Below are 107,667 nucleotides of genomic sequence, written 5' to 3'. Positions count from 1 at the left end.
TGGCTGCTGCTGATCGCCGCCGTCGTCCTCATCGCCTTTGGCGCGGTGCGCTTCGACCTGCTGGCCGCGCGCTGGCGCGAGGTCTTCGGCGACCCGCCGCCGCCACACGATGCACCACCGGCGCCGCGCTGGACGCCGGCCCAGGGCTTCAAGCCCCATGACGCGCCGGTGCACAAGCCCGCCTTCCACCGCAGCGGCCGCCGGCACTGAACTGGCGTCAGGGGCCCACGCCGAACAAGGAGAACGACATGAGCCCGCTGACCACGTTGACCATCAGCCGCAAGCTGATGCTGCTGACCTTGCTGGTGCTGGTCGCCATCAGCATCCCGTCGGCCTTCCAGGTGCGCCAGGCCCACCAGCTGTCCCAGGCGGCGCAGGGCGAGGTCGACGGCCTGGCGCCCGCGCGCCAGATCGTGCGGCTGACGCAGCTGACCCAGCAGCACCGCGGCCTGTCGGCGGCTCAGCTGGGCGGCAACGCCTCGGTGCAGGCCGGCCGCGAGGCCAAGAACGCCGAGGTCGAGAAGCAGTTCGCCGCGCTGGACGCGCTGCTGAAGACCGGCGCCACCACCGACGCGATGCGCCAGACCTGGCAGGACGCGCAGCAGCGCTGGCGCGCCTTGTCCGGCCAGGTCGGTGCCGGCTCGCTGAAGGCCGCCGAGAGCAGCACGCTGCACGCCCAGCTCATCGCCGTTTACTTCAAGCTGCTGGACCAGCTCGTGGACCAGTCCGGCCTCATCCTCGACCCCGAGGCCGACAGCTATTTCCTCATCAGCGCGACGCTTGCGCGCCTGCCGATGGCAACCGAGGCGCTGGGCCAGGCGCGGGCGCGCGGCGCAGGCTTCCTGGCCGAGGGCAAGATCGGCCCCGAGGGCCGCACCTTGCTGGCCGGCCTCGTGCAGCAGGCCGACGACCAGCACCGCGGCATGGGCACGGCCTTCGACAAGAGCTTCGCCGTCAACGCGGCGCTGAAGAGCCGGCTGGGCAGCAAGATCGCGGCGCTGGACGAACAGGTGCGCGGCTCGCTGAAGCTCACGCGTGACGAGCTCATCGCCAAGGAAGAACTCGCCTACGCCGCACCCGACTACATCGCCAGCTACACGCGCACCATCGACGCGATGTACGCCGTCGCCGACGAGGCCATGACGGCTCTGGACGAATTGCTGAACGAGCGCGTCACCGGCCTGCGCCGCAGCAGCTGGATCGTCTTCGGCCTGCTCGCCGTGCTGCTGGTTTTTGTCTTCCTGTTCGCCCGCGGCATCTCGCGCAGCATCACCGGGCCGCTGACGCATGCAGCGGGTCTTGCCCAGCAGATCGCCGCGCGCGACCTCAGCGGCGACGTCGTCGTGCATGCCCGCGACGAGATCGGCCAGCTCACCACCGCGCTGCTGGCCATGCGCGACAGCCTGTGCGGCGTCATCGGCGAAGTGCGCGACAACGCCGGCGAGGTGGCCCAGGCCTCCCAGGAGCTGGCCTCGGGCAACCGCGACCTGTCGCAGCGCACCGAGCAGCAGGCCTCGGCGCTGGAAGAAACCGCCAGCTCCATGGAAGAGCTGACCGCCACGGTGCGCAGCAATGCCGACCAGGCCGGCGACGCCAGCAGCCTGGCCCAGCGCGCCTGCACCGTGGCCATCTCGGGCGGCGCTGCTGTCGAGCAAGTCGTGCAGACCATGGGCGACATCGAAGCCAGCAGCCGGCGCATCGAGGAAATCATCGCCGTCATCGACGGCATTGCCTTCCAGACCAACATCCTGGCGCTGAACGCCGCCGTGGAGGCCGCGCGGGCCGGCGAGCAAGGCCGCGGTTTTGCCGTCGTCGCGAGCGAGGTGCGCGCGCTGGCCGGCCGCTCGGCCGAGGCGGCCAAGCAGATCAAGGCACTGATCTCCGCCAGCGTGGGCCAGGTCGAGGACGGGGCCCGCCTCGTGCAGGGGGCCGGCGCGACGATGCGCGAGACCGTCGACGCCATCCGTTCGCTGGCCGAACTGGTCACCAGCATCAGCCGCGCGTCCAGCGAGCAGAGCACCGGCATCGGCCAGATCAGCGAAGCCGTCTCGCACATGGACCAGCTCACGCAGCAGAACGCCGCTCTTGTCGAGCAGACCGCCGCGGCCGGCATGAGCCTGCAACAGCAGGCCGAGAAGCTGTCCGGCCTGGTCAACACCTTCCGCATGCCGACCGCGCGGCACTGAGGCGGCGGTTTCAGGCAGGATGCGGGTCCGACCACCGACACGCATCCCGTCATCATGGGCAACCGACTTTCTCAGATCGCCACGCGCACCGGCGACGACGGCACCACCGGCCTGTCCGACGGCAGCCGCGTGCCCAAGGACCACCTGCGCGTGCAGGCCATGGGCGACGTCGACGAGCTGAATTCCAACCTCGGCCTGCTGCTGGCCGAGCCGCTGCCGGACGACATCCGCGACCTCGTCGTCGTCATCCAGCACGAGCTGTTCAACCTGGGCGGCGAGCTGTCCTGGCCCGGTGGCGAGCTGCTGAAGGATGCTGCCGTGCTGCGCCTGGACGAGGCGCTGGAGCACTACAACGCGGCGCTGCCGCGGCTGAAGGAATTCATCCTGCCGGCCGGCACGCGCAGTGCGGCCATCGCCCACGTCTGCCGCACCATTGCCCGCCGCGCCGAGCGTGCCGTCATCACGCTGGCGGCCACCGAGCCCATACGCGCTGCGCCGCGCCAGTACCTGAACCGCCTGTCCGACCTGCTGTTCGTGCTGGCCCGCGTGCTGAACCGCGCCAACCTCGACGGGCTGGGCGGCGACGACGTCTACTGGCAGAGCGAGCGCATGAAGCGCCTGGATGCCGCCGACAACTGACCTGCACAACGCGAGGCTCCACCATGAAGATCACCGGCCAATGCCATTGCGGCGCCATCCGCTTCACCGCGATGGTCAACCCCGACAAGGTCTTTGTCTGCCACTGTGCCGACTGCCAGATCATCTCGGGCGGGCCCTTCCGCGCCGTGGTGCAGGTGCCGGTCGACCAGGTCGAGATGCAGGGTTCGCCCAAGCGCTACGTGAAGGTGGCCGCCAGCGGCAACCGGCGCGTGCAGGCCTTCTGCGGTGACTGCGGCTCGCAGTTGTTCGCGACCGAAGCGGACGAGCCCAAGGCGTTGAACATCCGCCTGGGCTGCGTGAACGAGCGCGCCGCGCTGGTGCCCACGGTGCAGGTCTGGCAGGACTCGGCCATGCCCTGGCTGCCCACGCTGGGCGGCATTCCGGCGCACAGCCGTGGGCGGGACAGCCCGCTCGTCGAGAAGCCGGCGGCTTCCTAGCGCCTGCGCGCCGTCCACAGCCGCCAGGCCAGCCAGGCCAAGCGCATCCCGCGCCCGAGCTTGCCTCGCCCCTGCCGGCCCGATGCGGCAAAGAAGGTCGCGCCGGCGCCCGCGGCGGCCAGCACGATGGGGTTGGTCAGCAGGTCACGCCAGGCCACCACGCGGCGCACCCAACCGTCGGCGCGCTGGCCCAGGTCGTCCACCGCCAGCGCGGCCTGGCCGCGCAGCAGCCCGGAGGCCAGCAGCAGATTGGCCTTGCGCTCAGCGCGCTGCGCCGGGTCGGCCGGGATCCTGGGGATCATGGCCCCGCCCGGCGCCGCAGCGCTTCGGCATCCTCGCGCAACTCGCCGATGCTGGACTGGAAGAGGCTGGCCGGTTGCTCGATGAGCCCCTTGACCTTCAGCACCGCGACGATGGCCGCCACGACCAGCACGACGGTGCCGCCACCAAGCGCCAGCATGCGGTGGCTGTCCCACAGCGCCACGGTGACGAGCAACAGCAGCATCAGCAGGCCAAAGCCCGCCAGCAGCGCAGCCAGCACGGCCCACAGCAGCAGGCTGGCGATGCGCTCCTTCTCCTCCTGGGCCTCGATGGCGAACAGCTCGAGCCGGATGCGGCTCAGCGTCAACAGCGAGACCCCGAGCCGGCGCAGCGGCGCGGAGACGGGTTCTTTGGCGTCGCTCAAGTGGCGAGGCTCAACGGCGGCCGATCAGCACGCCCAGCGCCAAGCCGACAGCGGCCGCGGCACCGATGGCCTGCCAGGGATTGGCATGCACGTAGTCGTCGGTCGCGGTCGCGGCATCCTTGGCGCGCTGGATGGCCTCGTGCTGGGCGTCCAGCAGCTTCTCCTTGGCCCCGTCGAGGCGGTCAACGATGCGCGAGCGCAAGGCCTTGACCTCGCCATCCGCCTTGTTCGTCGTGGCCGTCATCAAGGCATCGATGTCTTGCATCACCGCACGGAAATCCGACGCCAGTTTTTCCTTCGCCTGGGTTGCGTCACTCATCGCTAGCTCCTCGGTGGGATATCAAACACGCATCAAGCCTAACGCGATTGGCAAGGGCCTGGCACGCCCCACCACGAATGAAGCGCACTTGTCCTACAACGCGGCGACAGCCTGCCGCAGCCGCGCCGCATAGGCCTCGCGCAACGCCGCCGGCGCGGCGACTTCGACCTGGCCGGCATGGCGCAGCAAGTCCATCAGCAGCTCGGTGTCGTCCACATAAGGCAGGTGCAGCCGCCAGCGGCCGTCGGGCAGGAATTCGCTGCGCTGCGCGGGGTGCCATTCCTCGCGCGACACCCAGGCCGCCGCCTCGGGGCTGAACAGCAGCTCGGCCTCGCGCGGCGTGCCGCCGGCAAAGATGCCGTAGCCGCGGTCCAGCGCGGCCTCCAGCTCGTCCAGTGCCAGCGCCTGGGCGGGGGTGTCCAGCAGCGTCGCCGCCTCGATGCCGTCCAGCGCAAAGCGACGCAAGCCCTGGCTCTGGTGACAGAAGGCGTCCAGGTACCAGGCGTGGCGGTGATGCACCAGGCGCTGCGGCGACACCTCGCGGTCGCTGACACCGCCGGCGCCGGTCTTCTTGCGGTAGCGGATCTGCAGGCGCTGGCGTTTCACGACGGCGCTGCCCACGGTTTCAAAGCCATCGCTGGCGACGCGCCGGCGTGCCGTGCCAATGAGCTTCACGCGACGCCGCAGCTCCTCGGCTTCCGCCGCGTCCACCCCCAGCATGCCGGTGATTTTGTCGAACATCGGCTGCAGGTGCCGCCCGACGACGCCCTGCTCATCCAGCCCAGCCAGCATCTGCTGCATCGTCAGCAGCGCATGCAGCTCGGCCTCGTTGAACCACACGCCGGGCAGCTCGTGCTTGCCGCCGCGCCACTGCTGGCCGAAGCGGTAGCCGTTGTCGGCGGCGTCATATTCGATGGGCGCGTCCAGCCGCTCGCGCAGATAGGCCAGATCGCGCTTCAGCGTGGCGGGCGACACCTCCAGCGCCGCGATCAGGTCGGCAAAGGACACGCAGCCGCGGGAGCGGATCAGGTGCTCGATCTTGTAGAAGCGTTCGGTGCGGTCCATGGAGCCGGTCCCTGAAAATATTTACAGTGGTTTTCTGGGTGGATCATCTCATGAGCTACTGGCTCACGAGACTGCTTGCAAGGCCCGCGAATTCAACGGCGTGCCTCTCAATCCCAGGAGCCTGACCATGCAAGCCGTCCTCAACAGCCCGATCAGCACCCGCCCCGCCCTCGTCCAGTTCGACCTGGACATGGACGCCGCGCCCGCCCCCATCAGCGCCCACGAGCGCACGGGCCTGGCCCTGGGCCGCGACTACGCGCTGCACGGCATCACGCCGCCCATCGCCCACCTCTACCCGCAATCGCCGCTGCAGCGCGGCTGGCTGGCCGCCCGCGGCCGCCCGGTGCGCGCGCCCGCCAGCGTGCAGGTCGAGCTGTGGCTGGCCCTGCGCACCCACGCCTGGGCCCGCGGCCGCAGCTTCGAGGACATCCAGCTCACGCCCCATCACCTGGCCCAGCTGGACACCAGCCACTGCCCCGTCACCCGCGAGCAGCTGGACGACGACAACCGCAGCATCGACCGCGTCCGCGACGACGCCGGCTACGCGGCCGGCAACCTCGCCGTCATGAGCGGCCGCGCCAACCGGGCCAAGGGCTCGCGCAAGCACGGTGCGCTCGTCGACATGGCCGCGAGCTGCGCGGCCGGCCCCATCACCCGCATCGGCGGCCTGGCGGAGGGCGAATGGCAGCGCCTGGCCGTGCTGGCCAGCTTCGTCACGCCGTTGAGCCACGAAGAAGCGGCGCAGATCCCGCTGCGCATGCTGCCGCCCAACCGCCTGCGCCTGTTCAACCCCATCCAGGCGCTACAGGCGCTGGTCACGCGCCAGCTCGCCACGCCGGGCTGGAGCGCCCGCCTGAGCCGCCTTGAGGCACTGCTGCCGACCGACCCGCTGCGCAGCGACTTCAACCGCTTCCTGCTCGCGCTGGCCCCGCGCGTGCTGGCCGCCGCCGAGCTGCAGCAGCCGCACGAGATCCGCTGGGCGCTGGAAGACGCCTGGGCGCTGCCGCTGGTGCAAAAGCGCTGGACGCGCTTCGCGCTGCAGCTGACGCCCGAGCAGGCCGAGAACCTGGTCGAACGCGCCGCCGCCAAGAAGCTCTGCCCGGTGCATGTGCAGCGCCACGACGACGCGACCGATGGCTGGGCGCTGGCCACCGGCGGCTACACGGCTTGAGCCTCCCCTCAGTCACGGGGTGCAGCGGTGCGAGGCTGTCACGAGCCCTTCACCGCCGGGCCGGACAGTGCGCCGGTCTGACCTTGGAGCCCCATGAAAAAGTCTCTCGCCCTGTTCGCCGCCGCTGCCGCGGCTATCGCTTCGCAAAGCGCCGTTGCCGCGCTGGGCGCCGGTGATGTCGCCTTCACCGCCCTCAACGCCGATGAAGACGGCTGGGCCCTGGTCACGTTTGTGGACATCGCGCCCAACACCACGGTCTTCTTCACCGACAACGAGTGGAACGGTTCCGCCTTCAACACCGGTGAGAGCTATCACCAGTGGAAGAGCGGTGCGGCGACCATCGCTGCCGGTTCGGTGATCCGTTTCCAGAACATCGACGCCACCACACTGTCGTCGACGCTGGGCACGCTGAGCCGCGCCAGTGTCGGCGGCAGCACCAACTATGGCCTGAGCGCAGGCGAAGACTCGGTCTACGCCTACCTCGCCAGTGCGGTGACCGGCACGCCGACCTTCCTGGCGGCCATCACGACCACCGCCTTTGGCAGCGCCGCCGCCGGCAGCCTGACCAACACGGGCCTGAGCCTCGGTGCCGGCGCCATCGCGCTGGGCGGTGGCGCCGAGTACGAGGAGTACCTCGGCAGCCGCTCGGGCCAGGCGAACTTCGCGGCCTACAAGCCGCTGGTCGGCAACATCGCCAACTGGACCAGCAACCCGGATGACGGCAGCTACGCCTCGCGCGTGCCCAACACGACCGTCTTCAGCGTCAGCGCCGTGCCCGAGCCGCAGACTTACGCCCTGATGCTGGCCGGCCTGGCTGGCGTCGGCTTCATGGCCCGTCGCCGCCGCGGCTGATCCGCTTCACCGCGGTCTCGCCAAGAAGCGCCCTGTGGGGCGCTTCCTTCGTTTCAGACCAGCGAGCGATGCAGGCGGATCTCTTCGACGCGTGCACCGCCGACTTCCGTCGTGCGGGCGCTGCCCAGCTCGCGCTTGAAGCCGGCCAGTTCGAAGAAACGCAGCGCGCGTTCATTGCGCAGGTAGCACCACAGCGTGGCCTTGGTGCAGCCTTCTTCCTGCAGGCCGTCGCGCGTGGCATCCCACAGCGCCAGGCCCACGCCCTTGTCCAGGTGCACGGGGTCAGCAAACATCGCCCAGACCTCGCCGGTCGTGGCCGGCGTGCCCTTGTCGCGCGAACGGTCAAAGCCGGCGAAGCCCATGATCTTGTTGTCCAGGTGGGCAACGATGACCTGCGGCTCGCAGAGGTCGATGGCTTCACGCCAGAAGGCCTGGCGCTTCTGCACCGACATCGCATCCAGCGCCGCTGCAGGCAGCAAGGCCTTGTAGGCATCCTGGCTGGAAGCGACGTGGATCTCGGCGATGGCCTTGGCATCGCGCAGGGTGGCGGGGCGAACCTGGATCACGGACATGGAACTCTTGAGCAATGGCGCTGGGACGAAAGGGCGCGATTGTCCTTGCCCAACGCCGCAAGGTGGGGCCTTGACAGAATTTTTTCCTGACCTCAGGCAGCTTTGCGTTGACTCTTCACGTGCTCGACGAGGCCGCGGCGCAGCCAGCGCAGCGGCGTGCGCTGCATTTGCGCCAGCAATGCGTGGTCGACGTCGGCGTCCCCCAGGTCCATCGCGAAGCGCCGCGCCACTTCGGCACGCACCTTCAGCAACAGCTCGGCCGTCACGCGGGCATCGGCCATCGCGCGGTGGGCGCGGCCGCTGAAGCGGATGTCGTGAAAGCGGGTCATCTCGCCGAGCGAATGGCTCCGGGCCTCGGGCCAGAGCCGGCGTGACAACAGCACGGTGCAGGCGAACTCGTGCGCCGGGTCCGCCTCTAGGCTCGCCCGGGTCATCTCGGCCTGCCAGAAGCCCCGGTCGAAGGCCGCGTTATGCGCCACCAGCGGGCAGCCCTCGGTGAAGCGGGCCAGCTCGCGCATGACGCTCGCCGAATCCGGCGCGTCGGCCAGCATCTCGTTGCTGATGCCGGTCAAGGCCTGGATGTAGGGCGGCACCCAGGCGCCGCTGTTCATCAGGCTGCTGAACTCGTCGACGACGCAGCCGCCACGCACCAGCACGGCGGCGATCTCGGTGGCCCGGCCACCGCTGGTCGGCCCCAGGCCCGTCGTCTCGAAGTCGATGACGGCGATGGTTTCCATGCCGACCTCCTTCAAGACTTCTTGGGCGGGTGCTTGACCGCGTTCATCGCCAGTTTGCGCTCGACGGCCGCGTCCAGGTCCACGCCGCCGTGGTCGGCGATCTGCACCAGGTAGAGCAGCACGTCGGACAACTCTTCACCGAGGTGGCGGCGCTGGTCGTCGCTCAGCGCCAGCGACTGCTCGGGTGTCAGCCACTGGAAGATTTCCAGCAGCTCGGCGGCCTCGACCGTCATGGCCATCGCGAGGTTCTTGGGGGTCTGGTAGGGCTGCCAGTCGCGGTCGGCGGCGAACTGGCGCAAGCGGCGCTGCAGCGCTGAGATATCCATGTCGGCAGTGTCTTATGTATTCCAAACGGTATTCAAGATTTCAAATTAGTAGTCGTAGTAGAGGCCGGCCCGCGCTGTGGACAAGGGCAAAAAGTCCAGGCGCAGCAAGCGCTTGGCGACCGCACAAGCCTGTGCAGCCAGATCGGAGGGCGGCGTTCGCGTTTGGGCACAACTTCGCAAACGGGCCTGGGCCTGTGGATATCTGCCCGGTTGTCCCGGAACCATCCACAGACTTGCTCCAGCCCTTCGCTGTCGTTTCTTTACGCGAACTGAGGGGAAAAACGAACGACCGTACTAAAAAGCAGCGGCTAGAGTTGCGCTCCCCGAATTTGAATGCGCCGCGCCTGCGGTGTCGCCTAGGAGACAACGATGAAACCCTTCCTCAACCGGATCGCCGCGGCCTCGGCGGCGTTGTTGGGCAGCCTGCTGGTGGCGGGCTGCGGCGGCGGTGCCACGGCAGACACGACGCCCAAGATCAGCATCTCCTCGGTCAAGGTCTTCGGCGACAGCATCCAGGACAGCGGCACCTTCGGCTACAAGTTCACCGTCCAGAGCGCGGACAACCTGATCTACGCCGAGCGCATCGCGGCCAACTACGGCCAGACGCTGTGCAACTTCTATGTCTTCACCGGCACGACCTTCGCGGCCAACAGCAAGGCGGGCTGCACGAACTTCTCCATCGGCGGCGGCCGCATCACCTACACCGGCGCCGGTGCCGGCCCGACCAACCCGCTGAACGTCGGCGTGCAGATGGCGACCTACGCGTCGCTGGCCAGCTATGCCGCGACCGACCTGGTCATCATCGACGGCGGCGGCAATGACTCGGCCGACCTGGTCGGTGCCTACCTGACCATCCCCAAGGACCGTGCAGCGAGCTACTCGGCCCTGCTCGGCACGTTGCTGACGCCCACGCAGATCGGCACGGCGCTGGCCGGCGGCGCGACGACGACGGCCCAGATCGGCGCGACCTACATGACGGCGCTGGCCGACAAGTTCTACGCGTCCATCAAGGCCAGCGTGCTCGACAAGGGCGCCACCCATGTCGTGGTCATGAACATCCCCGACATCACCTTCACGCCGCGCTTCCAGATGGTGCTGGACAGCATCGCCGCGGCCAGCGGCGGCGGCACGGCCGGCGCGACCGCGCGGGCCCAGTCGCAGGCGCTGTTCCAGAGCTGGATGGCGGCCTACAACGCCCAGCTGGCCGCCAAGATCGCCAGCGACGACCGCGTCGTGCTGATCGACTTCTACAAGGCCTTCCAGGACCAGGTCGCCACGCCGGCCCAGTTCGGCCTGACCAACGTGGCCACGCCCGCCTGCCCGATCGCCGGCGTGGGCGGCGACGGTCTGCCCACCTACAACTTCCCGGCCTGCACGGCCACGGCCCTGTCCGCCGCGCCGCCCGCCGGCGTCAGCGGTGGCGCCGACTGGTGGAAGAGCTATGCCTTCTCCGACAGCTTCCACCCGACGCCCTATGGCCACCAGCTGACGCAGCAGCTGATCGCCAAGGCCCTGGCCACCAAGGGCTGGCTGTAAACCGCGGCACACCTGATTCGGAGACCACTCATGAAAACCAAGTTCCTCTTCGGTGCGCTGGCCGCCCTCATCGCCACCGGCAGCGCCTTCGCGCAATCGGCCGGCAGCATCGTCGTCTACGCGGGTGCCGCGCAGATCAGCCCGCAGGTCGAGAGCGGTGACCTCACCGCACCCAGCCTGGCCGGCACCAAGGTCGACGTCAAGAAGGCCAGCTCCTTCGTCGGCGGCATCACCTACTACTGGACCGACAACATCAGCATCGACCTGCCGATCGCGTTGCCGTTCAAGCACGACGTCGTCGGCGCCGGCGCGATCGACGGCGTCGGCAAGCTCGGCACCGTCAAGTCGCTGCCGATGACGCTGCTGGCCCAGTACCGCTTCGGTGAGGCCAACAGCACGTTCCGCCCCTTCGTCGGTGCCGGCGTGACCTACGGCTACTTCTTCAAGCCCAAGTCCACGGCCACGCTGTCCGGCATCACCGGCGGCACGCCCAGCAACCCGACGACGCTGTCCATGAAGAGCCGCTTCGGCGCGACGATGGAACTGGGCGGTGCCTACAACATCACCAAGGACTGGTCCGCCAGCCTGTCGGTCACCAAGACCTTCATCAAGACCACCGGCAGCCTGTCCACGGGCCAGACCATCGAGACGACGCTGGACCCGGTGTCCATCAAGTTCGGCGTGGGCTACCGGTTCTGACGACCGCGTGGGTTCCGGCGTTTCGCGTCGGCAGAAAAGAAGGGAGCCTGCGTGGCTCCCTTCTTCGTTGTAGGGGGGTGGTTTGCGGTTTGCGCCGCGCGCGCTCCGCTACGCTGCGTCGGCCATTCGTTCTCCACCCCCACGAGAAGCGTCGACCATGAAAACATCCGTCAGCCTGTGCCTCATCGCGTCCGTCCTCTGCAGCGCCTGCGCTCACGCGCCGGCGGGCTGGCAGAAAAGCGGCTCATCCATGTCCGAGCTGGACAAGGACAAGGCGCAATGCAGCTATGAAGCCAAGGCGGCCACGGCGAGCTACAAGTCGACGCCTTCCAAACCGGGTGAATCGGCGGCCATGGGCGCGGCCATCGGTGACGGCATCGTCATCGCCGAGAAGCAGATCGAACTGACCAACGAATGCATGAAGGCACGCGGCTACGCGCCCGCCAAGTAGCGCCTTCCTCCGACACGGCCTGCCAGGCGCTCCGGTCAGACTGGTGGCCCGGACACTTCTCCCCCACCGCCATGCCAGCCTGGAAGACCCTGTGGACGACGGCTGCGGCCGTCGCGATGACCGCCTGCAGCGAGACGCCGCCGCCGGAGCCGCCGCCCGCTGCGGCTTCCACGGCATCGGCGGCTGTGATGGAGCCCCCGGTAGCCACCGCGGCTTCGGCCGCCGAGGTGCCGGTCGGTTGGCTGGGCAAATGGCAAGGCCCGGAAGGCACGTGGCTGGAGATCACCGGTGGCAGCGGGACCTACCGCGTCACCGTGCAGAACCTGGACGGCGCGCGCAGCTTCGACGCGAAGGCCGGCACCGGCACCCTCGTCTTCGTGCGCGACGGCACCATAGAGACCATCCGCACGGGCAGCGGCACCGACACCGGCATGAAGTGGCTGGCGGACAAGCGCGACTGCCTAGTGGTGAAAACCGGCGAAGGCTATTGCCGCGGCTGACGCATCGCGTGCTGCTCCCCCTGGTGCTGGCCATGCCCTGGTCATCGCTGAAGCCCATGATGCAACCCTCCACCCGACAGAAAGCTACCCATGAGTACCGTACGACCCGGAAACCAAGCCGCCCTGTTGGTTGTCGATGTGCAGGTCGGCGTCGTGACCGCGGCGTGGGAGACAACCCGGGTCGTCAGCAACGTCGCGCGTGCCGTTGAGCGTGCGCGCGAGAAGGGCGTCCCGGTGATCTGGGTGCAACACGAGGACAGCGACCTCGTGCGTGATTCCGCGCCCTGGCAGTTGGTGCCGGAGCTGGTGCCCGCCGCAGGAGAGGCACGGGTCTTCAAGCGCTACGAATCGTCATTCGAAGACACAGCCCTCGAGGCGGAACTGGCCCGCGTGGGCGCAGGGCACATCGTGCTGGCCGGTGCCCAGACGAACTGGTGCATCCGTGCCACGGCCTACGGTGCGCTGGATCGCGGCTACGACCTCACGCTGATCAAGGATGCGCACACGACGAAGAGCATCGATCTCCAGAACGGCGCGCGGATCGAGGCGGCCGACCTGATCGAAGATCTGAACATCGCCATGACCTGGCTCAGCTACCCGGGGCGAAAGACCACCACTGTGGCGGCCGAAGACGTGGATTTCAGCGTCGCCGGCGGCATGCGCTGAAGGCCGGTCGACTTCAGGCGATCCCCACCACCTTGTGCATCTGCACCGACAGCCGCCACTGCGGATGCGTCATGCAGTAGGCCACCGCCGCCTTGGTGTGCTCGCGTTGCAGCACCGAGTCCATGGGCTGCAGGAAGAAGTTCTGGAAGTCCAGGCCGGCAAACCGCTCAGGCTGCGCCAGCGGCTGCGGGTAGACCAGCTTCAGCTCATGCCCTGAGGTCAGCACCAGCGGCGCGTCGGCCTTGGGGCTGACGCAGATCCAGTCCAGCCCCGGCGGCGCGGGTTGCGTGCCGTTGGTTTCGACGGCCACCTCGAAGCCGCGGGCGTGCAGCGCGTCGATCAGCGGCGTGTCCAGCTGCAGCAGCGGTTCGCCGCCGGTGCAGACGACGTAGGGCTTTCCGCGGTCATGTGAGGCGTGACCCTCGGTCCCGCGCGGCCAGGCGTTGGCAATGGCGTCCGCCAGCGCACCGGCATCGGCAAACTTGCCACCACCTTCGCCATCCGTGCCGACGAACTCGGTGTCGCAGAAGGTGCAGACCGCCGTTGCGCGGTCCTGCTCGCGGCCGGTCCACAGGTTGCAGCCGGCAAAGCGGCAGAACACCGCCGCGCGGCCCGCCTGGGCGCCTTCGCCCTGCAGTGTGAAGAACAACTCTTTGACGGCGTAAGTCATACCGGGATCAATTCTTCGGAGTCGGCGCGGCTGACGATGGCGCCGGAGCCGCGCGTCTCGTACAAGTCCACGCGGTCGATCTGCGGCAGCACGGCGCCGCCCTCGCGCAGCACCCAGGCGGCCAGCGAAGCGGCGTCGCCATCGGGCAGGTTGGCAATCTCGTACAGCGGGTGGTGGTCCAGCCGCTTGAAGAGGGGGTTGAACAGCGTCTTCACGTCGCCGAAGTCCACCGTCCAGCCCATCACCTGGTCCAGCGGCGCCGCCAGGTGCAGGCGCAGCGTGAAGGTGTGGCCGTGGATGCCGGCCAGCGGGTGGCCGGCGGGCGCGTGCTTCATGCGAACGGCGCTGTCCAGCGTCATCTCCTTCCAGATGCGGTAGCTCTGGCCATTGAAGTTGGCGCCGCAGGAGCCGGTCTCGTAGACGGTGATCCAGCTCAGCTCCGGCAGCACGGGCTTGAGCCGTTGCCACAGCCAGGCCGAGATGTTCTCGCTGGTGGGGTTCTGCAGGCCGGCGATGTCGTTCAGGCAGCGGTAGTTCAGCTCGAAGTGCAGCGGCGCCCAGACTTCGTCCAGATGGTCGTAGTCGATGGACAGGTCGCGCTCGCCCAGGTCCGCGTTGGCATGCAGGATGACCTCGAAGCCGTGGCCGTGCATGCGGCCGCACTGGTGGCCCGCCGGCACGTTGGGCAGCTGGTGGGCCGCCTGGAAGCGGTAGCGCCGCCACACATGCGCGTGGCCGGCGCCGTCCAGGTCGACACCGCTGTGTTGGGTGCTTTGCACGCCCACCTGCACGATGCCCGGCACGTCGGCGGCCAGGCGGCTGCGCACCCAGCGCGCAAGGTTTTCGTCGGTCGGCTCGGCCAGGTGGTCGTTCAGCAGGGCATGATCCAGCGGCGCCACCGTCTCGGTCATGCGCGCGCGCAGGCTTTCCACTTCACCACCGGTGAACGGCGCCCAGCCGCCGGGAAGCGCCGCGCGCACGGTCGCGAAATAGCTGTGGCCATGCAGGCCATGGCTGCGGTGCGAGGCGGGCAGGGCGGGAATGCGGCAGGCCGACTCGAAGCCGGCCGAGGCACAGTGCAGAACGGAAACAGACATGGCCCCGATTGTCGCGCCGGCTTCCAAAACCCTGCTTGACTTGAAGTGGGCTTGAACTTTTACGCTCCAAGAAACAACTCCCCCCACGCTCGCGTTGCACACTGCCGCCGAGCGGCCGGGCGCCACTGACATGAATCTTGCCGACCCCATAGCCGCGCCGCCGGCCGCGTCCGACAGCCTCTTCGCTCCCGGTCGTCGCGCCGCCTGCGTCGGCGCCATCGCGCTGATCTCCATGCTGGCCTTCGAGGCCATCGCCGTGGCCACCGCGATGCCGGCCGTGGCCGAGGCGCTGAACGGTCTGCCGATGTATGCGCTGGCCTTTGGCGCGACGCTGGCCACCTCGGTGATCGGCATGACGGCCGCCGGCCAGCTGTGCGACAAGCGCGGCCCCTACCGCGCGTCGTTGGTGGGACTGGCGGCCTTTTTGATGGGGCTGCTGCTGGCCGGCTTTGCGCCGTCCATGTGGGTGCTGGTGCTGGGTCGCGCGCTGCAAGGCCTGGGCAGTGGCGTGCTGGGCGTGGCGCTGTACGTGGGCGTGGGCCAGGTCGTGCCGGCACCGCTGCACCCCAAGCTGTTCGCGATGTTCGCGGGCGCGTGGGTGCTGCCTGGCCTGCTGGGGCCGGCGCTGGCGTCGGGGCTGGTGGCGCTGATGGGCTGGCGCTCGGTCTTCCTGGCCGTGGCGGCGGCCGTGCCGGTGGCCGCGGCGGCCATGCTGCCGGCGCTCAAGCGCGCGGGTGGCGGCACCGGCGAGGCCTTGCGCTGGGGGGCGATGCGCTGGGCGCTGCTGGCCAGTGCCGGCGCGCTGATGCTGCACGGCGCGAGCCAGCAGGCCGGCGCCCGTGCGGGCCTGCTGTTCGCGGCGGGTCTGGTGGCCGCGGGGTTCGCTGCCCGACGGCTGCTGCCGGTGGGCACGCTGGCGGCCGCGCCCGGGCTGCCGTCGGTCATCCTGCTGCGCGGCTTCATTGCCGCGGCCTTTGCCAGCGCCGAGGCCTTCCTGCCGCTGCTGCTGACCCAGCATTTCGGCTGGAGCCTGACGCAGGCCGGCATCGCGCTGAGCGCCGGCGCCGTCACCTGGAGCATCGGCAGCGCCGTGCAGGCGCGGGTGACGGGCGACGCGGCCCGGCGCCGGCTGCTGCCCACCGGGTTTGCCGTCGCGGCGGCGGGCTTGCTGGGGGTCATGACGCCCATCGTCTTTGCTGCGCTGCCGTCCTGGCTGGCGCTGCTCGGCTGGATCGCCGTGGGGCTGGGCATCGGCCTGTCCTTCCCCATGCTGTCCGTGCTGCTGCTCAAGTTGTCGCCGCCGGAGCAGCAGGGCGGCAACACGTCGGCGTTGCAGCTCAGCGACGCGCTGGTCAGCAGCGCCGCGCTGGGCGGTGCCGGCCTCTTGTTCAATCCCGACACGCGCCAGGTCTTGCCCGTGCTGCTGCTGGCCTTCGCCTTCGCGGCGGCCGCGGCCATCGTCAGCCCCCGGGCCTTGCCCAGCAAGGGCTGAAAACGCTTTCCCGGGGTGGCACACTGCGGCCACTTCTTTGGGAGGGCGCATGGGTTTTGTGACACCGCGCACGCTGGCGCGGGACTACGACGTCATCGTCGTCGGCTCGGGCGCCGGCGGCGGCCAGACGGCCTACACGCTGGCGCTGGAGGGCGTGAGGGTGCTGATGCTGGAGGCCGGCCGCCACTACGACTTCCGCACCGAGACGCCAATGTTCCAGACCAGCGCCGACGCGCCGCTGCGCGGTGCCGGCACGCCGGACAAGCCCTTCGGCTTCTACGACGCGACGGTGGACGGCGGCTGGCAGGTGCCCGGCGAGCCCTACACGCAGGCGTCCGACGACCCGACGCAGCGCTTCGACTGGTGGCGCGCGCGCATGCTGGGCGGCCGCACCAACCACTGGGGCCGCATCGCGCTGCGCAACGGCCCCTACGACTTCAAGCCCCACAGCCGCGACGGCCTGGGCTTTGACTGGCCCATAGCCTACGACGACCTGGCGCCTTACTACGACAAGGTCGAGATGCTGGTCGGCATCTACGGCGGCAACGACGGCCTGGAGAACACGCCCGACTCGCCCGACGGCTGCCTGCTGCCGCCGCCAGCCATGCGCGTCGGCGAGCGCCTCATCAAGCAGCACGCGGCCAGGTTGGGCATCCCTGTCGTGCCCATCCACCGCGCGGTGCTGACCAGGAAGCTGGACGACGCCCGCATCCCGGCGCTGCTGCACCCGGGCAACCCGCGCGCGCAGGCGCTGGTCGCCCAGGCCATGCGCGAGCGCGCCGCCTGTTTCTGGGCCACACCCTGCGGCCGGGGCTGTTCCATCGGCGCCACCTACCAGAGCCCGGCCGTGCACCTGCCGCCGGCGCTGGCCAGCGGCAAGCTGGACGTGTTGTGCGACGCGATGGTGTACGAGGTCACGACCACGAACGGCAAGGCGCGCGGCGTGCGCTTCGTCGACCGCACCAGCGGCAAGCACATCGAAGCCAAGGCCCGTGTCGTCGTGCTTGCGGCCAGCGCCTGCGAGTCGGTGCGCATCCTGCTGAACTCCAAGCCGGGCGGCCTGGCCAACAGCAGCGGCAAGGTCGGCCGCTACATCATGGACACGGTGGGCAGCGACCTCGTCGGCCAGGTGCCGCAGCTCGAAGGCCTGCCGCCGCACAACGAGGACGGCGCCGGCGGTGGCCATGCCTACGTGCCCTGGTGGCTGTACGGCCAGCAGGGTGCCGGCTGGGAGAACAAGGGCTTGGGCTTCCCCCGCGGTTATCACATCGAGATCAGCACCGGCCGTCGCATGCCCACCTCGGGCACCGGCGCGGGCCTGGAGTGGCTGACGCAGGGCAGCTACGGCGCGCGCTTCAAGCAGGACGTGCGGCGGCTGTACGGCTCCTTCGTCTACCTGTCGGGCCGCGGCGAGATGATCCCCAACGAGCAGTCCTTCTGCGAGCTGGACCCGCAGGTCAAGGACCGCTTCGGCATCCCGGTGCTGCGCTTTCACTGGCAATGGGCCGCGCATGAAACGCGCCAGGCCGCGCACATGCAGAAGACCTTCGCCGACATCGTCACGGCCATGGGTGGCCGAGTGAACGGTGGCCCCGAGCTGGACGGCGCCAAGGCCATCGCGCCGGGCGGCTCCATCATCCACGAGGTGGGCGGCACCATCATGGGCGCGGATGCACGGACCTCGGTCACCAACGGCTGGGGCCAGACCTGGGACGTGCCCAACCTCTTCCTGACCGACGGCGCGCCGTTCGCGTCCAACGCCGACAAGAACCCCACGCTGACCATCATGGCGCTGGCCTGGCGCACGGCCGATCACATCGTCGACCGGCTGCGCCGAAAGGAACTTTGAGCATGGACCGCCGAGAAACTCTGCAATGGATGCTGGCCGCCAGCGCGGCGCTGGGCGTGGATCGGTCCGCCGGTGCGACGCCTGCGCGCAAGTCCGGCAAGGGTGGCAACGGCTATGGCACCGACCCCAAGCTGACCCTGTCCTACCGCAGCGGTGAGCTGTGGCCGCTGACCTTCACGCCCGAGCAGCGCCGCTGCGCGCAGGCGCTGTGCGGCTTCATCATCCCGGCCGACGCGCAATCGCCCAGCGCCGCGCAGCTCAAGGTGCACCTCTTCATCGACGAATGGGTCAGCGCGCCCTACCCGGCCCAGGCCAAGGACAAGGCCCGCATCGTCGCCGGCCTGGCCTGGCTGGACGCCGAGAGCGGCCGCCGCTTTGCCGGCCAGCGCTTCGACCAGCTCGCCGCGGCCCAGCAGGCGCAGATCGCCGATGACATCTGCTGGGTCGAGAAAGCCAGGCCCGAGTTCGCCGAAGCCGCGAGCTTCTTCGCACGCTTTCGCGACCTGACCGCCGGCGGCTTCTACACGACGCCCGAGGGCAGCCAGGACCTCGGCTTTGTCGGCAACGTGCCCTCCGTCACGTTTGACGGCCCGCCCCTCAAAGTCCTGCAGATCGTTGGAGTCTCCTGATGCGCAAGCTCTTCGCCCTGACCGCCCTGGTCCTCGCCGCCACCACCCACGCCGCCGACATGAACGCCCTCACCCCCGAAGAAAAAGCCGCTGGCTGGCAGCTGCTGTTTGATGGCCAGACGCTGGACGGCTGGCGTGCCAGCGACGCGCCCGGCACGTTCAGCGTCAAGTACGGCGCCATCGTCGTGCGCGGCCCGCGCTCGCACCTGTTCTACGTCGGCCCCGTGCAGCAGCACGAGTTCAGGAACTTCGAGTTCAAGGCCGACGTGATGACCTTCGCCAAGGCCAACTCCGGCGTCTACTTCCACACCCGTTGGCAGGAGGTCGGCTGGCCCAGCCTGGGCTACGAGGTGCAGGTCAACAACTCCCACACCGACCCCAGCCGCACCGGCGGCCTGTGGGGCGTGCAGGACTTTCCCAAGGTCATCGCCCCCGACGGCAGCTGGTTCACGCTGACCGTGCGTGTCGAAGGCAAGCATGTCACCACCTTCGTCGGCGCGGAGAAGACGGCCGACTACACCGAGGAGTCGCCCATCGTGCGCAAGAAGGGCCTGGAGCAGCGCTTCCTGGCCAGCGGCACGTTCGCGCTGCAGGGGCATGACCCAGAGAGCGAGGTGCATTTCAGGAGCATCAAGGTGCGCGTGCTCCCCTGAGCCCGCAGCGGCGTCGACGGCAACTCAGGCGAGCTTGCCGGCCCCGTGCTCGACGGGCTGGCCGGCCGAGGCCCAGCCCTGGATGCCCGGCTTCAGGTTGACCGCCTGGGCGAACCCGGCCGCATTCAGCAGGTGCGTGCCCTTGGGGCCGATGGTGCGACCGTCGCCGCAATAGACCACGAGGGGCTGCTCCCGCACCGCCAGCAGTGCGGCCGGGATGGCCGTCTCCAGCGTGGACAGCGGTGCCAGCAAGGCGCCCGGGAGGTGTCGCGCCTCATAGGCCGCGCGCTCGCGCACGTCGACGACCCAGGCGCCCGCGGCCATCAGCGCCTTGGCTTCCTCGACGAGGACTTCCTTGACGTTGAAGGCTGGCGTGCTGGCCTGGTCGTCTGACCGGGCGAACAGGTAAAGCGCGCCGGCGGCGACGGGCGCCCAGACCAGCATTCGACGCACAGGATCGACAGCAGTGACAGTGGATCGCATGCAACCCTCCCTGGAAGCTGGGGCCAAGCGTAGCAGCAGCCGGCGTGGGCCTAACGGCTGCAGTGGGCGTCAACCCCACCGCGCCATGGGTTTGGTCGAGAGGAGCCACACAAGAGCCATGGCCCGCGCCGCCCGGCATGGCTCTCCGCGGGCGATGCGCCGGCGCGGCGCGCGTCCGACGATGCCGGCCATTCCTTTCCCCGCCGGAGCCCTGCATGCCCACCACCTACCCGACCGCCCCGCGCACCGTGCTGACGCTGCTGCTGGGTCTCGCCGCCTTCTGCTTGCTGACCGACGTGACCCTTGCCCAGTCCGCGCAGCAGCGCCGTCTCGTGCTGGACATCGAACTGCAGCGTCAGGGCCCCGTGCAGGCCGGCGGCGACCGCGGCGAGCAACGCCTGAACCAGCGCTGGCAGCTCAGCGCGCTGCTGGCCAGCGACGGCACGCCCATCCCCTACAACCCGCTGGACCCCGAGGACCACCGCCGCCAACTGCAGGCCGCCCAGGGCGCGCAACGGATGGCCGCCGGCGTACCGATGGCAGCCATGCCCGACATCGGCGCGATGCAGGCCAAGGCCCAGGCGCTGCAGGCGCGCTGCGGCCAGGACAGCGCCTGCCTGATGCGCGAAGCCTCGGCCCTCAGTGCGGCGGCCATGCCGGGCGTCAACCCGGGCTCGCAGGGCCGGCTGCAGGCCTATGGCAATGCTGCGGCTGCCTGCGAGAAGCAGCCCGCCGGCAAGGCCCGCGAGGCCTGCCGCGCCGAGGCGCGCCGCCAGGCCGGCGGCGGCGTTGACGCGCCCGAGGACAGCGGCCCGGCCACGCCCTACCTGCTCTTCACCGGCGTGATGGCCTGTGGCCTGCAGCTGAGCGCGAAGCTGGACGAGCGCGTGCAGGGCCGCTTCAACGACGTGCAAGGCGTCGTCACCTACACCGAGACGGCCTTGGGGCAAGAGACCCGCCGCGACGACCTGCCCTGCCCGACGCTGCAGGCCGTGCTGGACACGCGCAACGGCCGAGTCTGGACGGCGCTGGCGACGGTGCCGCAGGACGTGCAAGGCGTGCGCACCCGCGAGGAAACCAACCGCCGCGCGCAACGCCACGAGGGTCGACTCCCGCTGCAGTGGCTGGAGGCCCAGGCCTGGCTGCAGCAGCGCCTGGTGCAGCTCAGCGCCGACGGCCAGGACCAGGCGCGCCTGCCGGCGGGCACCGGTCAGGCGGAGATCAAGATGAGGTGGAGCTTCAAGCCGGCGTGAGGCCGGGGCGGCGCCTCAGGCGCTCGGCGGCGCCCGCAGGTCCGTCACCCGGCGGCCGCGGCGCGAGGCGGCCGTGCGCAGGTGCATCAGCGACTCCACGCGCTTGAGCAGCTCGCGGTCGTTCCAGGGCTTCTTGAAGATGCCGTAGACGCCTTCGATCTGACCCACGCGGCCGTGCAGCTCGTCGTGGCCGGTGATGGCGATGACGGGCAGGTCCTCGGTCGTCAGGCTGCCGTGCACGTCGGCGATCAGCTCGAAGCCGTCCTTGTTGGGCATCTCCAGGTCCGTGATCAGCACGGCGATCTCGGGGTTGGCGTCCAGTTGGGCGATGGCCTCGTTGCCGTCGTTCACCTGCAACACCGTCAGGCCCGCGCCTTCGAGCAGGCGCCTGAGCTTGGTGCGCACGACCGCCGAGTCGTCGGCGATGAGGACGGTGGGCGGGCCTTCGGGCGCCTGCGGTGCGGCGTCGGGGGCCGGCGGCTGCATGGGCGTGGGGGCCGTGACGAAGGCGCTGGCCATGGAGCGGCCGGCACCGGCCGAGCCGGGCAGCGGTGGCAGCACGACGGGCGGCTGGGCCGCGCGTGGCGCGCCTTCGGGCGGCCGCGGCGGGGGCGTGTACTCGCGCGGGGGGCGGTAGTCGTCACGCTTGAAGGCGGCAATGAGCACGATGATCGCCAGCGGTATCGCGATCAGCACCGGCATCAAATAAGCGCCCAACAACTCCTGCAACTCGTGAAACATCTCCATCCCCGGGGTATCAGACCGGGCAGCCTAACACCCGCCGCCCGGCGTCACCACCGAGGAAAGCCGGCATCACGGCACGACATGCCGGACATTGCCCGCCTTTACCGCGCTTTTTGACGGCGGACCAGCGCCGGGCCGCCCCAAGCCGGCCCGCAGGCGATGTGCTTGCGGCTCGATGCCGCAAGCATCGTCGTTCCCCGGGGGACCGATCAGGTTTGCCGGCGTTCAGCGCGGCAAGGCTGGGCGAGGGGCAGACATCTCAGTCGCGGCTGTTGACGCAGCCGCGGCCGTTGACCAGGCAGCGCGCGTAGCCGGGGTCGTTCTTCAGCAGGAACATCGCGCGCGCGGCGAAGGCCGCGTCCGCGTTGTCCGCGAAGACGCCGTCCACGCCCAGCTCGTAGAAGGCCAGGTACTCGGCCACCGGGCTGCCCTTGTAGTCGCTGGCCAGGCGCTTTTGCTCGCTGCGGAAGGTGTAGGGGTGCACCATCAGGCCCAGCTTGTGCGCGTTGGCGACGATGTCGGTGGCGGGCAGCAGCTTGCGGTCGCGCTCGTCGACCAGGCCGTCGCCGTTGCTGTCGGCGCAGCCGCCGCCGGCCGCGACCGTCTTGCAGGCGCTGGACAGCAGGTAGACCTTCCACGGGCCGACGCCGTCGGCATAGCTGCGCACCTCGGCCAGGCCGGCGGGCGTCAGCAAGTCCTTGAACAGCCCGGCGCGGCCGGACACGACCCAGTCGTACGGCTTGTCATAGGGCTTGTTGAAGGCCAGGCTGCCGTCGGCGTCGACGTCGTCGGCATCCACCAGCTGCACCAGGCGCAGGCTGGACTTGCTGCGCAGGTACTTCAGGTTGGCGGTTTCGAAGGACTGCACGATGACCGGTGCGCCGCGGTGGTTCCAGCCGGCGCGGGTCAGCACGCGCAGCAGGCGGTCTTCAAGGGCCAAGCCGATGCTCTGGTGGTAGGTCGGGTGCTTGGTCTCGGGATAGATGCCGATGCGCCGGCCCTCCTCGGCCGACTTGCGCTTCACGAAGGCGATGACTTCCTCGAAGGTCGGGATCTCGAACTGGCCGTTGAACGACGGGTCGCGGTCGGCCAGCGGCTGGATGGCGCGCAGCGTCTTGATCTCAGCCAGCGTGAAGTCGCTGGCGAAGAAGCCGACCTCGGGCGCGCCGTCGATGACGGCCGTGCGCTTGCGCGACGCGAACTGCGGCAGCGAGGCGACGTTGGTCGTCGCGATCAGGTTGGGCTCGTGGCGGGCGATCAGGTGGCCGTCCTTGGTGGCCACGAGGTCGGGCTCCACGTAGTCGGCGCCCATCGCGATGCCCAGCGCGTAGTTCTCCAGCGTGTGGTCCGGCAGGTAGCCCGTGGCGCCACCGCGGTGGCCGATGACCAGCGGCGCGTTCTCGGCACGGGCGCGGGAGTGGTCGTGCGCGCTCGCGCTCAGCGAAGCGGCGGCGAGCAGGCAGACGCCGGCCCAGCGAAGGGGTTTGAACATGCGAGGTGCTCCAGTCGGATGCAGGGAAGGCAGAGCGTCGCAGGCTAGGCAGCCGCGGTGACAGGGCCGTGACCCGTCACCCCCTAACTTGTCGTCAGAAGGTCAACACAAAGCAGGCGCCGCCGCCGGGCCGCTTGGCGTAGCGCACCGTGCCGCCCAGGCCGTGCACCAGCTGGCGCACGACGGCCAGGCCCAGGCCGCTGCCGCCGTCACGCGTCGTGAAGAAGGGCGTGAAGATGCGCCCCTCCAGCCCCGGCGCGACGCCCGGGCCGTTGTCGCTGACGCGCAGCCGCAGCCGTGCGCCGCGGCTCAAGGACGCTTCGATCCGCAGCTGCGGCTGCGCCCGCCCGGCGCAGGCCTGCAGCGCGTTCTGCGCCAGGTTGATGAGCACCTGCTCGAGCTGCGCCGCGTCGGTGCGCAGCGCCAGCGTCTCGGGCTCGGCGGCGATCTCCACCGTGCCGCCCGCCTGGCCCCAGGCCGGGGCCACGAGGCGCTGCACGGCCTGCAGCAGCGGCAACAATGCCACGTCGGCCAGCGTGGGCGCGGGCGGCTGGCTGACGCTGCGGTAGCGCTCGACAAAGCCCTGCAGATGCGCCGCGCGCCGCGCCAGCGTGGTCAGCGCCGCCTGCAGCTCCTCGTGTTCGCCGGCGTCCAGCAGCGCCGGCGCGCTGGCGGCCAGTGATGCGATCGGCGTCAGCGAATTCATGATCTCGTGCGTCAGCACCTGCACCAGCTGGCGCCACGCCGCCAGCGTCTCGGTCTCCAGCTCCGACTCGATGGGCGCCAGCGCCGCCAGCCGCCACGCCTCGCCTTGCACGGTCAGCGCCGCCACGGCCAGCACCGCGCGTTCCTGGCCATGCTCGGTGGGCAGCGTGACGACGCGCCGGCCGGGCTGGGCGTCCAGCAGCGCCAGCAGGTCGGCGGGCGCCACGGCGCGGCCGGGCGCGATCAGGCGGCGGGCCGCGACGTTCAACGCCAGCGGCGCGCTGCCGGCCACCAGGCGCCACAGCGCCAGCGGGGCGTGCTCCAGCGCGGCGTCCAGGTCCGGGCGCGGCGCGGGCGGCGGGTCGGGCGGCAGCGGCGCGGGGCGGTGGGCGAGGCGGCCCAGCGCGGCCCAGCCCAAGGCCGCGGCGGCGAGGCCGGCCAGCGCACAGGCGACAAGCAGGCGCGGTGAGGCCAGCGACGCGACGGCACCCGCTGAACTCGCCGCCAGCGCGACGGCGGCGGCAGCGACGCGGGCGCGATCAAAGCCCATGCTTGTCCAGCCGCCGGTACAGCGCCGCGCGGCTGACGCCCAGCAGCCTGGCCGCCCGGCTGATGTTGCCTTCCGCCTGCGCCAGCGCCGCCTGCACGGCCTCGCGCTCGCGCTGGTCCAGGTCCAGCGTGGGTGGCGCGGCCGCGGCGGCGGGCGAGGCTGATGCGCCCAGGCCGAAGTCGTCCCACGCGAGCACCGGCCCGGTGGCCAGCAGCGTCGCGCGCTCGCAGGCCTGGCGCAGCTCGCGCACATTGCCGGGCCAGCGGTAGGCGCTGAGCCTGGCCAGCGCATCGGCTGTCAGCTCGACCGGCCGCTTGGCGAACTGCGCCAGGTAGTGGCGCAGCAGCAGCGCGATGTCGCCCGCGCCGCGCTCGCGCAGCGGCGGCACGCGCAGCACCACGGTGTTGAGCCGGTACAGCAGGTCGGGCCGGAAGCGCCGCGCATCGAACAGCTCGGCCTCCGCCACGTTGGTGGCGGCCAGCACGCGCACGTCCACGGCCACCGGCTTGTCGCTGCCCAGCGGCGTCACCTCGCGGCGCTCCAGCGCGGCCAGCAGCTTGGCCTGTTGCGCCAGCGGCAGGTTGCCGATCTCGTCCAGGAACAGCGTGCCGCCGGCGGCGGCCACGAAGCGCCCGGGCCGCGACTCGCGCGCATCCGTGAAGCTGCCGCGCCGGTGGCCGAACAGCTCGCTCTCCACCAGCGCCTCGGGCAGCGAGCCCATGTCGACCGCCAGCAGCGGGCCCTGCGCGCGTGGCGACGCGGCATGCAGCGCGCGCGCCACCAGCTCCTTGCCGACGCCGTTCTCGCCCAGGATCAGCACGCTGGCCTCGCTGGCGCCCACCTGCGCAATCTGCGCGCGCAAGGCCCGCATCGCGGCGGACTCGCCCAGCAGCTCGCCCACCGCCGTTGAACCTTGCATGGGCGCGCGTCGCGCCAGCGCCGCCTGCACGCACGCCACCAGCCGCTCGTTGGGCCAGGGCTTGGTGATGAAGTCCACCGCGCCGGCCTTCAACGCCTGCACGGCCAGCTCCACCTCGGCATAGGCCGTCATGACGACGACCGCCGGTGCCTGGCGGCGCGCGACCACCTCGCGCAGCAGCGTCAGGCCGGCCGCACCGTCGCTGGCGCCTGGCGTGAAGTTCATGTCCAGCAGCAGCACATCGGGCCGGGTCTCGTCGAGCGCCGCGGCCAGGTCACGCGGGTCGCTGCGCACGACCACGGAGCCGAGCCGGCGCAGCGCCAGCCGCGCGGCCAGCGCCACGTCGGGGTCGTCGTCGAGGATCAGGATGCCGGCCATGGAAGGGCGCGACTGTAGGCGCCCGTTGTCCACCGGGGCAAGACGGTGTCCGGAACCGGACAGTCGGGGTGTCCGCAAGCGAACGCTTACCGGTCATGCCGGCCCCGCCTTCCCAGGCAGAAGCCGCTGGCCCACCTCTTGCAAAACAAGCGACATGAACCTCACCACCTCCACCTGGCGCAGCGCCTGGCGCCAGCTGCGTGCCGAACCTGGCCCGGCCGCCCTCGTCATCGCCGGGCTGGCGCTGGGCCTGGCGCTGACGCTGCTGACCGCCAGCTTCCTGCAGGACGTGCTGTGGCCGGATGCCGACCTGCCCGAGCGCGACCGCCTGGTCACGTTCGAGTTCCAGGCGCGCGGCCCGGGCGGCATCACCACCGAATGGTTCGGCGACGTGCCCATCGTGCCGCTGCACCGCGAGCTGCGCGCCAACGGCGCGCCGGTGGAGGCGATGAGCCGCGTGCTGTTCACGGGTCTGCCGGCGCGCTCGGCCGATGCCCAGGGCGTGCAGCGCAGCACCCGGCTCAGCATCGCGCTGGCCGATGCCGACGTGCAGGCCATGCTCGGGCTGCGTCCGCTGGCCGGTGACCTGGCCGCGGCGCTCGCCACGCCCGAGGGCATCGCGCTGAGCGCGGCGTCCGCCGAGAAGCTGTTCGGCACCACGCAGGCGCTGGGCCGCACTTTCACCCTCGCGCTGCCGCCCGACCCCCAGGGCCGCGCACCGGCGCACCTGTTCACGCTGACGGTCAAGGCTGTGTTGCCCACGCCCAACCTGAACGGCGCGCTGGTGTTCGACGCCATCGCCGGCTTCAACGCGCCGGCCGCCAAGGCCTACCTGGCCATGTCGGACAGCTGGTACCAGCCGTCGGGCCGCCTGTACGCCCGCCTGCAGCCCGGCGCGCAGCCCGCGCAGCTGAGCTCACTGGCGCAGCGGCTGATGGACCAGCAGCCCCTCCCGCCCGGGTTCCCGATGAATTTTCTGAAGGGCGGCGGCAAGGCGGCCTACATTCGCGCGCTGCCGGTGAAGGACGTGGGCCTGCATGGCGCCGGCAGCCCGCTGCGCCGCCTGCAGCTGGGCAGCCTGGCCGCAGCCGCCGCCGGCGTGCTGGCGCTGGCGGTCATCAACTTCGTCAACCTGTGGAGCGTGCGCACGCTCAAGCGCCAGCGCGAGATCGGCCTGCGCAAGTCGCTGGGCGCGGGCGCGCCGCAGCTGGCGTGGCAGTTCTTCTGCGAGGCCGCCGTCGTCGCGGGCACGGCCGGCGCCCTGGGCCTGCTGCTGGCCTGGTGGGCCACGCCGGCCGCGCAGGTGTTGATGCAGCGCCAGTTCCACGCGCCGGTGTTGGCGCCGGGCATGGTGGTGTTGACGGTGCTGCTGTGCGTGGTGATCGCCGCCATCAGCGCGCTGCCGCTCAGCGCCATCGCGCTGCGCGTGCGGCCGGCCGAATCGCTGGCCGGGCGCAGCCACAGCGAGGGCGCGGCCAGCCGCTGGCTGCGCCTGCTGATGACGACGATCCAGTTTGGCGCCGCCACCGTGTTCGCGTCGCTGGCCCTCACGGTGCTGTGGCAGGCCGAGCACACCGGCGCCATCCCGCGCGGCTTTGAGCTGCAGGACCGCGTGGCCATCGACCTGCCCTGGGAGGCCGAGCCGGCGCAGACAGCCGCGCTGCTGGCGCGCGTGCGCAGCTGGCCCGAGGTCATCACCGCCGCCGCCGCCGAGGACGTGCCCGGCCGCGACTTCGCCAGCTGGTATGGCGAGTTCCGCGGCGCGGGCGGCAAGTCGGTGAGCCTGCGCACCGGTGTCGGCTTCACGCCGGGGTATCTCCAGCTCTACGGCATGCGCGTCATCGCCGGGCGGCTGTCGGCCGACCATGTCGCCGAGGTGGCCCAACAGGGCATCGTGCTGGACCGCAGCGCCGTGCGCGCGCTGGGCTTTGCCAGCCCCGAGGAGGCGGTGGGCCGGCAGCTCGGCACGGCGCCCAACATCGACGACGGCAAACCCGCCACGGTGGTGGCCGTCATCGACGACATCCGCCTGGAGGGCCCGCGCAGCCCGCCGCAGCCGCATGCCATCCGGCCGGTGGCCGAGCGCGGCGGCGGCGCGCTCGGCGTGCACACCCGCGATGCCAAGGCCACGGCGGCCAAGCTGACCGCGCTGGTCAACGAGCGCTTCCCCGACGCCGATGCCAGCGCGCTGCCGGTGCGCGACATGCTGCTGCAGAAGGTGGCCGACGACGCGCGCCTGGGCCGGCTCATCGGCATCGCCGGCCTGCTGGCGCTGGGCCTGGCGGCCGTGGGCGTCTACGGGCTGGCCGCCTACACGCTGCGCCGGCGCGAGCGCGAGATCGTGCTGCGCAAGCTGCACGGCGCCGGGGCCGGCGCGGTGGCGGGCCTGCTGGCGCGCGAATTCGCCGGCGTGCTGGTCTTGGCCTGCGCGGTCGCGCTGCCGGTGGCCGCGTGGCTGTCGCAGCAGCACCTGGCGGGCTTTGTCGAGCGCGCGCCCGTGGGGCCGTTCTCGCTGTGGGTGCTGCTGGCGGCCACGGCACTGCTGGTGGCGGTGACGGCGCTGGCCGTGGCGCGCCACCTGCACGCGGCGCTGGCGCTGCGGCCCTTGCAGGCCTTGCGAGGGTGAAATGGCGGAGCCTCTCGCCCAAGGACTGCCTTGGCCAATCCCCCGCGCTCGGCCCGCAGGCATGAATTCCGGCGCCGCGATGGACCGGCGCGTGGCGGTGCCGCGGCGCTATGGCCTCATCGGGCTGGCTGCCGTGGCCGCGCTGGCCGTGGCGCTGCTGCTGGTGCGCCATTGGCCGCGCGGCGTGCCGGTGGCGCGTGCCGACGTCGAGATCGCCAACGTCAAGACCGGGCCCTTTCGCGACGTGGTCGTCGGCCGCGCGACGGTGCAGCCGCTGCAGTCCGTGCTGCTGGACGCGACCGAGGACGGCCGCGTCGAGCAGGTGCTGGTGAAGGACGGTGCCCGTGTCGAAGCCGGGCAGCTGCTGGTCGTGCTGGCCAGCAGCCAGCGTGCGCAGGAGTTGATGGCGCGCTCCAGCGAGGCCGCGCAGCAGCTGGCCAACTTCTCCACGCTGCGTGCCGCGTGGATGCAGGCGCAGGCCCAGCAGCGCCGCGAGCTGACGCAAGGCCAGTTTGAGCTGGAGCGCGTGCGCCGCCTGCACGAGCGCAACCGCGACCTGGCCGCCAAGGGCTTCCTGTCGCCCGCGGCGCTGGAGGATTCGGCCGACAAGCTGGCCATGACCGAGCGGCTGTTCACGCAGCAGCAGGCCGATGGCCGCGAGGAGCTGGCCACGCGCGAGCAGTCCGTGCAGGCCATGCAGCGCGCCGTCGCCGACCTCAACCAGCGCCTGGCCGCGATGCGCACTGCCAGCGAAGGCCTGGCCGTGCGCGCGCCGGTGGCCGGCCGCGTCACCGGCCTGGCGCTGCAGGTGGGCGAAAGCGTGCGCAGCGGCACGCGCATCGCCCGGCTGGACAGCCTGGGGCGCTTCAAGCTGGAGCTGCGGCTGGATGAATTCCACCTCGGCCGCGTGCGCGAGGGGCTGGCCGCCGAACTCCGGCACGACGACCGCAGCCACGCGCTGCACGTCGCCCGCATCGACCCGCAGGTCAAGGACGGCCGCTTCACCGTCGAGCTCGTCTTCGACGCCGAGCCGCCGCCATTGCAGGTCGGCCAGGGCCTGGACGTGCGCCTGACGCTGGGCCAGGCCCAGAACGCGCTGCTGCTGCCCGACGCCGGCTTCTACACCGACACCGGCGGCGCCTGGGCCTTCGTGCTGGACGCCGATGGCCGCCATGCCGAGCGCCGGCCGCTGCAACTGGGCCGCCGCGCCGACGGCGTCATCGAAGTGCTGGGCGGCCTGCAGGCCGGCGAGCAGGTCGTCGTCTCTCCCTACCGCGCCTTTGTGGGCGCTACCGCCCTTCAGCTGAACTGAGAAGCCATGTTCAAACTCCGCCACCTCACCAAGACCTTCCGCAGCGGCGACATCGAGACCACCGCGCTGGACCGCATCGACCTCGACATCGAGGCCGGCGAATACCTGGCCATCACCGGCCCATCGGGCTGCGGCAAGTCGACGCTGCTGGGCATCCTGGGCCTGCTGGACGCGCCCAGCGGCGGCGAGTACTGGTTCGACGGCCACAACGTGGCCGGCTGGAACGAAAAGCGGCTCAACACGCTGCGCCGCGGCCGCATCGGCTTCGTGTTCCAGAGCTTCAACCTCATCGACGACCTGAGCGTGGCCGAGAACATCGCGCTGGCGCTGGAGTACGGCGAGCTGCCGGTCAAGGCCCGCCGCGATTGCGTGGCCGAGGTGATGGAACGCCTTGGCATCGCCCACCGTGCCGGGCACCGACCCAGCCAGCTCAGTGGCGGCCAGCAGCAGCGCGTGGCCATCGCCCGCGCCATCGCCGCGCGGCCCGCGCTGCTGCTGGCCGACGAGCCCACCGGCAACCTCGACAGCGCCCACGGCGCGGAGGTCATGCGCATCCTGCGTGAGCTCAACGCCGAGGGCACGACGCTGGTCATGGTCACGCACTCGCTGGAGCATGCGGCGCAGGCGTCGCGGACGCTGCGCTTGCTGGATGGGCGGGTGGTGGTGGATGCGGTGGCGGCGGTGGCCTGATTCATTGGCATAGTTCCGTTCATCTCATCCGGATGCCGACGCCTCATGCTGACCGACCTTATCGTTGCCATCGAAGAAGATGCACCGGCCATCCTGAATGCGCAAGGACACGCAAGCATTTGGCCCACCCTTGAGGCCAAAGGCGTCGATCAAGTCAAGTTGGCCAGCCTTCGGTTCATCCTGAAGGGGCTGCCTCCCGACGACGAGCAGGTCATCGAGTACATGAAGTCTTTCGAGGCGCTGGTCGATGGCGGCGAGAAAGGACCTTGGATTGATGCCCTGCCAGAGGACCTGGTCCATCTGCTGGCCACCATGCCCGGATCGGACCTGCCAAAGGTCGCCGGCGCGTGGGCCAACATCGAAGAGGCAAAGCTCGACCGATGGGTGGCTGACGACGTGGAGAAAAGACTGGGTGAACTGGCCGCGCTCGCCGCGACTGCGGTCGCGCAGGGAAAGCGCCTGCTGCTCTGGATCTGCCTCTAGCGCGGGCGCTGCGGTCCAAGGAGCGCCATGCTCTCCACCCAGTTCGTCCTCCACCTCGCCCTGCAGCGCGACAAGGTCGAGTCCTTCGACCGCTACCCGTTCAACCTGCCGGCCGTGCGCACGCTGGAGCGGCTGGAGATGCACCCCAAGGTGACCTTCCTGATCGGCGAGAACGGCTCCGGCAAGTCGACGCTGCTGGAGGCGCTGGCGGTGTCGCTGGGCTTCAACGCGGAGGGCGGCGGCAAGAACTTCAACTTCGGCACGCGGGCGTCGCATTCCGAACTGCACGAGTTCCTGCGCGTGGCCAAGGGCTACAAGCGGCCGCGCGACGGCTTTTTCCTGCGCGCCGAAAGCTTCTTCAACGTCGCGACCGAGATCGAGCACCTGGACAAAGGGCCGGGCGGCCCGCCGATCATCGGCGGCTATGGCGGGCATTCGCTGCACGAGCAGTCGCACGGCGAGTCCTTCCTCGCGCTGCTGATGAACCGCTTCGGCCGCCAGGGCCTGTACCTGCTGGACGAGCCCGAGGCGGCGCTGTCGCCGCAGCGCCAGCTGGCCGCGCTGGCGCGCCTGCACGAGCTGGTGCAGCAGCAGGCCCAGTTCGTCATCGCCACGCATTCGCCGCTGCTGATGGCCTACCCCGACGCGTGGATCTACCAGTGCAGCGCCGACGGCGTGCAGCGCGTGGCCTACGAGGACACCGAGCACTACCGCGTCACGCGCGATTTCATGGCCGATCCGCAGCGTGTGCTGCGGGCCTTGATGGCGCCTTGATGCCTCGCTGAGGTCGGGTGGTTACATCCGCCCTTTAGGATGCCGGCCCTATGCACCCCCTAGTTCGTGGTCTGGCCACCCTGCTGATCCTGGTCGGGACGGGCTTCGCCCGTGCCGACGACGGCGCGGGCCCGCTGGAGGTGCAGTTCCGCAGCGTCACCGTGCCGCAGAACACGGTGCCCGCCATCGCGCAGGATCGCACCGGCTTCATGTGGATCGCGACGAACAAGGGCCTGACGCGCTACGACGGCTACCGGCTGCGACCCATCGAGCAAACGGGCGACACGACGGCCCGGCGCAGCCTGGGCTGGGTGCGGGCGCTGGCACCGGCGGCCGACGGGCGCATGTGGATAGGCACGGAATTCCAGGGTCTGGTGGCCTACGACCCCGAGCAGGACCGCGTCGAGTCCCATGGCAGCGCCCAGGGCGGCACCGGCCCGCAGGCGCCCATACGCGCGCTGGCCGAGGGCCGCGACGGCGCCGTCTGGGTGGGCACGCTGGGCCGCGGCCTGTACCGCTATGAGCCGGCGGCCAAGCGCTTCGATGCCCAGGCGCTGAGCTGGCATGGCGAGCCCGAGACGCGCGTGCTGGCGCTGCGCGTGGGCGTCGACGGCACGGTCTGGGCCGGCCACTGGCGCGGCCTGGCCCGCCGTGTGAGCGATGCCGGTGGCGCCTGGCAGGACGTGGCCCTGCCCGGCCTGCCCGACGGCATGCCCGTGCTGGCGCTGACCGAGGACCGCGCCGGCCGCATCTGGCTGGGCACGCAGGACGGGCACCTGGGTGTCGTCGAGCAGGGCGAGGTGCGCTGGGTGCAGGCGTTGGGCCTGCCCATCCACGCGCTGGCCGAGGCCGCCGACGGGCGGCTGTGGGTGGGCAGCAAGAACGGGCTGTTCTGGGTCAACCCGGCCAGCGGCAGCATCGACGTGCGGCTGCGCCAGGATGCCCGGCGCGTGATGGGCCTGGCCGGCAACGACATCAGCGGCCTGCTGCGCGACCGCAGCGGCGCGATGTGGGTCAGTGGCTACGGCCTGGGTGTGCAGCGCCATCTGTATCACCCGGCGCTGGCCGTGCGCGGCCCCGACATCGGCGGCCCGCTGGCCGAGGCCGATGTGCGCGCGCTGCTGGCGCTGAAGAACGGCGAGGTGCTGGCGCCGACGCAGACCGGCCATGTCGTGCGCCTGGACGGCCGCCTCGGGCGCGAGCTGGCCACGCTGGGCGAATGGCCGCGCGAGCGGCGCAGCGTCGTCGAGATCATGGCCGAGGCGGGCGATGGCAGCGTGTGGCTGGCCGCGGCCGGCCGGCTGGAGCACCGCGCCGCGTCGGGGCAGCTGCTGCGCGACTGGGCGCTGGACGGCGGTCGTGCCCAGCAACTGCTGCTGCGCGCCGACGGCAGCGTCTGGGTCGGCCTGCAGGAGGGCTTGTACCGGCTGGCCAGCGCCACGGCGGCGGCGCCGGAGCGCGTGCACCCGCTGGGCGGGCTGCGCCTGCACGGCGGCATCTACACGCTGACCCAGGCGCCCGACGGGCGGCTGTGGGTGGGCGGCCAGCAAGGCCTGTACCGCGAACACGCACCCGGCGACGGCGGCCTGGAGGTCGTGCCGCAGGCGCCGGGCGAGGCGCTGGCCAGCCCCATCGTCATGGGCCTGCTGTGGGGCCGCGACGGGCGGCTGTGGGTGGACACGCCCGTCAGCGGCCTGCACCGGCTGCGCGGCTGGGACGCACAAGGCCGTGCTCGCTTCGAGCGCATCAGCGAGCGCCACGGCGTGGAGGGCGTGTTCGGCGGCAACCTGCACGAGGACGGCGAGGGCCGCATCTGGAGCCAGATCTACGTCTACGACCCGGCGGCCGACCGCATCGACAACTTCGGCAGCGCCGAGGGCGCCAACTTCGGCAGCTTCTGGTTCTTTGCCAGCACCGAGCTGCCCGGTGGCGGCCTGCTGTTCGGCGGCAGCCGCGGCCTGCTGCGGGTGCAGCCCGACGTCTGGCGCGTGCAGCCGTCCAGCCCGCCGCTGGTCATCAGCGGCCTGCGCGTCAACGGCCAGCCCTGGGAGCAGCCGCGCACGCCGCGCGAGGGCCTGCAGCTGCCGCCGGCCAAGCGCACGCTGTCCGTCGAGTTCGCGGCGCTGGACTATGCCGACCCATCGCGGCTGCGCTACGAGTACCGGCTGCAGGGGCTGGACAACGACTGGACCCGCGTCGACGCCAACGGCCGCAACCCCAGCTTCGGCCCGCTCAAGCCCGGCCACTACACGCTGCAGGTGCGTGCCACGGCCCACCAGACGCTGTGGGGTCCTGAGCAGCTGCAGCTGCCCATCGTGCTGGCGCCGGAATGGTGGGAGACCACATCGGCGCGCGTCGCCGGCGTGCTGCTGACGCTGGCCAGCATCTGGGGCTGGATGCGCTGGCGCACGCGGCTGCTGCGCCAGCGCGAGTCGGAGCTGCAAGGCCTGGTGGACGAGCGCACCGCCGAGCTGCGCGAGCTGAGCCTGACCGACACGCTGACCGGCCTGCGCAACCGCCGCTACCTGGAGCTGCGCCTGGACGACGACCTGCGCCTGTGCCTGCGCCGATTCGAGACGGCGGACGGTGACGGCCCGGGCCCGGACGCCGACCTGCTGCTGATGCTGCTGGACCTGGACCACTTCAAGCGCGTCAACGACCAGCACGGCCACGCGGCCGGCGACGCGGTGCTGGTGCAGCTGGCGCAGCGGCTGCGCCAGGTCTTCCGCGAGACCGATTCGCTGGTGCGCTGGGGTGGCGAGGAGATCCTGGCGCTGGCGCGCGAGACCGAACGCCGCGACGCCGCCGAGCTGGCCGCGCGCGTCTGCGCCGCCGTGCGCGACAAGCCCTTCGACATCGGCCCGGGCGCGACCGTCAACGTGACCGTGTCCATCGGCTTCTGCGCCTTCCCGCTCGACCCGCGCCACCCGCGACTGTGGGACTGGCGCGCCTGCCTCGCCCTGGCCGACTCGGCGCTGTACGCCGCCAAGGCGCAGGGCCGCGATGGCTACGTGGGCGCCGTGCGCGCCGACGGCCTGCTGCCGCGTGAGGCACCCGACGGCCTGCCGGCCTGGCGCAGCCAGACGCGCCTGCATGTGGCGAGCAGCACCGCCGACAGCGCCGTCAGCTCAGCCTGAACAAGGCCCGCAGCGCCGCCGGCAGCTCGGCCGCCCAGGCCGCCTCGTTATGGCCGGCCTGCTCGGCGATGTGCAGGCTGAGCTGATCGGCCGGGATCTGCTGGGCGAGCTCCGTGTGCATGCGCTGCGTGCCTTCCACCATGCCGCGGCCTTCCTTGCCGCCGCAGTACAGGTGGATGCGCGTGTCGGTCTGCAGCCTGGCCTGCGCCGTCGCGGCGAACAGCTGCGGCGCGGCCCAGTACGACGGGCTGAACAAGCCGTAGCGGCCGAACACCTCACCGTGCCACAGCATGGCCGCGTGACTGATGAGGCCGCCCAGCGAGCTGCCGATCAGCGCCGTGTGCTCGCGCGCCGGCTGCGTGCGCCAGCCGGCGTCGATGAAGGGCTTGACCGTCTTGGCGATGAAGTCCAGATAGGCCCGGCCCTCCGCCTTGCCCAGCTGGGCATGGTCATAGGGCGCCATCTCGGTGTTGCGCTTGTCGCTGCCGTTGTCGATGCCGACGACGAGGGCCTCGAAGCCGGTCTCCTTGGCCAGCGCGGCCATCGTTTCGTCCACGCCCCATTCGCCGGCATAGCCGGTCGCCGCGTCGAACAGGTTCTGGCCGTCGTGCATGTAGATGACCGGGTAGCGCCGCTGCGGCGCCAGCGCGTAGCTGGGCGGCAGGCACAGGCGCAGCGTGCGGCTGCGCGCCAGGCCCGGCATGGCCAACGGTTCGGGCAGCACCTGGACGCTGGGCAGTGCCGTGGACGGTACCGCGGCCCTGACGGGCAGTGCGGTGAGCAGGGGCAGGGTCAGCAGCAGGCGACGTTGCATGGCGGGGCGGGTGACACTTTGGGCATGAAGACCCCGCACGCTATCCGACAAACCCTGGCCCTGCTGCTCGTCACGCTCACGGCCGCCGCTTCCGGCCCCGCCGGGGCCGCCGGCCTCAACGGCGACGAACTGGTGCTCACCGGCCTGGTCAGGAAGCACACCCCCGACGCGCTGAAGCTGCTGGAGCGCAGCGTGCTCATCAACAGCGGCACGCTGAACCCGGCCGGCGTGCGCGAGGTCGGCGCGCTGTTCGGCGCCGAGTTCGAGGCCCTGGGCTTCAAGACGCGCTGGGTCGACGTGCCGGCCGACATGAAGCGCGCCGGCCACCTGGTGGCCGAGCGCGTGGGCGAGCAAGGCAGGCGCGTGCTGCTGATCGGCCACCTGGACACCGTGTTCGAGAAGGACAGCCCCGTGCCGCCGTGGCAGAACGACGGCCGCAAGGTGCGTGGCCAGGGCGTGTCCGACATGAAGGGCGGCGACGTCATCATCCTGCTCGCGCTGCGCGCGCTGAACGACATCGGCGCGCTGCAGGGCCGCACGGTGCGCGTCGTCTTCACCGGCGACGAGGAGCGCGTCGGCAGCCCTGCCGAGGTGGCGCGGGCCGCGCTGATCGACGCGGCCAAGCTCAGCGACGTTGCGCTGGCCTTCGAGGGCGCGGCGCAGGACGAGCAGGGCCGGCCCACCGGCACCGTCGGGCGGCGTGCGTCGGGGACCTGGCACCTGCAGGTGACGGCGCGCACCGGCCATTCGTCGGGCGTGTTCGGCCGCGACGGCTTCGGCGCGCTGTACGAGGCGGCGCGCATCCTCAACGCCTTCCGCGAACAGCTGCGCGAGCCGGACCTGACCTTCAACGCGGCCACGCTGGTGGCCGGCACCAGCGTGGCCTGGGACGACGGCCAGAGCCAGGGCACGGCCTTCGGCAAGACCAACGTCATCCCGCGCGACGCGCAGGCGCGCGGCGACCTGCGCTACCTGACGCCCGAGCAGGGCGCCCGCGCCCGCGAACGCATGCAGGCCATCGTCGAGCAGTCGCTGCCCGGCACGCGCGCCCGCATCACGTTCAGCGAGAGCTACCCGCCGATGGCGCCGACGCCGGGCAACCTGCGCCTGCTGGACAGCTACTCGCGCGCCAGCGAGGACGCCGGGCTGGGCGCGGTCGCCGCCTTCCCGCCCGGCCAGCGCGGCGCGGGCGACGTGCAGTTCGTCGCGCCGTTCGTCGACAGCCTGGACGGCCTGGGCGCCGGCGGCGGCGGCGCGCACACGCCGGACGAATACCTGGACATCGCCTCCATTGAGCGCAGCGCCATCCGCGCGGCGCTGCTGATCTATCGGCTGACGCGTTAAGGGCAATCACGGCATGTTTGCATCAGCCACCTCTGACGAAGCCCGAGGGATCATTGGCAAGACCCTGGCAGACGGTCGGCCCGTGATCTGGAATTTCGTGAACGAATTACCCGCCGAAGAGGTGCTGGCCGTTCGACCTTGGATGGTTGTGATCCGCTGGGCCTATGACGCCGTGCTTGAGGACAGCTTTCCGGACGAGACGACGCAGGCCGCGATCTATCGCCTGGACGCTGGGCTCGTGCCGCTGGAGGACGCGCAGATCGGGTACCGGGCCTATGCGCGCACCGGCAACGGCCTCAGGGAATGGGTCTATTACACGGCCGACCACGACCACTTCATCGCTGCGCTGAACGACGCGCTGGCCGATCACGAGGCCTACCCCATCGAGATCAAGTTCTACGATGACCCGGGCTGGTCGGAATTCCGCCAATTGCTTGTCGATTTCGGGTTTGCCGCCTCAGCCTGATCTACTGTCTGACGCGTTAGCACCTCGCGGTGCGACATGGTGGAAATCCCAGCGCGATCCTGGCCTGATCTCATGACCGCGTTGTTGTCGGCGGTGACAAACTCGCCCGCATTTCATGGAGGGAGACAGGCGTGTCGAAGAACCCGCAGATCCGGGTCGTTGGTCCGGGCGGCGATGTGAGCAGTGATGCCAACGGGCCATTCACGCTGACCCGCCGCCGCGTCATCGGCGCCGGCGCCGGCGCGGTGACGCTGCTGATGCACGAGCTGGCGCTGGCTTTCAAGCCGCCGGCGCTGCGACTGCCCGGCGCGCGCCCGCAGCCGGTGGACACGCCCACGCAGCCGCACATGCCGCCCGGCGCGCCGGACTGGTCCGGCGGCCCGGGCAAGGCGCGCTTTCGCATCGACGGCCTGGCCAAGGTCACGGGCCAGAAGATCTATGCGCGCGACTTCCGCGCCGCCGACATGCCGGGCTGGCCCCAGGCCGAGCGCATGGTGCTGATCCTGCGCGCGACGCGGCCGGGCTTTGCCTTCGCGGGCCTGGACCTGGGCCGCCTCGTCGCCGCCGACGTGCGGCCGCTGCTGGCCATCACGCAGACGCCGCTGCCCGACCTGCCCTGCCCGCAGCGGGACCTGGCCTCGCTGAACCTGCAGCTGCCGTTTTCGACCGCCGGCGCCGACGGCGTGCAGCAGCTGCTCGTGCCGCTGGGCAGCGCGCCGCAGTTCCACGGCCAGGCGGTGGCGATGCTGGTGTTTGCCGACATGGCGAGTTTTCGCCGCGCCAAGCGCGCGCTGCAGTTCGAACCCGGCGTCGTCAAGGCCGGCGCGGCCGTGGCGCCCCAGCCCGCCAAGCCCTATTCGCCCACCACCTACCTGACGCGCTACGAGGCGCCGGGCATCGCGCCCTTCTCGCAGGTGCAGGTGGGCGTCGAGTCCGACCCCTACGCGCCCGACTCCAGCAGCCAGCCCTACAACTCGACGGCCAAGGCGCTGCGCGGCCGCATCGCCGCGCGGCTGGCCGATCCGGCGCTGCTCAAGCTCGGCGGCAGCTACTCGACGCAGGTGCTGGACCCGATGTTCATGGAGCCCGAGGCGGGCCTGGCCTGGCTGGACCGCCGTGGCGACGGCACGCTGAGCCTGGTGCTGGGCACGCAGGCCACCAACGGCGACGCGGGCGACAGCCTGGCGATGTTCGGCAAGGATTGCCCGATCTCGGTGAAGACCGTGGCCTTGCACGCCTGCTACCCCGGCGGCGGCTTTGGCGGGCGCGATGTGTCCACCTTCCCGCCGCTGCTGGCCGTGGCCGCCGCGCTGGCCGACGCGCCGGTGCGCATTGCGCAGGACCGCTACGAGCAGTTCCAGAGCGGGCTGAAGCAACTCGGCAGCCGCATCACGCAGCAGATCGCCGTCGACGCCAGGACCGGCCAGTTCCTGGCCTTCAGCAGCTCGCAGGTGCTGGCCGCCGGCGGGCAGAACAACTACAGCCAGTTCGTCGCGATGCTGGCCGGCTACTGCGGCCTGAGTGGCTACGACATCAAGCAGGCCTGGGTGGACGCGGTGGCGCAGCCCAGCACAGGCGTCGTCGCCGGCTCCATGCGCGGGTTCGGCGGGCCGCAAGCCAGCTTTGCGGTCGAGACGCTGGTCGACGAGGTGGCCGTGGCGTTGAAGCGCGACCCCATCGCGCTGCGCGAGGCCAATGCGCTGCGCGAGGCCGACCGCACCATCACCGGCGCGCCGCTGATGCAGACCATGCGGCTCCGAGAGATCTGCCGCCTGGCCCGCGCCCACCCGCTGTGGCGCGAGCGCGAGGCGGTGAAGCTGCGCAAGGCGCGCGAAGGTGTGCGCTACGGCGTGGGCTTTGCGCTGGCCAACCAGGCCTATGGCACGGGCACGGACGGCGTCATGGCCGAGGTGGCTCTTGCACCGGACGGGCGCCTCACCGTGCGCAGCAACTGCGTGGACATGGGCAACGGCTCGGCGACGACGCTGGCCATCTCCACGGCCGGCTGGCTGGGCCACAACGCGCACGACATCCTCATGGGCGACGTGGGCAGCTTCAATGCGCTGGACCTGAACAGCGACAAGGGCGGCAGCTGGGCCGACCCGCGCTGGACGGCCAGCTTCAGCATGTCCAGCAGCGCCTGCCTGACGGCCTTCCACCAGGTGCATGTCACCGAGCAGGCCAGCCGCGTGCTGTTCGAGGCCGGCCTGCTGCCGGCGGCCGCCGCGCTGTGGGGCGTGCCGCTGGCGCAACTGCAAGGCAAGACGCGTTGGGACGCGGGCCGCCTCGTCGCGCCTGGCCTGCCGCCGTTGCCACTGCACGCGCTGGCGGCCCATGTGCACCAGGCCAGGCTGACGTCGGGCGCGATGGTGCATGGCGTCTACCAGGGCGCCTGGGTGTCGGCGACCTATGCCATGCCGACGGGCGCGGCGCTGCTGCTGCCCATCGACGGCTTGTCGCTGCGTACCGGGGGCCAGGCGGCATGGGCACCGGTGCTCAGGCAGGACGTCATCCCGCCCAACCCCGAGGCCAGGCTGTACGGGCGCAGCCTGTACGCGCCGTCGGGCGCCGTGATCGCGGTGGAGATCGATGCGAAGACGCATGAGCCGCGGGTCGTGGCCGTGGAGCTGATCGTCGATGCCGGCAAGGTGTTGCAGCGCGACCTGCTGCTGGGTCAGGCGCAGGGCGGTGTCGCGATGGGCATCGGCTATGCGTTGCTGGAGAACCTGCCGCTGGAGGCGGGCGGCGCCGGCGACGGTCGCTGGAACCTGGACCGCTACCAGGTGGCGTTGTCGGCCGACGTGCCGCTCGCGCGGCTGAACATCACGACGCTGCCCACCGACGAGCCCACGGCCAAGGGCATTGCCGAGGCGGTGCTGTGCCCCATCGCACCGGCCATCGGCAACGCCATCGCCCACGCCACCGGCAAACGTTTCAGGTCGCTGCCCATCACCGCTGCCGACATCGAGAGGGCTTGGACATGAGCGAACTGGTCCCCATCCAATTCCACGTCAACGGCCGACCGGTGAAGGCCGAGGTGCCCAGCGACCTGCCCCTGGTCGACTTCCTGCGCGAGGAGCTGGGCCTGTCCGGCACCCGGCTGTGCTGCGGCATCGGCGTCTGCAAGGCCTGCACCGTCGCGGCCCGCCGCGTGCCGTCAGCGCAGGCCCAGCCCATGCTCGCCTGCTCCACGCCCGTGGCGCTGCTGCAAGGCCAGTCCATCACGACCGTCGAAGGCACCGGCAGCTTGGACAAACCCAGCGCCGTGCAGCAGGCCTTCCTGGACCACTTCGCCTTCCAGTGCGGCTACTGCACGCCCGGCTTCGTCATGGCCACCGAGATGCTGCTGGGCCGCCTGCGCATGCAACCCGTCAGGCGCGAGCAGCTCGATGCCGCCATCGAAGACGCCGTCGGCCAGCACGTCTGCCGCTGTACCGGCTATGCCCGCTACCACCAGGCGATACGCGCCGTGGTGCTGGCGGAGAAGGGCCTGGTGACCGCATGAAGTCCAAAGCATTGCTACTCCTGCTGCTCGCGGCAGGCAGCGCCCACGCCGAGACGCTGGCCGAATACGGCCGCCAATGCGCCGCGCAGATCAGCGAGGTCCCCGCCTTCAGCTGCATGGCCGGCGAGGAGGTTCCCATCACCGTCGACGGAAAGCCCGTGCCACCCCAGCCCGCGCCCGCGCGCTGCGACAAGCCCTCGCTGCTGCCGCAGAACGACCCGGGCAGCCAGGGCCAGTGCGTGCCCGGCACGCGCGCGCTGGTGCTGCGCGACGACAAGACCGCGCAGATCAGCGCCATCTGCCGCAAGCAGGTCGCTCGGCCGGCGGGCAGCGCGCTGTTCGACGAGATCAACGTCATCTCGCACAGCCTGAAGGACGGCAAGACCTGCTGGTTCACCGCCAAGGCCCGCGCGCCGCTGACCGAAGGCGCGGGCATTGACGGCCGCTGGGTGGCCTCGCCCAGCACGCTGACCCACCAGCCACCGCCCACGGGCCCCGACGGCGCGCGGGCGCTGCCGGCCGACAAGCTCTGGCTGACGCCCAGCCAGGTCGCGTCGACCCAGCCCGCCTGCATCAACTGCCATGACAGCGGCCCCTTCATGTACAGCCCCTACATCGCGCAGACGACCATGCTGCCGGGCGACCCCTTCGGGTACTACCAGCCCAAGGCCATCGGCGAGGACTTCAAGCGCGCCTGGGCCAGGCTCAACGCCTTCGGCATCACGACGCGCGGCAACACCTGCACGGCCTGCCACCGCATGGGCAACATGAACTCCTGCAACGTCGCCATGCAGCAGTCCACCGGCCGCGCAGCGCAGGAGGGTGGCGACGAGTGGTCCAGGAAGTTCCCGCAATCGCACTGGATGAGCCCGGGCAACCTGCACAGCCAGGCGCAGTGGAACGAGCAGTTCGCCGACAGCCTGAAGAAGCTGGCCGCCTGCTGCGAGAACCCGCAGGGGGCGGGGTGCAGGGTGGTGGATTACGCGCCCAAGCATTCAAAGTAGAGCGATCCGGGAAGACCCATGAGATCGACCGGCATCCTGCGAACCTGGCATGACGACCGCGGCTTCGGTTTCATCGCGCCCACGCAGGGCGGCGCCGAGGTGTTCGTGCACATCAGCGCCATGCCGCGCGACGGCTCGCGCCCTGTTTTGGGCGAGACCTTGAGCTTCGAGCTGGGCCGCGGCAAGGACGGCAAGGTGCAGGCCGTGAACGTCATCCGCACGGCGATCGGCAATGACCTCAAGCCGGATCGCGCGCGGCGCTCGAGCCGCACCGAGCCGAGACGGGTGGGATGGCTCGGCCAGGGCCTGGTGCTGTGCCTGGTCGTCGCCCTGTCGGCGTGGGGCTTCAAGCGCTATCAGGCCCATGCGCACCGCCAGCAACTGGCAGCCATGCCGACCACGTCGGCGGTGCCGGTGCTCGCCGCGGGCGGCACGACGTACCGCTGCGATGGACGCACCCATTGCTCGCAGATGACGTCCTGCGCCGAGGCCACCTGGTTCATCAACCACTGTCCCGGCACGAAGATGGACGGCAACGGCGACGGCGTGCCTTGCGAGCAGCAGTGGTGCACCGGCCTGGGTGCTCGCTAGCGCGGATGATGCTCAGCCGCGCACAAACCGCATCAACCGCCCGCGGTAGTCCGGGCCACCCTCAGCGGCACTCAGCAGCGTCTCGCTGAACTCAAACTCCAGCCCTGCCATCCGCTTGCCGAACGCTGCGCGGTTGCCCCGATTGGGATCGACGATCAACAACTCGCACCTCGGCAGCGCATGCTTCTCGATGAAGGCCGCCAGCGCGCCGCCATCGTCGCGCTCGTAGAGCACGTCGCTGCCGATGATGAGATCGAAGCGGCCTTGCACGCGCGGCGCGCCGCCTTCGGCAACCACCGCGTCCTCGCTCCAGTCGCCGTGGCAGTAGCGCATCGGCGTCAGCTCGTTCAGGCGCAGGTTCTCCAGCAGGAAGGCGCCGGCCAGCGGGTGGATGTCGCTGGCCGTCACCTCGGCGCCGCGGCGGTGGCAGACCAGGCTGGCCAGCGCCAGGCCGCAGCCGATCTCCAGGATGCGCTCGCCCTCGGCCAGCGGTCGCACGGCCATCGCGGCGGCCAGGTGCAGGCCCGACGGCCAGACCTGCCCGAACAGCGGCCATTGCGCCGATGAAATGCCCAGCGCCGCGGCGGCGCCGGCCGGGTCGGCGAACTGGTCGTGGTCGAGCAGGGAGCGGATCTGCAGGTCCGCCGCGCCGTCGATGGCGAGGGTGCGGACCTTGATGTCGTAGCCGGGCATGCGCCCTTTCGGTGACCTGCGTGTTTGAGCGCGATGCGACACGGGGAGGTCAGCGCCGCTGGGTCACAGCGGCCGGGCGACAGGCCGGCGGGGCAAGACGGGTGACCGCACTGGCGCGCGGCAGGGGCCGAGTGTAGGGGCCGGTCAGCTCATCAGGCTGTAGGGGCCGCCGCGCTCCAGCGCCTGCTGGTACGCGGGCCGCGCGTGGATGCGAGCCAGGAACTCGTGCAGCTTGGGGTAGGTGCCGGCGTCGCCGCCGCGCGCCGCGGCGGCTTCGACGGGGAAGCTCATCTGCACGTCGGCCGCCGAGAACTCGGCGCCGGCAAACCAGGGCCGCGCCGCCAGCTCGGCTTCCAGGAACTTCAGCTGCGCATCGATGGTGGGCTGCACGAAGCCGCCCAGCACCTTGTCGGCGATGCCCTTGGCGATGGGCTTCACGAAGAAGGGCATGGGCGCGCGCTTGACCTTGTTGAACACCAGCTTCATGACCAGCGGCGGCATGGCCGAGCCTTCGGCGAAGTGCATGAAGTAGCGGTAGTGCAGCAGGTCCTGCTCGCCGGTGGGCTTGAGCCGCCCCTGGCCGTAGCGCTCCACCAGGTACTCCAGGATGGCGCCGCTCTCGGCCACCGTCAGCCCGCCGTCGGTGATGACGGGGCTCTTGCCCAGCGGGTGAACCTGGCGCAGTTCGGGCGGCGCCAGCGAGGTCTTGGCGTCGCGCTGGTAGTGCTTGATCTCGTAGGGCAGGCCCAGCTCTTCGAGCAGCCACAGCACGCGCTGCGAACGGGAGTTGTTCAGGTGGTGGACGGTGATCATGCGGGCCAGTGTAGGCATGCACGGGATTGCCGTGTGCGGGCACCGCCCGCTACGCTAGTGCCGCCAAAACGGGAGGGCTTCTCATGGGTTCCTGGCCGACACTGGAAATCGCCAAGCTCGTCGTCGGCGTGCTGACGCCGCTGTCCGTGGCCTTGCTGGGCTGGCTGTTCAGCCGCCAGCTCAAGCGGCTGGACCTCAGCAACTGGACCAATCAGAAGCTCATCGAGAAGCGCCTGACCATCTACGACGAGATCGCGCCGCGGCTGAACAAGCTGCTGTGCTTCTTCACCTGGGTGGGCTACTGGAAGACGGTCTCGCCCACCGAGGCCATCCAGGCCAAGCGCGAGCTGGACCGCACGCTGAACATCTACCGGCATGTCTTCGAGCCCGAGGTCTACGACGCCTACCAGGACTTCATCCAGGTGCTGTTCGAGACCTACACCGGCCCGGGTCATGACGCCCGGTTGCGGGCGCTGATCTGGGGCCCGGACGGCGACCGCCGCACCGACTGCGGCTTTGCCTGGGACGAGGCCTGGACGGCCAGCTTCTCCGAGCCGGGCCAGGCGGTGGACAAGGCCCAGGTGCGTGCCCGGTACAAGGCGCTGATGGCAGCGTTGACGCGCTCGCTGGGCGTGTCCACACCCCAGCCCGCCGACCACTGAGCCGCCGTCAGCGCTCGGCCGGTGCGTCGTCCGGCGCCAGCACGCGCCCGAACAGCAGCTTCACCACCAGCAGCCCGACGCCCGCGCAGCCCACCAACACCGCGTGCAGAGCCCAGAAGCGCGAACCCGGCATCGTCTCCAGCAGCCCGGCCAGCCAGCCGACGAAGCTGTTGCCGAAGAACAAGTGCAGGTAGTAGATGCCGATCATGACCCCCTGCAGCCCGCGCGGCGCGGCGCGCGAGTACAGGGCCAGGCCCACCGGCATGATGTTGGCGAAGCCGACGTTGTTGACCAGCGCATAGGCGAACGACCACAGGATGCTGATGCGCGTGCCGCCGCCCTCGATGCCCAGCGCGGGGATCATCAACAGCGCCGGCGCGCAGGCGGCCACGAAGCAGCCGAGCGCCATTTTCGTGATCTCGTCCGGCTCGCGCTGCCGGCTGGCCCACCAGCGCCAGAACGCCAGCGACGCCAGCATCATGCCGGTGCTCGTCAGCGCGTCCACGGCCTGCAGCCAGGTCACCGGCACCTCGAAACCGGCCACGTGCATGTCCATGTGCTGCTGCGACCACAGCGGGAAGCCGTTGTTGTATTGCTGGTTGCCGACGATGGACAGCATCAGCAGCGGCAGGATGGCCACCAGCAGCACGACTTGCAGCACCTCGCGCCGGCCCAGCGGCGGGCGCACGTCGGCGGCCGTCCTGGCGGCGCCGCGCGGCGCCTCGGGCGGCAGCCAGCGCCGCCCGGCCAGGTAGACGACCAGGCCGATCAGCATGCCCACGCCGGCCGAGCCGAAGCCCCAGTGCCAGCCCACCTTCTCGCCCAGCGTGCCGCAGACGATGGGCGCGGCGATGACGGCGATCTGCACGGCCAGCATGAAGATCTGGAAGGCGCTGGCGCGGCGCTTGTCGCCCGGCGCGTACAGGTCGCCCACCTGCGCCGCGATGTTGCCCTTGAAGCAGCCCACGCCCAGCAGCAGGCAGCCCAGCGCCGGCAGCAGCGCCGCCTCGAAGGCCATCATGAAGTGGCCCGTGGCCATCAGCAGCGCGCCGATGACGACGGTGCGGGTGCGTCCCAGCACGCGGTCGGCCAGCAGGCCGCCGAAGATGGGCGTCAGGTAAACGAGGCCGACGTACAGGCCGAACACGGCCGACGCCAACTGCTGCGGCGAGCGCGGCCCGGTGACGTTCTCGATGGCATGGCGCAGCGCGTCCATGCCGGCCACGTGGCCGATGGTCTGCGGCAGGAACAGGTAGTTGCTGAGGTACAGCACCAGCAGCGCCTGCATGCCGTAGTAGCTGAAGCGCTCCCACAGCTCGCAGAAGGACAGCCAGCCCAGGCCGGCGGGGTGGCCCAGGAAGGACCGGTCATGGCGGGCGCGCGCGTCGCTGGTGGCGTCGCTGGCCGCGGTCAGGGGGATGGCGGTCAAGGGGGAACCTGGTGGTCTTGCGGAAAGCCGCGACTGTCCACGCCCGCGGCCGCGCTGGCAATGCGCACTCGCCCGCGGGTGACGTCGGTCATGGTCGGCCCCGCACAATCGGCTGCATGACCTCGCCCCAACGTGTCCTCGTCACCGGCGGCAGCGGCTACATCGCCGGCGTGCTGATCCGCCAATTGCTGGCCGCTGGCTGGCTGGTCAACACCACCGTGCGCGACCTGAAGCGCGAGCCGGCGCTGCGCAAGCTGCTGGGCGCGGACGCGGGTGATGCGCGCGAGCGGCTGTGCTGCTTTGCCGCCGACCTGATGGCCGACGCCGGCTGGGCCGAAGCCGCGGCGGGCTGCAGCCATGTAGCCCATGTCGCGTCACCGCTGCCGGTGGGCGTGCCGCGCGATGCCAACGAACTCATAGTTCCCGCACGAGACGGCGCGCTGCGGGCGCTGAAGGCCGCGCGCGACGCGGGCGTGCAGCGCGTCGTGATGACCTCCTCCGTCGCGGCCATCGCCTATGGCCATGGCCCTGGCGAGCATCGCTTCACCGAGGACGACTGGACGCGGCTGGAGACGCCCGGCATCCCGCCCTACATCCAGTCCAAGACCGTGGCCGAGCGCGCCGCGCGCGACTGGGTGCAGCGCGAGGGCGGCGGCCTCGAGTTCTGCACCGTCAACCCCTCCGTCGTGCTGGGCCCGGTGGCCAGCGCCGATTACTCAGCCAGCGTCGTCATCGTCAAGAGCCTGCTGCAAGGTCGCATCCCGGCCCTGCCCCGCATCGGTTTCGGCATCGTCGACGTGCGCGACGTGGCCGACCTGCATTGGCGTGCGCTGACCGCACCGGGCATGGCCGATGAACGCTTCATCGCCTGCAGCGGCTTCCTGTGGCTGCGTGAGGTCGCGGCCATCCTGCGCGCCGAGCTGGGCGACCAGGCCAGCCGCGTACCGACGCTGCAGATGCCGGACTGGACCGTGCGGCTGCTGGCCAAGGTCAGCCCGGCGGTGCGGGCTGCGGCGAGCGAGCTGGGCACGGCGCGGCACCAGGACGCCACGCATGCGCGGGACAAGCTCGGCTGGGTGCCGCGGCCGCCGCGCGAGGCCATCGTCGCGACGGCCCACGACCTGATCGCGCTGGGCGCCGTCTAGCCGACCACCACCTCGTTGATCTGCACGACCGGCTCGCGGTCCGTGTAGTTCGGGATGTCGCCCATGATCTCGGGCGCATGCGGCCCGAAAGCGGTCTGGAAGGCTTCGACGCTGTCGAAGAACAGTTCACAGCCGGCCACGAAAGGCGGGGGCTGGTCCGGTGCCGCGCCATTGGCCAGGCCGCGGTCGACGGTGTAGCGCAGCAAGGCCGACCCCAGCCGCGCCTGCAACATCGGCATGTGGCGGTCACGGTAGTAGTCGTGGTCGAAGCGCGTGCCGGCGGCTTGCGGGTACAGGACGCTGACTTTGATCATGGCGGGCATCTCCGGATGAGGAAGCGTCATTGCAACCCAGCGGCGCGGGGCGCGCATCCTTCATTCGTTGGCCCGCAATGGCTGGCCCGGGGCACTGGCGCCCCGCCGCACTTCTTGATGAAGACCTCGTGCAGATGGCGCTGGTCGCGAAAGCCCGATACGCGCGCGACGATCTCCATCGGCTGGCGGCTGTGCTCGATCATCAGCCGTGCCGCCTCCAGCCGCAGGCCTTCGATGGCCTTGGCCGGCGACGCTTCAGGGCCGCGGTGCGGCGTCAAAAGGCTTTCCCTTGAGCCTTCAGGGTGCTGCAGTGACTGTCAGCGACAGCTTCTCCAGCGCCTCGTCGATAGGGATGAACAGGTTGATGCCCGCGGAGTCTGATCTGAGCTGCGCGATGCCGACCACGCGGCCCTTGGCGTCCAGCAGCGGCCCGCCGCTGCTGCCGGGATTGATGGCGACGTCGCTTTGCAGGAAGGGCACGCTTTCCAGCACCCGTCGGGCACTTAGCACGCCGCGGGTCAGTGAACCGCTCAAGGTCGCGCCGAAGGGCGAGCCCAGCGCGAAGACCTCGTCGCCGACCTGGGGTGCGTCTGCGCGCAGGCCCAGAGCCTCGAAACTGATCGGATCGGTCTGGACCAGTGCCACGTCCCGTTCCTTGTCGGAGCGCAGCACCTCGCCCACCAGGCTCCTGCCATCACTCAGCTTGATGCGCACGAATTTCGCATCGGCCACGACGTGGTAGTTGGTCAGCAGGTGCCCGGTGCGGCTGATGTAGAACGCGGAGCCGGAGCTCACGCCACTTTCCACGGTGACGACGGCCTTCACCAGCGCTGATGAAGCCTGGGCCACGCCGCCGGCGACGACCTTGTCTGCCGCGATCCGCAGTGGCGGCAACGCCGGGGCGGCATCGGCGTCCGTGAGCCCTCCGGAGCGGATCAGCTCGATGAACTTGGGGTCGGCCAGCAGGTTGCCCGCCAAGGTCTGCATGAGCTTGTTTTCGAACTCGTCCGGCGCGACCTTGGTGGTGGCTTCGTAGGTGCCGTCGATGACGGGCGAATAGACCACCTTCTGACGGCGGGCTGAAAACACCTCCCACTTCAGCTTGGCGTAGGCGCTGCCCGTCATGACTTCGCCGCCGCTGCAGGCCCGGTAGTCAAACGCGAGCAGCGTCGCACCCAGCTTGAAATCGGCGCCGTTCTTCTTGTCCTCGAACACTGAACGTGCCCGGTCCGCCAGCGCAAAGCCCTGCTTGGCGGCGAGATCCTTGAAATTCCTGGACAGGGTTGCCACAAGCCATTCGTCGAACTTCTTGGAGTAGCGCAGCTTTTCCGCGCCGCCGCAGAACACGCCTCGTTCGACGTGCCCGAAGACCTCGCCGACCTGCAGTTCGCTTTGCCACAAGGAGAAGTCGATGGTTCTTTCCGACCCCGGGCCGGACATGCGCAACGGCGTCCGGTTGATGGCCTTGGGCTGCGGCTTCGTCAGATCCACATCCGCGCCGAATGCGTGCGGCGAGAGCAGGCAGGCTGCCAACAACGGCAGGCCGAATCTCCAGGGGTACTTCATCTTGTTTGCGAGTTAGGGCCTTGCAACCAGCCGCCCTCTTGGCAAAACCAAGCCTCTCCTGGCAGACGGCTGATACGAGCGGCGAATTATGGCGACGCGACGCCGGCCGGACGCCGTGTCCGCACGGCCGAATTCACCAGGGTTTCACCCAGGAGCCTGGCTGCTGCCGTGCAGCGCACCGGTGCTTCAGCGACCCCGCCTCTGCCACAACGGTTTCTTCCCCTTCAGGTGCCTTTCGATCCCGTCGTTCAACCGCGAGCGCAGATCGATGACCGCCTCCACGTGCCCGAACACCTCGGGGAAGCGCAGGTCCAGCCACAGCCACAGCGTGCATTGCCGCAGCGCCTGCTCCATGCGGTCCAGGCGGCTGTGTTCGTCGACGTCGTCCAGGAACCAGGGCGTGCCGGCCTTGCCGGTGCGCGCGTGGCTGGCGGCCCAGGCCTGGAACTGCTCGACGACCTGCGGCAGGCGGTCGTCCACCGGCGCCTGCGCGTAGCGGAAGCGCTCCTGCAGCGGCAGCGAGCCGGCCTGGCGGTCCAGCATCTCGGCCAGGCCCAGCATCTGCTCCAGCTCGGCCACCTCGAAGTGCGCGTCGTCCAGGCGCAGCTGCTGCATGAAGACGGTCAGCACCTGGTGCAGGCTGTTCACGCCCAGGCGCTGGGAGATCGTCTGCACATGGCGCCAATTGGGCGCCACCGGGCACTTGAAGTCGCGCGGTGCGCGCGGCTCCTTGGGCAGCAGCTCGCGCAGCGTCTTCATCGCGTCGGCCTCGGCCTCCTTCAGCACGCTGACGAAGCCCTCGTCGTGCATGCCGTAGCGGCCCGCGCGGCCCGCGATCTGGTGCACCTCGCTGACGGTGAGTTCACGGTCGCCGACGCCGTCGTACTTCTCCAGCGTCGAGAACAGCACGCGGCGGATGGGCAGGTTCAGGCCCATGCCGATAGCGTCCGTGGCGACGAGCACGTCGCTGGCGCCCACCGCGAAGCGTTCGGCCTCGCGGCGGCGCACCTCGGGCGGCAGCGCACCGTAGATGACGCTGACGGCGTGGCCGTTCTGCGCGATCTGGTCGCGCAGCATCAGCACGTCGCGGCGGCTGAAGGCCACCACGGCGTCGCCGGCGTGCAGGTGCGTCATCGGCACCGGCGCGGGCATCAGCTGCACATGCTGCTTGCGCTCGAACACGCGGCGCTCGGGCTTCTCGCCGCACAGCTGCAGGAGCCGTTCGATGGCGGGCGCGGCATAGGCCGACGCAATGATGATGAGCTCGCGCGCCGGCACGCCGACGATGGCCTGCGTCCAGGCCCAGCCGCGCGAGTCGTCGAAGATCATTTGCGCTTCGTCGATGACGGCCACGTCGATCTCGTCGCGCGTGTTGACCATCTCGATGGTGCTGGATACGACGCGCGAGTTCGCGGCCGGCACGTTCTCCTCGCCGGTCAGCAGCGAGCAGGGCACGCCGCGGCCCACGAGGCGGTCACGCCCTTCCAGCGCCAACAGCCGCAGCGGCGCCAGGTAGGCGCCGTCCAGCGCCTGCGTCAGCCGCTCGAACGCCGCGTGCGTCTTGCCGCTGTTGGGCGGGCCCAGGTACAGCGTGACCTTGCGGCCCAGCTTGCGCGCCGCGTCGAAGCTGTCCGGGTAGCCCTGGAAGGCCAGCTCGCGGCCCAGGCTGGCCAGCGTGTCCTGCTCCTCGACCTGCTGCTCCCAGCGGTCCTGGGCGCGGGTCAGCGCGGCCTTCAGGTCTTCGTAGGGCATGGGCACGCCGCACTCGGCCTGCAGCCGCGGCAGCAGCGACGCGAGCTGGCTGGCATGGCCCATCGCGGCGCTGCGCGCGACGAGGTGGTTGAGGTGCAGCGTCAGCTCGGCCTTGTACGAGTACTCGGGTGCCTGGCCCAGCGCAGCGCGCAGCGCGCCCGCGTCGCCATCGCGGAAGAAGCCCCACACGGGGCCTTCGGGCACCGGCACGCGGTGCGACAAGTCGATGCGCCAGCCTTCTTCGGCCAGCGTGACGGGGTGCACGCACAGCCGCGTGAACACCAGGCCCTCGCGGCGCAGGCCCAGGCTCTCCAGCTGCGACATGCGCTGCTGCAGCTGCGGGCGCAGCGTGTTGGTCTGCGGCGTGGCCTGCAGCTGCGCGAGCGCGACGGGGATGTGCGCCGGCAGGATCCAGCGGCTCGGCCGGCCACCGCCAGCGGCCTTGGAGATCTGGATGCAGCCCAGGCGGTCGAGCGACTCGTCGCTGCCGTCGTCGAAGTCGGCGGGCACCAGCACCTGGGGCAGCGCATGGGCGGCCTGGCGGATGCGCGCCCAGTCTTCGGGCGCGAGGCCCGCGGGCAGGCGGGCGGCGTGACGGGGCTGGGGGAGGGGAAAGGCCGGCGCAGGCGGCCGGGAATCAGGGGAATCAGGAGACAAGGACTTCACGGCGGAAGTGGAACACATGAGCTGGCGGGCTAGCGCTGGCGCGCATGCGCCCGCTTCAGGCGGTACATCGCCTCGTCGGCCTTGTGCACCAGCACGCCGGGCGACTCGCCGTCATCGGGAAACAGGCTGAAGCCTATGCTGGCCGACACCGTCATCGCGTGGCCCGCCAGCACGCAGGGCGCGGCCAGGGCCTGCGCGATCTTGGCGGCCACCTGCTCGGCGTCCTCGCGGCGGTGGGTGGCCACCAGCACGACGAACTCGTCGCCGCCGATGCGGCACACCGTGTCGCTGGCGCGCACCGTGGCCAGCAGCACGCGCGCCACATGCTGCAGCACCAGGTCGCCCACCGCGTGGCCGAACTCGTCGTTGACCCGCTTGAAGTCGTTGACGTCCAGGAAATAGATGGTCAGCAGGTGGTTGTTGCGCCGTGCCAGCGCCAGGTCGTGGGCCAGCCGGTCCCACAGCACGTCGCGGTTGCGCAGCCCCGTCAACGGGTCGGTCTGCGCGGCGTGCACGGCGACCTGCAGCGCCGCGTGCGCGCTTTCGGCGGCTTGCGTGGCGAGCAGGTTCTGCGCCGTCAGGCGCGCGTTCTCCACGCGGGCATCCTGCGCAGCGACGAGGCCTTGCTCGCTGCGGGCGTCGTGGATGGCGGCCTGCAGCGCCAGCAGCGTCGCCTCGGCCGCGGCGATCTCGCGCCGCAGCGCGATGAGCCGGCGCTGGTCCGGGCTGTCATCGTCTGGCGGCGTGTGCATGGCGGCGTGTCCGACCGGGGGAACTCAGGGCTCCTCGTCCTGCACCTCGGCTGGCGCGGGCGGGGCCGGCTCGGTCAAGGTCATCAGGATGTCGGGATACCAGGACGCATTCAGCCCCAGCGACTCGTCGGCCGCCAGGTCGCGGTTGCCCATGTCCAGCCGCGAGGAGTGCACGCCCAGCAGCAGCCAGGGCAGTGGTGCACGGCCCGGCGCGCGCACGACGACGGGGGCGCCGCTGATGCCGCGGTGAGTGCGCGCGTCGGTCAGGAACCAGCCCATGCCCTGGAAGCGCCAGCCATAGGGCGAGGCCACCACGCCCTGGCGGACGACGGGGAAGTGGTGCAGCCCGTCGTGAAAGCCGAGCGGGAAGCCGGGGATCAGCACCGGCTCGCCGATGGCCACGTCGTCGTCGGCGCCGGGCAGGTTCTCGGGCGTGAAGGCGGCGAGCGCCACGCTGGGCGGCAGCGCGGTCTGGTCGATCTCCAGCAGCGCCACATCGATGCCGCCGCTGTCGTCCTGGCCCTGGCGCCAGGTGGCCAGGCCGTCGCTGAACAGCAGCACCGACCAGCCGATCGCGTCGGCCAGGTTCTCGGCGTCGCCATGCAGCTCCAGCTCGATGCGGTCGGGGTGGTGGCCGCTGTCCTCGTCGATGAAGACATGGCGGCTGCTGACCAGGTAGAGCCGCTCGTCGCGGCGGAAGAAGAAGCCGCTGGCGCTCGTCAGCCCGCGCGGGCCGTCGAAGGTGGCGATGCGCACGGTCGCCAGCAGCAGCGGGTCGATCAGCGGCATGGCGGCATGTCGGGTTGAGGTCATGCCGCGTCGGGGAGGCGGCGCCGTCAGGGCGCAGCTCGCCCGGCCGCGCGGCTCAGCGACGACGTCAGGTGCTTGCAGACGTTCTCGCCGGTGGTCGTCAGGCGCAGCGAGCCGCCATGCCATTCCATCCAGTGCAGGGCCACATAGCCCTCGATGTGGCCTTCGGTGATCTCGGCGGCGCGCCGGCGCTTGAGCAGGTCCACCGTGGCCAGAAGTTCGTCGCGCAACATGTCGCGTCGCGTGTCGGCGGGGAGCGGGGCAATGGTCTTCATCAGGGTTTCCAGGTCAGCAGTTCCTGGGCATGACCCGTCGCGGACGCGGAGAACTCCCGCATGGGGCAGACGAGTCGTGACACCGTGGGACGGACCCCATCGACGGGCAGTTCGACAGGGCGCAGATGACGCTCGCCGCTTGGAGGGGGTTGACGACCGGAGCCGGCCGGCAGGGAGCCAGCGGGCCCGAGGGTGCGCAGTCGCTGCGCACGGTGTCCATCCACCGACGTCGCGTCAGTGAGCAGACACGCGACGGGCCTTGCAGTGTACGGCTGAGTACAGGCGGCCTTTCTGCTGACAGCAATTGCCCTTGCGCGCCAACAGAATCGCTGGCCGCGCCCGGCGGCCTTCCACGACGGGGCACGGGGCGAGGAGCTGCTCGGGCACGTTGAGAGAATGGTCAGGGTCGCGTTCACCCCGCATCGAGATGATTCCAGACCCTGTCAGATCAGAAATCCTTCAGCGCATCCAGCAGGCAGAGGCTGAGCACGACGTCAAGGTGCTGCTGGCCGTGGAGTCCGGGAGTCGGGCCTGGGGTTTCGAGTCGCCCAATAGCGACTACGACGCACGTTTCATCTACATCCACCGACCCGACTGGTACCTGTCGGTCGGCCTGGAGGAGAAGCGCGATGTCATTGAGTATGCGATCGTGGATGAGATCGATCTCAACGGCTGGGACGTGCGCAAGGCTTTGCGGCTGTTCTGGAAATCCAACCCCGCGTTCATCGAGTGGGTCCAATCGCCGATCGTGTACGCCGAGAACGGCCGCTTTGCGGCCCTCGTGCGGGCACTGATGCCGACGGTGTATGCCTGTGCCAGCGGCGTGCACCACTACCGCAGCATGGCCAAGACCAACTACCGAGGCTACCTGCGCGGCAATGAAGTGCCATTGAAGAAATACTTCTACGTGCTGCGGCCGCTGCTGTCGGTGCGATGGCTGGAGCGTTATGGCAGCGCGGCACCCATCGAATTCGCCAAGCTGTTGCACTTGGTCGATGACCAGCCCGCGCTACTGGCCGATGTTCACGAGCTGCTGGCACGCAAGCGCGTGTCGCCTGAACTGGGTCTGGCGTCGCCGGTGCGTCGCATCAACGAGTTCATCGAATCGGAACTGGAACGCCTCGAACAGGCGAATCCGCGGGCCTCGTCGCGCGGAGAGGTTCTGCCGCGATTGGACGACGTCTTCCACGCCAGCCTCCACGAAATCTGGGGATGAGGACGCCTCTCGACATGACCATCATCACGATCTTCCACAACCCGGCCTGCGGCACCTCGCGCAATGTGCTGGCGCTGATTCGCCATGCCGGCTTCGAGCCGCGCATCGTCGAGTACCTGCAGGCACCACCCAGACGCGACGAGATCCGTGCGTTGGCCACCGCCACCGGCGAGCCGCTGCGCGCGCTGCTGCGCGACAAGGAACCCGCCTTTGCCGCGCTGGGCCTGGCCGACCCGGCCCTGGGCGACGACGCGCTGCTGGACGCCATCGCGCAGCATCCCGTGCTGCTGAACCGCCCCATCGTCGTCACGCCGCTGGGCACCGCGCTGTGCCGGCCCCCCGAGGCGGTGCTGGCGCTGCTGCCGGTGGGCCAGCTGCCGCCGTTCACGAAGTCCGACGGCGAGGTCGTGCACGACAGCGGCAAGCGCCGCGCGGCGGCCTGAGCCATGCGCCGGCTTCGTTACAACGTTGCCTGCAGCCTGGACGGCTTCATTGCCGACCCGCACGGCGGCTACGACTGGATCGTGGACGACAAGAGCATCGACTTCGACGCGCTGTACGCCCAGTTCGACACCTTCGTGATGGGTCGCAAGACCTGGGCCGTCATGCAGGCGCAGGGCAGCGCCAACCCGCTGCGCGGCCGGCGCGTCATCGTCGCGTCGCGCACGCTGGGGGCGGGCCAGGGCGACGGCGTGACGCTGGTGCGTGACGACATCGTCGCCGCCGTGGCGGCGCTGAAGGCCGAACCCGGAGGCCGCGACATCTGGCTGTTTGGCGGCAGCGAGCTGGCCGGCGCGCTGTTCGCGGCCGGCCTGGTGGACCGCGTCGAGACGGCCGTCATGCCGGTGCTGCTGACGCGCGGCATCCCGCTGCTGCCGCCGGGAACGCAGCACCGGCTGGCGCTGGTGTCGGCGCACAGCCTGGCCAGTGGCATCCAGATGCTGGCCTACGACGTGCAGCGCTGACTCAGGCCGCCAGCGCCTTCGGGAAGTCCGTCGACGCTGCCACGCCGCGCCATTGCGCCGTCTCGCGCGCCACAAAGGCGTGCTTGTCGGCGATCACCTGCAGCGTGTCCGTGCCCAGCGGCAGGCGCAGCGGCGGCACGTCGGCGTCCACCAGCGTCAGCAGCGCCAGCGCCAGGCGCTCGGGGTCGCCGGGCTGGTTCAGGCTGATCTGCTTCGCGCGTTCACGCACCGCACCGGCGCTGGCCGCGTAGTCGTCCAGCTGGCGCGGCGATGTGACCAGCGACTGGCCCTCCAGGAACTCGGTGCGGAAGTAGCCGGGCTCGACGACGGTGGCGTGGATACCGAGCGGCGCCAGTTCGGCGTGCAGCGCCTCGGTCAAGCCCTCGACGGCGAACTTGGTGGAGCAGTAGACGCCGAAGCCGGCGGCCGACTGGACGCCACCCAGCGACGAGATGTTGATGACATGGCCGCGGCGGCGCTCGCGCATCTGCGGCAGCACGGCGCGCGTCACGTTCAGCAGGCCGAAGACATTGGTCTCGTACAGGCGCCGCACCTCGTCGGCGCTGGCCTCCTCGACGGCGCCCAGCAGCCCGTAGCCGGCGTTGTTGACGAGCACGTCGATGCGGCCGAAGCGGTCCAGCGCGGCGGCCACGGCGCGGGCGGCCTGGCCCTCGTCGGTGACGTCCAGCGCGACGGCCAGCAGGCCGGGCTGGGCGCCGAAGCGCTGCTCGATGGCGGCCGCGTCGCGGGCCGTGGCGACGACGGCGTCGCCGTGCGCCAGCGCCGCCGCGGCGATGCGTGCACCGATGCCGCGCGAGGCGCCGGTGATCATCCAGACGCGCTTGAAGTGGGGGGTGGAGGTCGTGGTCATGGGGTGTCCTTGGCTGAAGAGGTGGTTGCAGGGTGGGTCGGCCGATGGAGCGAAATTTAGGTTCGAGATTGATCGCCAACTAGCCCAGAATCACTTCATTGATTGGCAAGTGAATCTTGATAATGGCCTTCAACGAACTGCGCGCGATCGCCACCTTCACCAAGGCCGCCGAGCTGGGCAGCCTTCGCCAAGCCGCCGTGGCGCAAGGCATCACGCCGCAGGCGGCCAGCCAGGCGCTGACGCAGCTGGAGGGCTATCTGGGCGTGCGCCTTTTTCACCGCACGACGCGCAAGCTCAGCCTGACCGAGGAGGGCGAGCGTTTTCTGGGCGCCGCCGCGCCCGGGCTGCAGGCGCTGCAGCGCGCCCTGCACGGCACGCGCCAGGGCCGCGACGAGATGGCCGGGCCGCTGCGCATCGCCGCACCGCGCTCCATCATGCTGCCGGTGCTGTGGCCCGTGCTGGAGACCTTCTGTGCCCGCCATCCCGACATCGAGCCCGATGTGCAGCTCGACGACCGCATCGGCAACTGGGTGGAGGACCGCGTCGACATCGGCTTTCGCGCCGGCACGCCGCCGGCCGACGGCGTCATCGCGCGCCACCTGCTGCCGCTGCAACTCGTCGTCTGCGCGGCGCCCAGCTACATCGCCCGCCACGGCGCGCCGCAGCGCATCGACGATCTCGCGCAACACCGCTGCAGCGGTTTCCGCCACCCCAGCACCGGCAAGGCCATGCCCTGGGAATTCGCGATCGGCGGCGAGATCGTCGCGCGCGACGTGGCCTCGGTCGTGATGACCAATGACGTCGAGCTGGAGGCCCATGCCGTGGTGGCCGGGCAATGCATAGGCCAGCTCGTCGGCGTGACGGCCGCGCCGCTGGTGCGCGCGGGCCTGCTGGTGCCGCTGCTGACCGAGCATGTCTGCGCCCACCTGGGCCTGTACCTGTACTACGGCAGCCGCGTGGCCCAGCCGGCGCGGGTTCGCGCCTTCATCGACCTGGCCGTCGCCCGCGTGGCCGGCAACGCGGACTGGGTGTTGAGCGCGCAGGAGCTGACGGCGGCGAAACGCCGCCGCTGAGCGCGTCACAAATCGACGCGTTTGGTAATGCCTGGCTTCGTCGGGCAGGCGAAGACTCGTGATCCCAATCCCGTCATTCCCTGGAGGCGGATCATGAAGAGCAAGCAAATCCTGGCGCTGCCGTTGGCAGCGCTGTTGTTGTTGGGCGGCTGCGGTGGGGGCGGCGGCGATGCTGGCACGCCGGTCACGACGCCGTCCGCCACGACATCGGGGACGCTGAACCTCAGCCTCACCGATGCGCCGGCCTGCGGCTACGACCATGTCTACGTGACGGTGCAGAAGGTGCGCATCAACGCCAGCGCCAGCGCCAAGGCCACCGACGCGGGCTGGACCGACATCGACGTGGGCCCCACGCAGCGCTTCGACCTGCTGGCGTTGCGCAACGGCGTGCTGGCCAGCCTGGGCCAGGTGCCGCTGACGGCCGGCCACTACGCGCAGCTGCGCCTGGTGCTGGCCGACAACGGCGGCAGCACGCCGCTGGCCAACTCGGTCGTGCCCACCGGCGGCGCCGAGGTAGCGCTGAAGACGCCCAGCGGCCAGCAGAGCGGCCTCAAGCTCAACGCCAGCATCGACATCGCGGCCAACCAGATGGCCGACTTCGTGCTGGACTTCGATGCCTGCAAGTCCATCGTCACGGCCGGCAACTCGGGGCAGATCCTGCTCAAGCCGGTCATCGCCGTCATCCCCAACCTGCTGTCGGGCGTGAGCGGCTACGTGGACGCCAGCGTCGCCAACGGCAACACCGTCGTCAGCCTGCAGCAGGGCGGCGTCATCCTCAAGGCCACGTCGCCCGAGGCCAGCGGCCGTTTCGTGCTGACGCCGGTGGCGCCGGGCAAGTACGACTTGGTCATCAAGGCCACGGCGCGTGCCAGCATGGTCGTCACCGGTGTGCCGGTCACGGCCGGCACGGTGACGGCCATCAGCACCAGCACCGCCCCGCTGTCGCCGGCGCCCGCCATCGACGGCCAGGCCAGCGGCAGCGTGATGGCCGCCGGCGTGGCCGCCACGGCCGGTGTCGCGGCGACGCAGAAGCTGGCCGGCGGCAACGTCATCACGGTCGCCGAGACGCAGACGGACTCGGTCACCGGCGCCTACACGCTGACGCTGCCCGCCGCGCCGCCCTGGGTAGCGCCCTATTCGCCGTCGTCGGCCAGCCTGGTCTTCGCGGCTGACGTCACCGCCGGGCTGCTCTACACCTTCAGCGCCGACCTGAACGGCACGGTCAAGACGGCTGGCCCCTTCGCGCTGACGGCCGGCGGCACGCTGACGACCAACTTCGGTTTCTGACGGGCGCCGCCGGGGCTCAGGCCACGACCGGCCTGAGCAGGTCGGCGATGCCGATGCGTTCGGCAAAGTCCACGCGCACGCGCTCGGCCACCTCGGTGACGGCGGCCGCGCCGTCGTCCATGAAGTCCACCACCGAGCGGAACGGCCGCTCGCCGTGCGACAGGCCGACCACGCGCACGACCTCGTCGGCCACGGCCTGCGGGTCGGCCTCGGGCGGCATCAGCGCGGTCAGCCGCGCGCCGATCTGGTCCATCAGCCCGACATAGCGGCCGTAAGCGGCGGCGACATCGCCGTCGCTCGGCTGGCCTGCGTTGGCGAAGTGATCGGTGCCGCTGGTGAAGGCGCCGGGCACGACGATGCTGGTCTCGATGCCGAAGCGCGCCAGCTCAAAGCTCATCGTCACGGCCAGCGAATCCATCGCCGCCTTGGCCGCCGCGTAAGGACCGAGGAAGGGCGGGAAGCCGCCGCGCGTCGTCGTGCTGCCTATCCACAGCAGCAGGCCGTGTTGCTGCTCGCGCAGCTGCGGCAGCGCCGCGCGGTTGACGCGCTGGGCGCCCAGCACATTGGTGTCGAAGACGGCGCTGATCTCGTCGGGCGTGTAGGCCTCGGTGGGCCCGACGACCAGGTGGCCGGCGTTGTGCATGACCACGTCCAGGCGGCCTTGCTCGGCGACGATGGTGGCGACGGCCGCGTCGGCACTGTGCTGTGACAGCACATCCAGCTCGACGATGCGCAGGTCCAGCCCGCGCGCAAAGCTCCAGTCGCGCAGTTCGCGGGCCTTGGCCGCGTTCTTCGCAGTGACGCCGCGCATGCTGGCGTAGACGGTGTGGCCGGCGGTGGCCAGGGACTGCGCGCTCAGCTTGCCGATGCCGCTGGACGCGCCCGTGACGAGGATGACTTGGTTCTTGCTCATGCTGTTCTCCTCAGACGATGCCGCCGTTGACCCGGATCGTCTGGCCGTTGACCCAGCCGCCTTGCGGACCAGCCAGCACGCTGACCATCGCGGCGATGTCCTCCGGCTGGCCCAGGCGCTCCAGCGGCGCCATCTTGGCCAGGCGCTCGACCTGCTCGGGCGTCTTGCCGTTCAGGAACAGGTTGGTTGCCGTCGGGCCGGGTGCCACCGCGTTGACGGTGATGCCCTTGCCGCGCAGCTCCTTGGCGAGGATGTGGGTCATCGTCTCGATGGCGCTCTTGGTCGCCGCGTAGACCGCGTAGCCGGGCAGGCCCAGGCCGATGACGCTGGTCGAGAAATTGATGATGCGGCCACCGTGGCGCAGGCGCTTCGCAGCCTCGCGCATTGCCAGGAAGCTGCCCTTCAAGTTGATGTCGAACAGGCGGTCGAAGGTCTCGTCGCTGGTGTCGGCCAGGTGGGGCAGCTCGTTGGCCATGGCGCCGGCGTTGTTGACCAGCACGTCCACGCCGCCAAAGGCCTCGGTGGCCGCGTCGAACAACAGCCTGGCGGCGCCGGCATCGGCCACGTCGGCCTGCACGGCGATGGCACGGCCGCCGCCGGCGGTGATGGCGTCGACGACCTGCTGGGCCTCGCGGGCGCTGCCGGCGTAGTTGACGACGACGGCATGGCCGTCGGCCGCCAGGCGCTGCGCGATGGCCGCGCCGATGCCGCGCGAGGCGCCGGTGACGATGGCGACGGGGGAGGAGGTGATGGTGGAAGAGTGGCTCACGGGGTGCTCCAGATCGGGTTGCGGTTGGAAGGCAGGACCGGGGAGCGGCCCTGTGAGTTCAATGTATTGTTCTGAACGATTCTGATAAATCAGCCAATCAACACATCACAATCCAATCCATCTAAACAATAGGAGCGGGCGGCATGGACCGACTCGACGCGATGCGCCTGTTCATGCGCATCGTCGACCTGGCCAGCTTCACCAAGGCGGCCGACGAGCTGCAGCTGCCGCGCGCGTCGGTCAGCCTGGCGCTGCAGCAGCTCGAAGCCCGCCTGGGTGTGCGCCTCTTGAACCGCACGACGCGCCACGTCAGCCCGACGCTGGACGGCCAGGCCTACTACCTGCGTTGCCAGCAGATCCTGCAGGACGTGGGCGAGGCCGAGGACTTGTTCCGCAGCAGCCAGCTCAAGCCGCGTGGCAAGCTGCGCGTGGACATGCAGGGCAACCAGGCGCAGCGCTTCGTGCTGCCCTTTCTTGGCGACTTCCATGCCCGCTACCCCGACGTGGAGCTGGAGATCGGCCTGGGCGACCGCTTTGTCGACCTGGTGCGCGAGGGCGTGGACTGCGTGCTGCGCTCCGGCGAGCCCAAGGATTCGTCCATGGTGGGCCGGCGCGTCGCGCAGCTGCGCCAGGTCACCTGCGCCAGCCGCGGCTACATCGCCCGCCGCGGCCTGCCGCGCACGCTGGACGAGTTCGCCAACAGCCACCAAGCTGTCAACTACATCGGCAGCAGCGGCCGCGTGCTGCCGTTCGACTTCATCGTCGACGGCGAGGCGCGCAGCCTGACGCTGCCCGGCCCCGTCACCGTCAGCAGCGCGTCGGCCTATGGCGCCTGCTGCCTGGCCGGCCTGGGCTTCATCCAGGCACCGCGCTACAACTTCGAGGACCAGCTGGCCAGCGGTGAACTGGTCGAGGTGTTTGCCGACTGGCAGCCGCCACCCATGCCGGTCTATGTGCTCTATCCCCATGCCCGCCAGTTGTCATCGCGGGTGCGGGTGTTCGTGGATTGGCTGGCGGAGCGGATGGCGGCGGCTGGCTGAGGCTGCGTCGGCTACGCTGGCGACCCGGTTGAACTGACGTCGAGGAGCCATGGTCGTTCGTCGCCTTCTGGCTGCATTGCTGATCACGGTCAGTAGCACCGCTGCGCAGGCCAAGGTGTCCGTGAACGCCTGGCTGTGTTTCGCACAACAGCAGCTGAGCCTCGACGAGTCCACCCAATCCGCCTTGAGCCGACTGGTCGCCCGGGCGCGCGACGTGGAACGGCACTACGGCAGCGCCGAAACGGTCCTCGTCGCAACCTACCTGCCGGAGCGCGCAAAGGAGCGGCCGGCCGAATCTAACGCGCGCGCCGCCGGGATCCTGCAAAGGCTGCGCGATATCGGGCTGACCTACCAGGAGCCGGTCGTGATGGCAGGAGCCCCTGTGGATTCGCGCGATCGAGACTGCCGAGCGGATCAGGCGGTACTTGAAATTGAAATCCTGTTCAAGCATCCCTGACCCCTCGTCATGCCTGCCCTGCTGGTCATCCACGGGCGACATCCGCGTCGACGAACCGCCGCTGGCCCTCGTCAGCGACCCGAACCCGCCACCGACCTGAACAACCGGATTGCCGTCTCCGCCGCCGGCGCCAGCGTGCGGCCGCGCAGCCAGACGGCGTGGGCATCCACGTAGAGGTCGCCGAAGGTCTTCACGCCGCGCAGCGGCTGCAGGCCCAGTTCGAGGGCCGTGGGCAGGGCGCGCGGCAGCAGCGCCAGCATGTCGCCGTCGGCCGCCAGCCGCGCCAGCGTGGCCACGTCGTCGCACTCGACCACCACCGGCAGCTCGCCCGGGCTGGCGAAGCCCAGGCCCTGCGCGATGTAGACGAAGAGCTGCGGCGACGTGGACACGACGCCGAGCCCGAAGCGTGTCAGGTCCGCCGTCGTCACGTTCGCGGCGCCCAGCAGCGGGTGGCCGTCGCGGGCATACACGCCGCCGCGGATCTGGGCCACCGGGGCCATGTCCAGGCGGCTCGCGTCGGTCAGCATGCGCCGGTCGGCGACGAAGAACTCGATGGCTTCGTCGGCCAGCAGCGTCAACAGGCTGGGCACGTTGCCATAGCGCACGCGCGCGACGACGCCAGGCGCCTGGCGCCTCAGCTCTGCCAGCAGCGGCGGCACCAGCACGGCCGCCGGCACCGGGCCGGCGCCAAAGGCCAGGTCGCCCAGCAGGCCGCCGCGCAACAGCGCCGCGTCGCGCTCCAGGCAGTCGGCGTCGAAAACCAGGCGGCGGGCGCGCTCCACCAGCGTGCGGCCGGCCGGCGTCAGCACCGCGCCCAGCGGCCCGCGCTCGAACAGGCGCAGCTCCCAATGGGCTTCGAGGGCCTGGATGCTGCGGCTGAACGCGGCCTGGCTGAGGTGCACGCGCTCCGCCGCGGCGACGAAGCGGCCCTCGTCGGCGAGGGCGATCAAGTGGGACAGCTGGCGCAGGTTCACTATGCGCTCCGCGCAATGAATGCTGACTAATTATGCGTTGGACGTAATGCGAGCCCGCTTTCATCCTCCGCTCCCCAGACCCGCAAGAGGCTGGAGGAGACGAAGACCGATGGAGTTCGATTACGTGATCGTGGGCGCCGGTTCGGCCGGCTGCGTGCTGGCCGCGCGGCTCAGCGAAGACCCCGGCGTGACAGTGGCGCTGCTGGAAACCGGCGGGCCGGACAGCAGCGTGCTCATCCACGCGCCGGCCGGCGTCGTCGCCATGGTGCCCACGCGCATCCACAACTACGCCTACCAGACCGTGCCCCAACCCGGCCTGAACGGCCGCCGCGGCTACCAGCCACGCGGCAAGACGCTGGGCGGCAGCAGCTCCATCAACGCGATGCTCTACGTGCGCGGCCACCGCCACGACTACGACCAGTGGGCCAGCTTCGGCAATGGCGGCTGGTCCTACGACGAGGTGCTGCCCTACTTCCGCCGCGCCGAGCACAACGAGCAGTTCGGCGACTGCCCGCTGCATGGACGCGGCGGGCCGCTGAACGTGACGCTGCCGCGCAGCCCAAGCCCCATCAACCAGGCCTTCCTGGCGGCCGCGGCGCTGCAGGGCGTGCCCCACGTGGGCGACTACAACGGCACGGAGCAGTTCGGCGCCTTCGTCTACCAGGTCACGCAGGTCAACGGCGAGCGCTGCAGCGCGGCCAAGGCCTATCTGACACCCAACCTGGGCCGGCCCAACCTGCACGTCATCACCCAGGCACAGGCGACGAAGCTGCGCCTGGCCAACGGCCGCGCGGTGGGCGTGGACTACCGCGTGGGCAACGCGGCCCGCCTGGTGCGCGCACGCCGCGAGGTCATCGTCAGCGCCGGCGCCTTCGGCTCGCCGCAGCTGCTGATGCTGTCCGGCATCGGGCCGGGCCAGCACCTGCAGCAGATGGGCATGGACGTGCAGCGCGACCTGCCCGGCGTGGGCCAGAACTTGCAGGACCACATCGACTATGTGCAGACCTGGCGCTGCAGCGACGCGACGCCCACGTTCGGGCTGTCGCTGCGCGGTGGCGCGCGGCTGGCGCGGGCGGTGGGCGAATGGCGGCGCCAGCGCACGGGGCTGCTGACCAGCAGCATCGCCGAGTCCGGTGCCTTCCTGCGCTCGGCCGCCGACGTGACCGTGCCCGACCTGCAACTGGTCTTCGTGCTGGGCATCGTCGACGACCACGCCCGCAAGCTGCACTGGGGCCACGGCATCTCCTGCCATGTCGACGTGCTGCGCCCGCACAGCCGCGGCACCGTCGAGCTGAATGGCCCCGACCCGCAGCTGGCGCCGCGCATCGACCCGCGCTTCCTCAGCGACGAGCGCGACCTGCGGCTGCTGGTCAGGGGCGCGCAGCTGCAGCAGCGCCTGATCGAGTCCAAGCCGCTGGCCGGCATCCGCGGCGACATGCTCTACCCGGTGCGTGCCGACGACACGGCAGCCCTGGCCGCCGACATCCGCGCCCGCGCCGACACGCAGTACCACCCGGTGGGCACCTGCCGCATGGGCCCCTCGGGCCGCGACCCGATGGCCGTCGTCGACGAGCGGCTGCGCGTGCACGGCGTGGGCGGCCTGCGCGTCGTCGACGCCTCCGTCATGCCGACATTGATCGGCGGCAACACCAACGCCCCCACGATCATGATCGGCGAGAAGGCGGCCGACATGATCCGCGCCGACGCGCGGCACTGAACAACAACGAGGAGACGACCGCGATGAAGACAACGACGATGACCCTGCTGGCCGCAGCACTCTCGCTGGCCGGCTGCAGCCGCGAGGCGGCGGCACCCTCCGGCGACGCCAGCGCGACGACCGTGCAGGCCAACGCGCAGTTCGCGAAAGACCTGCCGCTGGACGAAGCCCAGGGCTTCGAGGACGCCAAGCGTGGCCTCATCGCCCGCCCCGCGGGCAAGATCCTCGCCGCCGATGGCAGCGTGCTGGTGGACTTCGACGCCTTCAAGTTCGTCGACGGTGCCGCGCCGCCCACCGTCAACCCCAGCCTGTGGCGACACGCCAGGCTCAACGCGCAGGCCGGCCTCTTCAAGGTCGTCGACGGCGTCTACCAGCTGCGCGGTTTCGACATCGGCAACATGACGCTGGTCGAAGGCAAGACCGGCTGGATCGTCGTCGACGCGTTGACCTGCCGCGAGACCGCGGCCGCCGCGCTGGCCTTCGCGCGCCAGCACCTGGGCGACAAGCCCGTCACGGCGCTGCTGTTCTCGCACAGCCACATCGACCACTTCGGCGGCGCGCTGGGCGTGTTGAGCGCCGAGCAGGCGCGCACGGTGCCCGTCATCGCGTCCGCCGGCTTCATGGAAGAGGCCACCAGCGAGAACGTCATGGTCGGCACGGCGATGGGCCGGCGCTCGCACTACCAGTTCGGCAAGAACCTGGAGCGCTCCGCCAAGGGCCTGGTGGACACGGGCCTGGGCAAGGCGGTGGGCTATGGCACGTTCGGCATCCTCGCGCCCACCGACCTCATCACCCAGCCCACCGAGGAGCGCGTGCTGGATGGCGTAAGGGTCGTCTTCCACAACGTGCCCGGCGCCGAGGCGCCGGCCGAGATGACCTTCTCCATCCCCGCGTTCAAGGTTTATGGCGGCGCCGAGAACCTGGCGCAGACCATGCACAACCTGCTGCCCGTGCGCGGCGCCAAGGTGCGCGACGCGCTGCGCTGGGCCGGCTACCTGCAGGGCGCGCTGGACCAGCTCGGCGATGCCGAGGTCTACGTGGGCCAGCACAACTGGCCCATCTGGGGCCATGACCGCATCGCCGACTTCATCACCCGGCATCGCGACGTCTACAAGTACACCCACGACCAGACGGTGCGCCTCATCAACGCGGGCCTGACACCGGCCGAGATCGCCGAGCAGATCCGCCTGCCCAAGTCGCTGCAGAACCATTTCGGCACGCGCGGCTACTACGGCGACCTGCGCCACAACGTCAAGGCCGTCTACCAGTTCTACCTGGGCGCCTACGACGGCAACCCGGCCCACCTGGACCCGCTGCCACCGGTGGAGATGGCCAGGCGCTACGTGGCGCTGGCCGGCGGCGCTGACAAGGCCGTCGCCGCCGCGCAGACGGCCTTCGACCAGGGCGACTACCGCTGGGCCGCCGAGCTGCTGAACCACGTCGTCTTTGCCGACGCCGGCCACAAGGCCGCGCGCGAGCTGCTGGCGCGCAGCTACGACCAGCTGGGCTATGCGGCCGAGGCCTCCACCTGGCGCAACAGCTACCTGACCGCCGCGGCCGAGCTGCGCGGCGGCCCGCCCAAGCAGGGCGTCAACCGTGCGGCCTTCCTGGACATGCTGGCCCAGACCCCCGTCGAGCGCTTCCTCGAAGCCATGGCCGCCGCCCTCAACGGCCCCGCGGCCGAGGGCAAGGACTTCAAGATCAACCTGGTGCTGACGGACACCAAGGAGAGCTACGTGCTGTGGATAGAGAACGCCGTGCTGCACCACCGCCGCGCCGAGCCGGCCGCGGATGCGAACGCGACGCTGACGCTGACCCATGGCTTCTTCATGCGCATGATGGCCGGCTCGGCAGGGGCGAAGGACTTGCTGATGTCTGATGACGTCAAGGTCAGCGGCAGCAAGATCGACTTGGGCCGCTTCCTGAGCCTCATGGACAAGGCCACGGGTACCTTCCCCATCGTCAGCCGTTGACAAAGGGCCGGCCGGCGGCAGACTCGCTGGCCATGCAAGCCAACCGCTCCATCCCCGCCGCCGTGGTCCTGCCCGAGCTGGCCTACCCGGACGTCAACGCTGCCGCCACCTGGCTGAGCCGCGCGTTCGGCTTCGCGGTGCGGCTGCGCATCGGCGACCACCGCGTGCAGATGGGCGTGCCGGGCGGCGGCGCGCTGGTTGTCAAGCAGGGTGAGGTGACGCCGCAGAGTTGCGCCTCGCACTCCGTCATGGTCCGCGTGGCCGACGTCGACGCCCACCATGCCCGCGCGCTGGCAGCGGGTGTCGAGGTGTCGGGTACGCCGACGACCTACCCCTATGGCGAGCGCCAGTACGGTGCCAGGGACCTGGCCGGCCACGCCTGGGTGTTCACGCAGACCGTGGCCGACGTGGACCCGGCGGATTGGGGTGGCGAATTGCTTGCAGGTGAGGACGCTTGATGGCTAACTTCTTTGAACGTCTGCTGAGCAAGAAGCCGCCGCGAATGCTCGCGCCCATGCGGGACGTCGCCGCCTTGATCGAGCCGCTGCGTCTACCGGCCGTGCACCTGACGTTGAGCCAGGACCGCTCGCGGTCGCATTTCGGCGGCGTGCCCAATCTGCCGCCCGAGCTGGCGTGGCCGCAGCGCAAGGGCAGGCGCCTGGGATTCCTGGCGCGTTTGTCGCTTGCGGACCTGCAGCAGGTGCAGGCCATCGACTGGCTGCCGACCACGGGCGCACTGCTTTTCTTCTATGACCTGGATGAGCAGCCTTGGGGGTATGACCCAAAGGATCGCGGTGGTGCCGTCGTCATGCACGTCACCGACCTGGACGAACCACCCGTCGTGCAGGACCGTGACGATGAGGGCAAGACGGTAGCCATTCCTCACCGGTGGTGCTCATTTCGCAACGCCTGGACAAGCCCGCCAGTCGATCGAGACGCGATCGGCGCGCTACAGCTGACGGACGAAGAGTTGCATGCGCTATCCGACGTGGAGCAGGCTGAGTTTCAAGGGCTGCCCAAGCATCAGGTCGGCGGCTATCCATCGCCTGTTCAAGGCAGCGACATGGATCTGGAATGTCAGCTGGTGACACATGGTTTGTACTGCGGCAATTCATCCGGCTACGAAGACTCGCAAGCTGCTGAGTTGAGCAGGGGGGGCGAAGGACTGGCGACTGCTCCTGCAATTCGATTCCGATGACGACCTCAGCGTCATGTGGGGAGACGTCGGGATGATCTATTTCTGGATCCAGGACGAGGCCGCGCGCAGGGGCGATTTCTCGAATGCCTGGCTCATCCTGCAGTGCTGCTGATCGGCGGACTCAGTCTCGCGGAGAATGGCTTTTCAAACTTCGCGGAAAGGAAGCCTCGTGAAGCGCAAGTCCCTTTTGCTCTGCGGCCTGCTAATCGGCGCGTCGGCGTTTGCGGCGGATGAAGCCCCCTCCACGTTGCAAAAGATTGAAAGTGCCGTGGCGCGCGGCGCCCAGGCTGCGGCCAGCGGCGTCGCCCGCGGCGTGAATGCGGCGGCGAGTGGCGTCGAGCGCGGCGCCAAGGCCACGGCGCGCGGCGTGGAGAAGGGTGCCAGCGCGGCGGCCCGCGGTGTCGCGCGGGGCGTGGATGCCGCGGCCAGCGGCGTGAAGCGCGGCGCCGACGCCACCAGCGGCGCGGTGCGCAAGGCGACGGACAAGGTCGAGGGCAGCAGCGAGCCGGCGTCCGGCGCGGCCAACTGACGCGTCAGTCCAGCGGCCAGGGCATGGCCTTGGGCATCTTGCCGGGATCTTCAGGCGCCGCAGGCGGGGCGCGTTTGCGGGTCGGCGCGTCGGCCTGACGCCACCACGGTGTCGCCGGTTCACCCTTGGCCGGCTCCACCGCGTCGCCCAGCCGCGGCATCAGCAGTTGCGCGCCCTGCTTCGGCCCCAGCGCCAGCAGCGTTTCCGCAGGCTGGTCCCAGTCGTGCAGTGCCAGCGAGAACGTGCCCCAGTGCACCGGCAGGAAAGCGCCGCCGCCCAGCAGCTGCAGCGCTTTCAACGCGTTCTCCGGCCCGAGGTGGATATCGCCCCAGGAGGGGTGGAAGGCGCCCACTTCCAGCATGACGAGATCGAACGGCCCCAGCCGCTCGCGGATGGTGGCGTATTCGCTGGTCAGCCCCGTGTCGCCGCTGAAGAACACGCGGTGCTTCGGCGACTCGATGACGATGGACGACCACAGCGTCGCGTTGCGGTCGGACAGGGATCGACCCGAGAAATGCTGTGACGGCGCCGCGTGGATGCGCAGTTCGGCATGCGGCGCCTGCCAGTGCTCCCACCAGTCCAGCTCGACGATGCGCTCGGCCGGGATGCCCCAGGCCTGCAGGTGGGCGCCGACGCCCAGCGACGTGATGAAGGGCACGTTCTGCAGCTTCACGAGCTCCTTGACCGTGCCCATGTCCAGGTGGTCGTAGTGGTCGTGCGAGATGACGACGGCGTCCAGCTTGGGCAGCGCCTTCAGCGCCAGCGGCACGGGCTGGAATCGCTTCGGGCCGGCCAGCTGCGACGGCGACGCCCGCTTGCCCCAGACCGGGTCGGTCAGCACGCGCAGACCGTCGATCTCGATGAGCACCGTGGAGTGGCCCAGCCAGGTCGCGCGCAGACCGGTGTCGCTGGGCTTGAGCCAGGCGTCCAGCGGATTGACGGCCGGCAGTGGCCCGGTCGGCGTGCGGCGGCCCTCGGCGCACAGGAAGTCGCCCAGCGACGGCCGCTCGGTGCTGTCGCGCAGGCCGGGCTGGATGGGGTGGACGTTGTGAAAGCCCTCGCCCTTGTCGGTCACGCGGTACAGCGGCGAGGCCCGCATGCGTTCGAGGCGGAGGCCGGTGGCGCGTTTGCCGAGGGATTTCATCGAGGCAGGCTGAGCAGCTGGGACAGTGAGGGGATGTGGCGATGCGCGGCGGGCTTTCAAGCCCTAGCGCGCCCCTTGATGCAGCGCGTCCAGCGCGGCTTTTGCGGCGGCGCGGCCGCGGTTGAAGACCTGCTGCGTGCGCACGTCATCGGCGATGAAGCCGCTCAGCTGGGCGCACAGGCCGCGCGCCTTGTCGTCCGGGGCGGCGGCCAGCCCGCCCAGCACCAGGGCAGCGCCCTGCATGCGCAGCGCGTACATCTGCTCCAGCGTCAGCGCGCCGCTGCCGGCTTTGGGCGCGGCTTGCAGCGCGGCGATGAGCTGTGCGTCCAGCTCGCGCATCTCGGCCAGCGCGGCTGCGTGGCGCTTCTTCCACGCCTCCAGGGCGTCGGCCCAGGGGCGGGCCAGCTCAGGGAAGCGCTGCGGACAGACATAGGCTGCGGTCTCGTAGACCGACGGCGTGTAGATGTTGCCCAGGTCCAGCACCTGGGCCACGTTCTGCGCGCGGGCTAGGCCGCAGAGGAGCATGGCGCAGGCCAGGACCGTGGCGGTTCGCCTTGTTGCCATGTCAGGCCTCGGCAATCGCTGCGATCGACACCTTCAGTCCCGGCACGCGCGCCGGCAGCTTCGCGCCCTGGCGGGCCGGCGGGTCGGTCGGGAACCAGCGCAGGTACTCCTCGTTCATGCCGGCAAAGTCGTCCTCGTCGGCGAGCACGATAGTCACGCTGACGATCTTGTCCATCGAACTGCCGGCTGCCTCGAGGATGGCGGCGATATTGGTCAGGCACTGGCGCGTCTGCGCCTGCACCGTGGTCCCGACGAACTGGCCGGTCTCGGGGTCGGTCGGCGCGGTGCCCGACACGAAGACCAGGCCGGCCGCCTTCACGGCCTGGCTGTACGTCGGTGGTGGCTTGGCGGCCTTGGGCGTGTAGACGATGTCGCGGGGCATGGCAGATCCTCCCTGGCTTCAGACCGGCCGATGCTCGGTGCCGGCGCCCATCGTGACGAAGAACATCCGGCTGGGGCTGAACACCTTGGCCGTGTGCCACACGCCGCGCGGCACCACCACGGCACCGTGGCCGGTGATGCGCTGCGCGACGACGCCTTCGACGGTCTCCAGCTGGAATTCGATGTCGCCTGCCAGCAGGTAGACGAACTCGTCGCCGTGGGGGTGCATCTCCCAGTTGCCCCAGTCGCCGTCGCAGCTGAACTCGGACACCAGCCAGTCGTGGCCCAGCGCGTCCAGCGCGGCTTGCGGTTGCGACCAGAACGCGCGGCCACCGGGCTCCTGGCGTATCGCGCCGTGGCTGTCGAGCAGCGCATAGGTCTCGTCGGGCAGGAACTTCATCGGGCACCTCCAGCGTGCGGATTGTGCGGCGCTGGCGTGAGCCATGCCTCACCCCGGCGTCTTGAAATGTGAGCCGGAGAACGCATCTGTCGTTCAGCCATTGTTCCCACCGGGTGCCTCATGCCGTCCGTCATCAAGCTCACCGTCCCGTCCGAACTGCTGTCCCTCGGTCGCCTCGCGCACCTGCTGCAGGCCCTCGAAGGCCAGGGCCGTGCGGCGGACCCGCACCAGTACCAGCTGCTGGTCCAGAAGCTGACGGCTGAACTGCACGAACACCAGGGTCACGAGGCGCTGCCGGCGCTGCTGGATCATTTTCCCGCCGCAGCGGAGGTCTACGAGAACCTGCAGTACGGCCACGCCGGGCTGTGCCGGGTGCCGCTGGAGGTGTCGCTCAGTTCGGAGCTGGCGGCGCGGGAGCTGCTGGGCCGTGTTCGGCGCGGCTGAGTTGCTGGCCGCTTGATGCCACGTGGCCCGCGGGCCTCACCGGCCGTAGGCCGCGCGAATCTGCTGCTCTTCGGTCCTTGACAGTCGGTGCAGCGTTGCGCCCGGTGGCAGCAGCATGCGCAACTTTCGGGTTCGCAGGTCGAATTCGGCCACGTACTGACGCATGCCGATATAGAGCGTGCGCTCATCGGGCGAAAGCGTTGCGGAATTGGGAACCAGGCCTTCCCAGGGTGCGTCGGCGATCAACCGATCAACCCGATTCACGCCATCGAATGCGACCAGGCCGTCTGACAACACAACGAGCACGGGTCCGCGTCTGGGCACTGCGATCGTGTAGGGTGCCGCCGGCAGGCTCACCAATTTCTGGACCCGCCATTGGCCCCGTGGTGCGTCACGGACGATTCGGACAATGGATCCTTGAGAGATGGTCAGGTGGTCCAGCCCTTCGATGGCGCCCCAGCCTGCGCCCAGCGGGAAAAAGTCGACGACCTGCGGATCGATCTGGTTCTCGGACATCCGGTGATGACGCTTGCCATCGAGGCTGAACCAGTACAGCGCCGCGCCGAACTCGCCATGGTTGAAGCCGACGAGCCAACCGTCATCGACGCGCGCGAATTTCGAGGCGTCTTGGAATCCGTCCACGTCCACCACGAAGGCAGGCCGTTCAGCGGTTAGGGCATGCTCGTTGGCCGCGATGGGCTTTGCGCAGACACGCCCGTCCACCGTGGACACTCGCCATTCCAGTGACGAGTAGTTGGCTGCATAGGACCACAGCGCGAGCGACGCCCGATCGGCCTTGGGCGGCACAGCCACCGCGCTCGAGCGCGCGACGTCGTAGGCACATACCGCACTGCCGGCAGCTGCTGCCAGCGTGCAGATCCACAGCGCGGCGAAGAAGGCGATGCGTCTGAGCTTCATGGTTTCGATGTCTCTCGCCGCAGTGAAATCTCGAACACCACCCCGTCGCTGACATTGCACGCCCCAATGCTGCCGCCCATCTTGGCGAGATAAGTCTTGGCGACAAACAAGCCCTGCCCGCGCCTCACGCCGTCCAGCGCTTCGGCATCGCTAACGCCGTAGTCGAAGACGCGCGCGAGTTGGTCGTCGGGAATGTGCGGGCCCTGGTTGTGGATGTGGACCGTCGCCAGCTCGCCTTCCACGCGCAGTACCAGCGTGATGGCCGTGCCGGCGACGCGGTAGCGGTCGGCGTTGCTGAGCACGTGGGTGATCGCGTCCTCCAGCGGGTACTCGTCGGCCTGCACCCACACCGGCTCCGCCGCGGGCGTATAGGTCACGGCCGCAATGCCCGCATAGGCCGCGTTCTCGGCCACCTGGTGCAGGAAGGCGTCCAGGTCCAGCCGCGCGACGGCCAGCGTCGCGGCGGCCAGCGCCTCGCTGGGTGAGGCCTGGCCGTACAACACCTTCACCGCCTGCTTCATGCGCTGCACATAGCGCCGGCTCGGGTCTTCGTCGGCCGCGTGCAGCAGCATCAGCGACTGCAGCGGCGACATGATTTCGTGGCCCACCGCGTGCCACTGGTCGTGCTCGCGCTCGGCGCGCAGCTGCTCGCGGCGCAGGCTGTCGCGCGCGTGCTGCAGCAGGTCGGAGATGCTGCCGGCCAGGATGCCAAGCTCGTCGCGGCCACGCAGGTCGGCCACGTCCAGCGTGCCCAGCTCGAAGCGCTCCGGCGCCTGCAGCTGGTGCGACAGCGCCGCCGCACGTTTCGTCAGCACCGCCACCCGGCGTATCAAGCCCATCTCGATGATGAGCCAGGCCAGCGCGATTGATCCCAGCATGGCGCCCACCGGCCAGGCCAGGCGGGCGGCACTGGCGCTCAGGGAGCGGTCCAGCCCCTGCAGGTCGCCCGTCAACACGACGTCGAAGCGGCCGGCCGGCGTCGTCACCGAATCGCGCGCCTGCAGCGTGCGCGGCGTGGTGGGCGCAGGCAGATGCTGGATCAGCGCCGTGAGCCAGGGTGAAGGCGGCGCGCCGGCCTCCTCGGCGCCGTGCAGCAGCGCGACGACATGGCTGCCGCGCGTGACCTGAAGCGTCTCGCCCGGCGCCAGCGCTCCGGCCAGACGGGCCAGCGTCAGCGGCGATTGGGCGCCGGTGGCTGCGCTGTCGAACAGCGTCGCGCCGCTCGGCCCCAGCAGCGCCAGGCGCAGCCCCGTGCGCGGCAGGTCCGCAGGCGGCCACTGCGGCCCGCCGGGGCGGAACAGCGCCTCGCGGAAGGCCTCCACCGGCAGGCGGATGGAAATCGTCGTGCGGCGCGGGCAGTCGTCGCCGTTGCTGGCGTTCAGGCAGGGGCCTTCGCGCCAGACCCAGCCGCGGAAGTCGCGCTGCGGACGGGCGCGTCGCGGCAGCGTCGCGGTGTCCGCCGTGTCCACGACAAAGCCGGCCAGCTGGCCGCGCTGCGCATCCAGCGCCTCGACCGGCGCCAGCCAGTGCTGCACGGTGTCGCCCAGCTTCAGGCTCACGCGCACGCGGTGCACGCTCGCCAGCTCGGTGGCGCCGCGCTCGCGCGCCAGCAGCGGCGGTCCGTCCAGGCTGGCGACCAGGTAGACGAAGCCGCCCGCATAGGCATTGCTGCCCACGGCCGCGCACAGGCTCGCGCCGCCCGGGTATTGCAGCGCGCAGCCGGCCATGTCGACGGCGCGCTGCGCCTTGGTCGCGTCGTCGAAATCGATGGCCGCGAACGGCAGCACCAGCGGCGCGACCCAGCCGGCCTCGACCTGCGCGGGCTCGGGGTTCATCAGCGCGAGCTGCCCCGACGGGTGGCGCAGCTGCGCCACGATCTCCGCCAGCGATTTGCGAAAGCCCTGCTCGTAGCGCTGTGCATTGCGCTGGCGTTCCTCGTTGAGCAGCGCCACGGCCAGCGCCAGTGTGGCCAGCGCCAGCGCGATGAAGACGAGGTGGAAGACGATGCGGTTGCGGAAGGCCGCGACGCCCAGGCGCGGCATGTCGGGCAGCGGGAAATCGACGCGGCCGAGCTTCATCCGCCCGACCAGCGAAAGCCCCGCATCGGGATGTTCTCGATGCCGTCGAACGCCGGGTCCACATCGCGGAAGGCGTCGCGGATGGTGGCCACGTGTTTCCTCACGTTGTCGCGGTTGCGGCCGCTCTTGACGACGTCGAACAGGTCTTCGTAGCTGACCACCTCACCCGTGCGCGCATGCAGCGTCGCGAGGATGCGCTGCGCCGTCAGCGGCAGGTTGATGCGCTGGCCCCGCCACATGGGCGTGCGCTGCCACAGCGGGTCGAGCTGCAGGCTGTCGTCTGCCGGTTTGGCTGCTGCCGCCTTGGCAGGTTCACGCAGGCGGGCGGCGCGCAGGATGTCCAGGAAGGTCTCGACGAACTCGGCCTCGTCGAAGGTGGTCTTCTGCAGATAGTCCCAGGCGTCCAGCGCCTTCATGATGCTGCGGTAGATGGCCGCCGGCATGGCCGATACCACCAGCACCGGCGTGCCCAGGCCCTGCTTGTTGATCTCGTTGATGAGCGCCACGCCGGCATTGCGCTCGCGGCCCAGCTCGATGTCCAGCACGACGAGGTCGTAGCGCTCGCGCAGCAGCGCGGCTTCGGCGGCGTCGCGGTCGAACCATTGGTCCACCGTCAGCTCAGGGCGGGCGGCGCGAATCCAGCCAGCTGTTCGCTGGTGGTGGGGTCGTCTTCGATGACGGCGATGCGGGGCATGGCGGGATTATCTGGAGCCGAGCCCGCCAAATCGCGGAAGGATTCTTCCGCCGGTGTCAGGCGGGCACCAGCCGCCAGAAACCGTAGGGATTGGCGTACAGCGAGTCATCCTCGTAGTGCGGACCGACGTCGTCGGAAAGACGGTAGGTCGGTGCGTCCCGCCCGGTACCGAAGGTCTGGCCGGCACGGATGATGGGCGACTCGGTGAACAGGTACCGCGTGAAGACGCGGATCAGCTCGATCGCCTCGGCCGTGTCGCCGTCGTTCTCGACGATGGCGTCACGCAGTCCGAGGTTGTGCATGCCGCAGGAGTAGACCTGCGGCCCGGTGATGTAGAGCACATAGGCGCGGTGAGCGCTGAACAGATGCAGATCGGCGCACAGGTCTCGCCAGGCCGAGGGCGAATGCGCGATGCCGCTGCTCTCCACCTTGACGCCCAGGCCGCCCGCGTCCAGCAATGCCGCGGCGGCCTGCATCAAGGCTTCGGCCTGGATCGCCGTGCCGCCGTTGATCACCAGGTAGACGACTGACGCGTGCGCATCGATGTCCTGCATGTCGGGTGTTGCAACCCAGTGCGGCCCCGCCGCGCGGAAAGCCGCACCCATCCGCGGGTCATGGGCGTGGAACTCCAGCTCGCAAGCCTGCTTCGTTTCCATGTGCATCAGCACCTGGCCCGCGAATAGGTAGCCGCTGTTGCCGTGGATGAGGGCCTCCAACAGCGCCGATCGGGACTGCCAGGGGCCGGGGATGCACAGGACGGTCAATGGGGAGGCTTGGTGCTTGAGCATGGAGGTCAGACGTGGGCGATCCATCGCTGGATGAGGGTTTGCAGCGCCGGCCGCTTGGCGGCGAAATCTGCGGCGGACGTGAACTCAATCTGCGCGCGGTCCTTGTCGAGCCACTTCAGCAGGCCAGCGGGGTCTGCGATGACGAGGCCGCCTTCGGGCAACTCGCGGGTCTTGGCGCCCAGGTGCAGGATCAGCCCGAGCCCGGTCTTGCTGCGCAGATGGGTGGTGGCGAAGTACTCGGTCGTGCGCCAGCTCGGCGCATTCCACTTGATGCCTTCGGCGATGGACGGGTCCACGGCAAGCATGTCCAAGCGCAGCGCCTCGATCTCGGCTTTGAAGGGGTGATCCAGTGTCGCCATGAACTGGTTCACGGCGGCGCTGGTGTCAGCGGCGGTTGGCTTGGGCATCGTGGGATTCTCGGCAAAGCGGGCCTTGCCGCCGGATGGCATTACATCCAGACGTTGTGGGGGAGGTAATGCCGTAGTTCTTCGCAACGCTTTTCAACTTCGGCTGCAAGCTTTTCGACGATGCGTCTCATGTGGCGCAGCTCAGCTTGTCCAAAGGGCGTGCGCGTGGTGCGGCATATGCCTCCATCCGCCGGCAGGAAAACCTCGATCGACATATCGAGGATGTCGGCCTGTGAGCGCACCGCAGAATTAACGGCTCATAGAACTGCTGTCAGGCCCCCATGATCACCTGCTATCTGCGCTACGTCATCGATCCCAACAAGGCCAAGGAATTCGAGCAGTACGGCAAGCTTTGGCTGCCGTTGGTCGAGAAGTTCGGCGGCGTGCACCACGGCTATTTCCTGCCGTCGGAGGGCGCCAACAACATCGCTCTGGCTTTGTTCTCTTTCCCGTCTCTGGCGGCCTATGAGGACTACCGCAACCGGTCACTGCAGGACCCCGATTGCCAGGCCGCCTTCGCGTACGCGACGGAGACACAGTGCTTCCTGAGCTACGAGCGAAGCTTCTTCAGACCCGTCCTGGCGGGCGACGCCTAGCCATCTCGTCGTGGTGGTGTTGGCTGAGCGACCGTCCTATGCTCGATGCCTGGTCATCCTCCAGCGTGACCGGCATAAGCGAAAGGACTGCATATGCTGAACACCGCTCTCGTCACGACGATGCTGCCCGTCAGCGACATGGCCCGGGCCCGGGCTTTCTATGAAGGCAGCCTGGGCCTGGTGCCCGGCGGGCTGAAGCCGGATGGCAAGTTCGTCTACCAGGTGGGCGGCAGCACGCTGGCGCTCTTCCCCAAGCCCGGCGGCACCAAGGCCGACCACACGGCCATCAGCTTCAAGGTGGACGACATCGCGGCCAGCATCGCCGAGCTGAAGCGGGCCGGCGTCGTCTTCGAGGACTACGACTACCCGGACTTCAAGACGGTCGACCATGTCTGTGTGCTGGGCGCCGAGAAGGCGGCGTGGTTCAAGGACACCGAGGGCAACTACCTCTGCATCCACGAGGACCTGGCCTAGCGGGTCAGCCGCCGATCACGCCGCAGCCCACGCGCGCGCCGCCGCCGCCCAGCGGCATCGGGTGGTCCGAATGGTTGTCGCCGCCGGCGTGAACCATCAGCGAGCGGTTCTGCACGTCCGCCAGCTTCAGCCGGGGCCCCAGCACGGGCGACGTGGCCGTGCCGTCCGCGGCCACGTACAGCGGCGGCAGGTCGCCCAGGTGGCCGTCGCCCCAGGGCTCGCCATGCTTCTTGGTGGCGTGCGGGTCCAGGTGGCCGCCGGCGCCCAGGGCCGGCACGGCGGCGCCATTGCTCTCGCCGGGTGCGCACGAGGGCTTTTCGTGGATGTGAAAGCCATGCAGCCCGGGCGGCAACCCCTTCAGCGCCGGGTAGAAGGCCAGGCCGTAGGCGGTTTCGACGATGCGCACCGTGCCGAGCGCGGCGCCGTCGCCTTGTTTCTCGGCCAGGGCCATCGGGACCGTGAGCTCGGCGGCGAAGGCGGCCGAGCCGGCCAGCAGGCAGGCGCTGAGGACGAATGAGCGTTTCATCTGAATCTCCCGGGAAGAGCGAAGCCGTCAAGCCTAGCGATTGACTCATGCCCGGCGCCGCCCGCCTGTACCGGCTTGGCGGTACATCTCCCCTGCATTGATGGGATGGCGGCATGGGGCTGCGGAAGATTCCTTCCGCGCCGCCGGAAGACACCCGCCCCGCGCCGCGCTCGTCCCTTCCCGCATGACTGGGAACCATGGCTGCCATGCATCGACCACCCGATGCGACACGGCCCCAAGGAGCCACCATGCTGCAACGCCTCAAGACCCTCGCCGCTTCCATCCGCAACGCCTTCAGCCGCGGTGCCAGCCGCAGCCTCGACGCGGCCCCCGTCGCCGCGCGTTCGCTGCGCCGCGCGCTGCCGCCGCTGCTCATCCTCGCCGCCGCCACGGCCGTCGGCTATGCGCTCGTCACCCATCCGCCGCTGCAGGCCGTGCCCCACGGCCAGGCCGCGCTGCGCACCAACCAGTTCAGCGGCGGCACCAGCGAGTTCCGCAGCGGCAGCGTCGTGGTGTTGCCCGGTCTGCACGAGCTGCGCTTGTTCCCGCTGCGCGACCAGAGCTACCGCCCCGAGAGCCTGGCCAAGGCCGACGGCCCGGCGCCGCTGCAGTCGGTCGAAGGCCTGTCGCTGGGCCTGGACATGACCGTGCGCTGGACGGTGGACGCGACCCGCCTGCCCGAGCTGTCGCGCCGGCTGCCCGACAACATCGAGGCCGACGTCATCGCCCCGGCCGTGCAGAGCGTGGTCTACAAGCAGATCGCCCGCCACACGGTGCGCGAGATCTTTTCCAGCCAGCGTGCCGAGATCGCCGCGGCGCTGGAGGCCGAGTTGCGCGCCAAGCTGGCGGCCGACGGCATCGTGCTCAAGGGTGTGCAGATCGGCTCGGTGGACCTGCCGGCCGACTACCGCAAGGGCATGGACCGGCTGTTGGCCGACAGCCTGGCCAGCGAGCGCATGCGCTACACGCTGGAGATCGCCGACAAGAAGGTCAAGGAGACCGAGTTCGAGGCCGCCGCCGACAAGGTGCGCCGCGAAACGGCCGCCGAGGCTGCCGGGCGCGAGCAGATCATCGCCGCCAAGGCGCAGGAGGAGGCCATGAAGCATGTGCTGCCCTTCAAGCAAAAGCAGATCGAGCAGCGCGCGCTGGAAGCCCAGGCCGACAGCGCCGCGCGCATCCAGCAGGCCGAAGGCGCGGCCAAGGCGCGCCGCATCGAGATCGACGCCGAGGCCGCCGCGCGCCAGAAGCTGGCCGATGCCGAGGCCTACCGCGTGGCCCAGGTTGGCAAGGCCAATGCCGGCCAGATGGCGACCGAGGGCGAGCTGCTGACCCGCCACCCGCTGCTGGTGCAGAAGGCCATGGCCGACAAGCTGTCGGACAAGGTGCAAGTCATCATCGCGCCGCCCGGCTCGGGCGGCTTCATCGGCAGCGCGTTGCTGGCCGGCGTGGCGCCGGCCGCGAAGGCCCAGCCGGCCGTCGAAGCGGAGAAGGAGTAAGCCATGCGCCGCTTTGTCCTGATCGTCGTCGCCGCCGCGGTCGCGGCCCTGGTCATCACGAAGGCGGAGGCCGCGCCCGCCGCTGAATTCCCGCGCGCCGGCCTGGTGTCGCAGGACGCGCCGCTGCGTGGCGCGCCGCGCGACACCGCCTCGCTGCAGGCCCAGATGGGCCGTGGCGAGGCGCTGGAGATCCGCGCCGAGCGCGGCGACCACTGGCAGGTGCGGGACTACCGCCGCGAGCGCGGTGGCTGGCTGCGCAAGAGCCAGGTCTTGCTGATGCCGCGCGGCGATGGCGCACCCGCCGAACTTCTGTCGCAGCTGCGCCTGGCGCGCCAGCAGTTCGGCACCGAAGGCCTGGGCCTGGGCCTGGCCGCGGCCTATGTGCAGGCGGCCACGCCGGCCGAGCTGGCCGGCCCCGGCGGTGCCGAGGCGCTGGAGGCGATGGGGCAGTTTGCCGAGCGCATCGCCGACCGTGCCTCGCAGCCGGCTGCCAAGCCCACCGAGGGCCAGCTGGCCGCTCAGATCGACGTGGCGACGCGCTACGGCCTGAAGTTCGAGCAGTTCGATGCCGAGGAAGGCCGCGTGCAGGTCTGCTACGACGGCGAGGCCTTCCGCCGCCTGCTGGCCACCGCGGCGGCGCCCGAGCAGCGCCTGCGCGCGGTGCTGGCGCTGACGCGGCTGGACTGCGCCAACCCCCGCGCGACGCCGCGCGAGCAGGAGGCGCGCGACCAGTGGCGCCAGCAGGTGTTGGCGCAGGTCGACGCCGCTGCGCTGCCCGCCTATTTGAAGAATCGCCTGCTGATGCGTCGCGCCGCCGTGGCCGCGAGCCTGGCGTTTGCGCAGGCCCGCCGCGGTGCCGGCGGCGAGGCTGTGCCGGCGCTGGCCGACTTCGCCGGCATCGTGCCCACCGAGCTCAGCGAAGACGACCAGGCCGCCTACAACGACACGGCCATGCGCGTGAACGCCGCGCGCTGGCTGGGCACGGGCACGGGGACGGCAGCGCGCGACTTCGGCGGCGTCACGCTGGCGCTGCAGCCGGGTGCCGATGGTGAGCGCTGCGTCGAGCTGAAGGAAGGCCCCAAGCTGGTCGTGCGTCGCTGCAGCTTCGGCCAGGTGGCGCTGGCCTCCGCGTCGCTGAACCGCGAAGGCCGCGCGCTGGCCCTGGCCGTGCAGCCACTGGACGGCTGGCGCGAGCTGTGGCTGTTCATCAAGGACCCCGGCAAGGGCGGCGCCTGGCGCGTGGAAGTCCTGCCGCCGGCGCCGGCCCAGCCGGGCCTGGGCGTGGCCGAGTTCGCCGGCTGGGTGCCGGGTGGTGCGCAACTGCTGCTGGCGCGCGAGTTCCGCGCCGAGGGCAAGTACCGCCGCAGCTTCGAGGTCGTGTCGCTGACGAATCTCGCCACCGAGCGCCAGTCGCCCGAGCCGGCCCTGCTCGGCGCGTTCCAGCGCTGGTCCGACCCGGCCTGGCGGGGTGGCTCGCCGATCCGGCGCTAAGCCGCCAAGGCGAGCGCCGCACCGCTTTGCAGCGGCAGCTCCAGCCGCACGGCGGTGCCCTCGCCCGGCCGGCTGTCCAGCTGCAGGTTGCCGCCCAGCATGCCGCTGACGAAGCTGTGCGCCACGAACAGGCCCAGGCCGCTGCCACCCTGGCCGAAGGTGGTCGTGAAGAAGGGTTCGAAGGCGCGCGCGAGGTCGGCGGCCGGCATGCCGACGCCGTTGTCGCGCAGCTCCAGCGTCAGCCGCGCCGCGTCCGTGCGGCGCGCGCTGACGCGGATCTGGCCGCCGCTGTTGTTGCGGAAGGCGTGCACGCAGGCGTTCTCCAGCAGCTGCTCCAGCACCTGCTGCAACACCTCGGGATAGCCCTCCAGCGTGAAGCCGTCGGGCAGCTCGCAGGCGAGCTGCACTTGGTCGACGTTGAGCCGCGTCTGCACGCGCGCCCAGGCCTGCAGCACGGCGTCGCGCAGGTCGAAGCGCGAGCGCACCGCGCGGCCGCTGCCCTCGGTCAGCTGCTTGAAGCGGTTGACCAGGCGCAGCGCGCGGTCGACGTTCTGCTCGACGAGCTCCGTGCCCGCGCCGGTCTGCGCCACCCAGTCGGCCAGCTCCTGCCGCTTCAGCGGCGTGCCGGCGGCCATGCGCTCGGCAAAGCTGGCGCTGCCCGCACGCAGCGCGCTGGCGCTCAGCAGCGCATTGCCAAGCGGCGTGTTCATCTCGTGCGCGATGCCGGCGAGCAGCTGGCCCAGGGCGGCCAGCTTGCGGCTGTTGACCAGCTCGTCCTGCGCGGCCAGCAGCTCGCGCGTGCGCGCCTGCACCTGCTCCTCCAGCCATTGCGCGGCGCGCAGGCGCTCCTCGTCGCGGCGCGCCTGGTCGATGGCGATGCCGGCCAGGTGGCTGGCGGTGTTCATCGCGCTGAGCTCCTCCGGGCTGGGCCGGCGCACCTCGCGGTAGTACATCGCGAAGCTGCCGATGACGCCGCGGTTGGCCGCATGGATGGGCGCCGACCAGCAGGCCCGGAAGCCGAACGGCAGGGCCAGGTCGCGGTAGGCGGCCCAGAGCGGGTGGGTGGCGATGTTGTCGACGACGACCAGGCGGTCGTCGAACATGGCCGTGCCGCAGGAGCCGGCCGTCGGCCCGATCTCGGCGCCTTCCAGCGCCTGCATGTACGCGGCGGGCATGCGCGGCCCGGCGCCCACGTGCACGTGGCGGCCATCCAGGTCCAGCAGCAGCACGGTGCAGTACAAGCCCTCGAACTGCGCTTCGATCAGCGCTGTCAGACGGCTTAGCACCGGCGTGAGCGGCTGGCCGGTGGCCACCATCTCCAGCAGCTCGTTCTTGGCCTGGTTCAGCACCTCGGCGAACTGCATGCGGCTGACATCCACCATGCAGACGGCCACCAGGGGCTCGCCGTCGCGCTCGGTCAGCGTCAGGTGCAGCTCATGCGGCCGCGCCTCACCGGCGCGGGTCTGGAAGGTCCACGGCAGGCTCAGCGAGCCGCCTTGCTGCAGCTGCGTCAGCAGGCCGTCCAGCGTGTCGGCCGAGCGTCGGCCGTCGGGCTGGCGCAGCGGGCACAGCAGTGACAGTGGCATGCCGCGCAGCGCCTGCGGGTCATACCCCAGCACCTTGGCCCGCCCGGAGGCCGTGCCGACGATGGGCAGTTCGGGCGTGGCCCGCACCAGCAATATCGCGACATGGGTCATGTCGTCCATCTCGGCCTCCGCTGAGTTGCGGCCTTATGGTGGGGCCGGCCGCTAAGTCCCCAACTGTGCCGCATTCGGGCCGCGGACCCAACTGCCATCTCTGGACATGGACTGGCGCCAGAATGCCCGCTTCTCGCCACGGACTGCGGACCCGACCATGCCCCAGATGCTGCTCATCCTCGAACCCATAGGCCAGCGCGCCGAACGCGGCCGTGTCGCCGGCGAGGCCGTCTACCAGCAGATGCTGGACTTCACCGCCGAGCTGAAGGCCACCGGCATGCTGCTGGCCACCAACTCGCTGAGCACTGCGGCCAAGCGCCTGGCCAAGCGCGGCGACGGCGTGCAGGTGGTGGACGGCCCCTTCGCCGAGGCCAAGGAAATGATTGGCGGCTTCTTCCTGCTCGACACCGACGACCCGGCCGTCGCCATGGCCTGGGCCGAGCGCTGCCCGGCCGCCGCGTGGGCCACCGTGGAGATCCGCGGCGTCGGGCCCTGCTACCTGTAGAAACGGCGGTTTCTAGGGGGGCTAGGTAGTTTCCCGGAGTCTGTCGAATCCGGTCGGCCAGGATCGTCGTGGGGATGAAGGCAGCAACAACGGTCTGCCTCGCCCAACCCCCCGGAGACCTGCCATGCGATTCATGATCCAAGTCCGCGCCAGACCCACCAGCGAGCGCGGCGACCCCCCCGGCCCCGAGTACGCCAAGCTGTTCGAGGAGATGGGCGCCTTCCACGAGGAGATGGCGCGCGCCGGAGTGCTGCTGGACGGTGCCGGCCTGCGCCCCAGCCGTGACGGCTGGCGCCAGCGCTATCACGCCGATGGCCGCATCGAGCGCATCGACGGCCCCTTCGCCGAGACCAAGGAGCTGATCGCCGGCTACACGCTGATCCAGGTGCGCTCGGTGGAAGAGGCGCAGGCCTGGGCCAGCCGCTTCCCGCAGCCCTTCCTCAGCGAAGACTGCGAGATCGAGGTGCGCCGGCTGTACGAAGACGCCGATTTCGCCCCCGGCGGCGACATGGCCATCCGCAGCGAGTGAGGAGAGCGACATGAGCAACCTTTCCATCATCCTGATCTGCCTGGCCGTCGCCGTCGGCATGCTGCTGGCCTATGCCGCGACGCGGCCCGACGAGTTCCGCGTCGAGCGCCGCCTGCGCATCGCCGCACCGACCGAGCGGCTGTGGCCGCTGGTCAGCGAGCTGCGCGGCTTCAACCGCTGGAACCCCTACGAACGCAAGGACCCGCTGATCAAGAGCCAGTACGCCGGCGCGTCCAGCGGCATCGGTTCGCGCTACGCCTGGGAGAGCGACAAGGTCGGCTCCGGCAGCCTGGAGATCACTGCCCAGCAGCCCGGCCGCGCGGTGCGGATGAAGCTGGACTTCGTGAAGCCCTTCGAGGCCCACAACCAGGCCGAGTTCGCACTGCAGCCCACGCCGGACGGCGCTACCGAGGTGAGCTGGCGCATGCAGGGCCCGGCCAACTTCATCAGCAAGCTGATGGGCGTCTTCATCGACATGGACAAGATGGTGGGCCGCGACTTCGAGGACGGCCTGCAGAACCTGCGCCAGCTGGCGGAGGCGAAGTCATGAAAGACCTGCAGTTCAGCACCGCCATCGCCGCCCCCGTCGCCCGCGTCTGGGACTGCATGTTCGACGCCACCGCCTATCGCGACTGGACCCGCGCCTTCGCCGAGGGTTCCTACTTCGAAGGCTCGTGGGAGGCCGGCCGCCGGCTGCGCTTCCTGGACCCTCAGGGCTTCGGCATGGAGGCCATCGTCGACGAGAGCCGCCCGTACGAGATGCTGTCGCTGCGCCTGGTGGGCGAGATCAAGGACGGCCGGCCCGTGGCCGACAGCCGGCTGCACGACGAGCCCGCGCACGAGCGCTATGTCTTCAACACCGCGGCCGGTGGCGGCACCCATCTGGTCGTGCACCTGCAGAGCTGGGACGACGGCTTCACCGACTTCCTGAACGACACCTGGCCCAAGGCCCTGCAGCGGCTCAAGGCCCTGGCCGAATCCACGCACTGAAAGGCACCGCCATGCAGATCAAGATCGCAAGCGTCATGGTCGACGACCAGGACAAGGCCCTGGCCTTCTACACCGAGAAGCTCGGCTTCACGAAGATGGCCGACATCCCCATGGGGCCGACCTACCGGTGGCTGACCGTCGTGTCGCCCGAGGGCATCGCCGGCGTCGAGCTGGCTTTGGAGCCCATGGGTTTCGCGCCGAGCAAGGTCTACCAGAAGGCCTTGTTCGACGCCAACATCCCGGCCACCGCCTTCGTGACGACCGACGTCGAGGCCGAGGCGCAGCGCCTGCGCGACCGTGGCGTCACCGTGCGCGGCGAACCCGTCACCATGGGCCCGATCAAGGCCGTCATGTTCGAGGACGGCTGCGGCAATCTCATCCACCTCGTGCAGCCGCTGATGCTGCCTCCGCAATAAGGAGCCGCCATGCACAAGCAGATCTTCGTCAACCTGGCCTGCAAGAACCTGCCCGCCAGCAAGGCCTTCTTCGAGGCGCTGGGCTACAGCTTCAATCCGCAGTTCACCAACGACATGGGTGCCAGCCTGGTGCTGGGCGACAACCTCTACGCGATGCTGTTGACCGAGGAGTTCGCCAAGGGCTTCACGGCAAAGCCCCTGGTCGACGCCAAGGCCGCGACCGAGGTGCTGGTGTGCCTGAGCTGTGAAAGCCGCGAGGAAGTGGACGCGCTCGTCGCCAAGGCGCGCGCTGCCGGCGCCGCGGTGCCGCGCGAGCCGCAGGACCACGGCTTCATGTACGGCCACGGCTTCGAGGACCTGGATGGCCACATCTGGGAATTGGTTTACATGAGCGGCATGCCGCCCCAAGCCTGAGGTCAAGGAGACCACCATGCAGATCCAGCAAAAGCTCACACCCTTCGTCTGGTACCACAGTGGCGCCGAAGACGCGGTGGCGCATTACCTGAAGGTGTTCGGCGCCGACAAGGGCCGCGTTGTCCATACGCAGCGCTGGGGCGAGAACTCGCCCGGCGCGGCCGGCACGGTCATGGTGGTGCAGTTCGAGCTGCTCGGCCAGCAGATGACGGCCTTCAACGGCGGGCCGCATTTCAAGCTCAACGAGGCGTTCTCGCTGATGGTCGCCTGCGACGACCAGGCCGAGGTCGACCACCTCTGGGAGCAGCTGCCCGCGGGCGGCGGCAAGCCCAAGGCCTGCGGCTGGGTCGAGGACGCCTGGGGCCTGTCCTGGCAGATCATCCCCGCGGCCTGGTTCGACATGATCCGCGACCCCGACGCGGCCCGCGTGCAGCGCGTGTTCCAGGCGATCTGGCGCATGGAGAAGATCGACGTCGCCGCGCTGCAGCGCGCGTACGACGGCATCTGAGCCGTGAGCCATGCTGAACTGGCCGCCGGCGTCTGGCGCATCGAGCGCAGCCGCCTCGTCGGCGCGGCAGCCAAGCTGCTGCGCGACCTCAACGAGGCCGAGGACTGTGCCCAGGACGCCCTCATCAGCGCCCTGGAAGCCTGGCCTCGCGACGGCCAGCCCGCCAACCCCGCCGCCTGGCTGATGACCACCACCCGCAACAAGGCCCTGGACCGGCTGCGCCGCCGCGCGATGCTGCAGCGCGAACACGAACACCTGGCAGCCGACGACGAGGCGGCCGGCACGCATGTCGTGCCCGACTTCGTCGACCACCTGGACGCCGCCCGCGACCAGGCCGAGATCGGTGACGAGCAACTGCGCCTCATCTTCATCGCCTGCCACCCGGTGTTGCCGCGCGAGGCCCAGGTGGCGCTGACGCTGCGCCTGCTGGGCGGCCTGGAGACGGCCGAGATCGCACGCGCCTTCCTGCAGCCCGAGGCCACGGTGGCTCAGCGCATCGTGCGCGCCAAGAAGGCGCTGCACGGCCAGGCCTTCGAGCTGCCCGGCGCCGACGAGCGCGAACAGCGCCTGTCGGCCGTGCTGGCCGTCGTCTACCTGATCTTCAACGAGGGCCACAGCGCCGGCAGCGGCGCCAGCCTGCTGCGCCCGGCGCTGTGCGACGAAGCCCTGCGCCTGGTCCGCCAGCTGCAGCACCTGCTGCCGGGCGACTCGGAGGTGCACGGCCTGGCCGCGCTGCTGGAGATCCAGGCCTCGCGCCTGCCCGCGCGGCTGGACGCGCAAGGCCGCCCCGTGCTGCTGCCCGACCAGGACCGGCGCCGCTGGGACCCGCTGCTGATCCGCCGCGGCCTGGTGGCGCTGGAGCGCGCGCTGGGCCTGGGCGAGCCCGGCCCCTACTCGCTGCAGGCGGTCATCGCCGCCTGCCACGCGCGTGCGGCGCGCGTCGAGGACACCGACTGGCAGGCCATCGTGGCCGGCTACGACCGGCTGCTGGCCCTGAACCCTTCGCCGGTCATCGCGTTGAACCGCGCGGTGGCCGTCAGCTTCGCCCAGGGCCCGGCGGCGGCCTGGCCGCTGCTGGAAGCGCTGGCGCAGGAGCCGCAGCTGCAGCGCTACCCCTGGCTGGCCGGCGCGCAGGCCGACGTGCTGGAGCGCCTGGGGCGGCCGACCGAGGCGCGGGCGGCGTACCTGCGCGCGGCCGAGCTGACCGACAACGAGGTGCAGCGCGGGCTGCTGATGGGGCGGGCGGCGCGCCTGGCCAATTGACTGGGCCGCGGGCTTGCGCCGCAGCCTGAAACGGCACGGCGCCGCAGGGCGGCGCCGTGAGCTGCGGTGGCAGGCGCTTTATTTGCGCTTGTTGAAAACCTTCACCACCGCCAGCACCCCCAAGGCCAGCATCACAAGCGGCCAGGTCTCGGGTTCGGGCAGGGGGCAGGGCGGCGTGCCGGGCAGGCCGCAATTGGCGGCCTGGGTCATGCCCCATTGCGGTATCAGGGCCAGGGCCATGGCCAGCACGGCTGAAAGAATCCGTCTCATGCTGTCTCCTCTTCCGGAGGGATTCCGGTGCTCGCAGCTTGTTGCGGGCCGGGCATGGGCGTCAAAGGGCTGCTGTCCTGCCTACAGGCGGCAAAGGCCCCCGCAAGCGCGCGTTGAATTCAGGCCGTGGCTGTCATTTGTCCGACGTGTTCTCGCGCAGCATGCGCTGCATCAGCGTGAAGAAGCGGTCGTAGAACTCGCCGGCAGGAATGGTTTCCGACGCGACCTTGACGAGGGAGTCCTCGGTCGATGACAGCGGCACGGAGATCGAGCCCAGCGCGCTGACACCCAGGCTGGCGGCCTGCGGGTTCTTCTTGAGCGCGTAGCGGTCCTGCTGCGCGCTGACGTAGGCAGTGGCGACCTGCTGCTTGGGCCCATCGCCCACGCAGACGATGTTGAACGCAATCTCCACATGCACCTCGCCGTCGGGCTGGAAGTGCTTGGCGCCACGCACCAGGCCGCTGTCGGCCTTGCTGATGACATAGCCCTGGCTCAGCAGCGCGCGGCGCGCGGCCTCGCAGGTGGCGTCGACATTGGCGTCGAACAAACGCGAAAACGTTTCTTCGGCGGCGAAGCTTTCGCCCTGGTAGACCGACTTTCTGGACTTCTCCCCTCTCGAAGGCAGGGAGCTGCAGCCGGCCAGCAGCGCGCCGAGCAGCAGGGTCAGGATCAGGGAACGGGGTCGATGCATGTCGGGATTATTCCGTCGTCGTGAGGCGCTGGGTGGCAGGCGTCGGGCGGGCGGCAGCCGGAAATGCTTCGGCCGGTGACAGCGGCCAACGCGCGGCCCGCCGTGGCCGATGACAGGGCCCTGGTTTCTCCGGGCTGAAGGCCCCGGCGGCAGCGCCAGATGGCAATCGGCGTTCCACAATCGCGCATGCATTCGCGCCGACACCTTCTGACCGCCCTCGCCGCCCTGCCGCTCGCCGCCCGTGCCGCGGCCGTCGAAACCGCGATGGGCGGCCATGGCATGGCCGTCTTCGGCGGCCGCGAGGGCCTGTACGCCTCGCACCTGCCGATGTTCCACACGCCGCATGACAGCCAGATCGTGCTGCGTTTTCACTTGGCCGACGCGGCCGCCGACCGTGCGCTGCGCGACACGCTGGCGCGCGAGCCCAGGCTGTGGACCTTCGACCCCGAGACCTTCGACCTGCTGCGCTTCGCGCCCGGGCATGCCAAGCCGCTGCGTGACTTCGAGGCACGCTTCTTCGAGGGCCATTTCGAGCGCGGCGGCAAGCCGCAGGCGGGTGCCCAGCGCGTCGTCGTCGACGAGGTGTTGCTGTTCCGCCGCCTGAGCACGGCGATGCGCGCCGCCGACGCGGGCCGCTATCGCCTGATCGGCCAGGGCAACGAATGGTTCGCCTTCAAGCGCATCGACCGCCGGCCTGACTTCGACCACATCGTGCGCCTGGACGCACCGGCGCTGCGCGGCGAGGTCGACGTGCCGCTGCAAGGCCTGGCCCAACCGGGCGACGCCGTGCAGCGCGCCTTCAAGGCCAAGGGCAGGACCGAGATCTACTTCGAGACCGACGACCTGCGCTGACGCCGCGCGGCGCTCACCACACCAGCGCCGGCAGCTCGTGGAAGACGCGGCGGGTGCCGGCGATCCAGTGGCTCTTGAGCACCTCGAAGTAGCCGTCGCCGGCATCGAAGCGCCGCTTCATCGTGACGTTCAGCGCCCCCCGGGCGTAGCACAGCAGGTCGATGGGCATGCCCACGGACAGGTTGCTCAGCATCGTCGAGTCGTAGGAGACCAGCACGCATTTGGTTGCGTCCTCCAGGCTCGCGCCGTGCGTGACGGCGAGGTCGAGGATGGGCTTGCCGTACTTGGCCTCGCCGGTCTGCAGGAAGGTGGTCTCGGTGCCGGCCTCGATGAAATTGCCTTCGGCGTAGATGCGGAACAGCCGCATGTCCTCGCCGGCAATCTGGCCGCCGAGGATGAACGAGGCGTTGAACTTGAGGCCGCCGGCTTCCAGGAAGGGCCCGTCGCGCCGGTCGATGTCGCGCATCGCGTCGGCCACCAGGTTGGCGACATCGAACATCGACGTGACCGACCAGATGTGCGGCGTGTCCGCCGCGGCCCGCTGCCGCAGCACGCCGATGACGGCCTGGGTGGCGGCCAGGTCGCCCGAGCTGAGCAGCACCAGCACGCGGTCGCCGGCCCGCTCGAAGACGGTCATCTTGCAGAAGCTGGCGTAGTTGTCGACGCCGGCATGCGTGCGCGAGTCGCTGGCGAAGATCAGCCCGTCGTCCAGCTTGACGCCGACGCAGTAGGTCACGAAGCGCCCGCCTCGACGACGTCGGCCCACACGCGGAAGCTCTCCAGCCGATTGGGGCCGAAGGTGCTCGACAGCGCGACATCGCTGGCGTCGCGCCCCCGGGCGATGAGGATGCGGCCGATGCGCGGCACGTTGTTGCGCGCGTCGAAGGTGTACCAGCGGTCGCCCAGGTAGGCCTCGAACCAGCCCGCAAAGTCCATCGTGCCCCAGGGCTGCGGCGTGCCGTAGTCGCCCAGGTAGCCGGTGCAGTAGCGCGCCGGGATGTTCATGCAGCGGCACAGCGCGATGGCCAGGTGCGCGTAGTCGCGGCACACGCCCTGGCCTTCGTTGTAGGCCTCCAACGCGGTGCGGGTGCGGCGCGCATGCGCGTAGCCGAACTCGATGTGCCCGTGCACGAAATCGCAGATCGCCTGCACCCGCGCCCAGCCGGTCGGGCCGTCGGCGAAGCGCTTCCAGGCGATCTCGGAGAGCTGGTCGGTCTCGCAGTAGCGGCTGCCCAGCAGATAGACGAGCGTCGACTCCGGCAGCGTCTCGACCGGGTTCTGGCCAGCGGTGGGCACCACCAGGTCCGCCTTGCCGCTGTCGTTGACGATGGCGTCGGTGCTGAGCGTGAAGCGGCCGGCGGGCGCCACCAGCCGGCTGCACCAGTTGCCGAACAGGTCGCGGTAGGCGGTCACCGGCACGGCCGGGCTGGTCAGCAGGTGATCGGGGCGGACCAGGTCCGACGCCCGGGAGTAGTGGATGCTGAGCTGCAGGATCATCGGCGTGGGCTGCTCGCAGTGATGAACCATCTCGAAACCGACGCGGAACTGCATGCTGGAACCCTCTGCAAACGCCGAGGATGCTTGGTCGCGGCGCCAACCACTGTGCGCTGGCGCACAGACCGCGCCCGCTGCGTCGTCCGATGCTTCGCGAGCGCACCCCATTTACCGGCTGCCACCGCCGACCGCATGCAAAAACCGCCAGTGCCTGGCACGCCGCCCGGTGACCCGGCGCAGGGGAGCCCATGGACGTCCTGACCGTCATCAAGCGCAATCCGCTGATCTTCCCGATGGCCTGCCTGGCGGTGCTGGCGCTGGTTTCCATCAGCGAGGGCGCCTACTGGCAGTCCTCGCGCACCCTGGACCGGTTGGGCGCCATGGCCATCGTGCCCACCAGCCTGCAGGACTTGCAGTGGGGCATCCTCGACGCCGAGGCCGCCCCGGCGCCCGCGACCGGCGTGGCGACGGTGGACTTACGGCAGGTGCAGTCGCCGGCCGATGCTGCGGCGCTGGAGACGATTGCCGGCGCCTTCGCCGCGCTGGACACCTACTACGCCGATCAGGCCCAGCCCAAGGCGCTGCTGGCCGGCCTGCATCGGATGACGGCGGCCAAGCTGGCGGCGCCAGGTGCCGATCCCGAGCAGATGGACGCGATCCGCGCGCTCAGCGCCCAATTGCTGCAGTCCGAGGCCCGCCACGTGGTCGCCGGCCGGGTCAGCCTGTACGACACGCTGATGATGGGCCGCGTCGGCGTGGCCACGCTCAGCGCGGTGGGCCTGCTGACGCTGTTCATCGCGCTGCGGCAACGCGCCACGCTGGAGATGCAGCGCCGAGAGCAGCAGCACCTGATACAGGCCGCGCACGACCTGCTGGAAGTGGAGGTGAAGCAGCGCACGGCCGAGCTGACCGAGCTGACGCATCACCTGCAGACGGCGCGAGAGGATGAGCGGGCCCGCCTGGCGCGCGACCTGCATGACGAGATGGGGGCGCTGATGACGTCGGCCAAGCTGGATGCGGCGCGCATCCGGTCGAGGCTGGCCGCGCTGCCGGTGCCTGCCCCGGAAGCGCTGGAAAGGCTGGCGCATCTGATCGAGACGCTGAACCAGGGCATCGCGCTGAAGCGGCGCATCGTGGAGGACTTGCAGCCGTCCTCGCTCAGCGTGCTGGGGCTGGTGGCCACGCTGGAGATCGTGGCTCGCGAGTTCGCCGCCAGTTCGGGCCTGCAGGTGAAGTGCGAACTGGCGGCCGTGCCGTTGAGCGCCAGCGCCAATTTGATGGTCTACCGCCTCATGCAGGAGGGACTGACCAACATCAGCAAGTACGCGCAGGCGCGCCAGGTGTGGCTGGCGCTGGGCAGCGTGGACGGGCAGGTGGAGGTGTCGCTGCGCGACGATGGCGTGGGATTCGACATGCGCCAGCCCGCCCGTTCAGCCTATGGCCTGGTGGGCATGCGCTTTCGCGTCGAGGCCGAAGGCGGCACGATGAGCATCGTCGCCGCACCGGGCCGGGGCACGCTCATCTCGGCCCGGCTGCCAGCACTCGCGCAGCCGCTGCCGATGGCCTCGATGGCCGTCGCCGGTTGAGGCCCAGGCCGACCTGAGCCTGTCACGCCGTAGCGCACAACGGTAAGGCTTTGTTCATCCTGGTTAACGGCGCGGGAATTACTCACAGCTCGGTACGTTTGTCGACGGAGGACCTTCCTAAAGTCGCGCCTCTTTCTTCTCCACGAGCCCACCGATGTCGAGACTTTCGCCCCTGATCGTCGCCAGCAGCGTCCTGCTGCTGAGCGCTTGTGCCACCAAGGATTTCGTCAGAGAGACCGTCGCCCCGGTGCAGACCAGCGTGGACGGCCTCAGCCCCCGCGTGCAGGCGCATGACGACGGCCTCAAGGCGCTGGACGGCCGGCTGCAGGGCAGCGAGGCGCGCATCGTGACCTTGGAGCAGGAGGCCGCGGCGCGCGCCCAGGCCGCCAGGAATCTGCCCGCACCGCCCGGCCTGCTGATGAGCACCGTGCTGACCGATGACAAGATCAAGTTCAGCTCGGGCCGCGCCCAGCTCACGGAGCAGGCCGGCCAGGAACTCGATCAACTCGTCGCCAAGCTCAAGGCCGACAACCAGCCGGTGTTCGTGGAAATCCAGGGCCACACCGACGCCACCGGCAGCGACGCGGTCAACCAGCAACTGGGCCTCAAGCGGGCCGAGGCCGTGCGCCAGCACCTGGCGCGCGCCGGCCTGCCGCTGGCACGCATGGCCACGATCAGCTACGGCGAATCTGCGCCCCTGGCCGACAACAACACCCGCGAAGGCCGGAGCACGAACCGACGTGTTCAGCTGATCGTGATGCGCTGAGCTGGAGCGGAGCCTGCCGGCTTTTCTGCCGGCATCAGCCGCTGCCGGCGCGACGCGAACGCCGCGTCCGGAGACTCCGCCGGTCGCGACTGCCGGTGCCTGGCCCACGCTGCCATGGGTTTGCATGCTCATGCGCAGCCGGGCTGCCTGAGGGGTGCGCGTGGGGCGATGACCTGCGGAAACACCCAGAACCATGCCCAAGTTGCACCAGGCCTTGGGTACTTGCGCTCCAACGCGTCGGGCATCTCGACGCCGCTTGTGCCGGCGGTCTGGTCGGCCGACCAGAGAACGTGTGAACGCTGCAGCTGCATCTTGAGCTGGGTCTGCAGAGCCTGCGTTAGCATGAGTACTCGATCCTTGCCGCCTTTTCCTTGCCGGACGATGAGGGCGCGATGCGCGAAGTCCAGGTCTTTGACTCTGAGCTGCAGCGCCTCAGTAATGCGAAGCCCCGTTCCATAGAGCAACTGGGCCAATAGAGCATGTTCGCCCTGCATGAGCGCGAACACACGACCCAGTTCCTCTCGCGTGAGCACGACGGGAATTCGGCGCTGACTACGCGGCCGACCAATCTCCTGCATCCACGGCAGGTTCACACCCAGCACCTTGCCGTACAAGAACAGCAAGGCTGACAGCGCCTGGCGGTGAGTCGAAGAGGCCACCCGGCGCTCATCCGCAAGCCAGCTCAAGAACGCCTCGACGGCATCTACGCCGAGGTCCTTCGGGTGCTGCAGCCTGTGGAAGCGGATGTACGCCCGGCACCAGTACACGTACGCGTCCTCGGTCCGGAGGCTGTAGTGCAGGAAGCGAATACGCTCCCTCAGCTGATCCAGGAGCCGCTTGGACTGCAACGGGGGCAAGTCAGCGGCCGGCACCGGTGGCGACACTCTTTCAGGCGCCATTGACGAACCAGCATCCTTGCCTCCAATCCGCCCCGAAGGGCGGCGAGCCTGCGGCTAGAGGCCTAGACGATGACCTCCGCGACGCAACTGACGGAACGCCGGGCTTGCCGGCATTGTTAGTGCTGTATAAATTAACAGCCAATCAGCTTGAAATCAAGCAATGGCGCGGCCTGCTGGCCGGAGAGGTGTCCGATGTTATGGAGACAGGTGCCGGTGTTATGCAGCAAAACAGTCGCCCGACAACCTAGTTGAGCGTCACGGGAGAGCATGCGTGTCCTTGGAATCTGAACTAGCGCCGATGCTCTCTGCCATCGGCAGAGAACTGATTGCGGCCACGCCAGAAACTTGGGCGTCTGCGGAGTTGCTGCTTGCTGTGGCAAAAACTTCAGAGACAACAGAAGGTATTTCGCATGTCATTTCAAGCCCGGACGGTCATCGAGACCTCGTAACTGCCACGCACGAACTCATGAATGCCTCGTTCGATCTACTTCAGGCCTGCAAGGCTCATGGCAAACCCTTCCGTTCGCTCAAATTTACGGTGCACTCAGGCGTGGATGGCGGTTGGCGGTTTTCCTCGAACTGGGGGTACTGAGCGTGAACCAGCACTGCCGAATGACGCCCAACCTTTTGCTGCAGCGGACGGCTTCGCCGCCCGCTGAGCGCGCACGTTAGGCAGCACATGCACAGCGACGGTCCGTGGACCAACGACGACTTTGATTCCCTATCGTGGCATGACATCCACGTCCACGGTCTTCGCTTAGCGTCGTTCAATGAAAGCCATGGCTTGGCCGACCTCGTGCTCGATATCGACTACATCCTCAAGTGGGAGAACTCTGGCAATAGCTTTCAGTTCACGCTGTGCCCAGCGGAGCTAACTTTCCAAGGCGTCTTCGGTCTCAAGGTCGAACTTGACTACGCAACTCCCACAGCAGGCATGTGCCCGTTCTCCATTCATGCCATCAACCGAGCGCCTGTGGAGTTCCCGGTTGGCAGCAAGTCCTATCGCTGGCACGTCGCTGCCCTTGGCGGGCGGCGAGGGCGACGCGCCGTCGGCTCAGCGCCCCGGTGGCGCTGCGACACCCGCGCCGCTACCCGACTGCCACATCGAGCTGCCCACAGCGCCCGACACCCAGCGCTGGCCAGACGAGGTAAAAGCCGTGGTGCAGATCAAGCAGACCAGCCAGGGTGTGACGGTGCTGCTGCCCGGCGATGTGAGCAGCGAGACGCTGCAACAGGCCGAGGCATTCATCAGCCAGTCTGTGCCGGCCAGGGAGCGCGCCAAGGTCAAAGCCCAGTTCGACGCCCACCGCGCCATGCGCCAGGCCATGCGGGCACCGGCACAACTAGGCCTGGCCTTCGCACCGATTCCTCAGCTCTGCCTGGAACTCGACGGTCATCTTGAGGTCGTTGAGCGCGAGACGCTGTCAAGCCTGGGCGACTGGAGCCTGCTGGATCAGGCGGTGCAACTCGCTGGCTTCGGCATCACCGAAACCGTCAACTCATTCGAGATTGACGTGAACGGCGAGAAGGTGAAGTGGAAGCACATCGACGCGCAGCAGCTTCATCTGAACGAAGTGGTAAGCCAGGTCAGTCAGCAGGACATGGTGCGCTGGCTCGATGCCGAGCTGCGCCAGCCCGACGTTGGCCAGCAGCAAATGCAGGCCTATCTGGTCAAGATGCTGACGCACCTGACCGCCAGCCGGGGCTTCTCGCTGACGGCACTGGTGCGCGCGAAGTTCCAGCTCACCCAGGCGCTCCGCAAGGAGATCGAGCGGCTTCGCCAGGCAGCAATGGGCAAGGGCTTCCAGGGCCGGCTGTTCGACATGGCAGTGCCGCCTGTGGAGCAGGTGGCACATCACAGCTTCCACTACCAGCCTGGCCAGTACCCGGCGAGGCAGATCTACCAAGGCAGCTACGAATTCAGCAAGCACTTCTACCCGGTGATCCACGACCTGCGGGAGAAGACCAACGCCGGGCGAATAGCGGAGGAATTCCGCTGTGCGCAGGCCATCGACAGCCACGGCAAGGTCAAGCACTGGGTGCGCAACATCGAGACACAGGAGAAATTCTCGTTCTGGCTACCCACATCGTCGGACTACTTCTACCCTGACTTCGTGGCCGAGTTGGTGGACGGGCGCATTCTGGCCGTCGAATACAAGGGCGAGCCCTACAAGACCAATGACGACTCGCGCGAGAAACTGCAGGTGGGCCACCAGTGGGAGCAGAGTAGCGGGGGTCGCTGTCTGTTCCTATTTGCCGTTGAGCGCGACGACCGAGGGCGCGACGTGTTCAAACAGATTTTTGACAAGCTCCAGTGACGCCGAAGCGCGTTTCGACAGATTTCCGGTTGCCATTGGCGGAGCGATTGCGCACGCCGGACGAGATGCCTCGCCCCGATTCGCGCACCGATTTGCTGCCGGAGGGCGAAGCGGCTTCCCTCGCAGCCCATTACAAGGTTGTCGCGACTCTAGACCTGAACGCGACGGTCCCTCACGACGTCACCATCCAATTTGAGGTTGCCAAGAATCTTTACCTGTACGCCTGGAACGTCTATCGCTTCTACTCGGTTGCCGAGATGCAGGCTTTCGCAGCACTGGAATTCGGTCTGCGGCAGGCGTTGCCGTTGCCGCTACCTAAGGCCTACTGGAGTAATGCCCATCGGGATCCACCACTATCCAAGCTGCTGCTCTTCGCATCCGACCAACAGCTGATCCTGAATGAAGGCTTTACGCGGTGGCATCGTGCAGCTGAGCGGCGAGCGCGCGAAAGACAAGTACGAGAGCGCATACAGCAAATGGAGAAGCCAGGCCTATCGTCCATTGAGTGGGACGATGGCGCGACGGTGGAAGTCACACAGGCCGACCAAGACTGGGACTTAGTGTCACTGATCCGGCACTCGCTGCCGGACCGGCGCAACATACGCGCGCATGGAAGCCCACAACTTACTCCGCAGGTATTCGGGACACTAGAGCTGGTCGTTGAACTACTCAACCAACTGTTTCCGAAACCGCAAGAAATGACTTAAGGCGTCGCTACACCATCTGATGAAGCATCACGGGTGCCGCGGCAGCTTGGAAAAGCAGTGCAGCCCCAGAAGCGATTGCCAGCCTGGGTGCCGCGCTTGGCCGAGCGCAGCACCATCTCCTTACCGCATGCCGGGCACGAGGGCATGGTGCTTGACGCTACTTGCGGCGAAGCCGGTGCGCTGACCGCGGCGAGCAAGACCTTTAGCCGCTCACCGTCGATCAGCTGGACATTGCGTCCACTTGCGAAATGTCGCGCCTCGTCAGCGAATCGGCCGGACGTAACGACCGCCCGCCGCACCCTGAGCTGCCATAGCACCGTACAACTCGCGCCCGACAGCAACGCCGACACGTTGCGCGCGCCATTGCTTGCATTGCACGAGATGCAGTTCGCCGGCTCGGCGCAACTCCAGATCAACAACGCCGTCCGGCTCAGACTGACCGGTTTCGCTGACTTGATAACCCTGTCGGCGAAAGCCTTCGCCCACCAACTACTCGAACTGCTGCCAGCTCATGCCGTTGAACGCGTCGGCCGTGGGGTTTGCCGTTGTGCGCGAGCGTTCGCCAGATCATCTGGGTCGCCACGACACCCATCTGGGTTGACGCCCCGACTGAAGATGCAGATCAAACGTCGATATTGCCCGCCCGCAACGCGTTGGTCTCAATGAAGTCCCGCCGCGGCTCCACCTCGTCGCCCATCAGCATCGTGAAGACCTTGTCCGCCTCGATGGCGTCGTCGATCTGCACGCGCAGCAGGCGGCGCACGTTGGGGTCCATGGTCGTTTCCCAGAGCTGGCCGGGGTTCATCTCGCCCAGGCCCTTGTAGCGCTGGCGGCCGACGCTGCCTTCGGCCTGGCTCATCAGCCAGGCCATGGCGGCGCGGAAGTCGTCGACCTTGCTTTCCTTGGCCTTCTCGCCCTCGCCCTTGCGCACGATGGCGCCGGCCTGGATGAGGCCCTGGAAGCTCAGGCCCGCGTCGGCCAGCACTTCGTAGTCGGCGCCGTGCACGAAGTCGGCGTGGATGACGCTGGCGCGCACGTTGCCGTGGTGGGTGCGGGCGATCTTCAGGAAGAACTTGTCGGTGCGCGGGTCGGTCTCGACCGTCACCAGCGCGTCGTGCAGCAGGCCCTTGAGGCTGGCGGCGCTGGCGTCGGCGTCCTCGCGGGTGTCGAGCTTGAGCGCCAGGCCATTGGCCAGCACGTGCAGGGCCTCGATGTCCATCCAGTTGGACAGGCGCTCGATGACGGCTTGCGCGGCGACGTACTTGCGGGCCAGCACGTCCAGCGTGTCGCCCTTGAGCGTGTTGCCGGTGCCGGTGTCCAGGCTGGCGTCCTGCAGCGCGACCTTGAGCAGGAAGGCGTCCAGCTCGGGCGCGTCCTTCAGGTATTGCTCGTGCTTGCCGACCTTGACCTTGTAGAGCGGCGGCTGCGCGATGTAGATGTGGCCGCGCTCGCAGAGCTCGGGCATCTGGCGGTAGAAGAAGGTCAGCAGCAGCGTGCGGATGTGGGCGCCGTCCACGTCCGCGTCGGTCATGATGATGATGCGGTGGTAGCGGAGCTTGTCGGGGTTGAAGTCGTCGCCGCCGGCGCCGCGGCCGATGCCGGTGCCCAGGGCCGTGATCAGCGTCAGGATTTCATTGCTGGTCAGCAGCTTCTCGTAGCGGGCCTTCTCGACGTTCAGGATCTTGCCGCGCAGCGGCAGGATGGCCTGGAACTTCCGGTCGCGGCCCTGCTTGGCGGAGCCGCCGGCGGAGTCGCCCTCGACGATGTAGATCTCGCACAGCGCGGGGTCTTTTTCCTGGCAGTCGGCCAGCTTGCCGGGCAGGCCCAGGCCGTCGAGCACGCCCTTGCGGCGCGTCATCTCGCGGGCCTTGCGCGCGGCCTCGCGGGCGCGGGCGGCGTCCAGGATCTTGCCGCAGATGATCTTGGCGTCGATGGGGTTCTCGAGCAGGTAGTCGGTCAGCAGGCGGGAGACGATGTCTTCCACCGGGCCGCGCACTTCCGACGACACGAGCTTGTCTTTCGTCTGCGAGCTGAACTTGGGCTCAGGCACCTTGACGGAGACCACGCAGGCCAGGCCTTCGCGCATGTCGTCACCGGCGACCTCGACCTTGGCCTTCTTGGCCAGCTCGTTGTCGTCGATGTACTTGTTGATGACGCGGGTCATCGCGGCGCGCAGGCCGGTCAGGTGGGTGCCGCCGTCGCGCTGCGGGATGTTGTTGGTGAAGCAGAGGACGTTCTCGTTGAAGCCGTCGTTCCACTGCATCGCCACTTCGACGCCGATGTTGGTCTGCTGGTCGCTCATCTTGTCGCCGATGGCGTGGAAGATGTTCGGGTGCAGCGTGGTCTTGCCCTTGTTGATGAACTCGACGAAGCCCTTCACGCCGCCGGCGTAGGCGAAGTTGTCTTCCTTGTTGTTGCGCTCGTCGACCAGGCGGATCTTGACGCCGTTGTTCAGGAACGAGAGCTCGCGCAGGCGCTTGGCGAGGATGTCGTAGTGGTAGTCGTTGTTCTCTTTGAAGATCTCGGTGTCCGGCAGGAAGTGGACTTCCGTGCCGCGCTTGTCGGTCTCGCCGATGACCTTCATCGGGCTGGTCTCGAAGCCGTTGACCATGACGATCTCGCGGTCCTGCGGGATGCCCTTGGCGAACTCCAGGAAGTGCACCTTGCCGTTCTGGCGCACGGTCAGGCGCAGGAACTTGGACAGGCCGTTCACGCAGGACACGCCCACGCCGTGCAGGCCGCCGGAGACCTTGTACGAGTTCTGGTTGAACTTGCCGCCGGCGTGCAGCTCGGTCAGCGCGATCTCGGCCGCCGAGCGCTTGGGCTCGTGCTTGTCGTCCATCTTGACGCCGGTGGGGATGCCGCGGCCGTTGTCGATGACGGAGATGGAGTTGTCGGTGTGGATGGTGACGACGATGTCGTCGCAGTGGCCAGCCAGCGCTTCGTCGATGGAGTTGTCCACCACTTCGAAGACGAGGTGGTGCAGGCCGGTGCCGTCCGACGTGTCGCCGATGTACATGCCGGGGCGCTTGCGCACCGCTTCCAGGCCTTCCAGGATCTGGATGGAGTTGGCGTCGTAGACCGCGCCCGACTTGGCCTCGGCCGCGGCGGCCGCCTGCTGGTTGGCGTTCAGGCCATCGGGGTGTTCGGCACTGCTGGAAACATCACTCATCGGGAACTCTCTCTCACTCGCGGGCGACAAATTCATCGCCCTTTAAAAGCACTGAAGCGGGCCGAGGCCCGCTGTGTCCAAGCCAAGTCGTGACTCAGATCCGCATCGGCATCACGACGTACTTGAAGCCGGTGGTGTCGGGGATGGTCAGCAGCGCGCTGCTGGCGCTGTCGTTGAGGTCGACGCAGACCATGTCCTGGCTCATGTTGGCCAGCGCATCCATCAGGTAGGTCACGTTGAAGCCGGTCTCGATCTTGTCGCCGGCGTAGTCGATCTCGATCTCTTCCTTGGCTTCTTCCTGCTCGGCGTTGCTGGACGCAATGGAGAGCAGGCCCGGCTCGAAGGTCAGGCGCACGGCCTTGAACTTTTCGCTGGTCAGGATGGCGGCGCGCTGCAGGCTGGAGAGCAGCGGCGCGCGGCCCAGCGTCAGGCGGAACTTGTGGTTCTTGGGGATGACGCGGTTGTAGTCGGGGAACTTGCCCTCGACCAGCTTGGTGACGAACTCCATGCCGGAGAAGCTGAACTTGGCCTGGTTGCCGGCGAAGCGCATCTCGATGGCGTCGTCGTCCTTGCCGTCCTTCAGCAGGCGCTGCAGTTCCAGCACGGTCTTGCGCGGCAGGATGACTTCCTGCTTCGGGATGTCGGTGTCCAGCTCGGCCTGGGCCAGCGCCAGGCGGTGGCCGTCGGTGGCCACCAGCGTCAGGTTCTTGCCTTCGGCGACGAACAGGATGCCGTTCAGGTAGTAGCGAATGTCGTGCACCGCCATGGCGAAGTGCACCTGGTTGATCAGGCCCTTCAGCGCCTTCTGCGGCACGCTGAACGCGGGGCCGAAGTCGGCGGCTTCCTGCACCAGCGGGAAATCGTCGGCCGGCAGCGTCTGCAGCGTGAAGCGGCTCTTGCCGCCCTGCAGCGTCATCTTGTTCTGGTTGCTGGTCAGGCTGACGACCTGGTCGCTGGGCATGGAGCGCAGGATGTCGATCAGCTTGCGGGCGCCCACCGTGGTGGACAGGTTGCCGGCGTCGCCGTCGAACGCGACGGTCGTGCGCACCTGGATCTCGAGGTCGCTGGTCGTGAGCTCCACCTGGTTGCCGGTCTTGCGGATCAACACATTGGCCAGGATCGGCAGCGTGTGGCGCCGCTCGACGATGCCCGACACCGCCTGCAGCGCGGCGAGCACCTGATCCTGGGGAGCTTTCAAAACGATCATGGAGGCCTCTTGGGGGGAGAGATTTCAGCTGGGCTCAGACCCAGAAAACGCGCGCGCGCGTGAAGCTGCGATTGTCGCCCGGAATAGGTGCGCGGCTTGCCCGCGGGGGCTTGATGGAAGCTACGGGACAACCCGGAGGCGACCCGTTGCCGGCATCAGCCCTTGAGCGTCTGCTCCAGCACGTGCAGCTGCTGGTTCAGCTCGGTGTTCTTCTGGCGCTCGCCGCCGATCTTGCGCACCGCGTGCAGGACGGTCGTGTGGTCGCGCCCACCGAACAGCTCGCCGATCTCGGGCAGGCTCTTCTGCGTCAGCTCCTTGGCCAGGTACATCGCGATCTGGCGCGGCCGGGCGATGCTGGCCGGGCGCTTCTTGGAGTACATGTCGGCGACCTTGATCTTGTAGAAGTCGGCCACCGTCTTCTGGATGTTCTCCACACCGATCTGGCGGTTCTGGATGGAGAGCAGGTCTTTGAGCGCCTCGCGGGCCAGCGTGATGCTGATTTCCTTGTGCGAGAACTTGGCGTAGGCCAGCACCTTGCGCAGCGCGCCTTCCAGCTCGCGCACGTTGGCGCGCACGTTCTTGGCGACGAAGAAGGCGACGTCCTCGGGCATGGGCGTGCCCTCGGCCTCGGCCTTCTTGATCAGGATGGCGACGCGCATCTCCAGCTCGGGCGGCTCGATGGCCACCGTCAGGCCGGCGTCGAAGCGCGAGGTCAGGCGCTCGTCGATGTCCACCAGCCCCTTGGGGTAGGTGTCCGACGTCATGATGATGTGCGCCTTCTTGGCCAGCAGCGCCTCGAAGGCGTTGAAGAACTCTTCCTGCGTGCGGTCCTTGCCGGCGAAGAACTGCACATCATCGATCAGCAGCAGGTCCAGCGAGTGGTACTTCGCCTTCAGCTCGTCGAAGGTCTTGCGCTGGTAGTTCTTGACGACGTCGGAGATGAACTGCTCGGCGTGCAGGTAGAGCACGCGGGCGTCCGGCCGGTCCTTCAAGAGCGCGTTGCCGACGGCGTGGATCAGGTGGGTCTTGCCCAGGCCCACGCCGCCGTAGATGAACAGCGGGTTGTAGGTGATGCCGGGCGCGCCGGCCACGTGCAGCGCCGCCGTGCGGGCCATCTGGTTGGCGCGGCCGGGCACCAGCGTGTCGAAGGTCAGCTGCGGGTTGATGCGGTGCTTGGCCGAGGCCGGCGCCTGCGACGGCAGGACGATGGTGCTGGCCGCCGGCGCGGAGACCGGCCGCAGCGCGGCGCTCGGCTCGGCGGGCAGCGTCGACAGCTGCTGGGGCGACGACGCGCTGGCACTGCTGGGCACGGCGATGGGCGCACCGGACGGTTCGCGGGCCGTCAGCGACAGCTCCAGCCGCGTCGGGCGGCCGGCCAGCTCGGTCAGGATGGCTTCGATGCGGGCCGCGTACTGGCGACGGATCCAGTCGCGCTTGAAGTGGTTGGGCACCTTCAGCGTGGCGACGAGCGCGCTCTCGGGCGCGCCTTCACCGGCCATCGTGGCGGGCGGCAGCGGCCGGATCCAGGTGTTGAACTGCTGCTCGGGCAGCTCGGTGGCCAGGCGCTCACAGCCGCGCCGCCACAGCTCCGCCGCCCATTCCGCCGAATTCATGCCCGCTGCACCCGCCATCACGCCCGTTGCCAAAGCCTGCACCCCATCCACCCTATGTTCTTCTTGGCTCATTGTGGAAAACTTCTTATCGAGCGGCCGGATTGTACGGAACCGAGGCCACCGAAAGGCGGGTTATCCACAGAATTTGGACGGGGGTCAATCCCTGGCAAACCCGGCTTGAGACTGGCGACTTATTGACCGGGGCGGCGGCTTCTGCTGTAATGCCGGGTTTTCGCGCATTGCGACTGGTTCGCCCTGCGCTTTTTTCGCCGGGGTCCCCAGAGGGCGCCGGTTTTCCTGCCGGGTGCCAACCGCTGTACCCAGCCTGAACAAACCCTCCAAAGAGGTTTCCCATGAAGCGTACCTACCAAGCCTCCAAGACCCGCCGCGCCCGCACCCACGGCTTCCTCGTGCGCATGAAGACGCGTGGCGGCCGTGCCGTCATCGCCGCTCGCCGCGCCAAGGGCCGCAAGCGCCTGGCCGTCTAAGCCTCGCCGGTGACAAAGACGGCGCCTCGTGCGTCGTCAACCCCCGGGCACCCGATGATCGGCAAGCTGAACCGCCCGGTGGACTTTGAGCGTGTGCTCGGCCGTCAGAGCCGGGCGCGCAGCGCGCATTTCGCGTTGCACCACCTCTCGGCCGATCCGGCACCCAGCGCCTGGCATGCCGCCAAGTTGCGCACAGCCTCAGCCGAGTTATCAACAGGTGACCCACAGCCTGCCCACAATGCTGTGGACCATGACCCGCCGCGCGCGCCTGAAGGCTGCTGGGTGGGCATCGTTGTGCCCAAACGGCATGCGAAGCGATCGGTGACGCGGGCGCTCTTGAAGCGCCAGATCCGCGCCGCATTTGCCGAGCGTCCCGGCATGCCGCCGGGTTTGTGGGTCGTCCGCTTGCGTTCGCCGTTTGACCGCCAGAAATTCCCGAGCGCCGCGTCCGACGCACTGCGCGCCGCCGCCCGCGCCGAGCTGGCCCAGCTGCTGGACCGCGCGCTGAAGCCGCAGCCGGCAAAAAGCGAGGCCGCCAAATGACGCCCAGCTGGCCTGCCCGCGCGCTGATGATGCTTGTGCGCGGCTACCGGCTCATGCTCAGCCCCTGGCTGGGCAATGCCTGCCGCTTCGAGCCGACTTGCTCGCGCTACTCGCTGGCCGCGCTGGAAAAACACGGCGCGCTGGCCGGCAGCTACCTGACCGTCCACCGCATCCTGCGCTGCCAGCCGTGGTGCGACGGTGGGCACGACCCCGTGCCTGACAATCCGCCGCGGCTGTTTTCCCGCCTCATCTCACCCTCCCTGGCGCGCGCTTGTGCGCCCTCTTCCTCGTCCGAGTCTCCCAATGACTGATATTCGCCGCACCGTGCTGTGGGTGGTGTTCACGATGTCCCTCGTCCTGCTCTGGGACGGCTGGCAAAAGCACAACGGGCATCCCTCGATGTTCAGCCCCTCGGCGCCCAAGGCGGTGTCGTCCGCCCCGGCCGGGCCGGCGTCGTCCGGCGTGCCGTCGGCCACCGGCGCCGCCGCGGGCCAGGCGCCCGCCACGGCCGCCGCGGTGGCGGCACCGTCCGAGAAGGTCACCATCCGCACCGACGTGCTGACGGTGACCGTCGACACGCTGGGCGGCGACATCATTCGCACCGAGCTGCCCAAGTACCTGACGTCGCCGGACCCGACGGTCACCGACCAGCTGCTGCAGATGGTGGGCCTGCAGAAGAAGCCCGAGTTCACGCCGCAGCCGGTCGTGCTGTTCAACGCCGACCAGCATTACCGCGCCCAGACCGGCCTGGTCGGCGCGGCAGGCCCGCTGCCCACGCACAACACGCCGATGACGGCCGTGGAAGGCCCGCGCGAACTCGAAGCCGGCCAGGACCAGGTCCAGCTGCGCCTGGAGTCGGCCGAGGTCGGCGGCGTCAAGCTGGTCAAGACCTTCACGTTCAAGCGCGGCGTCTACACGGTGGGCGTCACGCACGAGGTCATCAACGCAGGCAGCACGCCGGTCACGCCGCAGGTCTACCTGCAGCTGGTGCGCGACGGCAGCACGGTCACCGGCGGCGCGGCCTTCACGCCCAGCTTCACCGGCCCGGCCATCTACAGCGACAAGGCCAAGTTCAAGACCATCAAGTTCGAGGACATCGACAAGGGCAAGGTCGACATCGAGAAGCAGGCGGGCGACGGCTGGGTCTCGATGGTGCAGCATTACTTCGCCAGCGCCTGGCTGGTCAACGAGCCGGGCAACCGCGAGTTCTTCGTGCGCAAGCTGCCCGGCCAGGTCGGCCAGCGCGGTGACAGCTACGCCACCGGCATGGTCTTCACGCTGCCCACGCTGGCACCCGGCGCGACGGCCTCGCAGCAGGCCACGCTGTTTGCCGGCCCGCAGGAAGAGAACAACCTCTCCGCCCTGGCCCCCGGCCTGGAGCGCGTCAAGGACTACGGCCTGCTGACCATCCTGGCCGAGCCGCTGTTCTGGCTGCTGGACAAGCTGCACGGCTTCATCGGCAACTGGGGCTGGACCATCATCGCCCTCGTGCTGCTGCTGAAGGTCGCGCTGTACGGCCTGAATGCCCGAGCCTACAAGTCCATGGCGCGCATGAAGGCCGTCGCGCCGCGCATCAACGACATGAAGGAGCGCCTGAAGGACAAGCCGCAGGAAATGCAGCAGGAAATGATGAAGATTTACCGCGAGGAGAAGATCAACCCCATCGGCGGCTGCCTGCCCATCTTCCTGCAGATGCCCATCTTCATGGCGCTGTACTGGGTGCTGCTGTCCACCGTGGAAATGCGCCAGGCGCCGTGGATGCTGTGGATCACCGACCTGTCGGTGCGCGACCCCTACTTCATCCTGCCGCTGCTGATGATGGCGTCCAGCCTGTTCCAGGTCTGGCTGAACCCGCCGGCCGCCGACCCCATGCAGCAGAAGATGATGTGGATCATGCCCGTGGCCTTCGGTGTCATGTTCTTCGTCTTCCCGGCCGGCCTGGTGCTGTACTGGCTGACGAACAACATCCTGTCCATCGCCCAGCAGTGGATGATCAACAAGCAGTTGGGCGTGAACTGAGTCACGTGAATCTGCACAGCCCCCGCAGCCGGGGGCTTTTTTGTGCCCACCGTTCGCAGTTCAATGGCTTCGCGGGGCAGAGAACACCGGCCCGGATGGGGCTCACGAGAGCGACCAAACCGAGCCTCCCCCGCGCCAATTCCGCCAGCAGCCACCTCCGGGTGGCTGTTTGCTTTTGGAATCGACAATCGCGCCATGCTCGCCCGCCACGCCGACCCCATTGCCGCCATCGCCACCGCCCCGGGGCGCGGCGCCGTGGGCATCGTGCGGGTGTCGTCGCCGCAGGATCTGTCCGCGCTGATCGAAGCCGTCTGTGGACGAGCGCTGAAACCGCGTGAGGCGACCTACCTGCCGTTCCGCGATGCGGCCGGCGCAGCCATCGACCAGGGCCTGGCGCTGCACTTCCCGGCGCCGCATTCCTACACCGGCGAGCATGTGCTGGAACTGCAGGCCCACGGCGGCGCTGTCGTCATGCAGTTGCTGCTGGCGCGGGTCGTCGAGGCGGGTGTGGCCGTCCGGCTCGCCGAGCCGGGCGAGTTCACGCAGCGCGCCTTCCTGAACGGCAAGCTGGACCTCGCCCAGGCCGAGGCGGTGGCCGACCTGATCGACGCCAGCACCGAGGCCGCCGCCCGCAGCGCCAGCCGGGCGCTGGGCGGCGCGCTGTCGCACGAGGTGGGGGTGCTGCGCGACCAGCTCATCCAGCTGCGCATGCTGGTGGAAGCGACGCTGGACTTCCCGGAGGAGGAGATCGACTTCCTGGAAAAGGCCGATGCCTTCGGCCGCCTGGACCGCCTGACGGCGCAATTGCGCGAAGTGCAGGCGCGCACACGCCAGGGCGCGCTGCTGCGCGACGGGCTCAAGATCGTGCTCGCGGGCCAGCCCAATGTGGGCAAGAGCTCGCTGCTGAACGCGCTGGCCGGCGCCGAGCTGGCCATCGTCACGCCCATCCCCGGCACCACGCGCGACAAGGTCAGCCAGACCATCCAGATCGAAGGCGTGCCGCTGCACATCACCGACACGGCCGGCCTGCGCGACGCCACGGCCGACGAAGTCGAGCGCATCGGCGTGTCGCGCAGCTGGGATGCGATTGCGGATGCCGACGTCGTGCTGTTCCTGCACGACCTGGGCCGCGTGGGCCAGCCCGACTACGAGGCCGAGGACGAGCGTATCCGCGCGCGGCTGGCGGGCGTGGACGTCAGCCGCATCGTGCAGGTGTTCAACAAGGCCGACCTGGCAGCCGCACCCGAGGGCGAGATCGCGCTGAGCCTGAAGACCGGCGCCGGCCTGCAGGCGCTGCGCCAGCGCCTGCTGCAGACGGCCGGCTGGCAGGCCGTGCCGGAGGGCTTGTTCATCGCCCGCGAGCGCCATGTGCAGGCGCTGGCCCGCACGGCGGAGCATCTGGCACTGGCGCGAGAGATCGCCAATCAGCGCGACGCGGCGCTGGACCTGCTGGCCGAAGAACTGCGCCTGGCCCATGACGCGCTGGGCGAGATCACCGGCGCCTTCTCCGCCGATGAGTTGCTGGGCGTCATCTTCAGCAGTTTTTGCATCGGCAAGTAGTCCGTTCGCCGTCCTTATGCGTTCTTGATGCGCGCGGCCACAAGCTCGACACCGACTTGATGCCCCGCTGCCTAGAGTGGCTCAGAAGGAGGAGGACGCATGCGACGCCTTCAGCACATCAGCTTCACGACCGAGACCCTGCCCCGCCAGCCCGCGCCGCAGGCCAAGCCTGGCGCAACCGCCAGCCCGCAGCCACGCGACGAGATGTGGCGCTCGCGCCGCGTGCTGTCGGGTTCGGACTGGATGGACGCCTGGGTGCAGAAGCCCGGCAAGCGCTGAGCTGAGCCGAATCAGGTGTCGTTGAACAGCGGCTCGGGCAGGTACAGCCCCGGCGCCACCGTCATGCCGAACAGGCTGCCCGACAGGGGCTTGGCCATC

At 69.5% G+C, this 107,667-nt stretch carries 115 protein-coding genes and 3 pseudogenes (2 of these 118 running past the window's edge); 68 read left to right on the top strand and 50 right to left on the bottom strand.

Annotated elements, in window-relative coordinates:
* The 4 genes in view from AC1D29_RS24975 to AC1D29_RS24960 are tightly spaced (at most 54 nt apart) and all read left to right on the top strand, a layout consistent with a single transcriptional unit that may run on beyond the window.
* Window positions 1–210, top strand: the 3' portion of a protein-coding gene (locus AC1D29_RS24975) for a hypothetical protein (protein WP_477902584.1). 18 nt of this gene lie to the left of the window's left edge; 210 of the gene's 228 nt are visible here — the last part of the coding sequence; the start codon falls outside the window, past its left edge; its stop codon occupies window positions 208–210.
* Window positions 211–248: 38 nt separating this feature from the next.
* Entirely contained in the window at window positions 249–2,186 is a 1,938-nt protein-coding gene (locus AC1D29_RS24970) for a methyl-accepting chemotaxis protein (protein WP_477902582.1), read from the top strand.
* Between the two features lie 54 nt (window positions 2,187–2,240).
* Window positions 2,241–2,825, top strand: a complete 585-nt coding sequence (locus tag AC1D29_RS24965) for a cob(I)yrinic acid a,c-diamide adenosyltransferase (RefSeq protein ID WP_477902579.1) — start codon at window positions 2,241–2,243, stop codon at window positions 2,823–2,825.
* A 23-nt stretch (window positions 2,826–2,848) separates the two neighbouring features.
* The gene (locus tag AC1D29_RS24960; RefSeq protein WP_477902577.1) at window positions 2,849–3,283 is read left to right on the top strand and encodes a GFA family protein; all 435 of its coding nucleotides are present in this window, start codon (window positions 2,849–2,851) and stop codon (window positions 3,281–3,283) included.
* Here the strand turns inward: AC1D29_RS24960 and AC1D29_RS24955 are convergent.
* The 4 genes from AC1D29_RS24955 to AC1D29_RS24940 form a co-directional block, all read right to left on the bottom strand.
* On the bottom strand, window positions 3,280–3,585 hold the full coding sequence (locus AC1D29_RS24955) for a hypothetical protein (protein ID WP_477902575.1): 306 nt from the start codon (window positions 3,583–3,585) through the stop codon (window positions 3,280–3,282). The genes AC1D29_RS24960 and AC1D29_RS24955 overlap by 4 nt on opposite strands.
* Entirely contained in the window at window positions 3,582–3,968 is a 387-nt protein-coding gene (locus tag AC1D29_RS24950; RefSeq protein ID WP_477902573.1) for a phage holin family protein, read from the bottom strand. Before AC1D29_RS24950 ends, AC1D29_RS24955 begins: the two co-directional genes overlap by 4 nt.
* A 10-nt stretch (window positions 3,969–3,978) precedes the next feature.
* The gene (locus AC1D29_RS24945) at window positions 3,979–4,287 is read right to left on the bottom strand and encodes an ElaB/YgaM/YqjD family protein (RefSeq protein ID WP_477902571.1); all 309 of its coding nucleotides are present in this window, start codon (window positions 4,285–4,287) and stop codon (window positions 3,979–3,981) included.
* 93 nt (window positions 4,288–4,380) lie between these two features.
* The gene (locus tag AC1D29_RS24940; protein WP_477902568.1) at window positions 4,381–5,352 is read right to left on the bottom strand and encodes a helix-turn-helix transcriptional regulator; all 972 of its coding nucleotides are present in this window, start codon (window positions 5,350–5,352) and stop codon (window positions 4,381–4,383) included.
* A 127-nt stretch (window positions 5,353–5,479) separates the two neighbouring features.
* Here AC1D29_RS24940 and AC1D29_RS24935 point away from each other — a divergent pair, with 127 nt between their 5' ends.
* Together AC1D29_RS24935 and AC1D29_RS24930 are read left to right on the top strand one after the other, a co-directional pair.
* Window positions 5,480–6,523, top strand: a complete 1,044-nt coding sequence (locus AC1D29_RS24935; RefSeq protein ID WP_477902566.1) for a hypothetical protein — start codon at window positions 5,480–5,482, stop codon at window positions 6,521–6,523.
* Between the two features lie 93 nt (window positions 6,524–6,616).
* Window positions 6,617–7,375: a PEP-CTERM sorting domain-containing protein gene (locus AC1D29_RS24930; protein WP_477902564.1), complete on the top strand. Its 759-nt coding sequence runs from the start codon at window positions 6,617–6,619 to the stop codon at window positions 7,373–7,375.
* Window positions 7,376–7,428: 53 nt separating this feature from the next.
* On the opposite strand, the gene AC1D29_RS24925 is transcribed toward AC1D29_RS24930, so the two are convergent.
* The 3 genes from AC1D29_RS24925 to AC1D29_RS24915 all read right to left on the bottom strand — a co-directional run bounded on the left by AC1D29_RS24925 (window position 7,429) and on the right by AC1D29_RS24915 (window position 9,010).
* Window positions 7,429–7,947: an N-acetyltransferase family protein gene (locus AC1D29_RS24925; protein WP_477902562.1), complete on the bottom strand. Its 519-nt coding sequence runs from the start codon at window positions 7,945–7,947 to the stop codon at window positions 7,429–7,431.
* Window positions 7,948–8,039: 92 nt separating this feature from the next.
* A complete protein-coding gene (locus AC1D29_RS24920) occupies window positions 8,040–8,684 on the bottom strand; it encodes a 3'-5' exonuclease (protein WP_477902560.1) in 645 nt (214 codons plus the stop codon).
* Between the two features lie 11 nt (window positions 8,685–8,695).
* Window positions 8,696–9,010, bottom strand: coding sequence for a nucleotide pyrophosphohydrolase (locus AC1D29_RS24915; protein WP_477902558.1), 315 nt, complete (start codon window positions 9,008–9,010; stop codon window positions 8,696–8,698).
* A 369-nt stretch (window positions 9,011–9,379) separates the two neighbouring features.
* Here AC1D29_RS24915 and AC1D29_RS24910 point away from each other — a divergent pair, with 369 nt between their 5' ends.
* The 5 genes from AC1D29_RS24910 (at window position 9,380) to AC1D29_RS24890 (ending at window position 12,862) form a co-directional block, all read left to right on the top strand.
* Window positions 9,380–10,546 carry an SGNH/GDSL hydrolase family protein gene (locus AC1D29_RS24910; protein ID WP_477902556.1) on the top strand — a complete coding sequence of 389 codons (1,167 nt, stop codon included), beginning with the start codon at window positions 9,380–9,382 and terminating at the stop codon, window positions 10,544–10,546.
* Window positions 10,547–10,576: 30 nt separating this feature from the next.
* Window positions 10,577–11,245, top strand: a complete 669-nt coding sequence (locus tag AC1D29_RS24905) for an OmpW/AlkL family protein (protein WP_477902554.1) — start codon at window positions 10,577–10,579, stop codon at window positions 11,243–11,245.
* 157 nt (window positions 11,246–11,402) lie between these two features.
* Window positions 11,403–11,696, top strand: coding sequence for a hypothetical protein (locus AC1D29_RS24900; RefSeq protein ID WP_477902552.1), 294 nt, complete (start codon window positions 11,403–11,405; stop codon window positions 11,694–11,696).
* A 71-nt stretch (window positions 11,697–11,767) separates the two neighbouring features.
* Complete coding sequence (locus AC1D29_RS24895; protein WP_477902550.1) at window positions 11,768–12,196, top strand: hypothetical protein; 429 nt, start codon at window positions 11,768–11,770, stop codon at window positions 12,194–12,196.
* Window positions 12,197–12,286: 90 nt separating this feature from the next.
* Complete coding sequence (locus AC1D29_RS24890; RefSeq protein ID WP_477902548.1) at window positions 12,287–12,862, top strand: cysteine hydrolase family protein; 576 nt, start codon at window positions 12,287–12,289, stop codon at window positions 12,860–12,862.
* A 13-nt stretch (window positions 12,863–12,875) separates the two neighbouring features.
* On the opposite strand, the gene queE is transcribed toward AC1D29_RS24890, so the two are convergent.
* Together queE and AC1D29_RS24880 are read right to left on the bottom strand one after the other, a co-directional pair.
* Entirely contained in the window at window positions 12,876–13,532 is a 657-nt protein-coding gene (queE, locus tag AC1D29_RS24885; RefSeq protein ID WP_477902546.1) for a 7-carboxy-7-deazaguanine synthase, read from the bottom strand.
* The gene (locus AC1D29_RS24880; protein ID WP_477902544.1) at window positions 13,529–14,629 is read right to left on the bottom strand and encodes a 6-carboxytetrahydropterin synthase; all 1,101 of its coding nucleotides are present in this window, start codon (window positions 14,627–14,629) and stop codon (window positions 13,529–13,531) included. Before AC1D29_RS24880 ends, queE begins: the two co-directional genes overlap by 4 nt.
* 130 nt (window positions 14,630–14,759) lie before the next feature.
* On the opposite strand from AC1D29_RS24880, the gene AC1D29_RS24875 reads away from it, so the two are divergent.
* From AC1D29_RS24875 to AC1D29_RS24860, 4 genes are read left to right on the top strand one after another with little or no spacing between them, the layout of a single operon-like run.
* Window positions 14,760–16,121: an MFS transporter gene (locus AC1D29_RS24875; RefSeq protein ID WP_477902542.1), complete on the top strand. Its 1,362-nt coding sequence runs from the start codon at window positions 14,760–14,762 to the stop codon at window positions 16,119–16,121.
* Window positions 16,122–16,170: 49 nt separating this feature from the next.
* The gene (locus AC1D29_RS24870) at window positions 16,171–17,970 is read left to right on the top strand and encodes a GMC family oxidoreductase (protein ID WP_477902540.1); all 1,800 of its coding nucleotides are present in this window, start codon (window positions 16,171–16,173) and stop codon (window positions 17,968–17,970) included.
* A gap of 2 nt (window positions 17,971–17,972) precedes the next feature.
* Window positions 17,973–18,599: a gluconate 2-dehydrogenase subunit 3 family protein gene (locus tag AC1D29_RS24865; protein WP_477902538.1), complete on the top strand. Its 627-nt coding sequence runs from the start codon at window positions 17,973–17,975 to the stop codon at window positions 18,597–18,599.
* Window positions 18,599–19,252, top strand: coding sequence for a 3-keto-disaccharide hydrolase (locus AC1D29_RS24860; protein ID WP_477902536.1), 654 nt, complete (start codon window positions 18,599–18,601; stop codon window positions 19,250–19,252). The genes AC1D29_RS24865 and AC1D29_RS24860 overlap by 1 nt, the downstream gene beginning before the upstream one ends.
* Window positions 19,253–19,276: 24 nt before the next feature.
* On the opposite strand, the gene AC1D29_RS24855 is transcribed toward AC1D29_RS24860, so the two are convergent.
* Window positions 19,277–19,735, bottom strand: a complete 459-nt coding sequence (locus AC1D29_RS24855) for a rhodanese-like domain-containing protein (RefSeq protein WP_477902534.1) — start codon at window positions 19,733–19,735, stop codon at window positions 19,277–19,279.
* Between the two features lie 215 nt (window positions 19,736–19,950).
* On the opposite strand from AC1D29_RS24855, the gene AC1D29_RS24850 reads away from it, so the two are divergent.
* Entirely contained in the window at window positions 19,951–20,988 is a 1,038-nt protein-coding gene (locus AC1D29_RS24850) for a hypothetical protein (RefSeq protein ID WP_477902532.1), read from the top strand.
* A gap of 15 nt (window positions 20,989–21,003) precedes the next feature.
* On the opposite strand, the gene AC1D29_RS24845 is transcribed toward AC1D29_RS24850, so the two are convergent.
* The 4 genes from AC1D29_RS24845 to AC1D29_RS24830 all read right to left on the bottom strand — a co-directional run bounded on the left by AC1D29_RS24845 (window position 21,004) and on the right by AC1D29_RS24830 (window position 25,776).
* Window positions 21,004–21,735 (bottom strand): response regulator, encoded by a 732-nt coding sequence (locus AC1D29_RS24845; protein ID WP_477902530.1) that lies wholly within the window; start codon window positions 21,733–21,735, stop codon window positions 21,004–21,006.
* Between the two features lie 256 nt (window positions 21,736–21,991).
* Complete coding sequence (locus tag AC1D29_RS24840; RefSeq protein ID WP_477902528.1) at window positions 21,992–23,224, bottom strand: glycerophosphodiester phosphodiesterase; 1,233 nt, start codon at window positions 23,222–23,224, stop codon at window positions 21,992–21,994.
* 94 nt (window positions 23,225–23,318) lie between these two features.
* The gene (locus AC1D29_RS24835) at window positions 23,319–24,479 is read right to left on the bottom strand and encodes a sensor histidine kinase (RefSeq protein ID WP_477902526.1); all 1,161 of its coding nucleotides are present in this window, start codon (window positions 24,477–24,479) and stop codon (window positions 23,319–23,321) included.
* Window positions 24,469–25,776 (bottom strand): sigma-54-dependent transcriptional regulator, encoded by a 1,308-nt coding sequence (locus AC1D29_RS24830; protein ID WP_477902524.1) that lies wholly within the window; start codon window positions 25,774–25,776, stop codon window positions 24,469–24,471. Before AC1D29_RS24830 ends, AC1D29_RS24835 begins: the two co-directional genes overlap by 11 nt.
* Window positions 25,777–25,930: 154 nt before the next feature.
* Here AC1D29_RS24830 and AC1D29_RS24825 point away from each other — a divergent pair, with 154 nt between their 5' ends.
* The 6 genes from AC1D29_RS24825 to AC1D29_RS24800 all read left to right on the top strand — a co-directional run bounded on the left by AC1D29_RS24825 (window position 25,931) and on the right by AC1D29_RS24800 (window position 34,798).
* Complete coding sequence (locus tag AC1D29_RS24825; protein ID WP_477902522.1) at window positions 25,931–28,402, top strand: ABC transporter permease; 2,472 nt, start codon at window positions 25,931–25,933, stop codon at window positions 28,400–28,402.
* Between the two features lie 61 nt (window positions 28,403–28,463).
* On the top strand, window positions 28,464–29,714 hold the full coding sequence (locus AC1D29_RS24820; protein WP_477902520.1) for an efflux RND transporter periplasmic adaptor subunit: 1,251 nt from the start codon (window positions 28,464–28,466) through the stop codon (window positions 29,712–29,714).
* A 6-nt stretch (window positions 29,715–29,720) separates the two neighbouring features.
* Window positions 29,721–30,404, top strand: coding sequence for an ABC transporter ATP-binding protein (locus AC1D29_RS24815; protein WP_477902518.1), 684 nt, complete (start codon window positions 29,721–29,723; stop codon window positions 30,402–30,404).
* Window positions 30,405–30,449: 45 nt separating this feature from the next.
* Complete coding sequence (locus AC1D29_RS24810; RefSeq protein ID WP_477902516.1) at window positions 30,450–30,887, top strand: hypothetical protein; 438 nt, start codon at window positions 30,450–30,452, stop codon at window positions 30,885–30,887.
* A 27-nt stretch (window positions 30,888–30,914) separates the two neighbouring features.
* The gene (locus tag AC1D29_RS24805) at window positions 30,915–31,661 is read left to right on the top strand and encodes an AAA family ATPase (protein ID WP_477902514.1); all 747 of its coding nucleotides are present in this window, start codon (window positions 30,915–30,917) and stop codon (window positions 31,659–31,661) included.
* A 50-nt stretch (window positions 31,662–31,711) separates the two neighbouring features.
* Window positions 31,712–34,798, top strand: coding sequence for a ligand-binding sensor domain-containing diguanylate cyclase (locus tag AC1D29_RS24800; protein ID WP_477902512.1), 3,087 nt, complete (start codon window positions 31,712–31,714; stop codon window positions 34,796–34,798).
* Here the strand turns inward: AC1D29_RS24800 and AC1D29_RS24795 are convergent.
* Window positions 34,785–35,612: an alpha/beta hydrolase gene (locus tag AC1D29_RS24795; protein ID WP_477902510.1), complete on the bottom strand. Its 828-nt coding sequence runs from the start codon at window positions 35,610–35,612 to the stop codon at window positions 34,785–34,787. The two genes, AC1D29_RS24800 and AC1D29_RS24795, sit on opposite strands and share 14 nt — an antisense overlap.
* A gap of 24 nt (window positions 35,613–35,636) precedes the next feature.
* Between AC1D29_RS24795 and AC1D29_RS24790 the strand changes: the two genes are divergently transcribed.
* The 6 genes from AC1D29_RS24790 to AC1D29_RS24765 all read left to right on the top strand — a co-directional run bounded on the left by AC1D29_RS24790 (window position 35,637) and on the right by AC1D29_RS24765 (window position 42,522).
* On the top strand, window positions 35,637–36,956 hold the full coding sequence (locus AC1D29_RS24790; protein WP_477902508.1) for a M20/M25/M40 family metallo-hydrolase: 1,320 nt from the start codon (window positions 35,637–35,639) through the stop codon (window positions 36,954–36,956).
* A gap of 13 nt (window positions 36,957–36,969) precedes the next feature.
* A complete protein-coding gene (locus tag AC1D29_RS24785) occupies window positions 36,970–37,422 on the top strand; it encodes a DUF695 domain-containing protein (protein WP_477902506.1) in 453 nt (150 codons plus the stop codon).
* A 131-nt stretch (window positions 37,423–37,553) separates the two neighbouring features.
* Window positions 37,554–40,406, top strand: coding sequence for a xanthine dehydrogenase family protein molybdopterin-binding subunit (locus AC1D29_RS24780; protein WP_477902504.1), 2,853 nt, complete (start codon window positions 37,554–37,556; stop codon window positions 40,404–40,406).
* Entirely contained in the window at window positions 40,403–40,927 is a 525-nt protein-coding gene (locus AC1D29_RS24775; protein WP_477902502.1) for a (2Fe-2S)-binding protein, read from the top strand. The genes AC1D29_RS24780 and AC1D29_RS24775 overlap by 4 nt, the downstream gene beginning before the upstream one ends.
* Window positions 40,924–41,931, top strand: coding sequence for a hypothetical protein (locus AC1D29_RS24770; RefSeq protein WP_477902500.1), 1,008 nt, complete (start codon window positions 40,924–40,926; stop codon window positions 41,929–41,931). The genes AC1D29_RS24775 and AC1D29_RS24770 overlap by 4 nt, the downstream gene beginning before the upstream one ends.
* A gap of 18 nt (window positions 41,932–41,949) precedes the next feature.
* The gene (locus AC1D29_RS24765; protein WP_477902499.1) at window positions 41,950–42,522 is read left to right on the top strand and encodes a cold shock domain-containing protein; all 573 of its coding nucleotides are present in this window, start codon (window positions 41,950–41,952) and stop codon (window positions 42,520–42,522) included.
* Window positions 42,523–42,534: 12 nt separating this feature from the next.
* On the opposite strand, the gene AC1D29_RS24760 is transcribed toward AC1D29_RS24765, so the two are convergent.
* Together AC1D29_RS24760 and AC1D29_RS24755 are read right to left on the bottom strand one after the other, a co-directional pair.
* The gene (locus AC1D29_RS24760) at window positions 42,535–43,215 is read right to left on the bottom strand and encodes a class I SAM-dependent methyltransferase (protein WP_477902497.1); all 681 of its coding nucleotides are present in this window, start codon (window positions 43,213–43,215) and stop codon (window positions 42,535–42,537) included.
* Window positions 43,216–43,359: 144 nt separating this feature from the next.
* The gene (locus tag AC1D29_RS24755; protein ID WP_477902495.1) at window positions 43,360–44,028 is read right to left on the bottom strand and encodes a glutathione S-transferase family protein; all 669 of its coding nucleotides are present in this window, start codon (window positions 44,026–44,028) and stop codon (window positions 43,360–43,362) included.
* 83 nt (window positions 44,029–44,111) lie between these two features.
* Here AC1D29_RS24755 and AC1D29_RS24750 point away from each other — a divergent pair, with 83 nt between their 5' ends.
* Window positions 44,112–44,690 carry a hypothetical protein gene (locus AC1D29_RS24750; protein ID WP_477902493.1) on the top strand — a complete coding sequence of 193 codons (579 nt, stop codon included), beginning with the start codon at window positions 44,112–44,114 and terminating at the stop codon, window positions 44,688–44,690.
* Window positions 44,691–44,697: 7 nt separating this feature from the next.
* Here the strand turns inward: AC1D29_RS24750 and AC1D29_RS24745 are convergent, their stop codons facing one another.
* A complete protein-coding gene (locus AC1D29_RS24745; protein WP_477902491.1) occupies window positions 44,698–46,119 on the bottom strand; it encodes a peptide MFS transporter in 1,422 nt (473 codons plus the stop codon).
* 116 nt (window positions 46,120–46,235) lie between these two features.
* On the opposite strand from AC1D29_RS24745, the gene AC1D29_RS24740 reads away from it, so the two are divergent.
* Window positions 46,236–47,264, top strand: coding sequence for an NAD-dependent epimerase/dehydratase family protein (locus tag AC1D29_RS24740; protein WP_477902489.1), 1,029 nt, complete (start codon window positions 46,236–46,238; stop codon window positions 47,262–47,264).
* On the opposite strand, the gene AC1D29_RS24735 is transcribed toward AC1D29_RS24740, so the two are convergent.
* The 7 genes and pseudogenes from AC1D29_RS24735 to AC1D29_RS24705 all read right to left on the bottom strand — a co-directional run bounded on the left by AC1D29_RS24735 (window position 47,261) and on the right by AC1D29_RS24705 (window position 53,399).
* Window positions 47,261–47,578: an EthD family reductase gene (locus tag AC1D29_RS24735; RefSeq protein WP_477902487.1), complete on the bottom strand. Its 318-nt coding sequence runs from the start codon at window positions 47,576–47,578 to the stop codon at window positions 47,261–47,263. The genes AC1D29_RS24740 and AC1D29_RS24735 overlap by 4 nt on opposite strands.
* Before the next feature lie 26 nt (window positions 47,579–47,604).
* Window positions 47,605–47,829 (bottom strand): annotated as a pseudogene (locus tag AC1D29_RS24730) (hypothetical protein); the annotation flags it as partial.
* A gap of 46 nt (window positions 47,830–47,875) precedes the next feature.
* The gene (locus AC1D29_RS24725; RefSeq protein ID WP_477902485.1) at window positions 47,876–49,144 is read right to left on the bottom strand and encodes a S1C family serine protease; all 1,269 of its coding nucleotides are present in this window, start codon (window positions 49,142–49,144) and stop codon (window positions 47,876–47,878) included.
* Window positions 49,145–49,330: 186 nt separating this feature from the next.
* The gene (locus AC1D29_RS24720) at window positions 49,331–51,580 is read right to left on the bottom strand and encodes a helicase-related protein (protein WP_477902483.1); all 2,250 of its coding nucleotides are present in this window, start codon (window positions 51,578–51,580) and stop codon (window positions 49,331–49,333) included.
* An 11-nt stretch (window positions 51,581–51,591) separates the two neighbouring features.
* Window positions 51,592–52,314 carry a GGDEF domain-containing protein gene (locus tag AC1D29_RS24715; RefSeq protein WP_477902481.1) on the bottom strand — a complete coding sequence of 241 codons (723 nt, stop codon included), beginning with the start codon at window positions 52,312–52,314 and terminating at the stop codon, window positions 51,592–51,594.
* Between the two features lie 24 nt (window positions 52,315–52,338).
* Complete coding sequence (locus AC1D29_RS24710) at window positions 52,339–53,127, bottom strand: S1 family peptidase (RefSeq protein ID WP_477902479.1); 789 nt, start codon at window positions 53,125–53,127, stop codon at window positions 52,339–52,341.
* A gap of 23 nt (window positions 53,128–53,150) precedes the next feature.
* On the bottom strand, window positions 53,151–53,399 hold the full coding sequence (locus tag AC1D29_RS24705; RefSeq protein ID WP_477902477.1) for a hypothetical protein: 249 nt from the start codon (window positions 53,397–53,399) through the stop codon (window positions 53,151–53,153).
* A 427-nt stretch (window positions 53,400–53,826) separates the two neighbouring features.
* Between AC1D29_RS24705 and AC1D29_RS24700 the strand changes: the two genes are divergently transcribed.
* From AC1D29_RS24700 to AC1D29_RS24690, 3 genes are read left to right on the top strand one after another with little or no spacing between them, the layout of a single operon-like run.
* A complete protein-coding gene (locus tag AC1D29_RS24700) occupies window positions 53,827–54,615 on the top strand; it encodes a nucleotidyltransferase domain-containing protein (protein ID WP_477902475.1) in 789 nt (262 codons plus the stop codon).
* Window positions 54,616–54,629: 14 nt separating this feature from the next.
* A complete protein-coding gene (gene arsC / locus AC1D29_RS24695) occupies window positions 54,630–55,058 on the top strand; it encodes an arsenate reductase (glutaredoxin) (RefSeq protein ID WP_477902895.1) in 429 nt (142 codons plus the stop codon).
* A gap of 3 nt (window positions 55,059–55,061) precedes the next feature.
* Window positions 55,062–55,580, top strand: coding sequence for a dihydrofolate reductase family protein (locus tag AC1D29_RS24690; RefSeq protein ID WP_477902473.1), 519 nt, complete (start codon window positions 55,062–55,064; stop codon window positions 55,578–55,580).
* A gap of 1 nt (window position 55,581) precedes the next feature.
* Here AC1D29_RS24690 and AC1D29_RS24685 read toward each other — a convergent pair whose 3' ends face one another.
* Window positions 55,582–56,451: an oxidoreductase gene (locus tag AC1D29_RS24685; protein WP_477902471.1), complete on the bottom strand. Its 870-nt coding sequence runs from the start codon at window positions 56,449–56,451 to the stop codon at window positions 55,582–55,584.
* Window positions 56,452–56,573: 122 nt separating this feature from the next.
* Here AC1D29_RS24685 and AC1D29_RS24680 point away from each other — a divergent pair, with 122 nt between their 5' ends.
* Window positions 56,574–57,524: a LysR family transcriptional regulator gene (locus tag AC1D29_RS24680; protein ID WP_477902469.1), complete on the top strand. Its 951-nt coding sequence runs from the start codon at window positions 56,574–56,576 to the stop codon at window positions 57,522–57,524.
* A 93-nt stretch (window positions 57,525–57,617) separates the two neighbouring features.
* Window positions 57,618–58,811: a DUF4382 domain-containing protein gene (locus AC1D29_RS24675; protein ID WP_477902467.1), complete on the top strand. Its 1,194-nt coding sequence runs from the start codon at window positions 57,618–57,620 to the stop codon at window positions 58,809–58,811.
* 16 nt (window positions 58,812–58,827) lie between these two features.
* On the opposite strand, the gene AC1D29_RS24670 is transcribed toward AC1D29_RS24675, so the two are convergent.
* Both AC1D29_RS24670 and AC1D29_RS24665 read right to left on the bottom strand, forming a co-directional pair.
* Window positions 58,828–59,724 (bottom strand): SDR family oxidoreductase, encoded by an 897-nt coding sequence (locus AC1D29_RS24670; protein ID WP_477902465.1) that lies wholly within the window; start codon window positions 59,722–59,724, stop codon window positions 58,828–58,830.
* A 10-nt stretch (window positions 59,725–59,734) separates the two neighbouring features.
* Window positions 59,735–60,493 (bottom strand): SDR family oxidoreductase, encoded by a 759-nt coding sequence (locus AC1D29_RS24665; protein ID WP_477902463.1) that lies wholly within the window; start codon window positions 60,491–60,493, stop codon window positions 59,735–59,737.
* Between the two features lie 143 nt (window positions 60,494–60,636).
* Here AC1D29_RS24665 and AC1D29_RS24660 point away from each other — a divergent pair, with 143 nt between their 5' ends.
* Together AC1D29_RS24660 and AC1D29_RS24655 are read left to right on the top strand one after the other, a co-directional pair.
* Entirely contained in the window at window positions 60,637–61,533 is an 897-nt protein-coding gene (locus tag AC1D29_RS24660) for a LysR family transcriptional regulator (RefSeq protein WP_477902461.1), read from the top strand.
* Window positions 61,534–61,582: 49 nt separating this feature from the next.
* A complete protein-coding gene (locus AC1D29_RS24655) occupies window positions 61,583–61,990 on the top strand; it encodes a hypothetical protein (protein ID WP_477902459.1) in 408 nt (135 codons plus the stop codon).
* Window positions 61,991–62,061: 71 nt separating this feature from the next.
* On the opposite strand, the gene AC1D29_RS24650 is transcribed toward AC1D29_RS24655, so the two are convergent.
* A complete protein-coding gene (locus AC1D29_RS24650) occupies window positions 62,062–62,964 on the bottom strand; it encodes a LysR family transcriptional regulator (RefSeq protein WP_477902457.1) in 903 nt (300 codons plus the stop codon).
* Between the two features lie 109 nt (window positions 62,965–63,073).
* Between AC1D29_RS24650 and AC1D29_RS24645 the strand changes: the two genes are divergently transcribed.
* From AC1D29_RS24645 to AC1D29_RS24620, 6 genes are all read left to right on the top strand, one after another.
* Window positions 63,074–64,681, top strand: coding sequence for a GMC family oxidoreductase (locus AC1D29_RS24645; protein WP_477902455.1), 1,608 nt, complete (start codon window positions 63,074–63,076; stop codon window positions 64,679–64,681).
* Between the two features lie 23 nt (window positions 64,682–64,704).
* On the top strand, window positions 64,705–66,654 hold the full coding sequence (locus AC1D29_RS24640) for an alkyl/aryl-sulfatase (RefSeq protein ID WP_477902453.1): 1,950 nt from the start codon (window positions 64,705–64,707) through the stop codon (window positions 66,652–66,654).
* 32 nt (window positions 66,655–66,686) lie between these two features.
* Window positions 66,687–67,112, top strand: coding sequence for a VOC family protein (locus tag AC1D29_RS24635; RefSeq protein ID WP_477902451.1), 426 nt, complete (start codon window positions 66,687–66,689; stop codon window positions 67,110–67,112).
* Window positions 67,112–67,852, top strand: a complete 741-nt coding sequence (locus tag AC1D29_RS24630) for a DUF1963 domain-containing protein (protein WP_477902449.1) — start codon at window positions 67,112–67,114, stop codon at window positions 67,850–67,852. Before AC1D29_RS24635 ends, AC1D29_RS24630 begins: the two co-directional genes overlap by 1 nt.
* A gap of 13 nt (window positions 67,853–67,865) precedes the next feature.
* Window positions 67,866–67,964, top strand: coding sequence for a DUF1963 domain-containing protein (locus tag AC1D29_RS24625; RefSeq protein WP_477902447.1), 99 nt, complete (start codon window positions 67,866–67,868; stop codon window positions 67,962–67,964).
* 135 nt (window positions 67,965–68,099) lie between these two features.
* Window positions 68,100–68,381 (top strand): hypothetical protein, encoded by a 282-nt coding sequence (locus AC1D29_RS24620; RefSeq protein ID WP_477902445.1) that lies wholly within the window; start codon window positions 68,100–68,102, stop codon window positions 68,379–68,381.
* A 4-nt stretch (window positions 68,382–68,385) separates the two neighbouring features.
* On the opposite strand, the gene AC1D29_RS24615 is transcribed toward AC1D29_RS24620, so the two are convergent.
* The 4 genes from AC1D29_RS24615 to AC1D29_RS24600 form a co-directional block, all read right to left on the bottom strand.
* Complete coding sequence (locus tag AC1D29_RS24615; protein ID WP_477902443.1) at window positions 68,386–69,525, bottom strand: MBL fold metallo-hydrolase; 1,140 nt, start codon at window positions 69,523–69,525, stop codon at window positions 68,386–68,388.
* A 63-nt stretch (window positions 69,526–69,588) separates the two neighbouring features.
* Window positions 69,589–70,089 carry a hypothetical protein gene (locus AC1D29_RS24610; RefSeq protein ID WP_477902441.1) on the bottom strand — a complete coding sequence of 167 codons (501 nt, stop codon included), beginning with the start codon at window positions 70,087–70,089 and terminating at the stop codon, window positions 69,589–69,591.
* 1 nt (window position 70,090) lies between these two features.
* Complete coding sequence (locus AC1D29_RS24605) at window positions 70,091–70,471, bottom strand: RidA family protein (RefSeq protein ID WP_477902439.1); 381 nt, start codon at window positions 70,469–70,471, stop codon at window positions 70,091–70,093.
* A gap of 18 nt (window positions 70,472–70,489) precedes the next feature.
* Window positions 70,490–70,870 carry a cupin domain-containing protein gene (locus AC1D29_RS24600; RefSeq protein WP_477902437.1) on the bottom strand — a complete coding sequence of 127 codons (381 nt, stop codon included), beginning with the start codon at window positions 70,868–70,870 and terminating at the stop codon, window positions 70,490–70,492.
* 120 nt (window positions 70,871–70,990) lie between these two features.
* Between AC1D29_RS24600 and AC1D29_RS24595 the strand changes: the two genes are divergently transcribed.
* Window positions 70,991–71,314 (top strand): hypothetical protein, encoded by a 324-nt coding sequence (locus tag AC1D29_RS24595; RefSeq protein ID WP_477902435.1) that lies wholly within the window; start codon window positions 70,991–70,993, stop codon window positions 71,312–71,314.
* Between the two features lie 36 nt (window positions 71,315–71,350).
* Here the strand turns inward: AC1D29_RS24595 and AC1D29_RS24590 are convergent, their stop codons facing one another.
* The 5 genes and pseudogenes from AC1D29_RS24590 to AC1D29_RS24570 all read right to left on the bottom strand — a co-directional run bounded on the left by AC1D29_RS24590 (window position 71,351) and on the right by AC1D29_RS24570 (window position 76,199).
* On the bottom strand, window positions 71,351–72,232 hold the full coding sequence (locus AC1D29_RS24590) for a hypothetical protein (protein WP_477902433.1): 882 nt from the start codon (window positions 72,230–72,232) through the stop codon (window positions 71,351–71,353).
* Entirely contained in the window at window positions 72,229–74,310 is a 2,082-nt protein-coding gene (locus AC1D29_RS24585; protein WP_477902431.1) for a sensor histidine kinase, read from the bottom strand. The genes AC1D29_RS24590 and AC1D29_RS24585 overlap by 4 nt, the downstream gene beginning before the upstream one ends.
* Window positions 74,307–75,004: pseudogene (locus tag AC1D29_RS24580) on the bottom strand (response regulator transcription factor). The gene AC1D29_RS24585 and the pseudogene AC1D29_RS24580 overlap by 4 nt, the downstream one beginning before the upstream one ends.
* Before the next feature lie 56 nt (window positions 75,005–75,060).
* Window positions 75,061–75,792 (bottom strand): hypothetical protein, encoded by a 732-nt coding sequence (locus AC1D29_RS24575; RefSeq protein WP_477902429.1) that lies wholly within the window; start codon window positions 75,790–75,792, stop codon window positions 75,061–75,063.
* 5 nt (window positions 75,793–75,797) lie between these two features.
* On the bottom strand, window positions 75,798–76,199 hold the full coding sequence (locus AC1D29_RS24570) for a DUF1801 domain-containing protein (protein ID WP_477902427.1): 402 nt from the start codon (window positions 76,197–76,199) through the stop codon (window positions 75,798–75,800).
* A 281-nt stretch (window positions 76,200–76,480) separates the two neighbouring features.
* Here AC1D29_RS24570 and AC1D29_RS24565 point away from each other — a divergent pair, with 281 nt between their 5' ends.
* Both AC1D29_RS24565 and AC1D29_RS24560 read left to right on the top strand, forming a co-directional pair.
* The gene (locus AC1D29_RS24565; RefSeq protein WP_477902425.1) at window positions 76,481–76,795 is read left to right on the top strand and encodes an NIPSNAP family protein; all 315 of its coding nucleotides are present in this window, start codon (window positions 76,481–76,483) and stop codon (window positions 76,793–76,795) included.
* Window positions 76,796–76,888: 93 nt separating this feature from the next.
* Window positions 76,889–77,269 carry a VOC family protein gene (locus AC1D29_RS24560; RefSeq protein WP_477902423.1) on the top strand — a complete coding sequence of 127 codons (381 nt, stop codon included), beginning with the start codon at window positions 76,889–76,891 and terminating at the stop codon, window positions 77,267–77,269.
* 4 nt (window positions 77,270–77,273) lie between these two features.
* Here the strand turns inward: AC1D29_RS24560 and sodC are convergent, their stop codons facing one another.
* Entirely contained in the window at window positions 77,274–77,795 is a 522-nt protein-coding gene (sodC, locus tag AC1D29_RS24555) for a superoxide dismutase [Cu-Zn] SodC (protein WP_477902421.1), read from the bottom strand.
* 248 nt (window positions 77,796–78,043) lie between these two features.
* Here sodC and AC1D29_RS24550 point away from each other — a divergent pair, with 248 nt between their 5' ends.
* Window positions 78,044–79,291, top strand: coding sequence for an SPFH domain-containing protein (locus tag AC1D29_RS24550; RefSeq protein ID WP_477902419.1), 1,248 nt, complete (start codon window positions 78,044–78,046; stop codon window positions 79,289–79,291).
* Between the two features lie 3 nt (window positions 79,292–79,294).
* Window positions 79,295–80,782 carry a hypothetical protein gene (locus AC1D29_RS24545; RefSeq protein ID WP_477902417.1) on the top strand — a complete coding sequence of 496 codons (1,488 nt, stop codon included), beginning with the start codon at window positions 79,295–79,297 and terminating at the stop codon, window positions 80,780–80,782.
* Here the strand turns inward: AC1D29_RS24545 and AC1D29_RS24540 are convergent.
* Window positions 80,779–82,488 carry a sensor histidine kinase gene (locus tag AC1D29_RS24540; protein ID WP_477902415.1) on the bottom strand — a complete coding sequence of 570 codons (1,710 nt, stop codon included), beginning with the start codon at window positions 82,486–82,488 and terminating at the stop codon, window positions 80,779–80,781. The genes AC1D29_RS24545 and AC1D29_RS24540 overlap by 4 nt on opposite strands.
* 148 nt (window positions 82,489–82,636) lie before the next feature.
* On the opposite strand from AC1D29_RS24540, the gene AC1D29_RS24535 reads away from it, so the two are divergent.
* The 8 genes from AC1D29_RS24535 (at window position 82,637) to AC1D29_RS24500 (ending at window position 87,104) form a co-directional block, all read left to right on the top strand.
* Window positions 82,637–82,984 carry a YciI family protein gene (locus AC1D29_RS24535; RefSeq protein ID WP_477902893.1) on the top strand — a complete coding sequence of 116 codons (348 nt, stop codon included), beginning with the start codon at window positions 82,637–82,639 and terminating at the stop codon, window positions 82,982–82,984.
* Window positions 82,985–83,108: 124 nt separating this feature from the next.
* On the top strand, window positions 83,109–83,513 hold the full coding sequence (locus AC1D29_RS24530) for a YciI family protein (protein WP_477902413.1): 405 nt from the start codon (window positions 83,109–83,111) through the stop codon (window positions 83,511–83,513).
* Window positions 83,514–83,523: 10 nt separating this feature from the next.
* Window positions 83,524–84,063, top strand: coding sequence for an SRPBCC family protein (locus tag AC1D29_RS24525; RefSeq protein ID WP_477902412.1), 540 nt, complete (start codon window positions 83,524–83,526; stop codon window positions 84,061–84,063).
* Complete coding sequence (locus AC1D29_RS24520) at window positions 84,060–84,503, top strand: SRPBCC family protein (protein ID WP_477902410.1); 444 nt, start codon at window positions 84,060–84,062, stop codon at window positions 84,501–84,503. The genes AC1D29_RS24525 and AC1D29_RS24520 overlap by 4 nt, the downstream gene beginning before the upstream one ends.
* An 11-nt stretch (window positions 84,504–84,514) precedes the next feature.
* On the top strand, window positions 84,515–84,919 hold the full coding sequence (locus AC1D29_RS24515; RefSeq protein WP_477902408.1) for a VOC family protein: 405 nt from the start codon (window positions 84,515–84,517) through the stop codon (window positions 84,917–84,919).
* A 9-nt stretch (window positions 84,920–84,928) separates the two neighbouring features.
* The gene (locus AC1D29_RS24510; RefSeq protein ID WP_477902406.1) at window positions 84,929–85,333 is read left to right on the top strand and encodes a VOC family protein; all 405 of its coding nucleotides are present in this window, start codon (window positions 84,929–84,931) and stop codon (window positions 85,331–85,333) included.
* Window positions 85,334–85,349: 16 nt separating this feature from the next.
* Window positions 85,350–85,841 carry a VOC family protein gene (locus tag AC1D29_RS24505; protein WP_477902404.1) on the top strand — a complete coding sequence of 164 codons (492 nt, stop codon included), beginning with the start codon at window positions 85,350–85,352 and terminating at the stop codon, window positions 85,839–85,841.
* 3 nt (window positions 85,842–85,844) lie between these two features.
* Window positions 85,845–87,104: an RNA polymerase sigma factor gene (locus AC1D29_RS24500; protein WP_477902402.1), complete on the top strand. Its 1,260-nt coding sequence runs from the start codon at window positions 85,845–85,847 to the stop codon at window positions 87,102–87,104.
* 78 nt (window positions 87,105–87,182) lie between these two features.
* Here the strand turns inward: AC1D29_RS24500 and AC1D29_RS24495 are convergent, their stop codons facing one another.
* Window positions 87,183–87,344: a hypothetical protein gene (locus AC1D29_RS24495; RefSeq protein ID WP_477902400.1), complete on the bottom strand. Its 162-nt coding sequence runs from the start codon at window positions 87,342–87,344 to the stop codon at window positions 87,183–87,185.
* 163 nt (window positions 87,345–87,507) lie between these two features.
* Window positions 87,508–88,065 (bottom strand): DUF2242 domain-containing protein, encoded by a 558-nt coding sequence (locus tag AC1D29_RS24490; protein WP_477902398.1) that lies wholly within the window; start codon window positions 88,063–88,065, stop codon window positions 87,508–87,510.
* 186 nt (window positions 88,066–88,251) lie between these two features.
* On the opposite strand from AC1D29_RS24490, the gene AC1D29_RS24485 reads away from it, so the two are divergent.
* Entirely contained in the window at window positions 88,252–88,917 is a 666-nt protein-coding gene (locus AC1D29_RS24485; RefSeq protein WP_477902396.1) for a hypothetical protein, read from the top strand.
* Window positions 88,918–88,930: 13 nt separating this feature from the next.
* Here AC1D29_RS24485 and AC1D29_RS24480 read toward each other — a convergent pair whose 3' ends face one another.
* Window positions 88,931–89,653, bottom strand: a complete 723-nt coding sequence (locus AC1D29_RS24480; protein WP_477902394.1) for a proteasome-type protease — start codon at window positions 89,651–89,653, stop codon at window positions 88,931–88,933.
* Entirely contained in the window at window positions 89,650–90,468 is an 819-nt protein-coding gene (locus tag AC1D29_RS24475; protein WP_477902392.1) for a transglutaminase-like domain-containing protein, read from the bottom strand. Before AC1D29_RS24475 ends, AC1D29_RS24480 begins: the two co-directional genes overlap by 4 nt.
* A 191-nt stretch (window positions 90,469–90,659) precedes the next feature.
* Here AC1D29_RS24475 and AC1D29_RS24470 point away from each other — a divergent pair, with 191 nt between their 5' ends.
* Window positions 90,660–91,997: a sensor histidine kinase gene (locus AC1D29_RS24470; protein WP_477902390.1), complete on the top strand. Its 1,338-nt coding sequence runs from the start codon at window positions 90,660–90,662 to the stop codon at window positions 91,995–91,997.
* A 154-nt stretch (window positions 91,998–92,151) separates the two neighbouring features.
* A complete protein-coding gene (locus AC1D29_RS24465) occupies window positions 92,152–92,763 on the top strand; it encodes an OmpA family protein (RefSeq protein WP_477902388.1) in 612 nt (203 codons plus the stop codon).
* 128 nt (window positions 92,764–92,891) lie between these two features.
* On the opposite strand, the gene AC1D29_RS24460 is transcribed toward AC1D29_RS24465, so the two are convergent.
* Entirely contained in the window at window positions 92,892–93,611 is a 720-nt protein-coding gene (locus tag AC1D29_RS24460; protein WP_477902386.1) for an integron integrase, read from the bottom strand.
* Between the two features lie 349 nt (window positions 93,612–93,960).
* Here AC1D29_RS24460 and AC1D29_RS24455 point away from each other — a divergent pair, with 349 nt between their 5' ends.
* The 3 genes from AC1D29_RS24455 (at window position 93,961) to AC1D29_RS24445 (ending at window position 96,687) form a co-directional block, all read left to right on the top strand.
* Window positions 93,961–94,254, top strand: coding sequence for a hypothetical protein (locus AC1D29_RS24455; RefSeq protein WP_477902384.1), 294 nt, complete (start codon window positions 93,961–93,963; stop codon window positions 94,252–94,254).
* Window positions 94,255–94,648: 394 nt separating this feature from the next.
* Window positions 94,649–95,980 carry a hypothetical protein gene (locus AC1D29_RS24450; protein ID WP_477902382.1) on the top strand — a complete coding sequence of 444 codons (1,332 nt, stop codon included), beginning with the start codon at window positions 94,649–94,651 and terminating at the stop codon, window positions 95,978–95,980.
* Window positions 95,977–96,687 carry a hypothetical protein gene (locus AC1D29_RS24445; protein WP_477902380.1) on the top strand — a complete coding sequence of 237 codons (711 nt, stop codon included), beginning with the start codon at window positions 95,977–95,979 and terminating at the stop codon, window positions 96,685–96,687. Before AC1D29_RS24450 ends, AC1D29_RS24445 begins: the two co-directional genes overlap by 4 nt.
* Here the strand turns inward: AC1D29_RS24445 and AC1D29_RS24440 are convergent.
* From AC1D29_RS24440 to dnaA, 4 genes and pseudogenes are all read right to left on the bottom strand, one after another.
* Window positions 96,684–97,239: pseudogene (locus tag AC1D29_RS24440) on the bottom strand (restriction endonuclease); the annotation flags it as partial. The gene AC1D29_RS24445 and the pseudogene AC1D29_RS24440 overlap by 4 nt on opposite strands.
* 70 nt (window positions 97,240–97,309) lie before the next feature.
* Complete coding sequence (gene gyrB / locus AC1D29_RS24435) at window positions 97,310–99,859, bottom strand: DNA topoisomerase (ATP-hydrolyzing) subunit B (RefSeq protein ID WP_477902378.1); 2,550 nt, start codon at window positions 99,857–99,859, stop codon at window positions 97,310–97,312.
* 94 nt (window positions 99,860–99,953) lie between these two features.
* Window positions 99,954–101,066 carry a DNA polymerase III subunit beta gene (dnaN, locus tag AC1D29_RS24430; RefSeq protein ID WP_477902376.1) on the bottom strand — a complete coding sequence of 371 codons (1,113 nt, stop codon included), beginning with the start codon at window positions 101,064–101,066 and terminating at the stop codon, window positions 99,954–99,956.
* Between the two features lie 155 nt (window positions 101,067–101,221).
* Window positions 101,222–102,679: a chromosomal replication initiator protein DnaA gene (gene dnaA, locus AC1D29_RS24425; protein ID WP_477902374.1), complete on the bottom strand. Its 1,458-nt coding sequence runs from the start codon at window positions 102,677–102,679 to the stop codon at window positions 101,222–101,224.
* A gap of 353 nt (window positions 102,680–103,032) precedes the next feature.
* Here dnaA and rpmH point away from each other — a divergent pair, with 353 nt between their 5' ends.
* From rpmH to AC1D29_RS24395, 6 genes are all read left to right on the top strand, one after another.
* On the top strand, window positions 103,033–103,167 hold the full coding sequence (gene rpmH / locus AC1D29_RS24420) for a 50S ribosomal protein L34 (RefSeq protein WP_054021782.1): 135 nt from the start codon (window positions 103,033–103,035) through the stop codon (window positions 103,165–103,167).
* 54 nt (window positions 103,168–103,221) lie between these two features.
* The gene (locus AC1D29_RS24415; protein ID WP_477902372.1) at window positions 103,222–103,710 is read left to right on the top strand and encodes a ribonuclease P protein component; all 489 of its coding nucleotides are present in this window, start codon (window positions 103,222–103,224) and stop codon (window positions 103,708–103,710) included.
* Window positions 103,707–104,021, top strand: a complete 315-nt coding sequence (yidD, locus tag AC1D29_RS24410; RefSeq protein WP_477902370.1) for a membrane protein insertion efficiency factor YidD — start codon at window positions 103,707–103,709, stop codon at window positions 104,019–104,021. The genes AC1D29_RS24415 and yidD overlap by 4 nt, the downstream gene beginning before the upstream one ends.
* Window positions 104,014–105,729 carry a membrane protein insertase YidC gene (gene yidC, locus AC1D29_RS24405; RefSeq protein ID WP_477902368.1) on the top strand — a complete coding sequence of 572 codons (1,716 nt, stop codon included), beginning with the start codon at window positions 104,014–104,016 and terminating at the stop codon, window positions 105,727–105,729. The genes yidD and yidC overlap by 8 nt, the downstream gene beginning before the upstream one ends.
* Window positions 105,730–105,924: 195 nt before the next feature.
* Window positions 105,925–107,289, top strand: a complete 1,365-nt coding sequence (gene mnmE, locus AC1D29_RS24400) for a tRNA uridine-5-carboxymethylaminomethyl(34) synthesis GTPase MnmE (RefSeq protein WP_477902366.1) — start codon at window positions 105,925–105,927, stop codon at window positions 107,287–107,289.
* A 99-nt stretch (window positions 107,290–107,388) separates the two neighbouring features.
* The gene (locus tag AC1D29_RS24395) at window positions 107,389–107,568 is read left to right on the top strand and encodes a hypothetical protein (protein ID WP_477902364.1); all 180 of its coding nucleotides are present in this window, start codon (window positions 107,389–107,391) and stop codon (window positions 107,566–107,568) included.
* Between the two features lie 11 nt (window positions 107,569–107,579).
* Here AC1D29_RS24395 and AC1D29_RS24390 read toward each other — a convergent pair whose 3' ends face one another.
* On the bottom strand, window positions 107,580–107,667 hold the 3' end of the coding sequence (locus tag AC1D29_RS24390; protein ID WP_477902362.1) for an SMP-30/gluconolactonase/LRE family protein. The gene runs 830 nt beyond the window's last position; only the last 88 of its 918 coding nucleotides appear in the window; the start codon falls outside the window, past its right edge; it ends in the stop codon at window positions 107,580–107,582.

Source organism: Roseateles sp. P1_C6 (assembly GCF_056406315.1).
This window is presented reverse-complemented; position numbering and strand designations above follow the sequence as displayed.

Coding starts and splice junctions, on each gene's coding strand:
- AC1D29_RS24970 (WP_477902582.1), top strand. CDS start 249: ATGAGCCCGCTGACCACGTTGACCATCAGCCGCAAGCTGATGCTGCTG.
- AC1D29_RS24965 (WP_477902579.1), top strand. CDS start 2,241: ATGGGCAACCGACTTTCTCAGATCGCCACGCGCACCGGCGACGACGGC.
- AC1D29_RS24960 (WP_477902577.1), top strand. CDS start 2,849: ATGAAGATCACCGGCCAATGCCATTGCGGCGCCATCCGCTTCACCGCG.
- AC1D29_RS24955 (WP_477902575.1), bottom strand. CDS start 3,585: ATGATCCCCAGGATCCCGGCCGACCCGGCGCAGCGCGCTGAGCGCAAG.
- AC1D29_RS24945 (WP_477902571.1), bottom strand. CDS start 4,287: ATGAGTGACGCAACCCAGGCGAAGGAAAAACTGGCGTCGGATTTCCGT.
- AC1D29_RS24940 (WP_477902568.1), bottom strand. CDS start 5,352: ATGGACCGCACCGAACGCTTCTACAAGATCGAGCACCTGATCCGCTCC.
- AC1D29_RS24935 (WP_477902566.1), top strand. CDS start 5,480: ATGCAAGCCGTCCTCAACAGCCCGATCAGCACCCGCCCCGCCCTCGTC.
- AC1D29_RS24930 (WP_477902564.1), top strand. CDS start 6,617: ATGAAAAAGTCTCTCGCCCTGTTCGCCGCCGCTGCCGCGGCTATCGCT.
- AC1D29_RS24925 (WP_477902562.1), bottom strand. CDS start 7,947: ATGTCCGTGATCCAGGTTCGCCCCGCCACCCTGCGCGATGCCAAGGCC.
- AC1D29_RS24920 (WP_477902560.1), bottom strand. CDS start 8,684: ATGGAAACCATCGCCGTCATCGACTTCGAGACGACGGGCCTGGGGCCG.
- AC1D29_RS24915 (WP_477902558.1), bottom strand. CDS start 9,010: ATGGATATCTCAGCGCTGCAGCGCCGCTTGCGCCAGTTCGCCGCCGAC.
- AC1D29_RS24910 (WP_477902556.1), top strand. CDS start 9,380: ATGAAACCCTTCCTCAACCGGATCGCCGCGGCCTCGGCGGCGTTGTTG.
- AC1D29_RS24905 (WP_477902554.1), top strand. CDS start 10,577: ATGAAAACCAAGTTCCTCTTCGGTGCGCTGGCCGCCCTCATCGCCACC.
- AC1D29_RS24900 (WP_477902552.1), top strand. CDS start 11,403: ATGAAAACATCCGTCAGCCTGTGCCTCATCGCGTCCGTCCTCTGCAGC.
- AC1D29_RS24895 (WP_477902550.1), top strand. CDS start 11,768: ATGCCAGCCTGGAAGACCCTGTGGACGACGGCTGCGGCCGTCGCGATG.
- AC1D29_RS24890 (WP_477902548.1), top strand. CDS start 12,287: ATGAGTACCGTACGACCCGGAAACCAAGCCGCCCTGTTGGTTGTCGAT.
- queE (WP_477902546.1), bottom strand. CDS start 13,532: ATGACTTACGCCGTCAAAGAGTTGTTCTTCACACTGCAGGGCGAAGGC.
- AC1D29_RS24880 (WP_477902544.1), bottom strand. CDS start 14,629: ATGTCTGTTTCCGTTCTGCACTGTGCCTCGGCCGGCTTCGAGTCGGCC.
- AC1D29_RS24875 (WP_477902542.1), top strand. CDS start 14,760: ATGAATCTTGCCGACCCCATAGCCGCGCCGCCGGCCGCGTCCGACAGC.
- AC1D29_RS24870 (WP_477902540.1), top strand. CDS start 16,171: ATGGGTTTTGTGACACCGCGCACGCTGGCGCGGGACTACGACGTCATC.
- AC1D29_RS24865 (WP_477902538.1), top strand. CDS start 17,973: ATGGACCGCCGAGAAACTCTGCAATGGATGCTGGCCGCCAGCGCGGCG.
- AC1D29_RS24860 (WP_477902536.1), top strand. CDS start 18,599: ATGCGCAAGCTCTTCGCCCTGACCGCCCTGGTCCTCGCCGCCACCACC.
- AC1D29_RS24855 (WP_477902534.1), bottom strand. CDS start 19,735: ATGCGATCCACTGTCACTGCTGTCGATCCTGTGCGTCGAATGCTGGTC.
- AC1D29_RS24850 (WP_477902532.1), top strand. CDS start 19,951: ATGCCCACCACCTACCCGACCGCCCCGCGCACCGTGCTGACGCTGCTG.
- AC1D29_RS24845 (WP_477902530.1), bottom strand. CDS start 21,735: ATGGAGATGTTTCACGAGTTGCAGGAGTTGTTGGGCGCTTATTTGATG.
- AC1D29_RS24840 (WP_477902528.1), bottom strand. CDS start 23,224: ATGTTCAAACCCCTTCGCTGGGCCGGCGTCTGCCTGCTCGCCGCCGCT.
- AC1D29_RS24835 (WP_477902526.1), bottom strand. CDS start 24,479: ATGGGCTTTGATCGCGCCCGCGTCGCTGCCGCCGCCGTCGCGCTGGCG.
- AC1D29_RS24830 (WP_477902524.1), bottom strand. CDS start 25,776: ATGGCCGGCATCCTGATCCTCGACGACGACCCCGACGTGGCGCTGGCC.
- AC1D29_RS24825 (WP_477902522.1), top strand. CDS start 25,931: ATGAACCTCACCACCTCCACCTGGCGCAGCGCCTGGCGCCAGCTGCGT.
- AC1D29_RS24820 (WP_477902520.1), top strand. CDS start 28,464: ATGAATTCCGGCGCCGCGATGGACCGGCGCGTGGCGGTGCCGCGGCGC.
- AC1D29_RS24815 (WP_477902518.1), top strand. CDS start 29,721: ATGTTCAAACTCCGCCACCTCACCAAGACCTTCCGCAGCGGCGACATC.
- AC1D29_RS24810 (WP_477902516.1), top strand. CDS start 30,450: ATGCTGACCGACCTTATCGTTGCCATCGAAGAAGATGCACCGGCCATC.
- AC1D29_RS24805 (WP_477902514.1), top strand. CDS start 30,915: ATGCTCTCCACCCAGTTCGTCCTCCACCTCGCCCTGCAGCGCGACAAG.
- AC1D29_RS24800 (WP_477902512.1), top strand. CDS start 31,712: ATGCACCCCCTAGTTCGTGGTCTGGCCACCCTGCTGATCCTGGTCGGG.
- AC1D29_RS24795 (WP_477902510.1), bottom strand. CDS start 35,612: ATGCAACGTCGCCTGCTGCTGACCCTGCCCCTGCTCACCGCACTGCCC.
- AC1D29_RS24790 (WP_477902508.1), top strand. CDS start 35,637: ATGAAGACCCCGCACGCTATCCGACAAACCCTGGCCCTGCTGCTCGTC.
- AC1D29_RS24785 (WP_477902506.1), top strand. CDS start 36,970: ATGTTTGCATCAGCCACCTCTGACGAAGCCCGAGGGATCATTGGCAAG.
- AC1D29_RS24775 (WP_477902502.1), top strand. CDS start 40,403: ATGAGCGAACTGGTCCCCATCCAATTCCACGTCAACGGCCGACCGGTG.
- AC1D29_RS24770 (WP_477902500.1), top strand. CDS start 40,924: ATGAAGTCCAAAGCATTGCTACTCCTGCTGCTCGCGGCAGGCAGCGCC.
- AC1D29_RS24765 (WP_477902499.1), top strand. CDS start 41,950: ATGAGATCGACCGGCATCCTGCGAACCTGGCATGACGACCGCGGCTTC.
- AC1D29_RS24760 (WP_477902497.1), bottom strand. CDS start 43,215: ATGCCCGGCTACGACATCAAGGTCCGCACCCTCGCCATCGACGGCGCG.
- AC1D29_RS24755 (WP_477902495.1), bottom strand. CDS start 44,028: ATGATCACCGTCCACCACCTGAACAACTCCCGTTCGCAGCGCGTGCTG.
- AC1D29_RS24750 (WP_477902493.1), top strand. CDS start 44,112: ATGGGTTCCTGGCCGACACTGGAAATCGCCAAGCTCGTCGTCGGCGTG.
- AC1D29_RS24740 (WP_477902489.1), top strand. CDS start 46,236: ATGACCTCGCCCCAACGTGTCCTCGTCACCGGCGGCAGCGGCTACATC.
- AC1D29_RS24735 (WP_477902487.1), bottom strand. CDS start 47,578: ATGATCAAAGTCAGCGTCCTGTACCCGCAAGCCGCCGGCACGCGCTTC.
- AC1D29_RS24725 (WP_477902485.1), bottom strand. CDS start 49,144: ATGAAGTACCCCTGGAGATTCGGCCTGCCGTTGTTGGCAGCCTGCCTG.
- AC1D29_RS24720 (WP_477902483.1), bottom strand. CDS start 51,580: ATGTGTTCCACTTCCGCCGTGAAGTCCTTGTCTCCTGATTCCCCTGAT.
- AC1D29_RS24715 (WP_477902481.1), bottom strand. CDS start 52,314: ATGCACACGCCGCCAGACGATGACAGCCCGGACCAGCGCCGGCTCATC.
- AC1D29_RS24710 (WP_477902479.1), bottom strand. CDS start 53,127: ATGACCTCAACCCGACATGCCGCCATGCCGCTGATCGACCCGCTGCTG.
- AC1D29_RS24705 (WP_477902477.1), bottom strand. CDS start 53,399: ATGAAGACCATTGCCCCGCTCCCCGCCGACACGCGACGCGACATGTTG.
- AC1D29_RS24700 (WP_477902475.1), top strand. CDS start 53,827: ATGATTCCAGACCCTGTCAGATCAGAAATCCTTCAGCGCATCCAGCAG.
- arsC (WP_477902895.1), top strand. CDS start 54,630: ATGACCATCATCACGATCTTCCACAACCCGGCCTGCGGCACCTCGCGC.
- AC1D29_RS24690 (WP_477902473.1), top strand. CDS start 55,062: ATGCGCCGGCTTCGTTACAACGTTGCCTGCAGCCTGGACGGCTTCATT.
- AC1D29_RS24685 (WP_477902471.1), bottom strand. CDS start 56,451: ATGACCACGACCTCCACCCCCCACTTCAAGCGCGTCTGGATGATCACC.
- AC1D29_RS24680 (WP_477902469.1), top strand. CDS start 56,574: ATGGCCTTCAACGAACTGCGCGCGATCGCCACCTTCACCAAGGCCGCC.
- AC1D29_RS24675 (WP_477902467.1), top strand. CDS start 57,618: ATGAAGAGCAAGCAAATCCTGGCGCTGCCGTTGGCAGCGCTGTTGTTG.
- AC1D29_RS24670 (WP_477902465.1), bottom strand. CDS start 59,724: ATGAGCAAGAACCAAGTCATCCTCGTCACGGGCGCGTCCAGCGGCATC.
- AC1D29_RS24660 (WP_477902461.1), top strand. CDS start 60,637: ATGGACCGACTCGACGCGATGCGCCTGTTCATGCGCATCGTCGACCTG.
- AC1D29_RS24655 (WP_477902459.1), top strand. CDS start 61,583: ATGGTCGTTCGTCGCCTTCTGGCTGCATTGCTGATCACGGTCAGTAGC.
- AC1D29_RS24645 (WP_477902455.1), top strand. CDS start 63,074: ATGGAGTTCGATTACGTGATCGTGGGCGCCGGTTCGGCCGGCTGCGTG.
- AC1D29_RS24640 (WP_477902453.1), top strand. CDS start 64,705: ATGAAGACAACGACGATGACCCTGCTGGCCGCAGCACTCTCGCTGGCC.
- AC1D29_RS24635 (WP_477902451.1), top strand. CDS start 66,687: ATGCAAGCCAACCGCTCCATCCCCGCCGCCGTGGTCCTGCCCGAGCTG.
- AC1D29_RS24630 (WP_477902449.1), top strand. CDS start 67,112: ATGGCTAACTTCTTTGAACGTCTGCTGAGCAAGAAGCCGCCGCGAATG.
- AC1D29_RS24625 (WP_477902447.1), top strand. CDS start 67,866: ATGTGGGGAGACGTCGGGATGATCTATTTCTGGATCCAGGACGAGGCC.
- AC1D29_RS24615 (WP_477902443.1), bottom strand. CDS start 69,525: ATGAAATCCCTCGGCAAACGCGCCACCGGCCTCCGCCTCGAACGCATG.
- AC1D29_RS24610 (WP_477902441.1), bottom strand. CDS start 70,089: ATGGCAACAAGGCGAACCGCCACGGTCCTGGCCTGCGCCATGCTCCTC.
- AC1D29_RS24605 (WP_477902439.1), bottom strand. CDS start 70,471: ATGCCCCGCGACATCGTCTACACGCCCAAGGCCGCCAAGCCACCACCG.
- AC1D29_RS24600 (WP_477902437.1), bottom strand. CDS start 70,870: ATGAAGTTCCTGCCCGACGAGACCTATGCGCTGCTCGACAGCCACGGC.
- AC1D29_RS24595 (WP_477902435.1), top strand. CDS start 70,991: ATGCCGTCCGTCATCAAGCTCACCGTCCCGTCCGAACTGCTGTCCCTC.
- AC1D29_RS24590 (WP_477902433.1), bottom strand. CDS start 72,232: ATGAAGCTCAGACGCATCGCCTTCTTCGCCGCGCTGTGGATCTGCACG.
- AC1D29_RS24585 (WP_477902431.1), bottom strand. CDS start 74,310: ATGAAGCTCGGCCGCGTCGATTTCCCGCTGCCCGACATGCCGCGCCTG.
- AC1D29_RS24575 (WP_477902429.1), bottom strand. CDS start 75,792: ATGCTCAAGCACCAAGCCTCCCCATTGACCGTCCTGTGCATCCCCGGC.
- AC1D29_RS24570 (WP_477902427.1), bottom strand. CDS start 76,199: ATGCCCAAGCCAACCGCCGCTGACACCAGCGCCGCCGTGAACCAGTTC.
- AC1D29_RS24565 (WP_477902425.1), top strand. CDS start 76,481: ATGATCACCTGCTATCTGCGCTACGTCATCGATCCCAACAAGGCCAAG.
- AC1D29_RS24560 (WP_477902423.1), top strand. CDS start 76,889: ATGCTGAACACCGCTCTCGTCACGACGATGCTGCCCGTCAGCGACATG.
- sodC (WP_477902421.1), bottom strand. CDS start 77,795: ATGAAACGCTCATTCGTCCTCAGCGCCTGCCTGCTGGCCGGCTCGGCC.
- AC1D29_RS24550 (WP_477902419.1), top strand. CDS start 78,044: ATGCTGCAACGCCTCAAGACCCTCGCCGCTTCCATCCGCAACGCCTTC.
- AC1D29_RS24545 (WP_477902417.1), top strand. CDS start 79,295: ATGCGCCGCTTTGTCCTGATCGTCGTCGCCGCCGCGGTCGCGGCCCTG.
- AC1D29_RS24540 (WP_477902415.1), bottom strand. CDS start 82,488: ATGGACGACATGACCCATGTCGCGATATTGCTGGTGCGGGCCACGCCC.
- AC1D29_RS24535 (WP_477902893.1), top strand. CDS start 82,637: ATGCCCCAGATGCTGCTCATCCTCGAACCCATAGGCCAGCGCGCCGAA.
- AC1D29_RS24530 (WP_477902413.1), top strand. CDS start 83,109: ATGCGATTCATGATCCAAGTCCGCGCCAGACCCACCAGCGAGCGCGGC.
- AC1D29_RS24525 (WP_477902412.1), top strand. CDS start 83,524: ATGAGCAACCTTTCCATCATCCTGATCTGCCTGGCCGTCGCCGTCGGC.
- AC1D29_RS24520 (WP_477902410.1), top strand. CDS start 84,060: ATGAAAGACCTGCAGTTCAGCACCGCCATCGCCGCCCCCGTCGCCCGC.
- AC1D29_RS24515 (WP_477902408.1), top strand. CDS start 84,515: ATGCAGATCAAGATCGCAAGCGTCATGGTCGACGACCAGGACAAGGCC.
- AC1D29_RS24510 (WP_477902406.1), top strand. CDS start 84,929: ATGCACAAGCAGATCTTCGTCAACCTGGCCTGCAAGAACCTGCCCGCC.
- AC1D29_RS24505 (WP_477902404.1), top strand. CDS start 85,350: ATGCAGATCCAGCAAAAGCTCACACCCTTCGTCTGGTACCACAGTGGC.
- AC1D29_RS24495 (WP_477902400.1), bottom strand. CDS start 87,344: ATGGCCCTGGCCCTGATACCGCAATGGGGCATGACCCAGGCCGCCAAT.
- AC1D29_RS24490 (WP_477902398.1), bottom strand. CDS start 88,065: ATGCATCGACCCCGTTCCCTGATCCTGACCCTGCTGCTCGGCGCGCTG.
- AC1D29_RS24485 (WP_477902396.1), top strand. CDS start 88,252: ATGCATTCGCGCCGACACCTTCTGACCGCCCTCGCCGCCCTGCCGCTC.
- AC1D29_RS24475 (WP_477902392.1), bottom strand. CDS start 90,468: ATGCAGTTCCGCGTCGGTTTCGAGATGGTTCATCACTGCGAGCAGCCC.
- AC1D29_RS24470 (WP_477902390.1), top strand. CDS start 90,660: ATGGACGTCCTGACCGTCATCAAGCGCAATCCGCTGATCTTCCCGATG.
- AC1D29_RS24465 (WP_477902388.1), top strand. CDS start 92,152: ATGTCGAGACTTTCGCCCCTGATCGTCGCCAGCAGCGTCCTGCTGCTG.
- AC1D29_RS24455 (WP_477902384.1), top strand. CDS start 93,961: ATGCTCTCTGCCATCGGCAGAGAACTGATTGCGGCCACGCCAGAAACT.
- gyrB (WP_477902378.1), bottom strand. CDS start 99,859: ATGAGTGATGTTTCCAGCAGTGCCGAACACCCCGATGGCCTGAACGCC.
- dnaN (WP_477902376.1), bottom strand. CDS start 101,066: ATGATCGTTTTGAAAGCTCCCCAGGATCAGGTGCTCGCCGCGCTGCAG.
- dnaA (WP_477902374.1), bottom strand. CDS start 102,679: ATGAATTCGGCGGAATGGGCGGCGGAGCTGTGGCGGCGCGGCTGTGAG.
- rpmH (WP_054021782.1), top strand. CDS start 103,033: ATGAAGCGTACCTACCAAGCCTCCAAGACCCGCCGCGCCCGCACCCAC.
- AC1D29_RS24415 (WP_477902372.1), top strand. CDS start 103,222: ATGATCGGCAAGCTGAACCGCCCGGTGGACTTTGAGCGTGTGCTCGGC.
- yidD (WP_477902370.1), top strand. CDS start 103,707: ATGACGCCCAGCTGGCCTGCCCGCGCGCTGATGATGCTTGTGCGCGGC.
- yidC (WP_477902368.1), top strand. CDS start 104,014: ATGACTGATATTCGCCGCACCGTGCTGTGGGTGGTGTTCACGATGTCC.
- mnmE (WP_477902366.1), top strand. CDS start 105,925: ATGCTCGCCCGCCACGCCGACCCCATTGCCGCCATCGCCACCGCCCCG.
- AC1D29_RS24395 (WP_477902364.1), top strand. CDS start 107,389: ATGCGACGCCTTCAGCACATCAGCTTCACGACCGAGACCCTGCCCCGC.